Consider the following 115,343-nt stretch of genomic DNA (forward strand, 5'->3'; position numbering starts at 1 on the left):
GGGGGGTGGTGCGGGGTGGCGGCGGAGTCGGGGTCGGGGGCCGGGTGGGGTGCGGTCAGATGACCTGGCCGTCGTGGCCGGTGTTGTCGTGGACGGGCAGGCCTGCTGCGGCCCAGGCGCGCATGCCGCCGGAGACGTTGGACACTTCGATGCCGCGGGCGGCGAGGAGTTCGGCGGCCTTCTGGGAGCGGTTGCCCGAGCGGCAGATCGCCAGGACCGGGCGTCCCTGGGCCGCGGTGGGAAGGTCGGCCGCGGCGGCGACGGCGATGAGCGGCTGCCAGCCGGCGCCGGGGGCGTGGCCGGCGGCGTACTCGTCGGCCTCGCGGACGTCGAGGAGGACCGCCTCATCCGCCCGAGCACGCTCGTGGGCGTCGGTGACGGAGATCTGTGCGGGGCCGGGGGTACGGGCGAAGAGCGGCATGGGGGTCCTCCAGGGAGCGCAATGGCGGGTCCGGGTGCTCGGTCTGCCGCAGCGGAGCGCGCTGCGGGTGACCGGTCCCGTGGCGGTCGGGGTCTGTCCGGGATGCATGCGCTCCTCCTTCCGGCAGATACCCATGGGGGTATGATTCCTTCCACCACCATATACCCCCCGCCGTATCCCTCGCCCCGATCCCGCCCCCAGGGCACCGCCACCCCACAGACCACCCACGTGACACCGGGCACACCGGCAGAACCCCCGGAAATAATACCCCCGGGGGTATGGTTCGATCTGGTGCCGCACCCCTACGGCCACAAGAGGAGACCCCACCGTGTTCTTCGCCCAGTACTACCTCGACTGCCTGTCCCAGGCCTCCTACCTGATCGCCGACGAGACCACCGGACAGGCCGTGGTCGTCGACCCCCGTCGCGACGTGGACGAGTACCTCGCCGACGCCGACGCGCGCGGCTTCACCATCGTCGGTGTCATCAACACCCACTTCCACGCCGACTTCCTGGCCGGTCATCTGGAGCTGGCCTCCCGCACCGGGGCCTGGATCGGCTACGGGCAGCGCGCCCAGACCGAGTACCCCATCCGCAGGCTCACCGACGGCGAACGCATCACACTCGGCGACGTCACCCTGCAGATCCTCGAAACCCCCGGCCACACCCCCGAGTCGGTCAGCGTCCTGGTCCACGAGCACGCCGACGACACCACCCCCTACGGCGTGCTCACCGGCGACGCCCTGTTCATCGGCGACGTCGGCCGCCCCGACCTCCTCGCCTCCCTCGGGGCGACCAGCGACCAGCTGGCCCGCATGCTCTACGACAGCGTCCAGCGCAAACTCATGGCCCTGCCCGACGACGTCCGCGTCTTTCCCGGCCATGGCGCCGGCTCGGCCTGCGGCAAGAACCTGTCCACCGAACGCCAGTCCACCATCGGCGCCCAGCGCGCCACCAACTACGCCTGCGCCCCCATGAGCGAAGACGACTTCGTCGCCCTCGTCAGCGGCGGACAACCCTCCGCCCCCGCCTACTTCGTCCACGACGCCGTCCTGAACCGCAAGAACCACCCCCTCTTCGACGCAACCACCGCGCCTTCGCCGCTGGACGCCGCCGACTTCCTGACCCGCCGCACCGCCGGTGCCGTCGTCATCGACGCCCGCGATCCGCAGGACTTCGCCACCGGCCACCTGGACGGCTCGGTCAACGTCCCGATCGACGGCCGTTTCGCCGAGCAGGCGGGCACCGTCGTCGCCGCCGACCGCGACATCCTGCTCATCACCCCCCACGGACGCGAGGAAGAAACCGCCACCCGCCTGGCCCGCATCGGCTTCGACCGCGTCACGGGCTACCTCCACCACCCCGAGGAGGCCTTCGTAGGCGTCCCCGACCAGATCCAGCCCGCCTCACGCCTCACCGTCGCCCAACTCCGCGACGCCCTCACCGGCCCCGTCCCACCGGTCGTGATCGACGTACGCGGCGCCGGCGAACGCGAAGAGGGCGCCATCCCCGGCTCCCTGCACATCCCACTGGCCGAACTGCCCCACCGCACCGACGAGATCCCCACAGACCAGCCCATCGTCGTCCACTGCGCCGGCGGCCACCGCTCCTCCATCGCCGCCAGCCTCCTGCGCCACCACGGCCACCACGACGTCTCCGACCTCCTCGGCGGCTACGGCGCCTGGCACACCGCGAACGAGCAGACCAACGCCTGACACCCCAGAGCCGGGGCGGCACACACCAACACCCGCCCCGGCACTGGTCGTCCACCGGACGACACCGGCGGCCGACCGCTGGGAATGACCGCGCACCCCGCCGGGTTGATACCCATGGGGGTATTTACGATGGGAGATCGACGAGCATGGCAACCATGGAACTGACCGGAGAGAACTTCAAGGAGGCGGTGTCCGGCAGCGGCACCACAGTCGTGGACTTCTGGGCCGCCTGGTGCGGACCCTGCCGCAAGTTCGGCCCCGTCTTCGAGAAGTTCGCCGACCGTCACCCGGGCGTCCTCTTCGGCAAGGTCGACATCGAGGCCCAGCCCGCACTGGCGCAGGCCTTCCAGATCACGTCCATTCCCGCCGTGGTGGCCATCCGCGACAAGGTCGTCGTCTACGCCAAGCCCGGCCCCCTGTCCGAGCAGGCCCTGGCAGACCTCCTCGCCCGGGCCGAAAGCGACGCGCAGGCATGACCGGCGATCCCTCTCAGCAGCAGCCGGCCGGTGCGGACAGCCGCGCCTGGGACGAGCGCTACGCCGCCCGCGACCTGGTGTGGGGCGCCGAACCCAACCGATGGGTGGCCCAGGAGACCTCGGACCTCCAGCCCGGCCGCGCCCTGGACTTGGCAGCCGGAGAGGGCCGCAACGCCCTGTGGCTGGCGTCGCGAGGCGGCTTCAAGATCGTCGCAAGCGGCATGCGCCAGTGCCTGGCTCCCGACGCCGAGCAGGCTCCTTCGATGACCGAGCAGGAGTTGGAGAAACTCTTCCTCGCCCTGGCCTGATCCGGGCGCGCCACGCTTCGGGGGCCGGGCGCCCTGGCTCACCACTGCTCACCGCGGGGAGCCGGTCACCAGCTGACGGGGAGGGTGAGAGGTGACTTGCTCGGGGAGTCGTCCTCCCAGATGGGTTGGTGGCCTTCGGCCAGGCGCAGGTCCGGTAGCCGGTCGAACAGCGCCTCCAGGCATACGGTCATCTGGGCCCGTGCCAGGTGGGCGCCGATGCAGTTGTGGGTTCCCCGGCCGAAGGTGAGGTGGGGGTTGTCCGCGCGGCACAGGTCGAGCCGGTCGCCGTCGGTGAACACATTCCCGTCGCGGTTGGCCGCGGCGAGCACGGGCAGCACGGCGTCGCCGGCATGGATGGTCCGGCCGTGCAACTCGATGTCCTCGACGGCCAGGAGGACGACGACACCGTTCATCACCGGCACATAGCGCAGGAGTTCCTCCACCGCCCCGGGCATGAGGTCGCGATGGTCGCGCAGGCGGGCGTACTCGCCCGGCAGGGTCAGCAGGGTCAGCACGGCGTCGGCCAGGAACATGGTGCTCGTGCGGTAGCCGGCGACCAGCATGGACAGCCCGAAGCTCACCGCGCTCTCGTGATCGAGAGTGCCGTGCTCGCATGCGCGGACCAGTGTGGTGAGCATGTCGTCACCCGGCTCGCGCCGCTTCCGGTCGAGCAGCGAGGTGATGTACTCGCGCAGGTGGGAGGTGGCCTCGCGGCCCTCCTTCAGCGTGAGGATGGCCCCGAGCGCGGCGTCCGCCTTGGGCAGGAAGTACTCGCTGTCCTCGTAGGGGATGCCCACCAGGTCGCACATCACCATGACGGGGAAGGGCTCGAGGAACCGGACGACCAGGTCGCCGGGCTGGTCGCCACCGACGAACGGATCGAGCAGATGGTCGGCCGACTGCCGGATGCGCGGCAGCCGGCTCCGGATGGACCGGACGCTGAAGGGCTCGCTCAGGGCTCTGCGCAGGGCGGCGTGCCGGGGGCCTTCCAGTTCCATCATCGTGATCAGGCCCGGCTCGTCGCCGGGGGCCTGGCCGGGGCGCGGCGGCCAGTCGGTGATGCTCGGCCTGATCAGCCGGGGGTCGGCGACCAGTTCCTTGACGTCGTCGTACCGGGTGGCGTACCAGGCGGTGGCGCCGATCGGCAGTCGGATCCTGGCCAGCGGGCACTCCTGGCGCAGCCGGCCGTACTCCTCGGGCGGCCCCATGGTGCCCGGCGGCGGGAGGGGCATGTCGATGACGGGCACGTCGACGTCGGGTTCCGGCGTTGTGTTCACGGGTGGGCCTCCCCTGGTCGTGTGCACTCGTGCCCCATGGGTCTGCGGACCGGTTCACCAGGTGACCGGGAGGGTCAGCGGTGACTTGGTGACGGATTGGTCGTTCCAGAGGGGCTGTTGCCCGTCGGCCGGCCGCAGCCGGGGGAAGCGGTCGGACAACACCTCGATTCCCACGGTCAGTTCGGCGCGTGCCAGGTGGGCGCCGATGCAGTTGTGGGGTCCCCGGCCGAATGCGAGGTGGGGGTTGTCCGCGCGGCACAGGTCGAGCCGGGCGGCGTCGGTGAACACGCTCCCGTCGCGGTTGGCGGAGGCCAGTACGGGGATGACGACGTCGCCCTGGTGGATGTTCTGCCCGCCCACCTCGATGTCCTCGGTGGCCTGCAGCAGCACGGTGCCGTTCATCACCGGCATGTACCGCAGGATCTCCTCCACCGCCGCGGGCATGAGGTCGCGGTGGTCGCGCAGGCGGGCCCACTCGTCAGGCCGTTCCAGCAGGGTGTGCACCGAGTCGGCCAGGAAGAAGCCGCTGATGCCGAAGCCGACCGTGAGCATGGACAACCCGAAGGCCATCACGTCCTCATCGGTCAGTGTCCCGTCCTCGCACTGGCGGACCAGCAGGGTCAGGACGTCGTCGCCGGGCCGGTGTCGCTTCTGTGCGATCAGTTCGGCCACGTACTCGTGCAGCAGGTCGGTGACCCTGCGTCCTTCCTCGGAGGTCACCATGTCGTCGAGGGCCGCGGCCAGGACCGGAAGGAACCAGTCCCGGTCCTGGACGGGGATACCCACCAGGTCGCACAGCACGAGCAGCGGGAACGGTTCGGTGAATCCGGCCACCAGGTCGCCGGGGCGGCCGCCTTCCTCGAACTCCTGCAGCAGGTGCTCGGCGAGTTCGCGGATGCGCGGCAGTCGGTCCCGGACGGCTCGGGAGCTGAACGCCGAAGCCACGGCCCTGCGCAGCGCCAGGTGCCGGGGGCCTTCGAGTTCCGCCATGGTGACCAGGCGCGGCCCGTCGTCGGCAAAGTCGGGACGGGACGGCCAGTCGTTGATGGTCGGCCTGATCAGGCGGGAGTCCGCGATCAGCTCCTTGACGTCCTCGTACCGGGTGGCGTACCAGGCAGTCGCGTCCATCGGCATCCTGACTTTGGCCACGGGGCGGCTTGCGCGCAGCTGTGCGCACTTCTCCGGCGGCCCCATGGTGCCCGGCGGCGGGAGCGGGAAGTCCAGGACTTCCGCCTCCGGGCCGGGCGTCCGCGTGCTGGGGGGCTGTGGGGTCATACTCGCTCCTCTTCCGAGGGTGCGGCGGCTACGGGCGCTCGATGTAGCCGGTGGCGTAGAAGTACTCCAGGTAGCGGTCCAGCAGTTCCGCGTCGACCGGCGGGCAGTGCAGGCCCGTGGCGGCCAGGTCATGCTCGACGTTGGCCCGCCCCACGGTCGGGAAGGTGCCCTCGAAGTACATCTCCTTGACGGACATGTCCGCCTGCTTGCAGCGGTCCACGCACAGGGAGACGAACGGGGCGGTGGGGCTCGTGGGGTGCTGCGCGACGTGGCGGACGAGTTCGTCCACCCACTCCTCGTAGGGGAGCCGGTGGATCCGGTGGCCGCCTGCGTCCATCCGGTCGAGCATGTCGCCGAGGCTCGCCGGGCGGGGGTTGGTCATGTGGTAGGTCCGGTGGGTGGCGCGGTGCACGGTGGCGATGTGCATCACGGCCTCGGTGAGGAAGTCCACCGGGACAAAGTCCAGCGGGAGCGGGATATCGGGGGCCAGCCCGGTCTCGGTGATCGTCTTGAACAGTGAGCAGATCGCGGTGTCGGTGTTGCATGCGCCGGTGTGCCGGTCGCCGGTGATCTCGTACGGCCGGTAGACCGCCACCGGCAGGCCCTGGTCCGCGGCGTCGCGCAGGACCTCTTCGGCCACCCACTTGCTTTCGGCGTAGCCCATGGTGAGCTGGTCGGCGTGATCGAGCGGCAGATCCTCGTGGACGTGCCGTACGCCGGTGGTGCCGAAGCCGGCCAGCACCGCGATGGTGGAGAAGAAGTGCACGGGCACGGCACGCACGGCCGCCAGACGAATGAGCTGCCTGGTGCCCTCCACGTTGGCGCGGCGCAGCGCCTCGTACGGGTAGAGGAAGTTGACCTGCGCAGCGGAGTGGATCACCAGGTCGAGGGTGTCGGCGAGTTCCTCGGCGCGGCCTGGTTCCAGGCCGAGGCCGGGCTCGGCGAGGTCCCCGGGAAAGCACACGACGCGGTCGGCGGCCTCCGCGGTGGCGAGGTCGAAGCGGGCCAGGTTCCGCATCACCTTCTGCCGGGCGTGCGCTCCGTCGCGGCTGCGCACCGGGCAGTGCACACGGGCGCCGGTGCGGTGCAGCAGCCGGTCCAGCAGGAAGGCGCCGAGGAAGCCGGAAGCGCCGGTCAGCAGCACCTCCCGGGGGTGCTGCCAGTCCGGCTCCCGACCGCGTCGCGGCGGCAGGGTGAAGCCCAGCCGCGCCTCGGCACGGAAGTCCACGGCGCCGGTGTCGGGGGTCGCTTCAGCCTGCCGGTCCTGGACGGCGACGAGGGTGGCGACGGCGGCGCTGAAGTCCTCCAGAGTGGGTGAGCGCAGCAGGCTGCGGATCAGAGTGCGGCCGTGCCGGGCGTCGAGGTCGAAGGCGGCCAGGGTGCGGGTGACGGCCTCGGCTACCAGCAGGGAGTCGCCGCCGATGTCGAAGAAGCTGTCGCCGGGTGCCGGCTGCACGCCCAGCACCACCTGCCACACCTGCGCCAGGGAGTCCTGCGGGCCGGGTCCCGGTCGCTCCTTTCGCGCCGGGGCGGTGGCCGGCTTCGCCGCCGGCGTGCGCAGCCTGCGGCGGTCGACCTTGCCTCCCGCGGTCATCGGGAACTGCCCGACCTCCACCAGTCGCGCGGGCACCGCGGCCGGTGGCAGCCACGTCGCGAGACTGCCGCGGATGCGGTCCACCGGCAGTGCCTGGCCGGGCCGGGCCGGTGTCACGTACCCGATCAGGCTGTCGCCCTCCAGTTCGACAACGGCCTCACCGACCGCGTCGTCCGCCCGCAACCGGGCCTCTATCTCGTCCGGTTCGATGCGGTGCCCGCGCAGTTTGATCTGCCGGTCCGCCCGCGCCCGGTACTCCAGTACGCCGTCCACGCGCCGGACCACCCGGTCACCGGTGCGGTAGAGGCGGGTACCGGGCTCGAAGTGGTTGTCGACGAAGCGCTCGGCGGTCAGCTCGGGATCCCCGGGGTACCCCAGTGCGAGCCCGTCCCCGCCGACGAGGAGTTCACCTTCCTCACCGATGTCCGCGAGGGTGCCGTCCGCACGCACCACGTAGCAGGTGGAGTTCTCCAGCGGGCGGCCGATCGGCACCGCCGTCGCCCCAGGAGGCACATCCTGCACCAGGTGCGCGGTGGAGACCACGCTGTTCTCGGTCGGACCGTAGAAGTTGACCACGGTGGTGTCCGGGCAGGCCGCCAGTATCGCGCGGGCCAGTTCCGGATCCATCGCCTCCCCGCCGGCGGAGGCGAACCGCAGGGACCGCAGTGCGGACGGCCTGGTGCGCCCGATGTGGTGGAACACCCCCGTGGTCAGATAGGCGATGCTGATCCGCTCGGCCAGCAGCCGGGATTCCAGAGCGGCAGGTGACAGCAGCTCCTCCTGGTCGGCGATCACCACGCAGGCGCCGGCGAGCAGCGAGGACCAGATCTCGATGGTGGAGGCATCCGAGGAGAGGCCGTACGCGTGCAGCACCCGCTCGCCGGGCCGTGGCCGCTGCCACACCAGATCGGAGGCGGCCAGGCGGACCACTCCGCAGTGCGGGATCGCGACGGGTTTGGGGCGGCCGGTCGAGCCGGAGGTGAACATCACATAGGCGCAGTCCTCGGGGAGTACCCCGGCCCGCGGGACCGCGACCGGCGCGGTGGGCACCGTCCCGTTCAGGTCGATGCGGGTACGCACCCGCCGGATGCGGCAGACGCTGCCGGGCAGTGTCACCACGGTGTGCACCCCGGCTTCCTCGGCCATCGCCTGCAGCCGGCCGGGCGGTGAGGCGTCGTCGAGGGGGACGTACGCCGCACCGGTCTTGAGGATGCCCAGAAAGGCGACCAGTGCTTCCAGGGACCGGCCCCCGCACACGCCTACCCCGTCGCCGTGCCGCACCCCGGAGTCGAGCAGCCGGGCGGCCAGCGCGTCGGAGCGGACCTTGAGCTCGCTGTAGCTGATGCTGCGGTCGTGCTGTATGGAGGCGGTGGCCCGTGGGCGGAGTTCCGCCTGTGCGTCGAACAACTCGTGCACACAGCGATCACGCGGATACGGGGTTCCCACGTTCCAGGCCGCCTCCGCAGGCGTCATCGCGTCAGTGGCCATCGGGATGTCCCGTCTGTGCTGCACGTGAACCACCTGCTGCCCCGGAGGACTAGGTGTCGAACTCCGCGGCGAAGGCGGAGAAGTCGGCCGTCCTCCACTTCTGGGGCCGCATGCGGATGAGGATGTCGTCGGCCAACTGCTCGTGGTTGGCTGCCAGGTAGGCCGACGCGGTGTCAGTGTCCAGGTACCGGTGGGCCAGCGCCTCGCGCTCGGCCGGGGGCAGCGGATCCTCGATACCCACCACCGGCCCCTCCACGCTCACATAGCGGTACGGGGCCGACTCGTCCTGCACGCAGAGGCTGAATCGCCCCGCGTCGCGGATGAGGCGGGCCTTCAGCGTCTTCCGCCCGGTCTCGATCGCCACCAGCCCGCCGGGCCGGTAGGAGTACCACAGCGGAACCATCAACGGCCCACCGTCATGGCGCGGATCATCCACCCCCAGGATTCCCACGTGGAGGCCCGCAAGGAACGCTTCCCGGTCTTCGACCGACATCCTCAGATCCACGGGTACCACCTCGATCGGGCAGAGATTCGCGAACAGTGTTGGTCCTGGTGCGGAAGTTCGGGCCGATGGGGTGCCGTCCGGTCGGACCCGGGGCGGCCCTCGGCGGCGGGCCCGGGGCCCTGTCGTCCCCGGAGGGCGCCAACGGCCTCGGGCTTCCGGCGCCTGCGGAGACACGGGAAGCCTGGCCGGGCCAGATCCTCTCCCAGACTTTCATCACACCCGGGCGGTTCGCATCCCGGGCGACTGCGCACACGAGGCGCCCCCGCCTCCGGGAACCTCTGCGGTGAGCATGGCCGCGGGGCCCGCCCCGGTGAGTGGCAGGCCCGCATCCCTTGTCAGCAGTCGTGTCGGTGGTCGTCTATCGGTAGTCCTCGGGATGGGACTGCATCCAGGTGTTGACCATCTCGCGAGTGTCCAGCAGAAGCTTCTGGTGCCGTTCGAGGTTCGGGAAGGAATAGTCACCGTCGAGGGCGTCGTGCATCGCGTGGATCCGGGCAATGGGTTCGGCGAAGTGCCTGGTTTCCTTCGGACTGGCCTTCATCGAGTTGCAGAGATCGCCGAGATTGGCCAGCACTCGGGTGAGGAAGTACTCGCAGTTCCCCGGGGTGGTGCAGCCGTCGTCATAGGTGGCCTGGAGCACGGCGAAAGCGTCCCGGACCTGCGGCACCGCCGCTCCGGGCGCGGCATCCGTGGTCGGATAGCCGGCCGTCTCGGAAGGGCTTGCCGCCGCTGGGTCGGCGCCGGCGTCGCTGCTCACGGCTACGGTCGGCGCGGCCGCTGATGGAACCGTGCCCGGGGCCGCCGCCGTGGAGCCGCCATGCCCGGACGAGCATGCCGCCAGCAGGAGCGCCGCCGCCAGTGTCGACGCCGTACGACGCGCGGCTCGGACTGAACTCACGCTTTTCCCCCAGTGATCGACTTCTCGTGCCCCTGCATAGCAGCCCGAGCGACGCCCTGTCCAGCACTCACTGCTCGGTGAGCGGGACCATGTACCGGCGCGCAGGCACAAGCGGTGCTTTGGACCTACGGTGGTCGAAGAGGGGCGGGCAAGCCGAACCGGTGGTCGGACCGGTAGCGCGAAGGAGGCTGCGATGGAGGAGCACTTCGTCTGGGTGACGACGCGCCGCATTCGGCCGGGCACCCTGGAGGACTTCGAGGGGGCGTGGCGGCCCGGTCCCCACCCACAGGGTCTGCGCCGCGCTTTCGCGTACTGGTCCGAAGACGGACAGGAGATCACCGGGCTGTCGTTCTGGGACTCCAAAGAGTCATGCGACTCGTGGCGAACCTCCGAGTCGGAAGCGCAGCGGCGCGCCGCCATGGCCCCGTACGTGGTCGAGGAGCGGGAAGGCTTCTATCACGGCCGTGAACTCATCCTCCCCCACAAGTAGCTGAGCGGCACGGCTTTCAACCCCTGTGCAACCTGGTGAGGTTGACGCCGAGTCGGAGCCGCGCCGCACACGGGTGTCAGGCTGCCGGGGGACGCACCAACGTGTTCTCCCCGGAGCGGCCGGCGAGGTAGTCCTCGCCGAACGCTTGCTGCAGCAATGTACGCCGTGGCTCCACCCTCCGCAGAAGCGGCGGGTGGAGCCACCGGAGCCATCGGTCTCAGCTTCCCGCGCCCAGGTCGAAGACGATCCGGGCCTGGATCTCTGCGCGCAGTACGGCATCGATCGAGTCGTTGACGGAGACGAGCGGACGCGTCTCGTAGATGACCTTGGTGCGGCCGGCCGCGTGCAGTTGGAAGACCTCCGCGAGGTCCTGCCGCGTACCGACGATGGACCCGATCACCGAGGTGCCGTTGAGGACGGTGTCGAAGATCGGCACCTGGATCGTGCCGTGCGCGGGCATGGCCACCATGACCAGCTTCCCGCCGCGCCGCAGACCGGAGTTGACGGCCTCGAACGCGGCCGGGTTCACCGCGAGAGCGATCGCCGCGTGAGCGCCGCCGTGCCGTTTCAGCTCCGCGCCGACGTCCTGCTTGCGGGCGTCGATGACGATGTCGGCGCCGAGTTCGGTGGCGAGCTCCAGCTTGTCGTCGGTGACGTCGATCGCGGCGACCGTCGCGCCTGCGATCTTGGCGTACTGCAGGGCCAGGTGGCCGAGGCCGCCGACGCCGGAGATCGCGACGAGTTGCGTGGGCTTGACGTCGGCGACCTTGAGGGCCTTGTACGTGGTGACGCCCGCGCAGGTCAGCGGAGCGGCGTCGAAGGCGGTGACACCCTCGGGCACCCGCTGGGCGAAGTCGGCCCAGGCCAGCATCTTCTCGGCATAGCCGCCGTCGCAGCCGTAGCCGGTGTTGATCTGCTGCTCGCACAGCGTCTCCCAGCCGGACAGGCAGTGTTCACAACGTCCGCACGCCTTGCCCAGCCACGGCACCGCGACCCGCTGCCCCACGGTCAGATGGGTGACGCCCTCGCCGAGCTTCTCGACCAGGCCGACGCCCTCGTGGCCGGGCACGAACGGCGGGTTGGGCTTGACCGGCCAGTCGCCGTGCGCGGCGTGGATGTCGGTGTGGCACAGCCCGCAGGCCTCGACACGGATACGGACCTGGCCGGGGCCGGGCTCGGGATCGGGGCGCTCCTCGATGACCAGGGGCTCTCCGAAGGCTTGTACGACCGCTGCCTTCATGGTCTCTGCTCTCCTCAGCGGGGGCGTGTCAGTCGTGCGGGACGACGGCGACGGGGGCGGTGGCATGGTGGAGGACTGCGTGAGTGAAGGGCCCGACGTGGACACCGATGGCGGCGCGGCGGATACGGCGGCCCACGACGACCAGCGAGGCCTCCCGGGAGGCGTCGATCAGGAGGGTCGCCGGGCTGCCGAAGTGGGACTCCTCGACGACCTCGACGTCGGGGAACTTCTCCCGCCAGGGGCGCAGGACCCTCGTCAGGGCGGTGGCATCGCCCTGCGCCAGCGACTGGTGTGTTCCGGCGTCCAGAGGCATGCCGTAGGCGAAGTAAGGCGGCGGGTTCCAGCCGTGCACCACGCGCAGCGGCGCCTTGCGGCGTGCGGCGGCGTCGAAGGCGAACCCGATCAGCGTCTCATCGGGTTCGCCGATGTCGAGCCCGAGGACGACGGGGTGGAAGGGGGTGGCGGTGGAGGGGATGCCGGCAGCGTCCGTCTTGTGCTCGTCCGTGGCCTGCGCGCCGGCACGGACCAGGACGACCGGGTGGTCGGTGGATGCCACGACGGCTAGGCCGACCGAGCCGACCAGGAAACCGCCGATCCCGCTCAGGCCGCGTGAGCCGAGGACGAGCAGTTCGGCGTCCTGTGCCGCGCGGGTCAGGGCCTCGGCGGGCCGTCCGGTGAGCTGCTCGGTGGTCACGTCGAGGCCGGGGTGGCGCTGTCGCAGGCCCTCGGCGGACTCTCGCGGAAATCGCTCGGTCCAGTACTGACGGGTCTCGGCACCGAGGATCTGTGCCAGCGCCACGGGCTCGGGCATCGGCTCCCAGACCTGGACCAGCTTCAGCGGAAGTCCGCGCAGCTGCGCCTCACGGGCCGCCCACTCCGCGGCGGCACGGCTCTCGGGCGAGCCGTCGAGGCCCACGGTGATGGTGCGGGACATGATCTCCACCTCCTGAATCGGGGGACCCGATTCCAGTGTCGTGTTCAGGGGGTTCAGGGGTTTTCGGGGTTGTTCGGGGCAGGGACCGCTGGTTCCGCGGCCGGGACGAGGGACTCGTGTCGGGACGAGGTCTGTGTACAGGACGGCGGAGCGGACACCGGGCGAACTCCGTCCCGCCGTGGGGTCAGCGCAGCCAGACGTGGTCGCGGACGAACGGCAGCCGCGCCCACAGCCGGCCCAGGCCCCAGGTGGCGCCCGCGCCCGCGGCCGCCATGGCGATCAGCGCCGCCGCGTAGATCACGTGGTAGTTGACGATCGGATTCGTCGACATGGTCGGCGATCCGTCCGTCTGGTGCCTGGCCGGTGGCCAGGCGGCGATCCACATCAGCGCCAGCATCGCCGTACCCGCCGCCGCGGCCGGACGCAACGCCACACCTGCCATGACGGCCACACCGACACCGAGAAGACCGAGCATGAACAGCCAGTCCGCCCACCAGGCACCGGCCCACGAGTGGAACGTCGACGCCATCGGCCCCACCGCAAGGGAGCTGAGGAAGCCCCTCGTCGGCGACCCGCCGTCGATCCAGCCCTTGCCGGATGCCGTGGAGTAACCAAGGCCGAAGGTCTTGTCCAGGAACGCCCACAGGAAGATGAACCCGGTCACGATGCGCAGGGCCGCGAGGGCGTGGACCCCCGCGGTGTGTGTGACGGCATGTGCCGACACGGTGGACGTGGGGGCGGCGGCGGAGGCACGGTGCCGGCGGAAGGTCGGCAGGTGGAAGGCCGGGCCCCGGTGAGGATGCTCATGCGCGGCCATGACAGTGATCCCTTCGGGGATGTTCAGGTCGTCGTTCTCCTGACACGCCCTACTTTCCTCGGGTGCGCCGCATCGTGCCGGATGCCGAAGGTCTCGACTGGTGGGGCTGAACGTCCCTGTGCCGTGAGGCCCGATGCACCGGCGGGCCGGTGCATCGGGGATGGCGGCTTCCGGGCCCTTTGGTCCCCCTCCTGGGACCTGACAGCCCTGGGCGAGGGCTGCTTCTCACAGAAGTCTGGAGCCGCAGCCCTCGATCAGAAGGAGCGGAGCAGATGACTGCCAAGCATGCCGGTACCCGCCTCAGCACCGTGGTCGCCGTACGGGTGCGAGCGGACGGGGTGGTGGACGAGGAAGCACTGGCCTACGCCCAGGCCAAGGTCGACGCGGTTCTCAGCAGGCCGGGGCTTCCACCCGCCGGCGGTGAGGTGAGGATCACCAAGGCGGCGGCGCACCACACCGCGCAGCCCTGGTCCGCCGTGGCCGAGCTCGTCGTGGGGAACGCGTATGTGGTCGTACATGCCCAGGAGGCGACGGCGCATGAACTGGCGGACCGGCTGCAGAACCGGCTGCGTGGCCAGATGATGCGGGCTCTGCACCGCAGCGATACTGCCCGCAGGTCGGCCATGCCGCCTCCGTGGCGCAGCGGCCGAGCCGCGAGCTGACGGGAGCCGGGTGCGGGAGCGGGAGCGGACGAGAGTGGGGCATGACCCCCGCGGTGCCGCTCCCGCCCACTCGCCCCGATCCGTCATGACGGGTGGGTGTCAGTCGCGGTCGAGTTGGTAGGCGGCGAGGAGGAAGAGCCAGATCTCACTGACGGTGGGGAAGCACGCGATCGCGTGGCGCAGGCGTTTGAGCGGGACCTGGCCGGCGACCGCGACGGTCGCCGAGTGCAGCAGCTCGCTGACTCCCGGGCCGACGAAGGTCACTCCGAGCAGCACGTCCCGGTCGACGTCGACGACCAGGCGGGCCTGGCCCTGGTAGTCGTCGGCGTAGAGGTTGGCGCCCTGGGCGGCGTTGAAGGCGAGATCGACGATCTTGACGCGGTGGCCGGCGCGTTCGGCCTGCGCGGCGGTCAGGCCCACGGCGGCCGCCTCGGGGTCGGTGAAGAACACCTGCGGGACGGCGTGCTGGTCGGCGGTGGTGGCGTGATCGCCCCAGGGGGCGTCGTCCAGCGGGCGGCCGGCGGCACGGGCACCGATGGCGTCGCCCGCGGTACGGGCCTGGTACTTGCCCTGGTGGGTGAGGAGGGCTCGGTGGTTGACGTCGCCGAGGGCATACAGCCACTCCCCCTCTACGCCCTGGACCAGGCAGGTCGTGTCCACGTCCAACCAGGACCCGGGGGTGAGCCCGACGGTGTCCAGGCCGATGTCGTCGGTGCTCGGGGTACGCCCGGTGGCGAACATGACCTCATCCGCCTCCAGCTCGCCACCGTCGTCAAGGGTGAGGGTGACGGGTCCGCCGGGATCCGGGCGGCGCAGGGCGGTCACCTGCACGCCGGTCCGCACCTGCGCCCCCGCGTCGACGAGGCCCTGGGCGACCAGCTCGCCCGCGAAGGGTTCCATGCGGGGAATCAGCCCATGGCGGGCGAGCAGGGTGACCTGAGAGCCGAGGCCCTGCCACAGGGTGGCCATCTCCACGCCGACGCCACCGCCGCCGACGATGGCAAGGCGGCCGGGCACGGTACTGGAGTCGGTGCCATGGCGGTTCGTCCAGGGCCTGGCTTCCCGGATGCCCGGGATGTCGGGCAACGCGGGTCGGCTGCCCGTGGCGACGGCCACCGCGTGCCGGGCACTGAGGGTCTGACGTGATCCGTCGTCCCGGGTGACCGTGACGCGGCGGCGGCCGTCGAGGCGGCCGTGGCCGCGGTAGAGGTCGGCGCCGATGGACTTGACGAACCGGGCCTGTCCGGAGTCGTCCCAGTCGGTGACGTAGCGGTTGCGGCGGGCGAAGACCCGGTCACTGTCGGGCCGGCCGGTGACAGCCTGCCGGGCTCCGTCCACACGGCCGGCGTCGGCCACCGCGATGACCGGCCGCAGCAGCGCCTTGCTGGGAACGCAGGCCCAGTAGGAGCATTCGCCACCGACGAGTTCCCGCTCCACGACGGCTACGGAGAGGCCGGCTGCGCGGGCGCGGTCGGCGACGTTCTGGCCGACCGGTCCGGCGCCCAGCACGATCACGTCATAGGGGGTGGTTTCGGGGGTCTCGTGCGGTTGGCTCATTGCTTCCTCGCATCACGGTCGGTGCTGATCCCGAGCTGTCCGGGGGCTGCTTGACGACGGTCGGCGTCGTGCTCGCGGAGCTGGTCGCCGCGGTCTTGGTTCGCGCGAGCCGGGTGGTCTGCCGACGACGGTCTCCGCCGATGCATCCGGGCTCCCGTCGTCGGCGGCACCGGCTGCTGGAGCCGCCCTGAGCTGCGTCTCGGCGATGTGCGCGCTCTTATGGACGTGTGAGCCGACGATCACCACTCGCCATTGTTGCCCTCGCCGGTGGCGTTCGCCAGCCGTCCACGGACGGAGCCCCTCCGACCGGAACGATGACCAGGCATGCGTTTTGCGCTCCGCGAAAGCCGCCCTGCACGAGCCGTGGTACCGGTACGTTCACGCTCCCGAGACCGTCTTTTCACCATCGGGAGGGACAGTGCTGGTGCTGGAGGGTAAGGCCGCCGTCGTCACGGGTGGTTCGCGCGGGATCGGCCGGGCGATTGTCGAACGTCTGTGCCGTGATGGGGCGAAGGTGGTCTTCACCTACGCGACCAACGAGGAAGCCGCAGCCGAAGTCGTCCGCACCGTGCAGGCGGACGGCGGCCACGCCCACGCCGTGCGCCTTGACCTGGCCGATCCGGGTGGACCGGAACAGCTGATGAAGACCGCCGAGGCACATCTCGGCGGCCTGGACATCCTGGTGAACAACGCCGCGACGGTGCATACCCCGACCCCTCTCGCGGAGACCGACGCCGCGGTGTTCGACAACGTGATGGCGGTCAACGCACGCTCGGTCTTCCTGACCATCCGTTACGCGGCCAGGCAGATGCGCGACGGAGGCCGGATCGTCAACATCTCCTCGCTGAACACCGTTCGGCCCGCCCCGGGCATCGGCCCCTACGTCGCCAGCAAAGGCGCGCTCGAGCAGCTGACCGCGGTCGCGGCCCGGGAGCTCGGACCGCGCGGCATCACCGTCAACACCGTCTCCCCCGGCGCGACAGACACCGAGATGCTGCACGGATCCAATCCCCCACAAGCTCTGCAGGCGGTCACCGGCATGACGCCCCTCGGACGACTGGGGCAGCCGTCCGACGTGGCCGATGTCGTCGGATTCCTCGTCGGCCCGGACGGCCGGTGGGTCACTGGTCACAACCTGCGGGCGACGGGCGGTCTGGCCTGACTCCCCTCGGTGCCGTCATTCATGCCGGCACCGCGCGCAACTCGACTGCTGGCTGGGCGGCTTGCCGCCGCTCGATCGGGGACCGCTGCTCGCATCATGCCGCCATGGCGTCCCGAGGTGGAGTTGTTTCCGCCTCGGGGCCTGTGGTCCGCCGGCACGAAGTACCTCCCGGGATGTGGTTGGTGAAACCCGCTCGACCTGGTGACCTCTTTCAAGAGAACCTACGCGCATGGAGTTCCTCTGCTACCACCGTGACCGGCCCGGCTCCGTAGCGCTGCGCGACGAGCTATTGGAAGAGCACTGGTCCTATATGGACCGGTATGCGAAGGAGATGATCGCCCGGGGGCCGACCCTCGCCGACGACGGCGACACCCCCACCGGCAGCGTGCACATCCTTGATCTGCCCGATCCCGCCGCTGCCCGCGCGTTCGCTTTCGACGAGCCGAACTACCAGGCCGGCGTCTACCGGGACGTACTGCTGCGACGGTGGCGCAACACCCTGGGGCGCACCATGTGGGACTTCCCCGGAGGCCGGACCGGCGGCAACCGCTACCTGGTGCTCGGCCTCGGCGCGGGGCAGGCCGCCGACCTTGCGGTGCCGTCCGACCGGGACGAGCTGATCGCCTACGGGCCGCTGCTTTCCGACGACGACGCCACCTGGCTGGGCACCGCGGCGTTGGTCCGGGCGCCGGACCCGGACACGGCACGCGCCGTCCTGACCCCGGACCGGTACGCCGACATCGAGGTGCACAACTGGCAGTTCGGCGGGCGGCAGTGAGGGCCTGAGGACGTCCGTAGACGTCACCGCCGAAGCCCTTCGGGTCGCTCAGCGCCCTCGTGTTCCGCCCGAACCCGCGGATGCGACGGCCTGACCCACACCGGTGTCGGCCCCTTTGGCGCCCGGGTCAGACCCGTCCGTGGGTGGAGTGTTCGGAGGGCCGCACCAAGGAACTTCTGCAGAAGTCGGCCAAGGACGGCAGGTTGTTCCAGGTGCAGGTCGTGTCCGGTCGCCGTGCAGGGCCCTCTCAACCGATCGCGCGAAGGACACCGCCGGGTTGGCGGCGCAGGCTCTCCACGGCCTGCGTTGTCGTCTCGTCGGCGGGCAGGAGGACGACCAGGTCCTGCGCGTCGGCGCGTGGCAGCTCCAGCCGTTCTCGCTGCCACCGCAGCTCCTGCGCGGTGGGGTGGTTGAGTCGAAGCGGGACCTGCGGTGGGGGCAGGTGGCGGTTGAGCCGGCGGGTGAACTCCTGCCCGGCGAGGGGGGCGAGTTCGGCGGTGAACCACTCGGAGGTCTCCACGGACGGTCCGAGCCACAGGTCGAAGGCCTGTTCATCGGCCACCTGGTCCCAGTCGGCGAAGAACGTCCGGGCTCGCGGATCGGTGAACACATAGCGTGTCAGATTCGGCTCCCGGGTCTCCAGCAGCCCGCTTCCGCGCATCACCAACTCGAACCCGTTGGTGTGTGCGAGTACGTCGCCCAGGCGGTTGGTGACGAACGCGGCAGCAGGCTCGAGGAGTTGGAGCATCCCCAGCACTGTGGGACGGACATGGCGGCTGGGCGGCGCCGGCCGCCGGTGCCCGGTGCAGGCTCCGCCGGTGATTTTGGCGAGGTAGCGGAGGTGGTCGCGTTCGGCGGCGTCCAGGCTCAAGGCGTCGGCGAGCGCGTTGATCACGGCGGGTGACGGGTTGCGGTCGCGTCCCTGCTCGATGCGGGTGATCCCTGCCCGCCTCCGTCGGCGCCCGACCGGCGCGGCCCACGGCCACCGCCGCGGGTGTGCCGTGCCGGTGGACCAGGGCACTCCCGCAGCAGGTCCGCCGCAGACTCGTGCGGCACCGGGAGCCGGCTTGTGCCTGTGAACGTGCGTGCCAGTGGAAGCCGTTCGTGGCCAGGCCGGCTCGTTGTGCGTACGAGCGGTCCGCTGGCGGGAAACGGCCACGGCGCAAAACCGCCTCGGTCCATCATCGCCGCGCCATCCGTCCGTCTGCCAAGGTGGCGCCACCGCAGCACCAACCGGCTTCCGTAGTGAGCCGTTCGGGCCGTGCGGGTGTGGGTGGATTCGGCAGACATGGCATCGGCGGCCAGAGACCGGTGCCAAGAGTTGGGAGAGCGATGCGCGCGATATCGCGTACAGCCTTGGGGGCGGCGACAGCCGCCGTCCTGGCCGTCACCGCGGCCGTGCCCTCCGGGGCGACGCCCGGGGACACCGCCGCACAGAAGAAACCTCTGATCGGAAGCTCCGCAGCCGCGGCGCGCGACGGCGCGGGGTCCGTCGTCACACTCGTCACCGGCGACCGGGTCCTGGTCACGAAGGACGCGTCGGGGCGAAGCTCCGCGACCGTGCTGCCTGCCACGGACGGCAGCACACCGCTCGTCCAGACCCGGCTGGTGGGCAAGGACCTCTACGTCTACCCGGAGAGCGCCACCGCGGCGATCGCCGCGGGCCGTGTCGACCAGGAGCTGTTCAATGTCACCGGCCTGGTACGCCAGGGCTATGACGATGCGCACTCCGATGCGGTGCCGCTCATCGCCGTCTACGACAAGTCCGTCGACGTCGCCCGCAGTATGCCCGCGACCCCGCGCGGCGCGGAGCGTGGCCTCGTCCTCGACGCGGTCGACGGCGTCGCGCTGAAGGCCGACAAGAAGAAGGCCGCCTCCTTCTGGGCGGACATCAGCAACCCGCGCTCCCGGGCGGCCGGTGCCCTGAAGAAGCTGTGGCTGGACAGCAAGGTCCAGGCCACCCTCGACAAGTCGACGCAGCAGGTGCACGCCCCCGAGGCGTGGGCCGCCGGGTACGACGGCAAGGGCACCAAGGTTGCCGTGCTCGACACCGGCGTCGACGCCGAACACCCCGATCTCAAGGGCCGTATCAGCGCCTTTGAGAACTTCACCGACTCGCGCGACACCACGGACCATCAGGGTCACGGCACACACACCACCTCCACGGTCGGCGGCACCGGCGCGGCAAGCGACGGCAAGAATCGGGGCGTTGCGCCGGGTACCGAGCTGCTCGCGGGCAAGGTGCTCAACGACTCCGGCTACGGCGCCACTTCGTGGATCATCGCGGGTATGCAGTGGGCCGTCGACCAGCACGCCGACGTCGTCTCCATGAGCCTCGGCAACCCGGCCCGCACCGACTGCTCCGACCCGATGGCCACAGCCACCGAGGAACTGGCCCGCAGCAACAAGAACACCCTGTTCGTGATCGCGGCAGGGAACACGGGACCGTCCCTCAACTCGGTGTCCTCGCCCGGCTGTGCGCCGAGCGTGCTCACCGTGGGCGCTGTCGACCGGGACGATTCCACCGCGTGGTTCTCCAGCCGTGGCCCCGCCTACGGCTCACACACTCTCAAGCCCGAGATCGCCGCGCCCGGCGTGGACATCTCCGCCGCCGCCGCGGGCGGCCGAGGCATCTACGCGTACCGCAGCATGAGCGGCACGTCGATGGCGACCCCGCATGTCGCGGGCGCCGCCGCCCTCGTCAAGCAGCGCCACCCCGACTGGACCGCGCAGCAGATCAAGGCCGCACTCGTGTCCTCCGCCGACAGCGCCATCCCGGGCGACGTCCGCGAGACCGGTGGCGGACGCCTCGATGTGAAGGCCGCGATCGACCAGACCGTGCTCAGCACCCCCGCGGTGCAGGGCGGCAGCTTCAACTGGCCGCAGGGCAAGGCCGACCGCACCACGGTCGACGTGCCCTACACCAACAACACCGACAAGCCCATCACGCTGAACCTCAGCGTGCAGGGCGTCACCGGCAACGACGGGTCCGCCGTCCACTCGGCCCTCGCCAAGCTGAGCGAGAAGTCGGTGACCGTGCCGGCCGGTGCCACCGTCAAGGTGCCGCTCCAGCTGGACCCGTCCGCCTCGCTCAAGGCGAGCCAGTACGGAGACATCACGGGCCGCGTCATCGCCACGGACGGCAAGGCCGCCGTCTCCACGCCGTTCTCGCTGTACGTCCAGCCGCAGACCGTCAGCCTTCACGTCAAGGTCGTCGACCGCAGCGGCAAGCCCGCCGCCGGCTCCTCGTCCCTCGACCTCATCGGCACGGACGACGCGACCGGTGAGCGGCGCTACAACGACGGCGCCGCCGAGCAGACGTTCCAGGTGCGTCCCGGCAGCTACTTCCTCTCCTCCTTCATCACCACGCCGGACAGCGACAGCGACATGGTGAACTCCGTGGCATACGCGGCCCGCCCGCAGCTGGAGATCGCCAAGGACACCACCGTCGTCCTCGACGCGCGTCAGGCCCACCGGCTGTCCGTGCGCACCGACCGGCCCACCGAGGACCGCAACGCCACGCTGGCTTTCGCCCGCTCCTGGAGCGGCAGTTGGCTGCACGCGGGCTCGCTGAGCGGCGGACGCTCGGTCAAGGGCTACTACGCCGATATCGAAGGCCGCGCCCACGAAGGCGACTTCGAGTTCGGTAGCTACTGGCGCCGGTACGCCCCGCAGATCACCGACTTCGGGGTCGTCGACGGTCCGCGTCTGCACCCGGTCACCGGCAGCACCGGCTCCGTCAACCTCGACGGCACCGGGAAGGCCGAGGTCGTCGACGCGGGTGCCGGCACCGCCGCGGAGCTCGCCGCGGCCCAGGCCAAGGGCAAGATCGCCCTGGTTCGTGTCCCGGACGGCACCACCTCCGTCCTGCAGCAGGCCAGGGACGCCCAGGCGGCCGGAGCCGTCGCGCTCGTCGTCCACCATGACTCCGCCGCGCGTTGGTATCCCAGCATCGGCTACACCGGCGGTTTCCTGCCCGTGCTCGGCCTTCCCGCGGACGAGGCGAAGGCCGTCCTGGACCGGCTGACCTCGGGCCCGGTCACCCTCGACTGGCAGGCCACCGCCGCGAGCCCGTACGTGTACAACCTCGCCTTCCCGGAGAACGGTCCCGTCAACTCGGACCGTGCCTACCGCGTCCGGGACACCGAACTCGGCAGCACCGAGGCCACCTACCACGGCATGGGCGTGGCCGGCGACTACCTGGACCTGGTCACTGCGCACCGGCCGAACGCCGATGTCCCCCTGACCGGCGCGTTCGACCAGGTCGCGGTGCCCGGCAAGCGAACCGAGTACTACTCGACGGGCGACACCGGCTTCTCGCAGTCGCTCTCCAGCAGTTTCCCCTGGGGCGAGTTCATGATGGGCGCCGCCCACACCTACAAGGCTGGAGCGCAGCGCACCGAAAGCTGGTACGGCGGCGTCCTCGCCCCGACCACCCCGCGCGACGCCTCGGGCAAGGAGCAACTCGCCGCCGAACGGCAGGGCAACCTCATCGGCGTCGCTCCCGGCTTCTGGGGCGACAGCGAACACGCCGCAATGCAGGGCTCGTTCGGCGACACCGGCTCGATGACACTGCGTATCAACGGGCAGGAGGCCGGATCCAGCCCCTTCCCGTCCGGTGTCTTCGACGTCCCGGCCGCCGACTCGGCGTACGAACTGACCCTGAGGACAGCCAAGTTCGGGCAGCCTGCGCAGGTGTGGAAGCGGTCCACCTCGACGGAGACCACCTGGTCGTTCCGCTCGAAGCTCGATGAGAATGTGTACTCGCAGGGCCTGCCCCTCCTCTTCCCGCAGTACCAGCTGCCCGAGGACGGGCTGAAGACGCTGGCCGCGCAGGACGGGCAGCACATCACCCTCGGCGTCACCGGCCACGCCGGTTACCAGCCCGGTGCTCTGCGGGCGGCGAAGCTCTCGTACTCCTACGACGCGGGCACCACCTGGACCGAGGCGGCGACCGCCGAGCACAACGGAGCCTGGACCGCGACGGTGAACCACGCCGGCGCCTCCGGCAAGCAGGTCACCCTGAAGGTCGAGCTGACGGACGCGAACGGCAACTCCGTCACCCAGACCGTGACTCGGGCCTACGACGTGCGGTAGTTCCAGGTCACCCCCCCCCGGATGACTGCCGGGCGGCTCCCCTGCGGGGGTGCCGCCCGGCGTCTTCTTGGTCGCAGGAACGGCGGTCGGAGGCATACCGCCGGGTCAGTGGTCTCTGGCTCGTGCCTCGCTGCGGTAACGGTCCAGCACGTCCTGTCGCAGCAGGTGGCTGCAGCCGGCCGCCCCCAGCCGGAGGCCGAGTTCGGCGGCGGTGTCGGCGAGGTGCCAGTCGTGCGCGGCAAGGAGCGTAGCGCAGCCAGTGCCTCTCGCCGCCGCTCATGCGTCCGCTGGGAACGACGCGACGACATCCACGAAGCCTTCCTCGGCCTCGCCACCTGCCTCATCACCCACCGCCACGTGCAACGTCTTTGTCAGGACCTCTTGGAGGTTGTCTCAGTTCGCTGTTGGATGGACGCGCAGTCGTAGGCGTTCGCCCTGTGGCCCGAACATGATCAGGTATTCGACCGGCCCGCCGGAGCCGGCGTTGGCGACTCCGTGAGGGGTGCGGGTGTCGAACTCGGCGACTTCCCCGGCGGTGAGGACGAGGTCGTGGTCGCCGAGCGCCAGCCACAGCCGTCCGGACAGCACGCACAGCCATTCGTACCCTTCGTGCGACATCTGCCGTGGCCGTAGCGGCTGCTCGCCGGTTGCGGGCAGGACGTGCTTGTGGGCGTGCAGGCCCCCGACGTACCGGGTCAGCGGCAGCACCGCCTTGTCCTCCACCAGACACCAGGGCGAGGGGCTGGGCGGCTTCTTGGCCGTGGCGGATATGGTGCCGGCCAGCTCGTCCAGCGAGACGCCGTACTCCTTCGCCAGGAGCAGCAGCAGTTCCAGGTTCGGCTTGCGTCGACCATTCTCGATCCGGGACAGGGTGCTGAGGGAGATGCCCGTCGCGCGGCTCACGTCGGTGAGCGTGGCTCCGCGCCGCTCACGCGCGGCCCGCAGCCGTGGCCCCATGGCGGCCAGCGCAGAAGCAGTATCGTCGTCCGTCATCGGCCTCGTCCCTCTCCAGCCAGTCCCTGTGCGCAGCCTGCTGGCTTGCTGGCTTGCTGGCCTGCTAGTTTGCCAAATCGGCAATGCTGGTCGCACTTGCCAGGCGCCGCGACGCATGATCGATGCGTAACTGCGGCCACCTGGGAGTCCGAGGAGAAGCCATGCATCAGCCCACGCCATCCACAGATCTGCGCCACCGCACCATCGACGCATCCGCCGGGCGGCTGCACCTGGTCGAACAGGGCACCGGGCCGCTGGTCCTGCTCGTCCACGGCTTCCCCGAGTCCTGGTACTCCTGGCGTCACCAGCTCCCGGCACTCGCGGCGGCGGGATATCGGGCGGTCGCACTCGACGTGCGGGGCTACGGCCGCTCCTCCAAGCCGTCCGCGCCGCAGGAGTACCGGATGCGGGCCCTCGTGGATGACAACGTCGCCTTGGTGCACGCCCTGGGTGAGGAGACGGCGGTGATCATCGGGCATGACTGGGGCTCGAACATCGCGGCAATCTCCGCCCTGCTCCACCCCGAGGTCTTTTGCGCGGTGGGCCTGCTGAGCGTTCCCTATGCCCCGCCCGGTGGCCCTCGCCCCAGCGATATCTTCGCGCAGATGGGCGGGGACCAGGAGTTCTACGTCTCGTACTTCCAGGAGCCGGGCCGGGCCGAGGCCGAGATCGAGCCCGACGTCCGGGGCTGGCTCGCGGGCTTCTACGCGGCCCTGTCCGCCGACACCATGCCGGCGCAAGGGGAGCCTGACCCGCACTTCGTCAGTAGCGGCGGAACGCTGCGCGACCGGTTCCCCAAGGGCCGGCTGCCCTCCTGCCTCACCGAGACCGATCTCGACTTCTACGCCGGGGAGTTCGAACGCACCGGCATGACCGGAGCGCTCAACCGTTACCGGAACATGGACCGCGACTGGGAAGACCTCGCCGACGTCAATGGCTCGCCGATCAAGCAGCCGTCCCTGTTCGTCGGCGGAAGCTTGGACGCCTCCACAACCTGGATGGCCGACGCGATCGACGCCTATCCGGCGACGCTTCCCGGGCTGGTCTCCTCTCACCTGCTGGACGGATGCGGCCACTGGCTCCAGCAGGAACGCCCGGACGAGATCAACCGCCTGCTGACCACCTGGCTTCAAGCGGTGTCTCAGTCGGCGCTTCTGCGGTAGCAGACGAGAACGCTGGCGATGCCGGGGCATGAAACTGGCGACCTCGCGTAATCGACCGTCGCGTATTCCCCGACGAGTGTGGACCTTTGGGCACTGTGGGTAATTGCCGATCGAGTCCGGCCAAGGTTCTACCCGCACCTCTCGCTGTTCCGTGCCGGCCGGTGACCCAATTCACACGCCGCGAAATGGGACCGACAGACCGCCCGCACGGCCCGTGGACACCGACCCCGACCTCGCTCACATTCGGCAGGAGCTGAGCGTCACACCGGCGGCCGGGTGAGTTTGGCGGCCACGGCGTCGAGGACCCAGTCCAGGCCGGTCGCGAAGGATGCCTCGGCGTCCACGTCCGTGCCGTCGTACACGGCCTTGGCCAGCGCCGGGAAGCGGCCCGTGGCCAGCATTCTCGTCACGTGCGGGCCGGAGGCGCGCTGCCAGTCGCGCTTGGACAGGCCCGTGGCGCGCTCGGCCCGCAGGTTCGCGATCTCGCGCCTGATCGCGCCGGTGAAGTAGGCGCTGACAGTCTCCACAGCGCGCATGACGGTGTCGATGTCGGCGAGGCCGTCGAGGGCGGCCAGCGTGGCCTCGGTCACGGCGAGGCCGTTCGGGCCCAGGGCCGGGCGGCCGCCGAGCAGGTCGGCCAGCCATTCGTGACGGAGAGCGGCCTGCCTGGTGCGATGGGCGAGGATGCGCAGCGCCTCCCGCCAGTCACCGGGCTGCTCCTGGGGGAGAATCTCGGCTTGGACCTCGTCCACCATGAGGTCGAACAGCTCCTGCTTGGTGGAGATGTATCCGTACAGCCGCATCGGGCCGGCGTCCAGCCGGCCGGCGACCTTGCGCAACGACACCGCCTCCAGCCCGCCCTCGTCGGCCAGCGCGATGGCGGCGGCGACGATCCGCTCCCGGTCGAGCGGCACGGGGCGAGGCGGCGGCTCCGGCCGGTCCCACACAGTCATGGTCACATCGTACTGTTGCGATGCACTGCAATGAGAAAATACAGTGTATCGCTATGAGACACCGCATCGCCGTGGTCGGGAGCGGTCCTGCCGGCCTTACCTTCGCCCGCGTCCTGCACCGCCACGATCACCCCGTCACCGTCCTCGAACGCGATCCCGCCCCCGACGCCCGCCCCCCGGGCGGCACGCTGGACCTGCACGAAGGGATGGGCCAGCTCGCGCTGGACAAGGCGGGGCTGCTGGCGGAGTTCCAGGCGCTGTCCCGGCCCGAGGGGCAGGCCATGCGCATCCTGGACGCGGACGGGACCGTCCTGCGCGACTGGCGACCCCGTCCAGATGACCGGGCCAATCCCGAGATCGACCGCGGGCAACTCCGTGACCTGCTGCTCGGCCCTCTCGACGTCCAGTGGGGGCGGGGCGTGACGCAGGTGGTGCCGGGGACCCGGGATGGCGTACTGGTCCATTTCACAGACGGGCGACAGGAGACGTTCGACCTCGTGGTCGGCGCGGACGGCGCCTGGTCCCGGATCCGCCCGGCAGTCTCGTCGGTGACGCCGCACTACACCGGCGTCACCTTGATCGAGACCTCCCTGGACGACGTCGACACCCGCCACCCTGACCTCGCCCGGCTGATCGGCGAGGGTTCCGTGGCTGTGTACGGCGTGAACCGAGCTCTCGTCGCCCAGCGCAACAGCGGCGGCCACGTCAGGGTGTACGCCCAGTTCCGCGCGCCGCTGGACTGGCACACGAACCTGGACCTGGCCGACGTCGAGGCCGTGCGATCGAGCCTGCTGGCTCTGTTCGACGGCTGGGCCGCTCCCGTCCTCGACCTCCTCCGCCACGGCACCGCTTTCGTACACCGCCCCCTCTACGTCCTTCCCGTGTCCCACACCTGGACCCACGTCTCCGGGGTGACGCTACTGGGCGACGCCGCCCACCTGATGCCCCCGTTGGGGGCGGGCGCGAACCTCGCGATGCTGGAAGGCGCCGAACTCGCCGAGTCCATCGCCGCCGGCCCCGGAGATCTGGACGAGGCCGTCCGCGCCTTCGAGGAACAGATGTGGGCACGGGCCGGCAGGTGGGCGAAGATCACGACGGCCGGTCTGGAGCGCCTTGTGAGCCCGGACCCCGCCGAAGCCCTCGCCCTCTTCGACCAAGTCCAGCCATCCTGACTGCCAAGCGCGAGAGCACCAGCACTGACAGCTCGCCACGGCTTCACGAGACAGTACGGCACCGCCGCGGTCCCTTCCGGCAAACCAGCGATAGACGAACGCACGGACGCCTGCACCGAACGCAGCCCTCAGGGGAGCTCCAGCGGGCGCCGAGGCCCGGGGCCGTCGAGGGCGGGCAGTTTCTCGGCAAGCCACCGCTGGAACAGCAGCAACTGCCGGTCGGCCGGGGGCAGGACACCACTCTGCATGAGCAGGTCGCGCAGGTAGGCGACCGACCGCCAGGGTGTGAGTTGGCTCAGTCCGTCGTGGGTGAGCGGGACTTCGCCGCGGGCCAGAGCCTGAAGGTTGCGCTGGACGTGGGAATGGCTCGTCCAGGTCAGTCCGCCCCAGGGACGGCGCATCTTGCCCATCAAGCCGGGCCACATGTTCCGTCTGACTTCTGGCTGCATGTCCCCCATCAACCGGACCACGCCCCCGTAGACCTTCCGGGAGAGCCCGCTCCGGGCGCGCGCCGCCTTACGCTCGCCTGGAGCACCGGCAGGAACCGGTTCCCGCGTCTGCGACTATCTGTGCGTGGACTACCCGAACGACCAGGCCCCCGGCTCCCCCGTCCGCTCCGGCATCCCGGAGCACGGGCGCATCCCCAAGTACTACGCGGTGAAGGCGCGCATCGCCGAACTCGTCGACGAGCTCGGGGAAGGCAGCCTCATCCCCACCGAGCGCGACCTCTCCGAGCGGTACGACGTGGCCCGCGAGACCGTCCGGCAGGCGCTGCGCGAGCTGGTGCTGGAGGGGAAGCTGCGCCGGCAGGGCCGGGGGACCGTTGTCGCGGGCCCCAAACTGGAGCAGCCGCTGTCGCTCGCCAGCTACACCGAGGGGGTGCGCCGACAGGGGCGCACCCCCGGTCGTAGCCTCGTCACCCTGGACCGCTTCCCCTGCCCTGACGCCCTCGCCGCCGAAACGGGGCTGACCCGCGGCGAGCCCGTCTGGCACCTGGAGCGCGTGCTGCTCGCCGATGACGAGCGGGTCGGTCTGGAGAGTACGTACGTCGCCGTGGCCCGCCTCCCCGGCCTCGACACCGACTTCGATCCCGACTCCTCCTTCTACGCCTATCTCCACAGCAAGGGCATCGGATTCGGTGACGCCGACGAGCGCATCGAGACCGTCCTGGCCACGCCTCGCGAGGCCCTTCTCATCGGTACCCCGCCCGCCCTGCCGATGCTGCTGATCCACCGCATCTCGCGGGACACGGGGGGACGGCCACTGGAGCGGGTGCGCAGCCTGTACCGGGGGGACCGTTTCTCCTTCACCACGCATCTGAGGGGCTGAAAACCGCCGCCTCCGACCACCCCAAGAATGTCACGACCACATAACGGGTCTAGTCCAAACGTGATGACCGGTTCACGCTCTCGTTGCCGGCCGGACCTCTCCGGTTCCCCGTCCCAGAGGAGTGTGAGCTGCGTGAAGGTAACAATCGTCGGAGGCGGCGTGGTCGGCACCATGCACGCCTGGCAAGCAATTCAGCGCGGCCACGAGGTCGTGCAGATCGAGCGCGAGAGCGAGGCCCGCGGCGCCTCGCTGCGCAACTTCGGCCAGATCTGGGTCAGTGGCCGAGCGGGCGGTGAGGAACTCGAAACCGCCCTGCGTGCACGGGAGTTGTGGGAGGAGATCGGTGCCCGTGTGCCCGCGCTCGGGTTCCGCGCCATTGGATCCCTGACCCCCGTCCGCACGGACCTCGAGCTCGCCGTCGCCGAGGCCGCGGTGGCCCGGCCGGACGCCGCCGCCCGCGGCTACAAGCTGCTGACCCCCGGCGAGGCCCGCGTCCTGAACCCTGCCCTGCGCGGCGAGTTCATCGCCGCCCTGCACTGCGAGCGCGACGCGGCCGTCGAGCCCCGCACCGCGCAGCGCGCCCTGCGCGCCGAGCTGCTGAAGTCCCCCGCCTACCGCTTCCTGCCCGGCCGCGAGGTCCGCGAGGTGACCGGCGCCGCCACCGTCCGCGACGACCACGGCGACATCCATGCCGCCGACGCGGTCGTCCTGTGCACCGGCGCCTGGCTCGGCGGTCTGGTCCGCGAACTGGCCGGGGCCGACCTGCCGGTGCGCCGGGTCCGCCTGCAGATGATGCAGACCGACCCGCTGGGCGAGCCGCTGACCACCTCGGTCGCGGACGGCGACAGCTTCCGCTACTACCCGGCGTACGCATCGGCCGCCCTGGACGAGCTCAACGCCCGGCAGCCGCAGCCGAAGACGGCCGCCGACCACCGGATGCAGCTGCTGATGGTGCAGCGCGCCGACGGCGGGCTGACCATCGGCGACACCCACGAATACAAGCACCCCTTCGCCTTCGACACCCTCGAGGACCCCTACGAACACCTCACCGGGGTCGTCGAGTCCCTCCTCGGCCGCCCGCTGCCGAAGATCCGCCGCCGCTGGGCCGGGGTGTACGCACAGTGCACGGACAGCAGCCGGGTCGTGCACCGGCAGCAGGTGCGCGACGGGGTCTGGCTGATCACCGGGCCTGGCGGACGCGGCATGACCTGCTCCCCCGCCATCGCCGAGAAGACCGCCGACGAGTTGGGCTGGTGAACCAGATGACCCACAGGACCGACATGACCCACGACATCCGTCTCGTCGTCCTCGACATGGCCGGCACCACCGTCGCGGACGGCGGCCTGGTCGAGCGCGCCTTCGAGGCCGCCGCCGCCGACCTCGGTGTCGAGCCCGGCACTCCCGGCCACGCCGCCAAGCTCGCCCATGTCCGCGCCACCATGGGCGAGTCCAAGATCTCCGTCTTCCGCCACCTGTTCGGCACCGAAGACCTGGCGCGCCGCGCGAACACCGCCTTCGAGAAGGCGTACGGCGAACTCGTCGACCAGGGCTGCATCGAGCAGGTCCCCGGCGCCCGCGAAGCCATCGAGGAAATCCAGCAGGACGGCCGTACCGTCGTCCTGACCACCGGCTTCGCCCGTGCCACCCAGGACGCCATCCTCGGCGCCCTCGGCTGGCGCGACCTGGTGCCCCTCACCCTCTGCCCCGCTGACGCGGGCGGGCGTGGGCGACCCTTCCCGGACATGGTCCTGGAAGCGTTCGTGCGGACGAAGGCGGCCGACGATGTACGCCAGACGGCCGTCGTCGGCGACACCTCGTACGACGTGCTCAGCGGCGTCCGGGCCGGAGCGGGCATGGTCGCCGGGGTACTCACCGGCGCGCACGGAGAGGACGCCTTCCGTACCTCGGGCGCCACCCATGTGCTCACCTCCGTCGCCGAACTCCCCGCCGTCCTCAGGGGAATCGGCTGATGGGTATCCGCTTCGACGCCGTCACCGTCGCCTATGACGGAAACGTCGTCCTCGACTCCCTCGACCTGGCTGTCCAGGCGGGTGAGGTCATGGCGCTGCTGGGGCCGTCCGGGTCCGGAAAGACCACCGCGTTGCGGGCCGTCGCCGGGTTCGTGCGGCCCTCCGCCGGGCGGGTGTTCCTCGGCGAGCGGGACGTGACCGACCTGCCGCCGTACCGGCGGGGCATCGGGATGGTCGTCCAGCAGTACGCGCTCTTCCCGCACCTGCGGGTCGAGGACAACGTGGCCTTCGGGCTCAAGGCCCGCAAGGTCGCCAAGACGGAGATCAGAGCGCGGGTCGCCGAGGCGCTGGAGATGACCGGCATGGCGGCCTACGCCCGCCGCCACCCGCGCGAGTTGTCCGGTGGTCAGCAGCAACGCGTCGCCGTCGCACGGGCGTTGGCCATCCGGCCCGACGTCCTGCTCCTGGACGAGCCGCTGTCCGCCCTCGACGCCCGGCTCCGCTCCGACATGCTCGCCGAACTGGCGCGGCTGCATCGGGAGTTGCCGGACGTGTCGATCCTCTACGTCACCCACGACCAGGTCGAGGCGCTGACGCTGGCCGACCGGATCGCGGTGATGGACAAGGCGCGGCTGCAGGCATGCGGCACGCCGAGGGAGCTGTACCGGGCACCCGCGAACGCGTTCACGGCCTCCTTCGTGGGCAACGCGAACCTGCTGCCGGTGACGGTGGGCGCGGACGGGGTCGCCTTCGCGGGCGCCGAGTTGAAGGTGGACACGGCGGGGGCGGCGCGGGGGTCGAAGGCCACGCTGTGTGTACGACCGCACCTGGTCGGTCTCGGCGACGGCCCCAATCGGCTTCAGGGCACCGTCTCGGAGATCCAGTGGCGCGGCTCCACCCACCGGCTGTACGTCGACGTGGACGGCCACCGGGTCATGGCGGACGTCCCCGAACTCCGCACCCCGCCCGCCCACGGCGATGAGGTCACCCTGCACTTCGCCCCTCGGGACGCAAGTCTGCTGACCGCGGGAATCACCCATGGTTAGAAGGCTGCTCTGGGCGCTGCCCCCCGTCGTTCTCCTCGTCCTCTTCTTCCTCTACCCGCTTCTCCTCGTCGTCCAGCAGTCCCTCCAGCCCGACACGGGCGACACCTCGCTCCAGCCGTACGCCGACGTCTTCGCCTCCGGCGCCTTCCGCGAGGCCCTGTGGACGACGGTCTGGCTGGCGCCGGCGGCCACGGCCGGGTGTCTGGTCCTCGGCTTCTTCCTGGCCCTGGTCATCGCCTTCGTGCCGTTTCGCGGTGCGCGGGCCGTCGCCAAGTTCATCGATGTCTTCCTGTCCTTCCCGTCCTTCCTGATCACTCTGGCCCTGCTGTTCATCTACGGCACGGTCGGCATGGCCAACGGGATGTGGACGGACGTCACCGGGGCGGCCGAGGGGCCCTTCCAGTTCCTCACCACGCCCTGGGGTGTGCTGCTCGCCGAGATCACGTACTTCACACCGTTCGTGATGCGGCCACTGCTCGCCGCCTTCTCGCACCTGGACACCGCACAGCTGGAGGCGGCCAGTTCGCTGGGCGCCCGTGCACCCCGCATCGTCCGGCAGGTGATCCTGCCCGAGGCACTGCCCGCGCTCGCGGCCGACGGGAGCCTCGTCCTCGTGCTGTGCCTGAACGAGTTCGGCATCGTGCTCTTCACCGGGGCCAAGGGCGTCACCACGCTCCCGATGCTCGTGTACGGCAAGGCGATCCTGGAGTCCGACTACCCGGGCGCCTGCGTGGTCGCCGTCGTCAACGTCGTGATCTCTGTGGGGCTGTACGGCCTCTACCGGGTGGTGAGCCGTCGTGCTGGTGCATAGCCGCGGGACGAAGTGGGCCGTCTGGGCCCTGTTCCTCGTCCTCTTTCTCCCCCTGTTCGCCCTGCCCCTTCTCGTCGTCCTCGGCGCCTCGTTCGCCACCCACTGGTCGAGCATCCTGCCCTCCGGCCCGACCACCGCCCACTACAGCGCCGCCACCCGTGGCGAGGCCCTCCAGGCCCTGACCACCAGCCTGGTCACGGCGCTCGCCGCGAGCCTGATCGCGCTGACCGTGGGCACCTGGGCGGCACTCGCGGCGGCCGCACTGCCCAAGCGGGTACGCAGACTGCTCGACGCGCTGTTCGTCCTGCCCGTCGCCGTGCCCTCCGTCGTCGTAGGCCTCGCGATCCTCGTGGCCTTCTCCCAGCCGCCGATACTGCTCAACGGCACCCGTTGGATCGTGATCGCCGCCCACACCGTGCTGGTCACCGCCTTCGCCTACCAGTCGGTGTCGGCCGCGATCGTCCGCCTCGATCCGGCGTACGAACAAGCGGCCGCCTCCCTTGGCGCCCGCCCCGGGTACGTCCTGTGGCGGGTCAAGCTGCCGCTTCTGCTGCCGTCCCTGACCGCGGCGGCCGGGCTCTGCTTCGCCCTGTCCATGGGCGAGTTGAGTGCCACGATGATGCTCTATCCGCCCGACTGGACACCGCTTCCGGTCCTGATCTACGCGGCCACCGACCGCGGCTCCCTGTTCGCCGGCTCCGCGCTCGCCGTAGTCCTCATGACGGCGACCCTGCTGGTCCTCCTCGCCGTCTCCCGCATCCGTACCAAGGCCTCGTACCGGTAAACCGGCAGCGCCTTACTCCCCCGAGCAACCTCTCTTTCCCCGCTAGGAGTTCATCTCGCCATGCCCAGGAACACGCTCAAGCTCGCGATCGCCCTGACCGTCCTCGCCGCTCCCGCACTGTCCGCCTGCGGCAGCTCCTCCGCCGCCTCCGACGACAAGGTCGTCACCGTCTACAGCGCCGACGGCCTCAAGGGCGAGAACGGTGACGGCTGGTACGACCAGGTGTTCAAGGGCTTCGAGAAGGAGACCGGGATCAAGGTCAAGTACGTCGAGGGCGGCTCGGGCGAGATGGTGCAGCGCGCCCTGCGCGAGAAGAACAACCCGCAGGCCGACGTGCTCGTCACCCTCCCGCCGTTCATCCAGCAGGCCGACGACAAGGGCCTGCTGCAGAAGTACGCCCCGAAGGGCGTCGACCAGGTCCGCGGCGCCGACAAGGCGGCCGACGGCACCTGGACCGCCGTCGTCAACAACTACTTCGGGTTCGTCTACAACAAGAAGGAGCTGGCGCAGGCCCCCACCACCTGGGAGGAACTGCTTCAGGGCAGCTACAAGAACAAGCTCCAGTACTCCACGCCCGGCGTCGCCGGCGACGGCACCGCCGTCCTGATCAAGGCCCTGCACGACTTCGGCGGCGAGAAGCAGGCAATGGACTACCTCGGCAAGCTCCAAAAAAACAACGTCGGACCGTCCGCCTCCACCGGCAAGCTCGCCCCCAAGGTCGACAAGGGCGAGTTGCTGGTCGCCAACGGCGATGTACAGATGAACTTCGCCCAGTCCAAGACCATGCCGAACCTCGGCATCTGGTTCCCGGCCCGCGCGGGCGGCATGCCCACCACCTTCGCCCTGCCCTACGCGGCCGGCCTGGTCACCAAGGCCCCGCACAGCGAGAACGGCAGGAAGCTCCTCGACTACATGCTCGGCCGGACGGCGCAAGCGCAGGTCAGCGAGATCGGCGGTGGCTTCGCGGCCCGCCAGGACGTCCAGGCCACCGACGCCAACGCGATCGCCCTGACCAAGCTCATGAACGGCGTCGAGGTCTTCGAGCCCGACTGGAACACCATCGGCCAGAACCTCACCTCGTACGTCGACGCCTGGAAGTCGGCCACCGGCAGCTGACGGCCACTCCCCCGAACAAGCAACGCCCCCGGCGCCTCAGGGGCGTTGCCGTGCACGCACGCCCGTGTCCTCTCATGTTCACGCGCTGTGCCCCGATGGCCGAGACCGGCTTCCACGATGGCTGCATCACCCGTGCAGCTCGACGCCCTACGGGTGCCGGTACCTGCGATGGCAGGATGTGATGACACTGTGAGAGAGGCCGGGGCGGGATGGGGCGGAGAGAGCGGGAGACGGTCACCGAAGGACGTCGGCTGTACGAGGTGGCGCAGGAGGTCGTCGGTGACCACGCGGGGGCCGTCGAGTCCGTACGAGCAGCCCTGAAGCCGATCCATGACGGCTTGGCGGAACGGGAACTCAACGGCATCCCTGTTGCCCGCCTCAAGGAAGTCACCGAGGGTAGGCTGAGGCTCGGGGAGGTTGAGAAGAGCGGGTTCCGGTCGGTCGGTGAGCTCCTCGATGCAGGACCTTACCGGCTGCAGCAGATCCCGGGCGTAGGGCAGCGGACGGCCGACCAGGCTTTCGCCGCCGCTCGGCAGATAGCTGACGCCGTCCGAGAGACCATCGCCGTCCACATCGACGTGGACCATCCGGAGCCTCGAACCACCGAACTCGTCGTCGCCCTGCACGTTCTGGTGGAAGCCGGGCCTGAGGCGCGGCGCGCTGTCGACGCGGCCGCTGCTCTCGCAGACGGTCTCGGTCCGCTGTTGGCCGAGGCCAAACCGGCTGCTGGGCGGCTGCGCATGCTGCTGGCGGGGAGGAAGAGACGGCAACGGGCGCTGGAGGCCGTCGCCGAGATCCGCCGGCTGACCACACGAGCCGAGCAGGACGGCGTACCGGCGTTGCTCGCCCAGGCCTCCGTCGATCTGCTGCGGGGGCCCACACCCGAGACAGAGGCCTGGGTCGACTTCGAGTTGCGCTCCGCCGAGTACTACAGCCTGCTCGCCGACGTTTCGGGGCGCGACCCCGACCCCGCCGCAGCCGAAGGGTTCTTGCCCGATGAGGTGGCCGACCGAGTCCGGGCCCAGATACTCGACGACACGTACCGCAGGGTTTCACTGCGCGGCTACCAGGCATTCGGTACCCGCTTCGCCCTCGCACAGCGCCGGGCGATCCTGGGCGACGAGATGGGACTCGGTAAAACCATCCAGGCCATAGCGGCCCTGGCGCACCTCGCTGCCGGGGCGAGAGTCACTTCATGGTTGGGCGCCACCGCCTTCCGGAAGGCTTTGGAGCCGGCCACCCCCTCGCGGTCTCCCATGGTCTCGGCCAGGCTCCGTTGGAGGATCCGCACCAGGTTGCGGAACTCGGCCACGCGGTTCTCCATCGGGGTGCCGGTCAGGAAGAGCACACGTTCACAGCGGCCCGCCCACTCGGTCACCGCCAAAGAGCGGCGGGCCTTCGGGTTCTTGACGAAGTGCGCCTCATCCACGACCAGCATGTGGAGTTCTACGTCCTGGGGCACGGTGAAGCCGCGCAATGCACTCAGACCACCGCACGCCCCGGGGAAACGCCTGGTCACGGACGCACGAGACGACGCCGCAGGCCGGTTGTCAGTGCCGACTGCGAGGATCACCGGCATGACACCGTTGCTTCTCGCCGACATCGAGCGAGCCATTCACAGCAGTTGGAGTGCGGACACATGCACACCTGAGTTCCGGCCGCACTGGACACCGGACAACCCGGCCCGGGACCAGTGCGGTGTAACGGCCATGGTGCTCAACGACCTGCTGGGAGGGGAGCTGATCCGTGGTGAAGTCCATGTGAGTGGAGAGCGCGTGGACTACCACTGGTGGAACCGTCTGGGCTTGGGCGTGGAGATCGACCTCACCCGAGAGCAGTTCCGGTCAGAGGAGACCGTCACCGCGGGCATCGTCATTGCCCGGCCGCCCATCACCGAGTGGCGCAGGCTCCGTGAGGAGTACGAGCTCCTGCGCGACCGCGTCATGGAAAAGCTCAACCAGTAGAGCTACGTCCTCCCCGAGCATGTCCACGCCTTCGCCGCCGGCCGCATCGTGGGCTCCGGCGGTCGGCCCCCGGCCATCGCAGTGCGGGGAAGTCCGTTCCTCGTCTGCACACGGCGGTCGGCGCGAGACAGGCGGCCGGGCAGACTGCCAGGGCAGCGACCCCGCTGCCCTGGCAGTCTGCGCAGCATCAAGTGGAACGGACCGTGAGGCTGCTTCGACCGGGCCGAACGGCCGGCCGGGCCCGCGATGGGTCGGCGCGCTCAGGCGTGGTCGACCAGCTGTGCATATCCGCGCTGACGTGCGCAGTGGGCACAGCAGAAGAACTGGCCGTCGGCCTGCAAGCCGTGGCCGAGAATGCGGCACTGGCAGTTGTCACAGGACGGGGCCATCCGCTGGGCCGCACACTCCAAACTGTCGAAAATGTGGACGGCACCCGCCGCCCGTACCTCGAACGCCATGTCGTAGTCGTTGCTGCAGACCTCGCACACTGCCATGAACCTTCACTCCTTGCTGTGCCGCGCCATTCGGATCGTCGTCCGGTCGAGATGGCTCTGCCCCGAGCCGTATTCCACCAGGGGCGCAGGCCTGACCATCTGGTACCGGGAACCACCCTGATGGCCGTGCCGGACAGACTGCAGGCCTCGGCCCGTCGTGCCTGGGCCGACCGGATGTACATCCCCGCTCAGTCACCGGACCGTCCCCAAACGGCGATCACCGTGTTCGTTCCGTGGGAGCCCCTCAGCGGCCTGCACCATGCTGACCGATTCGGCGTCTCGCACAGCCCTCGTGCCGAAGCCGACGGGTAGGGCGCTGGACGCAATGCTGCAGGCACGGCCGGCCTCCGTGATGGGGGCGCTGGAGGCCGACCGTCCCGTGGGCCCAGGATCACCCGGGGCATCCGGACGCGCATCCGGACCGCCACACGCCACCCGAACGGCCTACACGTCCCCACTCCGGTGTGCGCGGTCACCCAACCGGCCCCATGCTGAAACCGGCCCAGTTGCCCAACACACCACAGGCCTGATCACCACTCCCTCGGGAGGCCACGTGATCGTGATAGCCCTGCTCCTCCCCGTAGCACTGATGCTTCTCATGTTCGCGATGGATGCGCTGGAAGACCTGCTGTTCCCACCAGCTCAGTCGCCGCCACCAGAAGACACCGTCCCCGAACAGTCGGGGTCCGCATGACGATGAAAGCCTGACATCGACGGCAGCGGCAGCAATCGCTGTCTGCCGCGACACTGGCCAGGCCCTGTCCACGGTTGTGATCACGACCGGCTTTTGCTTCTCCACGGAGATGATGGTCCGCCCGCATCCCTGACCGCGCTCTGACCCGAGGCTCGATACCTCACGCCTCGTCAGTTCCCTTGTTGGTACGACATTGTGGGTCACTGCCGAGCGCACGGCGAAGTTGGACGAGGGCACGATGTGGGCGGCAGGTTTCGTCCTGACCGAGGTCACGGCCGAGGTGGAGAAGCGGATCGCCGCGCTCGTGAAGCAGGCGGTGAGCTGAGGCGCACGCCCGGTGAACGGGGCCAGGCCCGCGGCATCTGCACATGTTCGGCGGCCTGGCACTCGTTCCGGGCGGGACCAACCTCACCGGCGGACACGGCCGTCCGTCGTCCGGCCCACGACGGACGACGAACGACGGGCCGGCCTCGAACAGGGCTCACCGAAGCCCGACGTCGTATGTGGTTCCCTCCCCTATGGCCTGGAGCTTGTCCGGGTTGGCCACGTTGTGGATGGCAGTGATGCGACCGTCGGCGTCGAATGCGAAGGTGACCGTGGCGATCACACGGCCCAAGCCGCTGAACACCATGCCGGGTCCACCGTTGATCTCGACGAGTTCGGCCTTCATGTCGGCAGGCTCGACGCCTTGGTAAGTGACGGTACCGATAGCAGCGAACCAGGCGGCCACCGTGGATGCGCCCACCACCGGACGCAGTGCCTGACGGACCTTGCCACCACCATCGGTCCACAGGGTGACATCCGGGGACAGCAACCCCATCAGGGCGTTGACGTCACCACCGGTCGCGGCGGCGAAGAACCGCTCGGTGACCTTGCGTTGCCGCGAGGCGTCCGCGGTGAAACGCGGCCGCCGCGCTCGTACATGCTCCCGAGCACGGTGCGCCGCCTGTCGCACCGCCGCCTCGGAACGCTCCACCATCTCCGCGATTTCGGCATGGCTGAAGCCGAACACGTCCTTCAACACGAACACCGCGCGCTCAAGCGGACTGAGCGTCTCCAGCACCACCAGCATGGCCATCGACACCGACTCGGCATCTGTGACGGCGTCGGCGGTGTCGCCGCTGGTGAGAATGGGCTCCGGGAGCCACGGCCCCACATAGGTCTCCCGCTTGTGCCGGGTAGAACGCAGCTGTTCCAGCGCCAGATTCGAAACGATCCGTGTCAAATACGCCTTGGGATCGGCCACTTGCGAGCGATCGGCGGCTGACCACTTGATCCAGGCTTCCTGGACCGCATCCTCGGCATCCGCCGCGGTGCCGAGGATGCGGTACGCCACCGCGAACAGCAGGTTGCGGTGCTGGTGGAACACCTGCTGGTCAGGATCCGGGGAGGGGTGAGTCACCGCGCCTCCGGGACCCGGGTGAAGCGACCGCCGCGCGGCCAGAACGCGCCCGAGGCGGGCATCTTCTTCATACGGGCCCATGTCGGCCAGGGAGAAGCTGTCACCGCCTCCTTGTACCGAGCCGCCATACGACCGGTCAAATGAATTCGCCGGGGGCTGTCGTCGGGACGCGTGAACTGCACGACCGCGTCATTGCGGCCCAGGCTCACCGGTGTGTGGTAGTAGCCGAAGCGGAAGGGCCTGGGCTCCTTGCCGTTCAGCGTACGGAGGATCGACACCGCGGCGTGCACACCGGTCGGCATACCGCTCTGACAGGTGCCGTGCATGTCCCCGTAGCCCTGGCGGACCGCGACCGCGTCGCCCACGGCGTACACCTCCGGGTGCGACACCGACCGCAGTGCGACATCGGTGACGACACGTCCGCGCTCATCAACACTCAACCCGGCAGCGGCCGCCAGCGGCGACACCCGCGTGCCGCTCGTCCACACCACCACGTCGGCATCCACGCTCTCCCCACCCTCCAACTCCACGCCGGCGGGCAATATCTTGGCCACCTCGACGCCGCTGCGCACCTCCACGCCCAGGCGGTCCAGCGCGGACTGCAGATACGCCCTGACCCTCGGGTTCATGGCGGCCCCGGGTCCATGCCGGCCCAGCAGCACCACGTTCAGCTCCGGGTGCTGCTCGGCGATCTCCGCGGCCGACTCCACACCGGTCAGCCCGCTGCCACCGACCACCACCGTGCCGCTGCCCAGCCGCGCCAGCCGGTCGGCCAGCACCTCCGCGTCCTGGGTACTGTTCAGGGTGTAGGCATGCTCTTCGGCGCCCGGCACCGCCGCCGTGTCGGCCACACTGCCCAACCCGTACACCAACGTGTCGTAGCAAAGGACCCGATCGTCGTCGATCCGCACGGTCTTCGCGTCCGCGTCCACCGCCGTCACCCAGCCGCGCACGAACTGCGCGCGCGTGCCCTCCAGAAGTTCAGGGATGCTCAGTTCGGCGAGCTGCTGCCCGGTCCCCGTCATGTGCAGCCTCAGCCGCTCGGTGAACCGCTCCTGCGCATTCACCAGAGTCACCTGCACGTCCTCACGCTGCTTGACCCGGGCCGCCAGCTGGATAGCCGCCGACAGGCCCGCGTATCCCGCCCCCAGGACCACCACACGGTGTGCGGTCGCCGTACCGGCTTCGTGCCGTGCACTCATCGTTTCGTCCTTCCCCTGTCTGCAAGTTGACGACCACGAGATGTAAGCAGCCAAGCCAGAAGTGACATGAGATCGATGTGACGCGCGACACAATCGGTGTTCGGCACCGTGTAACCCATGGGGACCCCGGGTTCGGGGCGGGTGAGGAGGCGAAGGGGCGGCGCCGGCTTCGGGCCCGCCTCAAGCAACTGGTGACAGGTCCTGATCAAAAATTTGTCCAAGTGCCGGACCTCCCCGCCGATTCGTGGTCAGGTCTCCTGCGACGGCTCTGTCGAGGACCGTTTGGGAGGATCTGGTGTCAACACCAACCCGTAAGAGACGATGGCTCACGATCTGCGCCATCACCGCGTCCGCCGCACTTGTCGCGATACCCGCAGGCGCCGCGCCGGGCCCGGGAAGCAGCCCCTTCGGGGCCCGCGCCCTAGCTCAACTCGCCGCCGAACACACGCAGTCGGTGGAGGGCTTCGCCCCCAAGGCGACGGCGGACGGCGGAGACGACGGCAACGAGGCCGAGGAGATCGCCGAGGGCGCGGCCCAGTATGCCGAGGCCCGCACCGCGCCCGGCGTCGTCGCGCCGGGCGCGTACGGCGCGGCCTGGCGCAGCCTGACCGGTCTGTCCCGCACTGGCGGCAACTGGCGGAACATCACCGACCTGCCGTACAACTCCGATGACCCGCGCTACCGCGACTACGACTCCAACTCCAGCGGCGGCTCGGGCAATGTGACTGGCCGGATGGCCGCGATGGCCGCCGATGACGACGGCTATGTGTACGCGGGCAGTGCGGGCGGCGGAGTGTGGCGGTCGCACACCGGTGGGGGCCATTGGAAACCCATCAGCGACCAACTGCCCACGCAGTCCACCGGTGCACTCGCACTGGACGGGGCCGGGCGGCTGTGGCTGGGCACCGGCGAGGCGACGACCAACGCGGACGCGTACCTGGGCAGCGGCGTCTACGTCCTGTCCGACCCGCACCACGGCACGTTCTCCACGCGCAGCCGGGTCGGTGGCAAGGAGTTGGAGAGCACCACCATCCACCAGCTGCGCTTCGGTGGCGGCAAAGTGTGGGCGGCGACCAGCGAGGGCGTGTGGAGCCACTCCACGAAGCAGCTCAGCGGCGCCTGGAAGCTGGAGTTCGCACCCAACCCCGAGTATCTGCCGGGTGGTTCGCGGGCGAAAGAACCCTCGGCCGTGTACAAGAACATCGCCAACGACATCGCGATCGACCCGAAGGACCCCTCCAAGGTCGTCCTGGCGGTCGGCTGGCGCAGCGGTGACGACTACAACGGCTTCTACACCAAGGTGAACGGCACCTGGACGCGGATCACCAGTGGTCTGGGCGACCTGCCCGACGACGTGGACGGTGTCGGCAACGTCACCTTCGCCCGCTCCGCCGACGGCTCTCGCTACTACGCCATCGACCAGTCGCCGGAGCAGATGGAGACCAACCCGGACACCGGCTTGGAGGGCATCTACGTCTCCAAGTCCGGTTCTCCCACCGGCCCATGGACGAAGATCGCCGACTATCAGGGGCTGGCCGCCTCCGGCTCGGCGCTGACCGACAGCGGCTACATGCCCGGTATCCAGGCCTGGTACAACCAGTTCCTTACCGTCGACCCGAGTGACCCGCAGCACGTGTACGCGGGTCTCGAAGAGGTCTACGAGAGCAAGGACGGCGGCAGCACCTGGTCGACTGTGGGCCCGTACTGGAACTTCGGCTTCGACTGCTGGAGCATCGACCCCGCCAAGCAGACGGGTGACTGCAACCAGACCAGCCACTCCGACCAGCACGGTGTCGCGATCGGCAGCCACCACGGCAAGAGCTATGTGTACGTGGGCAACGACGGCGGTGTCTACAAGCGCCCGGTCAACGGATCCCAGGACTCCTCCGGGCACGCCACCGACTGGACCTCGCTCAACGACGGCACCATCGACACCCTTCAGTACTACTCGGTGGGCGTCGGCAAGGACCTGGCCCATGGCGGTGTCTCCGTCACCGGCGGCCTGCAGGACAACGGCCAGTCCATCCTGCGCAGCAACGACAAGGTGATGGGCTCCAACTTCGGCGGGGACGGCGGCGACACCCTCACCGACCCGGCCAACGGCTGCAACATCGCCGAGGAGTACGTCTACCTCGCCATCCAGGTGACCCAGAACTGCGCCGTCAACGACGGCTCCTGGACCGCCGACCCCGGCAAGATCACGTCGTACAACGTCGCCCCGGCCGACAACGACACCGGTGAGGCCCGCTTCATCGCGCCGCTCGCGGCCGACATGAAGAACAGCTCGACCTGGGTCGCGGGCGGCCGCCATGTGTGGGTGCAGACCCACGGCTACGCCATCCGCAGCGGCTCGGAGTGGACCAGCGTGCACGACTTCGGCGCCGGCCGCACGGCGACCGCGGTCGCGGCGTCGGGCGGCAAGGTGTACGCGGGCTGGTGCGGGCCCTGCGACATCAAGGGCTTCGCCCGCGGCATCTCCGTCGGCAACGCGGACGGCACCGGCTGGCACGACATCACTCTCCCGGCCGACGGGACGGTGCCCAACCGCTACCTGAGCGGCTTCGCCATCGATCCCAAGAACGCCGACCACGTCTACCTCGCGGTCAACGGCTTCTCCCGGCACTGGACCGAAGGACCCGGCGCCGGCGTCGGTCATGTCTTCGAGTCCAAGGACGGCGGCACCACCTGGACCGACGTCTCGGCGAACCTCCCGGACGTGCCGACCGACTCCGCGGTCGTCACACCGAACGGCGGCCTCGCCGTCGCCACCGACCTCGGCGTCGTCTACCGCGCACCGGACCGCACGACGTGGCAGCGCGTCGGCGACCTCCCGGCCGTCGCCGTGCTCCAGTTGAAGCTCGGCCCGGACGGCAGCACCCTGTACGCGGCCACCCACGGCCGTGGCATCTACAGCATCAAGGTCCGCTCCCTCGGCTGACACATACCCGTGGCGGGCAGCGAGACGGTGGGGTGATCCGGGCTTTCCGGGTCACCCCACCCGCGGGTACGGGACCACCGTCACGTCAAGCGTGAAGGCGACGCGTGCCGCGCCCGCCACGTCCGGCGCCTTCGCCAGCGCGGTGACCTTGGCCGTACCGGCCCGGGTGCCCGCGCACCGCAGCGAGGCGCGAGCGGTGCCGTCCGCGTCCACCCGCCATCCGGTCGGCAGGACGAACACCGGCGCCGAACTCCGCACGGTTCTCCACCGCTTGTCGTCCGCCCGGGGCGCGAGGACGAGAGTCACCACGGTCCCGGGCCGTACGCACAGCCGCTGTGTGACCGCGGCTCCAGGGGTGACGGTGACCTCGGCGTGCCCGGTGGCACAGCCGACCGCCGAAGCGGAGGGTGTGGTGGCCGACACCGGCGGGCTGTCGCGGGTCGGGCTTCCCGGCGCGGAGGTGGGCGTCGGCGCACGGGTGGACGGCCCGGCAGGGCGGCTCCCGGGCGGCCCTCCCACCGATCCACCACCCGTCGACGCGCTGCAGGCCACCAGGGCAACCACCCCGACGACCATCCACCCCGCGGCCCACCATCGCATCCCAGCACCTCCCAGCCCGCTCGTACGACTACCAGAATGCCCCGGACCTCGCCGTGACATGGCTGGTGCTGCTTTCGGCGAACGACTCCTCGTCCGCTGCCGCAACCGCCGCGCAACCGTCTGCCCCGCCTGCTCCCGCCTCCACGCCGGAGACACCTACCACCTCGTCCGCGCGGGCCTCCTCGGCGGCAAGAACGTCCCCGACGCGGTCCGCCACCGCCCCCGGCTCTTCGTCACCCTCACCGCCCCGTCCTTCGGGCCCGTCCACCGCGCCGTGGATCGGTGCCGACCCCGCCGCGACGGCGGAACCTGCGAACACGGACGGCCCCTCAGCTGCGGCGCCATCCACACCCCGGACGCGCCCGTTGTCGGCCAACCACTGTGCCCCGATTGCTACGACTACACCGCCCACGTGCTCTGGCACGCACACGCTTCCAAGCTGTGGGACCGGTTCGTCATCGACGTCCGGCGGCGCCTCGCCTCCTCGGTCGGCCTTGTGAGTCCCGCTTCGCGCAGCACGCGCGGTTGTCCTTCTCCCGCGTCGCTGAGTACCAGAAACGGGCAGCCGTCCACGTACATGCCGTCGTCCGCCTCGACGGCCCGACCGGACCCGACGGCGAACCCCCGGCCTGGGGCACCGCGGAACTCCTCATCGGTGCCGTGCACGCCTCCGCCCGGCGCGTCCTGGTCCGCACCCCGTACAGCGCAGCCGTGGGCGAGCTTGCCTTGCAATGGGGCACCCAGGTCGACGCCCGCCCCCCTACGCACCGACAGCGACGGACCCGACGATGACGCCGTGGCCGCGTACGTCGCCAAGTACGTCACCAAGGAAGCGAGCGAGACCGGCGCCGGCACCGACCACCCACTCACTCACCACCTGGGAAGACATCGAGTCGGCGCCCGTCAGCGCGCATATTCGCACCCTCATGCGCACCTGCTGGCGCCCTGGCGGCCTCCTCGAATACGAGCCGCTCCGCCTGCACACCTGGACTCACACGCTCGGCTACCGGGGCCACATCCTCACCAAATCCCGCACGTACTCGACGACGTACGCAGCACTGCGCGCCGAACGAGCCCAATACGTAGGCTACGCCGACACGCCCGCCACGGTCACCGATGCGCACTGGCGCTATGTCGGCTCCGGCCACACCCCCGGCGCCGCTCTCCTGGCCGCTGGAGTCGCCGAAGACATCGCCACGAACCGCGAGATCGCCCGAGACGCGATCACCTCCGTCCAGGAGGGGGTGATCACCTGACGGTACGACGTGATCGTGAGGCGGACCGCGCTCGGCATCCGGAGCGCGTGTGTGCAAAGTTCCCGACCAAGATCAGCCCCGAGGGGGCGCGGCGTCTGGCCCGGCCTCTGCAACTTTCGTCCGAGGCTCCAGGGAGCGGGACCGAGGACGTGAAGCGGACCGCGTGTGACATGGTCTTGCGTGTGATCAACCACCCAACACGGGCGCATCAACGGTTGAACGGCACCGGGATACACACGGATATTCAGCTCCAGCTCGGCGAGGGACCATACGGCGGCTTGTAGGGGATCGGTTGGCCTGACTTCGCGTCCAAGAGAACGCGGTCACCCACGGGGCGATCGAGCTCTACCGTCACTTGTTGCAACTTTGCCTGTTTGGTGCAGTTACCTCCGCTCTTCCCCTGCTTGATGGAAGACGACAGGACCACGCTGCGGGGTGTTTCCAGCACCTCCACCGCTGGGCCGTCGTCGCAGACACCATGGAGGGCGACCACGGTCACTGATCGCCCGTCTCCGGCAACGCCGACCAGCCCATTCAGTTGCTCGACGGGGACGTCACGCGCTCGGCCGATCGGCGGCGAAGGAAGCTTCGACGGGGTGACAGCCGCCCGCTTGAGGGGGGAGGTGTAGCCGTCCAGGGTGAAGAGCCAGGCAGGGACGGTGGCCGGTCCGCGGCTTGTGGCCAGCGTCATGGTGCCAAGCTTCGCGCCGATCACGGTGAGGTGCGGCGTGCCTCCGACGCGGCCGCCGGACAGGGACTTGTACGAATCCTCCACCCCCGCCAGCGGCCGGGTGAGCGACTTACCGTCGGCCCAAGCCACCTGACCATTCCTTGGCCAGGTGGCGGGCAACTTGCCTTGCAGGACGAAGCTGTGATCCCGGTATGCCTGTTCATCAGCCTTGCTCCGCAGGCCGCCACGGGGCAGTTGGATCACATCACCCATCGGGTAGTAGCCGGCACGCCACGCGTCGGCCGCGCTTGACCTCTCCCAGGCCGCGGCTACTTGCTGGGCGCGGTGCGCCACCGCCTCCGCGTCAGCAGCGGCGTCCCCGTCGGGGTGACTGCCGCAACCGGAGACAGCCAGCCCAACGGCGGCCACCGCGGCCAGCAGGCTGACGGGGTTCATGGCCTTGACGCGCATGTGACCTCCTGAGAGAACAGCGAAGTGGCGGCGGCTCGTCCCTCTGACGAGACCGATCCGGGACAGGTTCCACCAGTGGTGACGGCCACTAGGGCCGTCTCGATGATCACCGTTCCCGACTTGTCGTAGCCATAGCGGCGCTTGCCCCCGTGCGGCTGGCCATCCCGGGCTCGGTCGACCGTGGCGTCGCGCAACCGTCGTGAGGTGTCGTCACTGGAACGGCAGGCGTGCGCTACCTCGATGCACAGAAAGAACCGGTCGTCAGGGTCAGCGAGATCACGCCGGTTGGCCTGACCGTGCAACGTGATGTCGTGCTGGTCGGCAAGCTGCAAGAGCTGCTCGAAGTCGTGAGGCTGCCGCATGATCAGCCCCGACAGCGGCGACAACCCCGACTTTCCCGGCAAGCTCCCCGGCGGCTGCACCTTCTACGACCCGGACGCCGCCTGGGGCCACAACGCCGCCGTACCGCTCTTCGAGCGCGGCGTCCGTCAGGCCGCCCACGACGCGGGAGCGGTCTACCTCGACAACTCACGTCTCTTCCACGGCCACGAGGTCTGCACCGACAACACCTGGGTGCGCGGCCTGTGGCTGGACATCGGCGACCACTTCCCGCCGGACTCCAACACCGTCCGCCATTCCTTCCACCCCAACGCGCGCGGCCACGCGGCGTTCGCGTCCTGCTTCACCCAGGTCTACAACTCAAGCCTCACCGGGGCGAGTTGCACCGATCCCGCCAGTACCGGCGCACCCAAGCTGTATCCGCTCGCCCGGAACGAGGTCTTCAAGCCGCTGAAGAACCAGGCCACCGGTACCTGCCTGGACGCCAAGGGCAACTCCAGCGCCAACAACACCGGCGTCATCGGCTGGACCTGCCACGGCGACCGCAACCAGAACTGGTGGTACGACACCGACCGCAAGTCCATCCACACCGAACTGAGTCAGGACCGGTGCCTGGACGTGCCCGGCGGCGCCTACTCGGCCGGCACCGGGCTGATCCTCTGGGACTGCCACGGCGGCGCCAACCAGCAGTTCGTCCGCCAGTCCGGCACGATCCGCCCCGCCGCCGCGACCGGGCTGTGCCTCACCGTGGCTTCCGCCCAGGCCCCATTGCGCCTCCAGCCCTGCACCGGATCCGCCAACCAGCAGTTCGCGTGACCACATACGCGCCAACCACCCCAGCGGCCGTCCACTGAGGAGCTGTCGGCATCTGCCCGGCTCCCCTTGCCTCACGCCGGTCTGCGCCGGCCGCATGCGCGGCCTCCGCAGACCGGCCGGCCACCTCGGTCTCTTTTACGGGAAACAGCCTCAGTTGACCGTGCCTCGAAGGTTGGATTTCATGACGCCATGACTCATGGGTCACAGGCAACAGAAGATCCCGTCCTCGCCTTCGCCACACAGGAGGCATGGGAAACGTGGCTGGAGGAGAACCACGCCGACGTCCCGGGCGTCTGGCTGAAGATCCCGAAGAAGGACGCCGGGCTGGACGGCGTCGACTATGCCGGGGCGCTGGAATCGGCACTGTGCTACGGCTGGATCGACGGGCAGAAGAAGAAGCTGGATGAACGGCACTGGCTCCAGCGCTTCACTCCGCGGCGACGGGGCAGCAAGTGGTCGAAGGTGAACCGGGAGAAGGCCACCCAGCTCATCGAAGCCGGCCGGATGCGGCCCACCGGTCTACAGGAGGTCGAGGGGGCCAAGGCCGACGGCCGCTGGGAGGCCGCCTATGCGAGTCAGAGCAAGGCGGTGGTTCCCGACGATCTCCAGGCAGCTCTGGACGCCGTTCCCGAGGCCCGGGACTTCTTCGCCACCCTCGACAGCCGTAACCGCTATGCGATCCTCTACCGGATCCAGGACGCCAAGAAGCCCCAGACCCGCGCGGCCAGGATCGAGAAGTTCGTCGCCATGCTCGCCGAGAAGAAGAAGATCCACGCCTGACCCCGACGACCATGTGACCGCGACCACACCGGAGTCGAACAGGTCGCATATCTCGCACAGGACGACGAGCACACCGCCCGCGTCACAAAAGCCCTTGGGAGCGAGCCCACACCCTCCCCCAAAGACCCGCTTAGATGTTCTCAAAGTAAAAGTGTTAACATCCCTGTCATGATGACAACAGCCGCGCACCGCGCCGACGCCCCATGTGGCGTCGGTCGCGCTGTCACGAGCGTCCTGCTCGTGGCGCGCCTGCATGTCGATCTCTGCCGCTGCATGTCCGCAGCGTGTCGCGCCTGATCGCGAACTCCTCGATGCAGCGGCACCGTTGACACTTCCACGGTTGCCGCTCCCGTATGTCCCGCTCATTTCCCCGTGCGTCTCTACTGGAGTGTGTCCGTGTCCACGAACACCGCCGACCCGAAGCCCACGAAGTCAGGCTTCCGGATACCCGTCCCCTTCTGGGCCCAGGTCCTGCTCGGCCTCGCCGTAGGCCTGGTACTCGGCTACGTCGCCCGCACGTACGACGTGTCCTGGCTCGCCACCACCCTCGACAAGGTGGGCGGCATCTTCGTGCAGCTTCTGAAGCTGGCCGTGGCCCCGCTGGTCTTCTTCGCGATCATGGTGTCCATCACCAACCTGAGGAAGGTCAACAACGCGGCTCGCCTGGCCGGCCGCACCCTCCTCTGGTTCATGATCACCTCGCTGATCGCGGTCGTCATCGGCCTCGTCATCGGCCTGGTCTCCAACCCGGGCTCCGGCTCCGCGCTCACCCCGGCCGACGGCGCCAAGCCCGACCACACCGGCAGCTGGCTCGACTTCCTCACCGGCATCATCCCGACCGACGTCGTGACGCCGTTCACAGAGCTCAACGTCCTGCAGATCGTCTTCATGGCGGTCGTCGCCGGAATCGCGATCCTCAAGATCGGGCCGAAGGCCCAGCCGATCCTCACCCTCTCCGAGTCCGTCCTGGAGCTGCTGCAGAAGGCCCTGTGGTGGGTGATCCTGCTCGCCCCGATCGGCTCCGCCGGCCTCATCGGCCGTGCCATCGTGCAGTACGGCTGGAACCTGCTCGGCAACTACGCGACCTTCACCGCCGACATCTACATCGGCTGCGCCCTGGTCCTCTTCGGCGTCTACCCGCTGCTGCTCGCCTTCGCCGCCAAGCTCAACCCGCTGAAGTTCTTCAAGGGCGCCTGGCCCGCCATCCAGCTCGCGTTCGTCTCCCGCTCCTCGGTCGGCACCATGCCGGTCACCCAGCAGTCGGCGATCCACCTCGGCGTCCCGAAGGACTACGCCTCCTTCGCCGTGCCGTTCGGCGCGACGACCAAGATGGACGGCTGCGCGGCGATCTACCCGGCCATCTCCGCGATCTTCGTGGCCCAGATCTTCGACGTGCAGCTCGGGATCAAGGAGTACCTGCTCATCGCCTTCGTCTCGGTGATCGGCTCGGCCGCCACCGCCGGTCTGACGGGAGCGACGGTCATGCTGACCCTCACCCTGTCCACCCTCGGCCTGCCGATGGAGGGCGTGGGCCTGCTGCTCGCGATCGACCCGATCCTGGACATGATCCGTACCGCGACCAATGTCGCGGGCCAAGCCCTCATCCCGGTCATCGTCTCCGCGCGCGAGAAGATCCTCGACCGTACGGCGTACGACAACGCTTCGGCCTCCCCGGTCGACGACGTCGCGATCGCCTACAGCGAGCCCCAGCCCGCCGCCTCGGCAGTCGGCTGACCCCCGGCTCACCGACACCTCCCGTACTCGCCTCCGCCCTGCCGGCTTCCCGCCGGCAGGGCGGAGCGCTTTCGCCGAGGCATTCCCACGGCCGCCCCCTTCGCGCCGGGCGCCTCCTCCCCTCGCCGACTTCGCCGCGATCACCCGAAGCAGCGGTGGCTGTGGCGACGCCGCTCAGGCCAGGCCGTAGGACCGGACTGTGCTGTGGGCCAGGTCGGCATCCGGCGACGTGGAGGATCGGAAGGTCCCCGGGCGCCGTGAGGTGCGACAATCCGGCCGTGTCCGAAGAGATGTCGCGCTGGTATCGGGGCCGCCTGATCATGGGCCCCGTCAGGCCGTTCGAGGTCGATGAGCTTGAAGGTCTCGGACATCTGGGGCGATGCCGTCGACAGCGACTCCACCGACTCCTGGCGGCGGACCGTCGAGGAATGGCTCGACAAGGAACTACCGGGCTGGCGTGCAGAGCCGTGGGCGGTGGCCTGAACGAACGGTCCACCGCTCCCCGCCGCGACCGCGCCCGCCTGGAGAAGATCGAGGTCAGCGGCACAGGGTGGTGACAACCCCCCAAGCCGGCGTGGGGACACCCCCCTGCCTTTCCGGTGACTGGCAGGCTGTCTTGGCCGCGCTGCCGTCCCGAGAATCGACGGCATGACGATTTCCACCGACGCCTCCCTCACGGAGCGAACGCCCACCACCCGTTCCCGTACGTCCGGCTCCGGAGCCGGCAGCGACTTCGCCAGACTGTCCCAACGCATCACCGAGGCGGGTCTGCTGAAGCGACGGCCCGGTTACTACACCGTGCGACTCGGACTGGTGATCGCGCTGCTGGCGGCGGGCTGGGGAACCTTCTTCGCACTCGGCGACACCTGGTGGCAGCTGGCGGTCGCGGCCTTCCTGGCGCTGATGTTCGGTCAGGTTGCCTTGGCCGCCCATGACTTGGCGCACCGGCAAGTCTTCCGGAGGCGTCGGCCGAGCGAAATATGGGGCCGGCTCTTCGGCAACCTCGGTATCGGCATGAGCTACGGCTGGTGGATGAACAAGCACACCCGTCATCACGCCAATCCCAACCACGAGGACCTCGACCCCGACGTCGCCCCGGACATCCTGGTGTGGTCCACCGACCAGGCCCGCAACAGCCGCGGTCTGGCCCGCCTCGTCGGTGGACACCAGGCGTCCCTGTTCTTCCCTCTGCTGACGCTGGAGGGCTTCAACCTGCACGTCTCGAGCGTGCGGGCGCTGGGTTCACCATCCATGAAGAACCGGCTGCTGGAGGGCGTCCTGCTCTTCCTGCACATCGCCGCCTACGGGTCCGCGCTGTTCATGGTGCTCTCCCCCGGCAAGGCGGTGGCGTTCCTCGCCGTGCACCAGTGTCTCTTCGGCGTCTACCTCGGTTGCACCTTCGCGCCGAACCACAAGGGCATGCCCACGTTCAGCGGTGACGAACGGCCCGACTTCCTGCGCCGCCAGGTGCTCACCTCCCGCAACGTGCGCGGCGGCCTGCTCACCGACGTGATGCTCGGTGGGCTCAACTACCAGATCGAGCACCACCTGTTCCCGAGCATGCCCACTCCCCATCTGCGGCAGGCCCAGGTCGTCGTGCGCGAGTACTGCGCGGAAGTCGGCGTGCCGTACCACGAGACCGGACTCATCCAGTCCTACCGCGAGGCCCTCAGGCACATGCACCGGGTGGGAGAACCGATCAGGCGGCAGCGCACGGCGTCCTGACCGCGACCCGGCGGGCCCCGCACCGCAGGCGGGGCAGCGGCAGACCGCACCGACCCCGCCACCCGCCCAAGTGAGAAGCCCCTGGGCCCGCGAGCGCGCATCGCCGGGACAGGTACCGCTCGCCCGCGGTACGGAGCACAGCGGGCGAGGGGGCCAGTAGCCTCGGACCATGCCCGAGACCTCAGTAGCGCGCTTCTACGACGAGTTGGCCGACGACTACCACCTGATCTTCGCGGACTGGGACGCGAGCGTGCGCCGCCAGGGGAACGCACTGGACGCCCTGATAGGCCCGGACCGTGCGGCAGTACTCGACTGCTCCTGTGGCATCGGCACCCAGGCCATCGGTCTGGCGCTGCGCGGGCACCACGTCACCGGGACGGATATCAGCCCGCGCGCCGCCGCCCGCGCTGCCCGTGAGGCCGCGCACCGGAAGGTGACGCTGCGCACGGCCGTCGCCGACATGCGACATCTCCCGTTTCCCGACGCCCAGTTCGACGTCGTCGTCTGCGCGGACAACGCCCTGCCCCATCTCCTGACGGAACAGGACGTCCACGCTGCACTGGCGGAGATGCGCCGCGTACTGCGTCCCGACGGCCTGCTGCTGGTCAGCACACGCCCCTACGACGACCTGCTACGCAACCGCCCCGCTTCGACCCCACCGCAGGTCCAGCGGCCCGCGGATGCAGAAGAACGGACCGTCACCTTCCAGCTCTGGCACTGGCACGAGGACGGCGAGCACTACGACTTGGAGCACTTCCAACTCCTCCCGGCAGGCGGTGAATGGCGCGTCAAGGTACGCCGGACCACCTACTGGGCGCTCGGCCGGGACCGACTGGCCGGCCTCGTGGCCGACGCGGGGTTCACGGACCCCGTATGGCGGATGCCACAGGAGACGGGCTTCTTCCAGCCGCTTCTCCTGGCCCGCGCCGACGCGTAGGTGATTCCACCTCCTCGTCTCACGGAGTCCGCGAAGCCTCGCTCAGGCACCGACGTAGGCCGCGAGGTGCTCGCCGGTGAGGGTGGAGCGGGCGGCGACGAGGTCGGCGGGGGTGCCCTCGAAGACGATCCGACCGCCGTCGTGACCGGCGCCGGGACCGAGATCGATGATCCAGTCGGCGTGCGCCATGACCGCCTGGTGGTGCTCGACGACGATGACCGACTTGCCAGAGTCGACGATCCGGTCGAGCAGGCCGAGCAGTTGCTCGACATCGGCGAGATGCAGGCCTGCGGTCGGCTCGTCGAGGACGTAGACGCCGCCCTTCTCGGCCATGTGAGTGGCCAGCTTGAGCCGCTGCCGCTCGCCGCCGGACAGTGTGGTGAGCGGCTGGCCGAGGCTGAGGTAGCCGAGCCCGACGTCGGCGAGCCGGCCGAGGATGCGATGCGCGGCCGGTGTGCGTGCCTCGCCGGCGCCGAAGAACTCCTCGGCCTCCGTCACCGACATCGCCAGTACCTCGCTGATGTCGCGGCCGCCGAGGCGGTACTCCAGCACCGATGCCTGGAACCGCTTCCCCTCACAGTCATCGCAGACGGTGGCGACACCCGCCATCATCGCCAGGTCGGTGTAGATGACTCCGGCCCCGTTGCAGGTGGGGCAGGCACCCTCGGAATTGGCGCTGAACAGCGCCGGCTTCACGCCGCCCGCCTTCGCGAACGCCTTGCGGATCGGGTCGAGCAGTCCGGTGTACGTCGCCGGGTTGCTCCGCCGGGAGCCGCGGATGGCGCCCTGGCCGACCGACACCACACCCGCGCCGGCGGGGATCGACCCATGCACCAGCGAGCTCTTGCCCGAGCCGGCGACGCCGGTGACGACGGTCAGCACGCCGAGCGGGATGTCCACGTCGACGCTCTGCAGGTTGTGCGTCCTCGCACCGCGGATCTGAAGCGTGCCGGTGGGCTGGCGCACCGTCTCCTTCAGCGCGGCCCGGTCGTCGAGGTGGCGGCCGGTGACGGTGTCCGCGGCCCGCAGCCCCTCGACGGTGCCCTCGAAGCAGACGGTGCCGCCGGCCACCCCCGCGCCGGGACCGAGGTCGACGACATGGTCGGCGATCGCGATCACCTCCGGCTTGTGCTCCACGACGAGCACCGTGTTGCCCTTGTCCCTCAGCCGCAGCAGCAGGCCGTTCATCCGCTGGATGTCATGCGGGTGCAGGCCCGTGGTGGGCTCGTCGAAGACGTAGGTGACGTCGGTGAGCGAGGAGCCGAGGTGGCGGATCATCTTGACGCGCTGCGCCTCGCCGCCCGAGAGCGTGCCCGATGGCCGGTCGAGCGAGAGGTAGCCCAGCCCGATCTCCACGAACGAGTCGAGGGTGTGCTGCAGCGTGGCGAGCAACGGCGCCACCGACGCTTCGCCGAGGCCGCGGACCCAGTCCGCCAGGTCGCTGATCTGCATCGCGCACGCATCGGCGATGCTGATCCCGTCGATCTTCGACGACCGGGCCGCCTCACTGAGCCGGGTACCGTCGCAGTCGGGGCAGGCGGTGAAGGTGACCGCCCGGTCCACGAACGCCCGGATGTGCGGCTGCAGCGCCTCCTTGTCCTTGGACAGCATCGACTTCTGGACCCGAAGGATCAGCCCCTCGTAGGTCATGTTGATGCCCGCGATCTTCATCCTGGTCGGCTCGCGGCGAAGGAAGTCGTGCAGTTCCTTCTCGGTGTAGTCACGGATCGGCTTGTCCGGATCGTAGAGGCCCGACTCGGTGTAGAGCCGGTAGTTCCAGCCGCCCGTCTTGTAGCCGGGGATGGTGAGCGCGCCCTCGTTGAGCGACTTGCTCTCGTCGAAGAGCTCGGTGAGGTCGATATCGGTGACCTTGCCCCGACCCTCGCAGCGCGGACACATGCCACCGGTGATGCTGAACTCGCGACGCTCCTTCACGGTCCGTCCGGCGCGCTCCAGGGTGACCGCGCCCGCTCCACTGATCGAGGCGACGTTGAAGGAGAACGCCTTGGGCGAACCTATGTACGGCTGCCCGAGGCGGCTGAACAGGATGCGCAGCATGGCGTTGGCGTCGGTGGCGGTGCCGACCGTGGAGCGGGGGTCGGCGCCCAGCCGCTGCTGGTCGACGATGATCGCGGTCGTCAGCCCTTCGAGCACGTCGACCTCGGGCCGCGCCAGCGTCGGCATGAAGCCCTGTACGAAGGCGCTGTAGGTCTCGTTGATCAGCCGCTGCGACTCCGCGGCGATGGTGCCGAACACCAGAGAGCTCTTGCCCGAGCCGGACACTCCGGTGAACACCGTCAGTCGGCGCTTCGGGATCTCGATGCTGACGTCCTTGAGGTTGTTCTCGCGCACGCCGTGTACGCGGATCAGATCATGGCTGTCGGCAACGTGCGGCGCGGGCTGCCGCGTGTCCGTCGTCGTGGCCAAGCTCATCGTGTCTCCATCCGTGAGGCGGGACCGCCTTCGCGGTCTCCACCGGCATCGCCCGACTCGTTATGACCTACTTCGAGCGATATGTCTGATTGCCGTTCGTCGGCACGCTCGCGGCAACGGTAGCCGACCGAGGGCGCCGGACGGGTGGGCTCCCCGACCGGCCGTCAGACCGGCCGGGGAGCCGTCGCGCGCCAGCTCACGGCCGGGCATTTCACTCATCTCAGGCCAAGTCGGAAAGCGGCGCAGAGGGTGACGCCCATGACGGCCACGCTAGCTGCGGCTGCGTGACCCGCGCTTCTCCGTTCCTGACCGGTCCGGTCGCCTGCTCCCCCACGCACGACGCCCCCGCCCTCGCGGCCTCCCGCACTTCCGCCCGCACTACCCCCTGCCCCCTGATACGTCCGAAGGGACCCCCATGAACCAGGCGATATCCATGCCTCTTCGACCGCCTTGCCGCAAGGCGTCGGCGAAGTGGGTTCTCACCCGAGGGGGCAGCACCGCCCTCCCCCGCTCATGGGGGTGTGTCCGGTGTCCCCCGCTCGGGCGAAGCCGAGAGCGGGGGAGGGTGCCGGGCGTCGCGACGGGTGGGCGAACGTTGCCTGCCGGGGCGTCCAACTAACGAGATGCAAGGGCGAGTTGGTACTCGATCGTTTGATGCGTCGGCGCGTAGCCCAGCTCATCGTTGATCGCTCGCATGTGGAGGTTGGTGTCGGCGGTGTCGGTGAGCAGCCCGCCAAGGTCGGGGTGCCGCTCGCAGGCCTGCCGGATCGCTGTTGCCTTCATCCAGCGGCCGAGGCCGTGTCCGCGGTGCTCGGGCAGGACTCCGGTGCCGTAATGCTGGCCGTCGCCCTTACCGTCGCCGGGGACGACCAGCTCGGTGAATCCGGCGATCGAGCCGTCGGCCTCGTCGATGGCGGCGACGGTGTGCAGCAGATCACCGCGCTGGGCGACGGCCGCAGCCGCTGCCCGGACGCGGTCCACGTCCCAGATCACCGTGCCGTAGTCGGTGTCACCCATGGGCATGTCGTCCATGGCGCGGCGTGACAGCGCGAACGATTCAGCGAGGCTGTCCGGGACGGTGCCGTCCCACGACAACAACTGATAGCCGGGATGCGACTGTTCGATGATCTGCGTCAGCGCCGCAACGTTCGTGTTGGCCAGATGGAGCCGGCTGTAGATCAAGGTCAAGACCTTGCAGAAACCTCTGGCCGACAGGAACTGGGCCCCGGGGGATCCGAGTTCGGCCTGTGCGACGAGTGAGCGGCGGCCGTCCTCACGGGCTGCGTTCACAGCGGCGTTCAGCAGCCGTGTTCCGGTGCCGTTTCTGCGCTCGGCCGGGTGGACGTGCAGTTCAAGCTCGGCAAGGTGATCCTGCCCGGACTTGGTGAACAGCCGCAAGAACGCTGACCCGACGGGGACTCCGCTGGTGTCGGACGCCAGCCAGGCGAGGCGGCGGCTGGAAGGGCCGTGCTCGGGGTCGATCAGCGGGGTGATGCGAATGGACACGAAAGCTCCATCGAGAGTTGACGAATGTCGGAACCGTGGTTCGACAGCTCAGCACTCGTGCGCATGTGCTGCACACCTCCTCCTCGCCGATGGGCCTGCCGCTGTTGCGGACAGCCTGGTGAACCTAGTCAGCCAAGATGCGGACGTGCAAGCGCTTATCCGCTGACGGGCCCACGGCCACCGGTCGCGCACAACTCCCGCAGCCGACTACATGGCCCTGGCTGATCGTCGAACAGCTCACCCTGCCGGCTGTCTTCACGCCGACCGAGCGTGAACTGCTGGTGACGGCCGCGGTTGAGCGCATCGTGGCAACGGAGCAGGCGGGCGGGCCGCGGAAGCGCCCCGAGCGAGTCCGCACGCCACACAAGGTCGACGTCGGCGTAGCCGAAGTCTGCGATCACCTGTGCGCGCCCGGGTCACAGCAGCCGCCGGATTTCCCCCCGGACCCGGTAGAAGCCGCCGGCCGCCGGGTGCAGGGCGTCCACGACATAGCGGGCCCCAGGCTCCCGTATCGCGCGCGGGAACTGTACGTTCCAGGACGAGTCGTAGCCCTCGGACACCACGTGCACGCGCACGCGGCCCCGCTCTTGGGCGCACTCGACGATGACCGCGCCGGCGGGAGCATGGGCGACGGTGGTCACCGCGCCCGCGGCGGTGGCGGGTGCGTAGGTCGGCAGTGCCGCGGCGAGTTTGACGTCCCGCGCCACGGGCACCGTGCCCTGCTGCGCCGCGGCGATGGCCGCCTCGCTCGCGTCCACGCACACCAGCGAGCCGTCCGTGGTCACCAAGTACAGCCGCTCGTCGTGGTACTGCATCGACAGCGCCGAGCCGCCGCCCGTGCCGAGCTTCCACAGGCGGGTGCCGTCCCGGTCGAAGCAGTAGACGGACGATGCCGCGTCACCGGCGAAGACGAACCGCCCGTTGGGTGAGCTGGCGCAGGAGTACACCGCGCTGTCGCAGGCGTAGGTGGCCTCGATCGCTCCGGTCGCCTTCGACAGCCGCTGGACCACACGGTGCGCCGTCCCCGCGTACACGGTGTCGTCCTCCTGCCAGCCGAACAGGACGCCGCCCCGCGTGGGTGTGTGCCACAGCTCGCCGCCGCCGTCGGGCGAGTAGGCGGTGACGCCCCGGTGGTGACCGTGGTAGACGGCCCGGTCGTCGGCTCGGATCATCCACGCATGCTCGCCCTGGCTGCGGCGGGCCCACTGGTGCTCGTCCTCGTGGTCGATGACGGTGAGCCGGCCGTCGCGGTCCGAGACATTGAGAATGCCCTCGTGGATGTCCAGCCAGAAGATGTCGACGTCCGCTGCAATGTCGTACGCGGCGAACGGCAGCTTCGAGGACAGGTCGTAGACCTTGCCGTCGTCGCAGCCCGCGTAGATCCAGAAGTCGTCGGCGACCAGGCACTTCACGCCGTCCGGCAGATTGAAGCGGGCGAGGACACCACCGTCGTGGTCCAGGGTGTAGACGTCGCCTGCCTGGTTGCCGACCCAGCAGTGCTCGTCGTCGACATGGATACCGAACGCCGCGGAGCCGGTACGGAACCGCCACAGCACGGGTGCCACGGCGCGCGCGGTGGACGGAGCCGAGGTCACCTGACGCCGCGTCACCGAGCGCGGGGCACGCTGGCCGGGAACGGCCGGGGCGTATCCCTTGCGGACCTTCTCCCCGACCTTCTTCGCTGCGGCGGTCCGCGCCTTCTCCGCCGTGGGGAACGTCGTCGTCTGCGTCTGCCCGGCGGCGCCGATCCGCCCGTACCGCACCGTCACCGTCTGACCGTCGACGGCCACCTCGTAGAACTTGTGCGCGCCGCCGCCCTCCTGCGACAGCTCCAGATACGTCGTCGATGCCGTGGACCCCGTAGACATGGCAGACCTCTCCCCAGGGCGGACCCGCGGCTTGTCCGGCAGGTCCCACTGCTCAAACCGTAGGAGGAGCCACTGACAATCGCCGGACGGGCCGGGCGCGGCAGCGGTTGCGTGCCCGGCGTCCAACGCCGCCCCAACGGCGACATGGAGAGGTGGGGGCGCCGGCTGGCGACCAAGAGGAGTCTTCCGTCCACGACGGTCGGCGCGGCGTCCGCCCGGCAGGCGCTACCGAGGCCCGATGGAGAACTGCTGGAATTCCACGATTACATGACCAGCCAAAAGCCTATGCTGCCGAGATGATCAAGCCTGTTGAACTTGTCATATTCGACTGCGACGGCGTGCTGGTCGACAGCGAACGCATCGCGGCCCGCGTCCAGGTCACCCTCGGCGCGGAACTGGGCTGGCCGCTCACCGAGGAGGAGGTCATCGGCCGGTTCATCGGCCGTTCCAGTGCCTCCATCCGCGAGCAGATCTCCGCCCGGCTCGGCGAGAAGACGGCCGCACTGTGGTCGGCGCGGTTCGAGCAACTTCACCGGGAGGCAGTGGACGACGGTCTCGCCCCCGTCGAGGGACTGCCCGAGGCGCTCGATGCCATCACACTGCCGACCTGCGTGGCCTCCAGCGGATCCCACGACAAGATGCGCCACACTCTCGGCCGCACCGGCCTCTACGAACGCTTCGTCGGCCGCATCTACAGCGCCGCCGAAGTCGCCCGCGGCAAGCCCGCCCCGGACCTGTTCCTGTACGCCGCCCGGCAGATGGGTGTCGACCCCGCAGCCTGCGTGGTGGTCGAGGACAGCGAGCCCGGGGTCCGGGCCGCCCGCGCAGCCGGCATGCGCGCCTTCGGCTACGCCGGAGGACTGACTCCGGCCGAGCGGCTCGAGGGTCCGGGTACCACCGTCTTCCACGACATGCGCACACTCCCCTCCCTCATCGCCGAGCAGTAACCACCTTGCGCGGAGCCATGATTGCCACACATCCGCAGCTGCTCGGCTCCCGCCTCTGGCCCCCAGGACATACCGGACGGTATACAAGGCCAGTCGACCGCGCGAGCGCCCCTCGGTGCAGGACCCGCGCGATATCCCGTACTCAGACGGAGGGCTTTCATGGTGAACGACAGACAGACGGGCAAAGCGGCAAGCCGTCGCCGATGGCCGGTCAACGTGGCGGCGGCGCTTGGCGGTTGCACCCTCATCGCCGCTTCCACCGTGCCTGCCGCAGCGCACCCCGGGGGACCCGGCAACGCCATGCACTACGTGTCACTCGGGGACTCCTACACCTCGGGCCCCCTCATCCCACAGCAGGTGGACGAGAACTGCGCCCGCTCCGACCACAATTACCCCTCGATAGTGGCGACGGAGCGACGAGCGGCCGCGTTCAAGGACGTGAGCTGCAGCGGAGCGACGACCGAGCACATGTGGACGGCGCAAGGGACCAATGGTCCGCAGCTGAACGCGGTGGAGCGAGACACCGATCTGGTGACGGTCCAGATCGGCGGCAACGACATGGGCTTCGGCTCCATCATCGCCACCTGCGCAGGCCTCGGCTTCCGGGACCCGGCGGGAAACCCGTGCCAGCGCTACTACACCTCGTCCGGGGTCGACCAGTTGAAGGTCAACATCGCGCAGACCGAACCGAAGGTCAGCCGGGTACTGCAGGCCGTGCGGGCCAAGGCCCCGCACGCACGGGTGCTCGTCGTCGGCTACCCGGACCTCCTGCCGGACGACGGCAGCGGCTGCTTCCCCGTGGTGCCGTTCGCGTCGAAGGACTTCCCCTATCTGCGGGACACCGAAAAGCAACTGAACGCGATGCTTCGCCAGGTGGCCAAGCAGAATCACGCGGAGTACGTCGACACCTACGGGCCCACGCTCGGCCACGACATGTGCAAGTCGCCCGCGGACCGCTGGATCGAGCCGTTGCAGCCGACCTCGCCCGCGGCCCCTGCACACCCCAACGCCAAGGGTGAGAACGTGATGGCGCATGCCGTACTGGAGCGCCTGGGCAAGGGGCGCGGACAGGACTGAAGCGTGCAACGCCTTGTGAGGGCACGCCACCACGGCGCGCCCTCACAGGGCGCGCATCGGCGTCCGGGGGCCGCACGCCCGGCCGAGGGCGCCTGCGGAACGGTGTGGCGGCACCAGCCCCCGCCGGCGAACAGGGCCACGAAGAAGCACCCATCGCCGCTCGGCTCTCCGGCCACACGGGTCGGCCATTCGGGTGAACTCCCAGCCCGTCCCAGACGTGTGACCAGCGGTGCTCGTCCGCGCCGGTGTGGGGTTCCCAGAGGAACTGGACTGAAAGGCGACAAACGGGCAACGTTCCCCTTCATGCCCCCCTGGAACGCCCCCCGAAAGGTGACACGATGACGACGGCGACCACGGCGCTCCGGACGCCGTCCGCCACCTCCACCGCGACCGCCACCAAGGTTCCTGCGCCCGCTTCGCCGTCATTACTGCCGTCCCTCACGGGACTGCGGTGGGTGGCCGCGCTACTGGTCTTCGGACTGCACGTGCGCAACTTCGGCTATTTCTCAGGCACCGGTGACCGCATCGCGACATGGGCCTTCGGATCCGGCGCGAATGGAGTGTCGTTCTTCTTCGTTCTGTCCGGGTTCGTACTGGCGTGGTCCGCGCGGCCGCGCGACCGTGCGCTCGCCTTCTGGCGGCGGCGCTTCGCCCGTATCTTTCCCGTCCATCTGGTCACCGCCGCGATCGCGCTGCTCATGGCCTGCACGCTGGCCCATCAGGCGAAGCCGACACCGTCCCAGACACTGGCCAATGTCCTGCTGGTGCATTCCTGGTGGCATCCGTGGTGGCAGACGCTGAACCCGGTCAGCTGGTCGTTGGCCTGCGAGGCGTTCTTCTACGTGGCCTTCCCCCTGCTGGCACTTCTGCTGCGCCGTCTCGGCGCCCGGGGATCAGCAACGCTGGCCGGAGCATCGGTGCTGACCGTACTGGTGCTTGCCTGGGTGGACGCGCACCACTGGCTGGGCGAGACGATGAATGCGTTGCCCGTCGCACGCCTGCCCGAGTTCGTCCTCGGCGCCACCGTCGCCCGGCTGGTACTCCTCGACCGGTGGCGCGGGCCCGGCCTGGAGGCCTCCCTTGCCCTGGCGGTCGTCGGCTACTTCCTGGTCCCGCAGGTCACCGCCGGGTACCCGGCCACGATCTGCACCATCATCGGCTTCGCCCTGCTCGTCGCGGCCGCGGCCATTGCGGACCTGCACGGCCTGCCCTCGCTGTGGCGGCGCCGCCGACTGGTGCGGTTGGGGGAACTCTCGTTCGCCTTCTACATGGTCCACTTGCTGGTGCTGCAGGCCGCCACCCATCTGCTCGGCACCTCCCCCCGCTTCGGCGTACTGATGGGCCTGACCACCACCGCCGTCACGTTCACCGTGTCCCTCGGCCTGTCCTGGGTCCTGTACGAGGCGGTGGAACGTCCCGCAAGGCGCCTGCTGCTCCGCAGCCGCCGTGGCTCCAGCACACAACCGAAAACTGCTCCGCCCGCCCGTGGTGCCCGGGGCGTAGCGCCTGACTGAGGTACCTGGCCGGGGCGTCGGCGCCAACTGGTGGACGATGTCGTCATGCTTCGGGCCGAGGGCGTCCGGGCCGGCCGGTGAGGGTCGGCCCGGACGTCATGATCAGGCGAGGTCGAACCGATCGAGGTTCATCACCTTGTCCCACGCCGCGACGAAGTCGCTCACGAACTTCTCCTTCGCGTCGTCGCTCGCGTAGACCTCCGCGAGCGCGCGCAGCTCGGAGTTCGAGCCGAAGACCAGGTCAGCACGGGTGCCGGTCCACTTGAGCTCACCCGTGGCCGCGTCACGGCCCTCGAACGTGTTCTGGTCCTCCGACGTCGCTTTCCATGCCGTGTCGAGGTCGAGCAGGTTGACGAAGAAGTCGTTGGTCAGCCTCCCCGGGGTGTCGGTGAAGACGCCGAGCTTCGAGTTGTCGTGGTTCGCACCCAGGACACGCAGACCACCGACGAGGACCGTCAGCTCGGGGGCGCTCAGCGTAAGCAGGTTCGCCCGGTCGAGCAGCAGATACTCGGCCGGCAGGCGATTGCCCTTGCCGACGTGGTTACGGAACCCGTCGGCGGTCGGCTCCAGCGCGGCGAACGAATCCGCGTCGGTGTGCTCGTCCGTCGCGTCGACGCGGCCCGGGGTGAAGGGGACCTCGACGTCATAGCCGGCGTCCTTGGCGGCCTTCTCGACGGCCGCGCTGCCGCCGAGCACGATCAGGTCTGCCAGGGAGACCTTCTTGGCACCGGAGTTGAACTCCCGCTGGATGCCCTCCAGGGCACGCAGCACCGTCGCGAGCTCGTCGGGGTTGTTGACCTCCCAGCCACTTTGCGGCTGCAGGCGGATACGGGCGCCGTTGGCGCCGCCGCGCTTGTCGCTGCCGCGGAAGGTCGAGGCCGAGGCCCATGCGGTGGAGACCAGCTGCGAGACGGTCAGGCCCGAGTCGAGGAGCTTGGCCTTGAGGGCCGCGATGTCCCCGGCGCCGATGACCTCGCCCTCGGCCTCCGGCAGCGGGTCCTGCCACAGCAGGGTCTCGTCCGGGACCTCCGGGCCCAGGAACAGCGACTTCGGGCCCATGTCGCGGTGGGTCAGCTTGTACCAGGCCCGGGCGAAGGCGTCCGCGAACTCCTCGGGGTGCTCATGGAAGCGGCGGGAGATCGGCTCGTAGATCGGGTCGAAACGCAGCGCCAGGTCGGTGGTGAGCATCGATGGGGCGATCTTCTTCGAGGAGTCGTGGGCGTGCGGGACGGTGCCCTCACCGGCGTCGCCCTTCGGCTTCCACTGTTTGGCGCCGGCCGGGCTCTCGGTCAGCTCCCACTCGTAGCCGAAGAGGTTGTCGAAGAAGCCGTTGCTCCACTGGGTGGGCGTGGTGGTCCAGGTGACCTCCAGGCCGGAGGTGATGGCGTCCGCGCCCTTGCCAGTGGCGTAGGTGCTCTTCCACCCCAGGCCCTGTTCCTCGAGGGAGGCGGCCTCGGGGGCGGCGCCGACATGGTCCGCCGGGCCCGCACCGTGGGTCTTGCCGAAGGTGTGGCCGCCCGCGATCAGAGCGACGGTCTCCTCGTCGTTCATCGCCATCCGGCGGAACGTCTCACGGATGTCGCGGGCCGCGGCGATCGGGTCCGGGTTGCCGTTCGGACCCTCCGGGTTGACGTAGATGAGGCCCATCTGGACCGCGCCGAGCGGGTTCTCCAGCTCGCGGTCGCCGGTGTAGCGCTGGTCGTCGAGCCAGCTGGTCTCGGGACCCCAGTAGACGTCTTCCTCCGCCTCCCAGACATCCGCACGGCCGCCGCCGAAGCCGAAGGTCTCGAGGCCCATCGACTCCAGGGCGACATTGCCGGCCAGGATCATGAGGTCGGCCCAGGACAGGCTTTGGCCGTACTTCTTCTTGACCGGCCACAGCAGGCGGCGCGCCTTGTCGAGATTCGCGTTGTCCGGCCAGCTGTTGAGGGGGGCGAAGCGCTGCTGCCCGGCCCCGGCGCCGCCACGGCCGTCGCTGATCCGGTAGGTGCCCGCGCCATGCCACGCCATCCGGACCATGAACGGGCCGTAGTGACCGAAGTCGGCCGGCCACCAGTCCTGCGAGGTGGTCAGTACCTCCGCGATGTCCCGCTTCACCTGCGGGAGGTCAAGGGTCTTGAACGCCTCTGCGTAGTCGAACTCCTGGCCGAGGGGGTTGGCCACGGCGGGGTTCTTGGCAAGGATCTTCAGGTTGAGCCGTTCCGGCCACCACTGGCGGCTTCCACCGCCCTGGGTCGGGTGCGGGGCGCGCCCGTGAGCGACCGGGCAACCGCCCGCGCCCTCCGTCTGGGACTGGTTCGCATCGAGGTTCTCAGCCATGGAAATCCTTCCGGACTATGTGGAACACGGTGCACAGGAATTGCTGAAGGTGGAACAGTCGGGGCACAGGCCCCAGTAGACGACCTCGGCTTCGTCGATCGAGAAGCCGCGGTCGTCGGAGGCGGTCAGGCAAGGGGCGTCGCCGATGGAGCAGTCCACGTCGGCGACGACACCGCAGGAGCGGCAGACGACGTGATGGTGGTTGTCCCCGACGCGTCCCTCGAACCGGGCCGGGCTTCCGGCGGGTTCGATACGGCGTACGAGTCCCGCCCCGGTCAGCGCGTGGAGGGCCTCGTACACGGCCTGGAGGGAGATATGACCTACGCGATCGCGTACCCCGGTGGCGATCGCCTCGGCGTCCAGATGGTCACCGTCCCGGATGGTCTCGAGCAGCGCGACGCGGGCGGCCGTCACCCGCAGTCCGGCACCGCGCAGTTCCTCGGCGGTGGTCGGAGTCCGGGGTGCCGTCATGGCGCCGAACCTACCGCCACAAACTCGAATGCCTCAAGGAAACGAAGAGTACAAGTCTGGTACTTGTCAGGTGGCGCTCACCCTGGTGTGGCGTGACGTGCTGTCGACAGCGGTCTCGGGGCACATCGCCGCCAGGCCGAATTGATGACAGAACGAATACGTGTGCGAGAGCTCACCCTCCCCGTAGGGGGCTTGTTCCGGGCCCGGGCGGAAACTCACCCCATCGGACCGTTAGACTTGCCCGGCTTGGCCGACGGCCATCCGCACGCTGACCTGCGGTCAGCGCAGCCGAGACACCGACGAAGCCCTGTGGCAGCTCCCCACGAGTGCACACCAACCCACTCCGCAGTGCGTCACAGGCACCTGGCACATCAACACTCTAAAGCTCTGGTTGAGCACAAGACATAACTCGAGAAGAGCAACAGACTCCACCTATCCGTACCATCCTTACACCGGGCTGCTCGCAGTGGTCACCATTTCTGCCACTCGGTCCAGCCCGAGAACGCATGAGCCTGGATCTCCCATGCCTGTGCCCCAGTCGCCGCATACCGGCCACGAAACCGAAGAAAGGACGACACCATGTCGCAGAACACGACCGCCACCACTGAACTGACAACGCAGTACGCCGCCCAGGTGACCAGCGACCTCGAACGCAACACCAAGGAGCAGGACCGCGTCAGCGCGGAGATCGCCGCACTGCAGGACCAGCTCGTCGCCCTGCAGCATGACCACTCCGTGCTCGTCAACGTGCAACAGGTGCTGGGCGCTTCACCGGCCTCGGTTCAACCCGTGCCGGCCCCGGAAAGCGCCACCGTGCCCGCTCCCCGTAAGAAGCCCGCTGCCGAACCCGGCCCGGGCAAGCGGACGCGAGCGAAGAAGGCCGATACCGCGCAGGGCCGCTCGGCCGCCAAGAAGCCCGCCGCCAAGAAGCCGGCCGCCAAGAAGCCCGCGGCCGAGAAGCCCGCCGCCAAGAAGCCCGCAGCCGCGAAGGGCGCCAAGCCCACGTTGGTCGAACTGGTCCGCGACCACCTCGCCGAGCAGGGCGAACCGCGCTCCGCCGCGGAGGTCACGACCGCACTCGACACGGCCCACCCCGAGCGCGGCATCAAGCCCACCGTGGTACGCAACACCCTCGAAGGGCTCGTGGCCAAGAACCAGGCTCAGCGCACCAAGCAGGGCTCGTCCGTCTTCTACGCCGCCTCCGACGCGGCCGGGCAGACTGCTGCATCGGCCAAGGGTGAGTCGCAGTCGGAGCAGGGCGAGTAGGACCGTTGAGCGGCGCGCTGCCGCTGCGGCGGCAGCCGACCCGGCTCTCCTGCCGTTGGACGGTCCGGCAGCCGGTGTCGGCCGGCTGCTTGCCCGATCAGGTTCATGCGGCATGAGGTCACCTGACGCCCGATCCCCGCTGTGGCCCCATGTGCCATGCTTGGCGTCCCACACGCGGGGAGGGTCTCATGGCGGGGGATGCCGACGGCACGGCAGTGCACGGTGATCGGCTTTGGTACGCCGCCAACGAGATCCTGGCGTTCCTGCTTGAGCTTGCCGCGCTGGTGTGCCTGGGGTGGTGGGGATCTGCCGTAGGCCACAACGTCGTCGTCCACGTCGTGTCGGCCGTGGGAACGCCGCTCCTGGCCATCGTGCTGTGGGCGTTGTTGGCCGCGCCGAAGGCGAAGTTCAGGCCGGGGCCACCGGTCGTGCTCTTCGTCAAGGCGATCGTGCTCGGCGGTGGTGCGGCTGCTCTGTACGGAGTCGGGCACCCCATCGCGGGACTGGTCATGGCGGTCGTCGTGGTCGCCAATACAGCGGTGGCTGAGGCCTTCCGCCACAGCCCCCGTCGTCCATGACGCAGGCCCGGCGGGCAAGCGAGGGGCCGGGACCGGCGCACCAGCGCTGACCGGGGGTTCGGGCGATCGCAGTCAGAGCACTGAAACTCTTGCGCGGCCCCGCGTCGGGGGAATCCCGTCACACGAAGCCCTGGCCACGGCCGTACGTTGTGCGGCATGAAACGAGCCGGTTGTCTCGTGTTCGCGGCCTTTCCCGTCGTCGTCACCGTGGCGTTCCACGTCTTCGTGCCCACCCAAGAGGATGGTTCGGACACAAAGAGGTGCCGTACGCCGGTCAGAAGGACGTCCTCCGCACGGCTCCGGCGTGGCTCGACGCAGCCGCGTGACTCGCTGGTTAGCTAATAGCCATTCAGGTCTTCGACGGAACGAGGCGGACATGGGCGACGTGAACGAGGTGAACAAGCGGATCATCGGCCAGTTCCGGGCACAGGGCGGGATCGTGGACGGCCCCTTCGAAGGCAAGCATCTGCTGCTTCTGCACACGGTCGGCCGCCGTACTGGCCAGGAGAGGGTGAACCCCCTGGTGTATGCGGCCGACGGTGAGAGTTTCCTCGTCTGCGGCTCCTCGCGCGGCGCGGAGAAGGATCCGGCGTGGGTGGGCAACGTCGCCGACATGTCCGAGGTGACGATCGAGGTGGGCAGGCGGATCCTCAGGGCGACGCCTACCGTCGTGACGCACACATCACCCGAGTGGGAGCGTCTCTACGGGATCTGGTCACAGTACTGGCCTGCCAGTGCCCAGTACGAGTCCAAGACATCGCGCAAGTTCCCCATCGTGAGACTCGATCCCGTCGCATCCAACGTTGACTCAGCTACGAAGTCGGCACGAGCCGATGACGGTTGCGACGGGGGCGAGCACTCGGCTTTGCGCTCATAGCGGCAGTAGAGGGTCACACAAAAAGTCCTTCTTCTCATTCGTCACTTGACGGTGTGTCACCAGCGCCCTCCTGAGTTGTGAATGCCGGGGCAGCATCAAGACCGCGACCAGGGCCGCCACCGCATGCCTTACCCTCACCGCCGACTCCCCCACCGCAGGCTGGTGTCAGCCGTGCGTGGGCACACCCGGCACTGCCCCTGCAGGTCACCATGCACCGCCCACCCACCGAAGCGTCGGCCGGTGCCCGCCCGTGTTGGCCATGCACACGCTGGGATGACACCCCGCAACCGCCGCGGCTTGTTGCCACCCGCCTTTCGCAGGGCTCGCCGCCTGTGTCACACGAGGCCGGCTGCCGCGGCACACCTGACGCTTCGTCATCGAGGCGTTCATGTGCGGCACATCGACATTCCGGAGAGCGCACTCGTATTGCGGCGGACCTCGCACTGCTGGTGCTGATGGGGTGCTGCCGACCGGGTTACTTTTCGGCCTGGAGGCACTCGGAGGGAGTACGAGCTGGGGCACATGTCGTGTCTTACAGTGCTTTGAGCTGATGATCGGGTTGAAGTAATGACGTTGCTACCGCGATTCCACTGTGCCGGCGTGGTGCCGGCCTTCGCGGTGGCGACGAAAGGACTACCTCTGATGCGAGTGACCCGGACCATGTTCGCCTCCGCGGCGGTTGCCGCGGCCGTCGCGTTTTCCGCTCCCGCCGCGCATCCCGTGTCGGTGGGTGAGCTTCGGGCTTCGAACGGCGGTACTTCCTACGTCAGCGAGGGGCACGACAGGCACAAGGGTGGGGAGCACTCCGACCACGACGAGCGATCCGCCTCCGAGGAAGAGCACGGCCGTCACTTCGGCGAGCACCACGGGAAGCGGCATCCGCAAGGCGGCGTACGCGCCGGCGGCGGCGCCCTGGCCATGGCCAAGACCGAAGACGGCGACGACTCGAGCGAGGAGGAGCGCGAGAAGCACGAAGCCAAGAAGGACGCCCAGGAAGAGGAGCGCCTGGAGCGCGACGCCAAGAAGGACGCCCGGGAAGAAGAGCGCCAGGAGCACGCCGCCCAGAAGGACGCCCAGGAAGAGGAGCGCCAGGAGCACGCCGCCAAGAAGGACGGCCAGGAAGAGGAGCAGTCCGGCTCCGAGGAAGAGCACGGCCGTCACTTCCGCAAGCACCACGAGAAGCAGCATCCGCGCGGCGGCGTACGCGCCGGCGGCGGCGCCCTGGCCATGGCCAAGACCGAAGACGGCGACGACTCGAGCGAGGAGGAGAGCCAGGAACCTGCCGGCCAGGAGGAGGAGCAGTCCGGCTCCGAGGAAGAGCACGGCCGTCACTTCGGCAAGCACCACGAGAAGCAGCATCCGCGCGGCGGCGTGCGCGCCGGCGGCGGCGGGTTGGCGCAGTCCGGCAACGGTCTGGCCGCGGGTTCGGTGCTGCTGCTTGGCGGTCTCGGGGTGGGTGCCTACATGCTGCGCCGTCGGCGCGCGTCGAACGGCGCGACGGCCTGATCGGTTGGCGCTCGCCGGTTGCTGTGCGGTCGCGGCCGCTGTCGCCCTGGGAAGGGCGCCGGCGGCCGCGACCGCGCCGCCGGAGTTGGCTGCTTGTCAGTCTGCTGGCGTCTGACCGCCACCCCAGTTGATGAAAGGCATTGTCTGATGGCCCTCTCACAGCCGGCCCCGCCGGATCAGCCCCCGAGCAGACCGGTGCCCCGCGTTGTCAGCCGTGCTCTGGTGTGGCCGGCCGCGGCCGTAGGACTGGGCGCTCTGCTCATCCACAACTCACTGGCAGGCTCGGCGGATCCGACGCCACCGGCCCCGCCCGCAGCCGTCGCGCCTCCCGCGGCCGTCGCTTCCGCGAAGCCCCAGCCGAATGCGCCGACGCGTGCTGCGAGGAAGGGTCTGTCGCGGTCGAAGCCGAAGAGGATCGTGATTCCGCAGATCGCGGTGAATGCACCGTTCACCCGGCTCTCCGTGGGCGCCTCGGGGCAGTTGAACGCGCCACCCGCGAAGAACCCGAACCTGGTGGGCTGGTACAAGGACGGTGCCTCCCCCGGTGAGCGGGGGACGTCGATCGTGGTGGGGCATGTCGACACCAAGACCGGACCGGCGGTGTTCGTGCTGCTCCGCACCCTCAGGCCGGGCAGCAAGGTGGACATCACCCGCGCGGACGGCTCCGTCGCCGACTTCACCGTCGATTCCGTCGAAACCTTCAGCAAGGCCTCCTTCCCCGACGCCCGGGTCTACGGCAACGCTCGCACCCCTCAACTGCGGTTGATCACCTGCGGCGGGAACTACAACCGCCGCGTCCACGACTACGAGTCCAATGTGGTGGTGTTCGCCCATCTCGACTCGATCAGGCGCTCCTGACGTCCCCGCCGCAGCAGGCTTCGGGGCGGCGCCTGCGCCGCCCCGAAGCACTTCTGGAAGACCGTGGCCGGCCACAGCAGGTACCCGCCTCCGCAGTGGACCGGCGCCGCGTGTCCGGGCCCACGCCTCGTGAGCGTGCTACTCGCAGCTTCCGGCGAACGTCTCCCGGGAGACCACGTCGGTGTCGGCCGCCGTGGTGTCGAGCCAGGCCACACGCTGACCGTCACCGAGGGAGGGGGCCAGCTGAGCACCGGAGGAGCAGGAGACCCGGCTGAAGGCGTCGACGCCCGCGACGACGTCGGCGGTCTTGGCGACCTTCACCTTGCCCGGTCCGTTCCAGGAACCGAGAGCACCCCAGAGGTCGTACGTCGAGTAGGCGAAGTAGTCGTCGGTGACCGAGAACTGGGCCAGGTAGGTGCTGGTGGGGTAGCGCAGCTTCGCCGCCTTGCTCAGATCGCCCAGCGGGGCGGAGACGAAGCTGGTGCTGGGGATCAGGAACCCGCCGTCCTCCCGCCAGAAGACCCGGTCGGAGGTGAGCTGGATGTCGCCGAGGGTGTTGAAGAGCCAGCCGCTGATCCGCTTGCTCTGAGTGGTGCCGGTGGCGATGTCGTAGACAGTGAGGTACGTGTTGTCGGCGCCGCCGGCCCAGGCGATCGTGCCGTGCTTCATCGTCAGGCGGGCGGCCCTGGTGCCCGGTTCGGGTGTCACGTTGACCGTGGTGCCGTCGGCCTTGCGCAGCATGACGTCCTGTTCGCCGTCGGCGCCGGTGCTGATGTAGGCGAGGTTGCCGTGGTCGGTGACCGGCTCGGTCTCGTCGGCGTTCGCATGGTCGACGAGTTTCTTGATCGCGCCTTGGCCCTTGTTGCCCGCCGTGTAGATGCCGATGCCGTCGGCACTGACCCGGGTGAAGACGATCCGCTGGTCGTCGAGGGACGGGTCGAGCAAGTACGCGTCGTCGACGGTGAGTTCGTGCCCTGACTTGCCGTTCTGCTCGCTGAAGCGGCCGACGGTGATGCCGAAGCGGGCCGATCCCGCGCCCCATGCGACCGCGTCGCCGTGGCCGATGGCGTAGACGTCGCCGTTGATCTGCGCGGCCTGTTCGTCGATACCGCCGTGGACCTCGTAGGCGGGCAGCACGTGGGAGGCGATGGTGGTGCCGTCGTGCGAGCCGCCCTTCTGCTCCCAGTCCCGCTCGATGCCATGGCCGTCGAAGGCCTTGCCGATGACGGCGAGGTCGTTCTCGGAGACCTTCAGGGACTTGGCGGCGAGGGTGACCGCGTTACGCATGTCGGTGAAGCCGGACAGCGGCGTGAGGTAGTCCTGCGCCGCCCGGTAGACGATGCGGTCCGCGAGCTGCGGGTCGAGGTTCTTGCGGATGTCCCACAGCGCGCCGCCGACGATGGTGGAGTTGGCGTGCACACCGCCGTTGTCGATGTCGAGCGTGATGGGCTTGTAGTCCTTCTGCGCGTTGCGGCCGTCGTTCAGGTCGCGCAGGGCGCACTCCCTCGGCGACTTGGTGCCGTTGCAGAGGTACTCGCCGACGAGACCGGAGTCCGGGTCGCTCATGGCGACGCCCTTGTCGGCGGTCTCCATGGCGTTGCCGAAGTAGTCGGATATCGCCTCGTTGAGGGCGCCCGACTGGTTGAGGTAGACGAGCCCTGCGGAGTGTTCGGTGACGCCGTGCGTCATCTCGTGGCCCACGACGTCCAGCGCCACCGACAGCGGAACGCCCTTCATGTGGCCGTAGACCATCTTGTCGCCGTCCCAGAACGCGTTCGCATAGTCCTGGCCGTTGCTGGCGACATTGACCACGGAGTGGATGGAGCCGCCCTTGCCGTCGATGCCGTCACGGCCGATCCGGTCCTTGTAGAACTCGTAGACCTTGGCGGCGTTGATGTGCGCGTCGACCGCGCCGGAGGCGGTGTTCGCGTCGTCGAAGCGGCTGGTCGCGGACGTCGCCAGCGGGATGTCGTCGGTGACCGGCCCACCGGCGACGAGCTTGTAGCTCTTGCGCTGCGCGTCGTACGTCCGGATCTGCCCGCCGGTCCCGGCGTACATGGGACGCGTGGAGTCGACCAGCGTGTACGAGCCGTCCGCCTCCTTGTTGACGTCCAGCTTCGCTTCGCTGCCGTCGACGCGTACGCCTGTTCCCTGTGCGGGCGACACGTCGGCGGCGTCGACGTTGTTGTACGAGAGGGCGACACCACCCACGCGTGCGTCGATGTACACCTCCTGGCGCACCGGGCTGCCGTCGGGTCTGGCGCCGGTGACGGTGAAGTGCCATGCCAGCACGCCACCGCGTGCGTCGGGCAGGACGACGAGACCGTGCTTACCGGGCTTCGCGCCCCCGACCGACCGCAGATGCGCGTCGAGGACGAACATGCGCTGCTCGGCGACGGCCTCGGACACCTTGGGAGCGGTGGACACGGTGAGGTCCGTGTAGAGGGTGCCGGTCGCAGAAGTGACCTGCTGGCCGCCGTCGGCGGCCTGGGTCTGCACCGCGTACTGGGCGCCGAAGACCGGAACGCCGCGGTGCTCCTGCTGGAAGCGCACCGAGGTCTGGGTGCCGTTCTTGGTGCTCCTCAGCAGCTTCAGGTCCGACACGGGACCTTGTACGTCTTCTGGTGATCCTTCAGGTGGGCTCGCGCCGCCTGGGCCGGACTGCCCGCGCGGGCGGAGGTGTCCAGGCCCTGCGTCATCGCGGGCGCGACCGGCACCGGGCCGGTCCCGGTCGCGGCCGCACCGATCTCCCCGCCCTACGCCCAGGCCGGAGCGGCCAGCAGCGCCGAGCCGACGGCGGCTGCGGCCACACCCGTGGCCAGGATCCGCCGGAACCGTTGTGTCCTCACAACATCCTCCCCATCGCACGCACATGCGAGAGCCGAGGGCTCTCGTGATCAACGGGCTCGATGGTTCGGTAAGACAGGTTCCGCATACAAGAGACGGGGAGTGACGCAAAACCGCCACGGCGTGAACACGCCTCACGGAGGGGGTCGGGCCGCCCGGCGAGGCGCCCCCGCCGTGGAGCTCTCCTGCCCGCCGGACCCTCGTCCATCCGGCCCGGGACGGCCGCCTGCCGACTGTTGCCGGACGACCTCGAGCGGGATCAGGTGCGCCTCTACGCCACCCCACGCCGACGAAGGAGCAGCCACAACTGCGCTGTGACGTCCGGGTCGGCGAGATCGACCTCCAGCAGTGCTTCGCACCGGGCGATGCGATGCCGGAGCGTGTTGCGATGGACGCCGAGTGAACGGGAGGCCGCCTCCCACTGGCCGTGATGGCGCAGGTAGTCGACGAGAGTCTGGCGCTGGGTCTCGGTCAACCGGTCCGAAGCTTCGGCCAAACGCGCGGCGAGACCGGCGTTGTACGGTCCCGCGGACGCAGACGCCAGCAGTCGCGTCCCCGATGCGAGGCCGCCCAGTGTCGCGGCGACGACCGCTCGAACCGCCGCCGTCTGCTCGACCGGGACCACATCCGACAGGACAGCCGCCGTCTTGGGATCGGCCCGCCGTACGGCGTCCTCCAGACGCGTGGTCGGTGGATGGTCCGCAGGGATCAGAAACCAGGCCGTGTGACGGTCGGTCTGGAGGGCGATCGTCTCGGGACACCAACCGCGCACCGCTGTGGTGAGGATGTCGCTCTGCCGGCCTCGCAGGGCGAGGAGACGCACGTGGTCCGGTGGGCTCGGTGCCCGCACCGCACCCGCGAGCCGCCGCGCCGCCTCCACATATCCGAAATCAACCAGCAGCCCGACGCAGCGTTGCCCTTCGTCGGCCACGGATTCAGCGCGGGAGCGCCTCACGGAATCCAGGCTCAGCAAGGCTGACGCTGTCAGCACCGCCCTCCGCCGCGTGGAATCCAGCGGTGCGGACGTGCCGACCGCGAGGAACCCGGCGGCTTGCTCCCGCACCGCCAGCGGGAACACGATCACCGCCGCCGAGCCGGTGGAGAACGAGGCCGCGGAGTGCGCGCCGGCGCCCTCCAGCCGCACGATCTCCCGCCTCACCCGCTCGGCCTCCGCGGCGGCCGAGGCGGGAACCACCTGGTCGATCTCACCGGTCGGCGAGAACGCCGCCGCCCACGCGTCGAGCGACCGGCTCAGGGTGCGCAGCACCATGGTGACCGGATCCACGGACGCCGCCGCGTCGACCAGTGCTCGCTGCGTCGCCAGGACGTCCTTGAGGTGTTGCTCGGCCGAGCGGGACACGGCGGCCCAGTAAGCCTTCGTGATGCGAAGGAACGGGGTGGGCGCAGGGACCAGGAGCAGGGGGAGGTCGAGCTTTCGGCAGGCGGCCAGGAGCGGCGCCGGGATCTCGGTGTGCACGGGGCCGAGCCCGAGGGCCAACGCGCTCAGCCCTGCCTCCGCCAGCCGGCCGACGTAGCGTTCGCAGCCGAGCTTGTTCCTGGGAAGGGACAGGCCCGTCGTCAGCAGCAGCTCGCCGCCCGTCAGGTAGCCGGTCGGGTCGAGCAGCTCGCTGATGTGCACGGCGGACACTTCCCGTGCCGGCACGGTGAATCCCGGGGCCGGCGTGAGGTCCTTTCCCAGAGTCCTGCACAGCGAGGCAACCGTCGGAACCGCCACGAAGCCCTCCTGTGCGATCTGTCCAATCAAGGACTGTGGAGGTGCATTTTATCCAATGAGGAATCCGTGCGTTCTCCGTACCGTCGTGCCGTCCCGAGTGAACGGAGAAGGTCATGCCCCAGCCCGAGCAACGGCGCAACCTCGAGACCCTGCGACGCGCTGACCGTCCTTGAGCGGCAGGAAAGGACGTGCGATGAAGACGACCACGAGCTATCGGCCCTACGACGGCCGGCCGGTCGGCACGGTCGAGGACACGCCCCCGGACGTCGTACGCGCCGTGGTGGAACAAGCGGCGCAGGCGGCCCCGGCGGTGGCCGCTGTCTCGCCCGAGCGGCGGCGCACATGGCTGCGTGCTGTCGCGGACGGCTTGGAGAGCCATGCCGAGGAACTGGTAGCGCTCGCCGACGAGGAGACCGGGCTCGGGGCGGTGCGGCTGACATCGGAACTGGCGCGCACCGCCGGCCAGCTTCGCTTCTACGGCGACGTGGCGGCGGAGGGGTCGTATCTGGGGGTCACCGTCGACGAGGCCACCGCGACGTCCCCCCGTCTCGTCCGGGTCAACCAACCGGTCGGGCCGGTCGCGGTGTTCGGGGCGAGCAATTTCCCGTTCGCCTTCTCCGTGCTCGGCAACGACACCGCCTCCGCCCTCGCGGCCGGCTGCCCGGTCGTGGTGAAAGCGCACCCGGCACACGTGACGCTCAGCCTGCGCCTGGCGCAGGTCGCCGGGCAGGCACTCCGCGAGGCCGGTGCTCCCGACGGAACCTTCGCACTGGTGACCGGTAGGCAGGCAGGGACGAACCTGGTCCGCGCGGAGGGCATCGCCGCGGTGGCGTTCACCGGTTCCCAGGCCGGCGGACTGGCACTGTGGCGCCTGGCGAACGAACGTGAACGCGTGATCCCGGTCTACGCCGAGATGGGCACCGTCAACCCCGTCGTCGTCACCCGGGCCGCGGCCTCACGGATCGACGACGTCGCGAGCGGCTTCGTCGGATCGTTCACGCTGGGCTGGGGGCAGTTCTGCACCAAACCGGGTCTGCTGCTGGTTCCCGCGGGGCACGATGCCGCACGGATCGTCGGTGACGCACTGGCGCAGGCCGCACCGCAGCCGGTGATGCTGACCGAGGAGATCGCCGCCTCGGTCGAGCGCGGTCTTCCCGACCTGGTGACGGCAGGCGCCTCCCTCGTACGCAGCGTCCCCGGCACGGGAAACGGCTGGGGTGCGCCGGCCGCGGTCCTTTCGGCGCCGATCAGCGCGCTGCGCAAGGGCAGCCGGCTCCTGGAGGAGTGCTTCGGAGCCGTCGCGGTGGTCGTCGAGTACGCCGACGACCGGGAACTGCGCTCTGCACTCGCAACGCTCCAGGGCAGTCTGGCGGGCACCGTCGTGACCGGCGACGACACCGACCCCGACGCCCCCCGGCTGGTGGAGGCACTCACCCGGACCGTGGGCCGGGTCACCGTGAACGACTGGCCGACCGGCGTCGCCTACACCTGGGCCCAGCACCACGGTGGCCCCTGGCCCGCCACGTCGAACGCCGCTGCCACCTCTGTGGGAGCAGCCGCCCTGGACCGGTTCGTCAGACCCGTGACCTACCAGTCCGCACCGGATGCGTGGGTGCCCCCCGCGGCACGCACCGACAACCCGTGGAACCTCCCGCGACGCGTCGACGGACGACGTGAGGGCCAGCGGGGAGGACGATGATGCCGCTGCCGCTCGACGGTGTCGTCGTCGCCGACTTCAGCCGCGTCCTGGCGGGCCCGCTCGCCTCGGTGATGCTGGCGGACCTGGGGGCCACCGTGATCAAGGTGGAGCGCCCTGGTTCCGGCGACGACACCCGTACGTGGGGTCCCCCCTGGACCGCCGACTCCAGCAGCTACTTCGAGTGCGCCAACCGGTCGAAGCGGTCGGTGACCCTCGACCTGAACGACGCCGAAGACCTCCGGCTGGCCCGGACGCTGGCCGACCGCGCCGACGTTCTGGTGGAGAACTTCAAGGACGGAGCACTCGCCGGACGGGGACTCGGCTACGACTCGGTCCGCCGGACCAACCCGCGCATCGTGTACTGCTCGGTGACCGGCTTCGGCAGCCGCGGCGGTGCGGCACTGGCGGGCTACGACTTCCTCGTCCAGGCCGTGGGCGGGCTGATGAGCATCACCGGCGACCCGGACGCCGACCCGACGAAGGCCGGCGTGGCCCTGGTCGACGTACTGACGGCCAAGGACGCCACCATCGGCATCCTCGCGGCGCTCCAGGCCCGTGAGCGCACCGGTGAGGGCCAACACGTCGAGGTCAACCTGCTGTCCACGCTGCTCGGTTCGCTCGCCAATCAGGCCTCGGCGTACCTCGCTACGGGTCAAGCCCCGGGACGGATGGGCAACCGGCACCCCTCGATCGCGCCGTACGAAACACTGCGCTGCAAGGACGACCTGCTCGCCGTCGCCTGCGGGAACGACGGGCAGTTCCGCCGGCTCGCCGAGGTGGTGCAGTCACCGGGTCTGGCCGACGACGAACGCTTCGCAACGAATCCGGCCCGGGTGGCCAACCGCCCGGAACTCGTCCGAGCGCTCGAGGAGCGCCTCGCGCGCGACACCGCGGAGGCATGGGCGCAGCGGCTCACCGCCGTCGGTGTACCCGCGGGGAAAGTCGGCGACCTCGCCGCCGGCATCGCACTGGCCCAGTCGCTCGGCCTCGAGCCGACCGTCTCGGTCGGACCCTCCTCACCACCTCAGATCCGGCACCCCATCACCTATTCGGCAACCCCGGTCACCAGCTACCGGCCACCACCTCGTCTCGGCGAACACAATGCCGACATCCGCCGCTGGCTCACCGAGCCCTCACAGGAGAAGAACTCATGAATTCCCCGGCCCGACTGCCCTCGCTCGACCCCCGCGACCCTGCCGGTCTGAACGACCTCCTCACCCCCGACGAGAAGGCCGTCGCCTCCTCGGTACGCCAGCTCTGCGCCCAGTTGACCGACCCCTACGTGGCCGACTGGTTCGAACGGGGAACCATCCCCGACATCCGCGGCCTGACCAAGGAGCTCGGAGCTCTGGGCGTGCTCGGCATGCATCTGGAGGGTTACGGCTGTGCCGGCATGTCGGCCACCGAGTACGGAGTGGCCTGTCTCGAACTGGAGGCCACCGACTCCGGCATCCGCTCCCTGGTCTCCGTGCAGGGCTCACTGGCGATGTTCGCGATCTGGAAGTGGGGCAGCGAGGAGCAGAAGCAGCGCTGGCTTCCGTCGATGGCCGCCGGCGAGGCGATCGGCTGCTTCGGCCTCACCGAGCCCGACGTCGGCTCCGACCCGGGCAACATGCGCACCCGGGCGCGACGCGACGGCGACGACTGGGTCCTCGACGGCCGCAAGATGTGGATCACCAACGGCAGCGTGGCCGACGTGGCCGTGGTGTGGGCACAGACCGACGACGGCGTACGCGGCTTCGTGGTGCCCACCGACACTCCGGGCTTCTCGGCCCCGGAGATCAAGCACAAGCTCTCCCTGCGCGCGTCCGTCACCAGCGAACTGGTCCTCGACGCGGTACGCCTTCCCGCAGACGCCGTCTTCCCCGAGGTCCGCGGCCTCAAGGGCCCCCTCAGCTGCCTCAACGAAGCCCGCTACGGCATCGTCTGGGGAGCGATGGGCGCGGCCCGGTCCTCGCTGCACGCCGCCCAGTCCTACGCCATGGAGCGGACCCAGTTCGGCAAGCCGATCGGGGCGTTCCAGCTGACGCAGCAGAAGCTCGCGGACATGTACCTGGAGTACACCAAGGGCGTACTGCTGGCTCTCCACCTGGGCCGGCGCAAGGACGCCGGTACGCTGCGGCCCGAACAGGTGAGTCTGGGCAAGCTCAACAACGTCCGCGAGGCACTGGACATCTGCCGCACCGCCCGCACCGTTCTCGGGGCCAACGGCATCTCCCTGGAGTACCCGGTGATCCGGCACATGAACAACCTGGAGTCCGTGCTGACCTACGAAGGAACCGTCGAGATGCACACGCTCGTCGTCGGTCAGGCGGTCACCGGGCAGCCGGCCTTTCGCTGAGCACCTGCGCAGCCGGGCCGCTCAGGTGTCCGGCCGCGGACGTGCCGTGAGGAGTCTGCGGGTGGCCGAGCCGCTCACCGGCCACCCGGAGACTCACAGCAGCACTTCAGCTGTGATGGGCAGTTCGCGGATCCGGCGGCCGGTGGCATGGAAGACCGCGTTGGTGAGGGCGGGCGCGACGCCGATGTGGACGAGCTCGCCGAGCCCCTTGACACCGATGGGGTCGGCCTCGCGGTCCTCACCCTCCAGATAGATCGCCCGCAGGTCGGGGACATCGGCGTTGACGGGGACAAGGTAGTCGGCGAGGTTGGCGTTGACGATCCGGCCGTCGCGGTGGTCGGTGACCGTGTGCTCCAGCAGGGCCGTGCCGATGCCGCCCACGATGCCGCCCAATGCCTGGCTGTCCGCCAGCTTGGGGCTGATGATCCGGCCGGCGTCGTAGACGCCGAGCACCCGCCGCACCCGCACCAGCCCGAGGCGGGCGTCCACGGCGACCTCGGCGAACGTCGCGCCGTAGGCGTACAGCGAGAACCGCTCCGGCCCCGACGGCGGCTCGAAGGAGCCGACCGTCTCGAGGTGGGTGCGCTCGTTGCGGGAGAGCAGCCGCTGGTACGTCTCTCCGCGTGCGGGATTGTCTTTCAGGTGCAGCCGGCCGCCGCGCACGACGACGTCGCCGGGGTTCGCGCCGTGCAGAGGGGATCGCACGTCCTCGACAGCGAGCTTGATCGCCTGCCGCCGCACCGTGTCTGAGCCGGCCTGGACGGCGGAGCCGACGCTTGCCATGGTCATGGAGCCACTGTGCGGAGGAGTCGGCGGCATGAGGGTGTCGCCGAGCCGAAAGGTGACGTTGCGCAGGGCCAGGCCCAGGGCGTCGGCGGCGACCTGGGTCATGGAGGTGTAGGTACCGGGGCCCATGTCGCTGGTCGCGGCCTCGACCAGGGCAGTGCCGTCGGCATCCAGCCGCACGCGGGCCTTGGCCGCCTTGCGGACGGTCTCGTAGACACCGGCGGCCATGCCGGTGCCTATCAGCCAGTCACCGTCGCGGGTGGAGCGGGGCTCGGGGTTGCGGCGCTGCCACCCGAACTCACGGGCACCGGTGGTGTAGCACTCGCGCAGGCGGCGGGTGGAGAACGGCAGGCCAGTGGACTCGTCAGCGGCTGGTTCATTGCGCCGACGCAGTTCGACGGGGTCGATGCCCAGGTGGTGGGCGAGTTCGTCCATCGCCGACTCGATGACGTGAGCGGCGGTGGCGAAGCCGGGACCGCGCATGTACAGCGGCGTGTTCACATCCAGCGGCACCCTCCGGTACGCCTGGCGGACGTTCGGCATGCTGTAGAGCATCTGCCCCGCTGCCAGGACGTCCTCCTGGAAGTCCTCGTAGGTCGAGGTCTCCGCCTTGATGTCGTGGACCATCGCGGTCAGTCGGCCGCGCCGGTCGCTGCCCAGACGCACGCCGCACTCGTACGCGGGCCGGTAACCCGTACCGAAGTACATCTGCCTGCGCGTCAGCGCGAGCTTGACCGGGCGGCCCGCCACGCGGGCGGCGAGGGCCGCGATGGTGACGTGCGGCCAGGCCCTCAGGCCGCTGCCGAATGCGCCACCGACGAACGGCGAGATGACCCGCACAGCGTCCCGCGGGATGCCGAAGACGGCAGCGAGTTCCGTCTGCGTGCCACCGACCCACTGGGTCTTGTCCCACACGGTGAGCCTGTTGCCGTCCCAGCGGGCGATGGTGGCGTGCGGCTCCATCGCGTTCTGGTGGGTGCGGGCGGTCCGGTACGTCATCTCCAGGCGTACCGCGGCGGACCGCATGGCCTTGTCCGCGTCGCCGCGCGCGTAAGTCACAGGGTCGTGCGCCGGGGCCCTGGCCAGGTCGGTCGAAGGCCGCTCGGCGTCGTAGCGGACCTGTACCAGGCTCGCCCCGTGCTGGGCGGCCTCCAGCGTGGTGGCCAGCACGACGGCGACCGGCTGCCCGTGGAAGTGGACCTTGTCGTCCTGGAAGACGTGCAGCCGCTCACCGGGCGGGTTGTTGGAGCTCCCGTTCTCGCGATAGGCGAGTTTGGGTGCATTGAGGTGGCTGATGACCTTCAGGACGCCGGGTTGGGCGAGGGCGGCTCGGGTATCGACGCCGGTGATGCGGCCACGGCCGACACTGCTGTCGACGACGACCGCGTGCACCACCGTGTCGACGTGATGTTCGGCGGCATACTTCGCTTTGCCGGTGACCTTCAGCCGCCCGTCCACCCGGGACAGCGGCGCGCCGACGGCTGACTGCGGCTGGGGACTCACCGAGTACCTCCTAGGGTGCGCAGCTGGCGCTCGACGGTGCGCCCCAGCAGCTCGACCTTGAAACGGTTGTGCGCAAGGGGACGGGCTCCGTCCGCTGCCCGCGCGGCTGCGTCGGCCCACAGGGCTGCTGAGGGGCGTTCGCCGATGAGGCGCTGTTCGACGGCGGGCAGCTTCCACGGCACGGTGCCCACGCCTCCGGCGGCGACCTTGGCCTCGCGGATCACCCCGCCCCGCAGGTGCAGCGCGATGGCCGCCGAGGCCAGGGCGAACTCGTAGCTCTGCCGGTCGCGCACCTTCAGGTAGCCCGACTTCAGCGGACGCGGATGAGCCGGGATCTCCACCGCAGTGATCAGTTCGCCTGGCCGAAGGGCTTGTTCACGTTGCGGGGTGTCTCCCGGCCGCAACAGGAACTCGACGATGGGGACACCGCGCTCGCCGTCCGGACCCAGCAGGTGGACAACAGCCTCCAGCGCCGCGAAGGCCACAGCGACATCGGAGGGGTGGGTGGCCACACAGTGGTCGGAGGTGCCCAGGATCGCGTGACTGCGGTTGAAGCCGTGCAGTGCGGCGCATCCCGAGCCCGGTTCACGCTTGTTGCACGCGGCGGTCACGTCCCGGAAGTACGTGCAACGGGTGCGCTGCATGATGTTGCCGCCGATGGTGGCCATGTTCCGCAGTTGTGCGGAGGCGCCCAGCTGAAGCGCCTCGGATATCACAGGATAGGAGCGACGCACCACGGGGTGGGTGGCGGTCTCGGCCATCCGTGCGAGTGCACCGATGCGCAGGCCCCCGCGCTCGGTGACCGTGATCTCGCGCAGCGGCAGGGCACTGATGTCGACAAGGGCGTGGGGGCGTTCGACGGTCTCGCGCATGAGGTCGACAAGAGTGGTGCCACCGGCGACGTACCGACCCCCGCGCCGGCCCGCCTGGAGTGCCTCACGGGTGTCGGAGACTTTGGTGAACGAGAAGGGGTACATGGAGACCGTCCCTCACTTGCCGCCCGCGGCCCGCTCGACCGCTCGGACGATTTTCACGTAGCAGCCACAGCGGCAGATGTTGCCGCTCATCCACTCCCGGATCTCCTCCTCGGAGCCGGTGTGGCCCTCCTGGATACAGCCGATGCCCGACATGATCTGGCCGGGGGTGCAGTAGCCGCACTGGAACGCGTCCTCATCGATGAACGCCTGCTGCAGCGGATGCAGACGATCGCCGTCGGCCAGGCCCTCGATGGTGGTGATCTCGGCGCCTTCCAGGCGCACCGCCAAGGTCAGGCAGGAGTTGACCCGGTGGCCGTCGGCCAGGACAGTGCAGGCGCCGCAGGCACCTGCATCGCACCCCTTCTTGGAGCCGGTCAACCCGAGGTGTTCACGCAGCAGGTCGAGGAGCGAGGTCCGGTTGTCGATCGTGACCGTGTGCCGCTTGCGGTTGACGGTCAGGGTGACGCGACTGGTGGGCGCGGCCTCGGCTGCGGCCGTCTCCTCGGCTCCGGGCGGAGGCTGCGCCGTGACCAGGCCGCCCGCCACGGCCGCGCCACCGACCGCGGTGGTCGTCACGATGAATGTGCGCCGGGATGGCCCCGGCGGGGAAGCGGAGGGGGGATGAGCAACTGGTTCGTTGAGTTCAGTGGACATCGCGTGCGCTTTCGAATCGGCGGATGGTCGATGGCCTGGTTCGTCGGCGTTCCCTCCTGTCGTGTGGCGGACATGCCGCCACAGCACGGGGAAATCCTCGGCTCGCCGAGATACCCGAGCGGGCCGTGAGGGAGTCGGGCACCGCCGCTTGGCGCATGTGAGGAAGAGCCTCGCGTTCTCTCCCTGGTCATCGGCATCCCGGGAAGAGACTCCGCCCTGGCGCGGCCGCCAGGGCGGAGGACAGGACAGGGGTGCGACGACAGCCGCTGACATGCGGCAACGACTACCGCAACCAACAATGCGGTAGCCCACTCCCGGGCTCAACCTGAGCCACGGACACGGCCAGGCGTCCACCGAGCCGGACAGCTGAGCGTAGGTAAGCCGTAGGGGTCCTCCTCGGCCGTGAACGGCTGAGGGGACACCTGTGGCGGATCCGGCCGTCGGGGTGAACGGTGCCGGCGGCCCGACCGAGAGTCGTCGACAAGGCTGCCAATCCAGGCGAGTTAGAAGATAGTGGCCATATGGGCATCTGGGAAAAACGTAGTGACATGGTGGTATATGACGTGGAACCCTTCAACGCCGAACCACCCCCGGGCGCGCTCCTGGACCACATCACCCCTCTGGACACCTTCTACGGCCGCAATCACGGGCCGATCCCCCGCATCGATGCGGGGAACTGGCGACTGCGGGTGGACGGCCTGGTCGATCGCCCCCTTGAGCTGTCGATGGACGACCTGCGGCATCGCTTCCCCCAGCGGACCGTGGTGGCGACCCTGCAGTGCGCAGGCAACCGGCGCGCCGATCTGATGCGGTTCCGCGACATCCCCGGCCAGCAGCCCTGGGGCCCGGGAGCCACCTCCACCGCACGCTGGAGCGGAGTGAGCCTGGCAAAGGTGCTGGCCGAGGCCGGACTGCAGGGCCACGCGGCGCACATTGCCTTCACCGGCGCCGACGTGTCACAGGAGGCCGACCCTCCACAACCGTTCGGCGCCTCCATCCCGACGGCGAAAGCCACCTCCGAGGAAGTGCTTCTGGCCTGGGCCATGAACGACCAGGCACTGCCCACCGCACACGGCGCCCCGCTGCGCGTGGTCGTCCCGGGCTGGATCGGAGCCCGCAGCGTCAAATGGCTCCAGCGCATCACCGCCCAGGCTCAACCGACCGACAACTACTTCCAGACCGGTTACAGCGTCCTGCCTCCCGAGGCCGACCCGCACAACACCGAACCCGGCGAAGGCATCACCCTGGGCCCCATCACCATCCACTGCGCCATCCTGCAACCCGAGTACGGCGCACAGGTGCCGGCCGGGCCCACCCACGTCACCGGCTTCGCTCTCGCCGGGGACGACCGGACCGTGGCCCGCGTGGATGTGTCCGGCGACGGCGGCAGCACCTGGATTCGCGCCGATCTGGACGCGCCGGAGAACCCATGGACGTGGCAGCACTGGCGCGCCACCCTCACGCTGCCCGCAGGCGGGACGGAACTGGTCGCCCGGGCCTGGGACTCCACCGCAGCGGTCCAGCCGGAGTCACCGGCGACCGTGTGGAACCCGAGGGGGTACGCCAACACGTCCTGGGCCCGGCTGTACGTGACATGTCACCGTTGAATCCAGTGGCCCCGGCCGGAGTGTCCGTGCCCTGCGGTTCGTCCACCGCGCAACAGCCGCGCCGATCCTGATCCGTACGGCGTCGGCGCAACCGCGTCCGGGACGAGCCGCTCCGCGTCTTCCGGCTGCCGTGCGGCAGGATGGAGCCATGAGCGTAGTCAAGATCAATGTACTGACCGTCCCCGCCGAGCAGCGAGAGACGCTCGAGAAGCGGTTCGCCTCCCGCGCCCATGCCGTGGAGAACTCCGACGGGTTCGAGTGGTTCGAACTCCCGAGGCCTCTCGAAGGCACCGACAACTACCTCGTCTACACACGGTGGCGTGACGAGGAGTCCTTCCAGGCGTGGATGGAGGGCCCCATGAAGGCGGCCCACCAAGGTGGTGGCGCGGAGAGCGGTGAGCGCCCCAAGCCGGCCGCGAGCGGGTCGACTCTGTGGTCCTTCGAGGTCGTGCAGCAGGCGGCGCCGAAGAGCGCGTAGCGCGCGGACACGTGTCGCCGGCGCCGGGCCGCGAGAGCCTCGCGGCCCGGCGTGGACACCGGCGAGGCACGTGCGGCCTCGCCCGGACTGCGCGCACCGGGCGAGGGATTCACGCTGGGCGGCGCAGCAGTTCCAGTCGGGTGGCCGCACTCTCCAGCAGCATGTCCAGCGCCGCCGGATAGGCGCTGGTGACCATGCGGGTGGCGAGGAGGGGCGCGGCCTCGGCGATGCGCGGGTGGGTCGCCGCCGGCAGTCGGGCGTACGTCGAGCGCCACATGTCCTCGTCGGCACGCAACGCGGCGCTGGGCAGGGCCAGGGAGGCGGCGTCCAGCGCGGCGAAGGCCAGCGTCTGGTCGATGAAGGCGTGGTAGATCTGCACCGTTTCGGGCAACGGGAACCCGGCTGTGCGCAGCACTTCCAGGACCGCCTCGTCCGCTGCCAGCTCGTTCGCCCGGCCGGTGACGCGGCTGGTGGTCAGTTGGGCCGCCTGCGGATGGGCGACGTAAGCCGCGTGAATGCGCAGCCCGATGGCCCGCAGGTCGGCCCGCCACTCCCCCGTCGGCTCCCAGCCGTGCAGAGCCTGTCCGATGAGGGCGTCGCCGATGGCGAGGGTGAGGTCGTCCATGCCGCGGAAGTAGCGGTAGAGCGTGCTGGGGTCGCAGTCGAGCGCCGTGCCCAGGCGCCGCGCGGTGAGCCCGGAGCTGCCGTGCTCGCGCAGCATCCGCAGCGCGGTCTGGACGATCAGGCTCTCTGACAGCACGGTGCCGCTCTTGGTGGGACGGCGCCGTCGCCGCTTCTCCTCGGGCACGACTTGCTTCGGCATCACGGCCTCCTCGTCCCAACTTTATGCCAACTGTATTGACCTTACGCCCTCGGAGGTTTCCCGCTGACATGGGCTGCGCCGACTTGTGGTCCTTGTTACGGTCTCCTGGGGTGCGCACCCGGGACATCCACGACAGTGGGTGTCCCACCACGGAAGTTTCTCCACGACGAGGAGGAGCGTGCCCTATGTGCGGTATCTCCGGTTGGGTGTCCTATCAGCGTGACCTGCGGCGGGAGCGCCCCACCGCCGAAGCCATGAACGCCACGATGGCCTGCCGCGGACCGGATGCGCACGGCCTCTGGCTCGACCGGCACGCGGCTCTGGGGCACCGCCGGCTCGCCATCATCGACCTGCCCGGAGGGGTCCAGCCGATGACGGAGCACACCCCGGACGGCGATGTCGTCCTGGTGTACTCGGGAGAGGTCTACACCTACACGGAGCTGCGCGACGAACTGCGCCGCCGCGGCCACCCCTTCCGCACGGACAGCGACACCGAGGTCGTACTGCGCGGATACCTGGAATGGGGCGCCGAACTCCCCGAACGGCTGAACGGCATGTTCGCGTTCGCGATCTGGGACGGGCGCACCGACAAGCTGCTCCTGATGCGCGACCGGATGGGTATCAAGCCGCTGTATTACTCCCCCACCGAAGACGGCGTGTTGTTCGGTTCCGAGCCCAAGGCTGTCCTGGCCAACCCCCTGGTGCCGCGCACGGTGGATCTGGAGGGCCTGCGCGAGCTGTTCTCCACGGCCAAAACCCCCGGTCACGCCATCTGGGCGGGGATGCGGGAAGTAGAGCCGGGCACGGTGGTCACCGTCGAGCGAGCGGGCCTGCACGCCCGCGCGTACTGGCGGTTGCCCGCTGTCGAGCACACCGACAGCCTCCAGGACACCGTGGTGCGGGTGCGCGAGTTGCTCGACGACATCGTGTGCCGCCAACTGGTCTCCGACGTGCCGCGGTGCGTCCTGCTCTCGGGGGGCCTGGACTCCAGCACGATCACCGCCCTGGCGGCCGAGCAGTTGCGCGGGAGGGAGACGGTGCGCACCTTCGCCGTCGACTTCGTCGGTCAGACAGAGAACTTCATCCCCGACGGGCTGCGGTCCACGCCGGACACGCCGTACGTCCACGATGTCGCCAGGCACGCGGGAACCGACCACCAGGACATCGTGCTCGACCCCGAGGGTCTGGCGGATCCGAAGGTGCGCGCCGCAGCCGTCCGGGCCCGGGACCTGCCTCTTGGCCTGGGCGACCTGGACCAGTCGTTGCTGCTGCTGTTCCGGGCGATCCGGAAACACTCCACGGTGGCGTTGTCCGGCGAGTCCGCGGACGAGGTCTTCGGGGGCTACGCATGGTTCCATGACCCGGCCGCGCGGGACGCCGGCACCTTCCCCTGGTTGGCGGCTCTGGAGCGCCAGCACGGCAGCGGCGGCGCTTCGGTGCTCGAGCCGGGGCTGCGGGAGCGTCTGGATCTGCGGGGCTACCTGGCTCGGCGCTACGAGGAGGCCCTGGCCGAAGTGCCGCACCTGGACGGTGAGAGCGATCCGCTGGAGCGCCGGATGCGGGAGGTGTGCTACCTCCATCTGACCCGTTTCGTACGGATGCTGCTGGACCGCAAGGACCGGCTGAGCATGGCCACCGGTCTTGAGGTCCGCGTCCCGTTCTGCGACCACCGACTGGTCGAGTACGTCTTCAACACCCCGTGGTCGATGAAGACCTTCGACGGCCGCGAGAAGAGCCTGCTCCGGGCGGCCGCCGGGAATCTCCTGCCGCGGTCGGTCGCGGAGCGGGTCAAGAGCCCGTACCCGTCGACCCAGGACCCCGCCTACGTGGTGGAGCTGCAGACCCAGGTCCGTGATCTGCTGTCGTCGGACAACAGCCCTGCTCTGGGTCTGCTCGACCGTGCCCGGCTGCGGCAGATCGTCGCCGCAGAGCCCGGCGAGGTCGGCACCGCGGACCGCAACGGCCTGGAACGAACACTGGACCTTTCGGTCTGGTTCGACCTGGAGCAGCCCACGCTCGATCTCGGCTCCGGCGCATGATCGCCAACTCTGCGCGAGCTGGTTAGTCTGCCGCCATGTTGAACACGCACCGCCTGCGCATTCTGACCGAAGTCCATCGGAGTGGAAGCATCGCCGGGGCGGCGCGCGAGCTGAAACTGTCACCGTCCGCGGTGTCCCACCAGCTCTCCCAGCTGGAGAAGGAGGCCGGGGTCAGTCTCGTCGAGCGGAGCGCGCAGAGTCTGCGGCTGACCGCCGCGGGGCGACGTCTGTCGCTGCGAGGGCAGGAGGTGCTGGCGCTGCTGAACGCCGCCGAGAAGGACCTCCTGGCGCAGTCACGGGCCGACTCGGGGCACCTGCGGATAGGGTTCTTCGCCTCGGCGGGGTACCGGTTGCTGCCGCAGGCGCTGTCGCGGTTCTCCAACCGCTATCCCGGCGTCGAACTGGACCTCGTCGAGGGGCAGCCGCACGAACTGGCCGTCAGCGTGCAGCAGGGCGAGATCGATGTGCTGGTGGTGTTCGAGCACGCACTCGACCCATGGACGCCGCCTGAGGGCGTGCAGGTCCGGGAGTTGATCCGCGAGCCGCAGCTACTGGTGGTGCCGAGCGGGCATCCGGCGGGCCGGCGCAGCCAGGTCCGGCTCGACGAGCTGGCCGGCGAGCAGTGGATCACGTCGTTCGGAACGGGCTCGCCGGTACGGTCGGTGCTGGAGCGCGCCTGCGCACTGGAGGGCTTCGTCCCGAACATCCGCTGCCGCAGCGACCATTACGAGGTGATCGCCGGCCTGGTACGAGCAGGGATGGGGATCGCGCTGGTGCCGAGCCTCGGCATCAACGACACCACCGGCCTGGAGACGACGCGGGTGTCCGGGCCGCGGCTGTACCGGAAGATCGGCGTCGCCTCTCGGCCCGGGAACGCGAACCCGGTGCTCGACACGTTCATCGCGTACCTGGTGAGCGCGGCGTCGAACCTGCGGAGCGCCCCTGCCCCGGGGCGCTCTGCGGGTACGCGCCCTTGAGTCCACGCGTTCTGGCCGGGCGTCACATGGTGAACGCGGCGATCCGTGCCCCGATCGTGCGCATGGCCTGCACCATCTCGAACTCCCGGCCGGGCGGGCAGGCGCTGAGCACGGCGTAGCAGACCTCCCGGGTGCCGCGTACGACGCCTACGTCGCATCGCATCCCGATGTCGGTCCCGGTCTTGTTCGCGACCCAGAGACGGTCGAGGGGCACATCCCGGAGCGTGTCGTCCTCGGGGTCGTGCGGGATCGCCGCCGCGACCATGCTCCGATCGCTGCACGCGGCCATCCAGCCGAGCACGACACGCGCCCAGGGTGCGGGGCCGGCGATCTGCTGCGCGAGGGCGGCCAACTCCCGTGCCGTGCCGACGGAGAAGGTCGGGGGGTGCTCCGGCAGCCGGGGCTCGCGGATACGGTCCAGGATCCGCGTCTGCGTCAGCCCGAGTTCCTCCGCGCCCTTGTTGACGCGGTCGAGGCCGACGCGGCGGATGAGGGCGTTCGTCGCACTGTTGTCGCTGACTGCCGCGGTCAGCCGCGCCAGGTCGGCGATGGTCCACCGCCGTTGCGAGAGTCTGGCCAGCAGGCCCGAGCCGCCGCAGTAGTCCTCGTCGAGCACATCGACCGGCTCATCGGCTTCCAGAGCGCCGCCGGTCAGGCCGCGTGCGACCTCCGTCAGCAGGAGCAGCTTTCCGACGCTCGCCAGCGGCAGCGGCTCGTCCACGCGGTGCTCCAGCAGGCCGGGTACCGCGACGGTCAGCGTGCCGGGGAGCTCCGGCGGCGGGAAAGCGGTCAGCATGCCAGCACCTGGCCCGGTCGCTCCCCGGTCACCGTACCGTCCCGTACCACGATCGCCCCGGCGACGAGCACCATCCGGATGCCGACCGGCGCCTGGAGCGGTTCGGTGAAGGTGGCGCGGTCGGCGACCGTTGCCGGGTCGAAGACCACGAGGTCGGCATGGGCGCCGTCGCGCAGCACACCTCGTTCGGCCAGGCCGAACCGCTCCGCTGTTGCTCCGGTCATCTTGTGTACCGCCTCCGGGATCGACAGCAGTTGGAGGTCGCGAGCATAGTGGCCGAGGACCCGCGCGAATGTTCCGGCCCAACGCGGGTGCGGGAGCCCCGGTTTGGGAACACCGTCCGAGCCGATCATCGAGAACGACGCGCTCAGCACCCGCTGGACGTCGTCCTCGCGCATCGAGTGGCTGATGATCGTGACGTCCCCGTCCTCGGCGAGCAGCAACTCGGCCGCCACGTCCACGGCATCGGCCCCGCGCTCCTCGGCGATGGCGGCGATCGTCCGGCCCTGAAGGTCCCGGTGCCGGGCGGCTCCGGCCACCGAGATCCGGTCCCAGCCACCGTTGCCGACGGTGTTCTCCCAACCGGGGACGCCCTCGGCGATCGCCTCGCGCATGCGTGCCCGCTGCCCGGCGTCGCGCAGTCGCTCGAGCAGGCGGGCCGGGCCGCCGTCGTGCGCCCAGGGCGGCAGCATCGCGGACAGTGCCGTGCTGGCCGCGGTGTAGGGGTAGACGTCGCAGGTCAGGTCCATCCCTTCGGCGCGCAGCCGTTCCAGCCGGGGAAGTGTCCGCTCGGTGCCGCCCCAGGCGTACTTGCCCGCGGTCTTGTGGTGCGAGACGTGCAGGGCCGCGCCACTGGCTCGCGCGATCGCCACCGCCTCGTCGAGCGCCTCCTCGACACGGGACATCTCGTCGCGCAGGTGTGTCACATACGGTTTGCGGTGCCGGGCTGCCACCGTCGCGAGCGCGGTGACCTCGGCGGTGTCGGCGTAGGAGCCCGGCGTGTAGATCAGGCCGGTCGACAGGCCGGCCGCGCCCGCAGTGAAGTTGCGGTCCAACACCTGGCACATCTCAGCGAGTTCGGCGGCCGTGGCCGCGCGTGCGGCGTGGCCGACGACGGCTGCGCGCAGCGTGCCGTGTCCGACGAGCGAGACCAGGTGGTTGGCCCGGCCGACGGAGGCGTGCGCGCCGGCGAAGGCGGCGAAGTCCGGATACGGTCCGGGGAACGCGCTGTCGCCGCAGTTGCCGCACACTTCGACGGTCACGCCCTGCAGCACGGCGGCGTGCGCCTGCTCGTGCCCGGTCCCGTTGAGGGTCGTCTCGTCCGAGTGCGTGTGCGCGTCGATGAAGCCGGGCGCGACGATCTGCCCCGAGACATCGACGACCCGATCGGCCGTGGCGGCCGTGCCCGGCGCAAGCAGCCGGACCCTTCCCGCGGCGATGCCCACGTCCCCGGCCGCCAGCGGCGCACCCGTGCCGTCCGCGATCTCCCCGCCGCGCAGCAGCACGTCGAAGTGGCCGGCGCTCATCGTGCCGACCCGGGTTCGGCCACCGGTGCGGCACCGCTGCGCGCGCTCTCGCAGACCCCGCTGGCGTCGTCGAACGCCGCGCCCGGCGTCCGGTGCGGGCCGGCAAAGGTGTGGACGGCCCGGTCCCGGCGCGCCTGGCGCGCGAGGACCGCGGTCGGATTCGGGGGCATGGGCTTCCTCACGGGAGTACTCGGTGACCTGCACGGACACACCCAGCGTGCAGCGGCAGGTGGTGCCCTCGCCCGGAGCGTCGAAAACCTTGCGGCTCACTCACCATTTCCTGTTCGGCTGTTTGCCGGGCGGTCGATGGCAGCCATGGTGACGGCTCACCACGTGGCTCCCTCCGCTGCAACGCCGCCGCCCCGGCGACGGAATCGACCCTCAGCGCGCAGTTCCTCGACGCTTCACCGGTTGGCGCCGGCGCGTTCCCTAGCTTGAGCGGCATGGGCAGCAACACAGTGACGGATCAGGTGTGGCCGCGGACAGCGGACTGGGCCGGCGGTGAACTCCGCCTCGGCGGGCTCGGCGTACGAGAACTCGCAGCGGAGTTCGCCACGCCGGTCTACGTTCTCGACGAAGACGACTTTCGCGCGCGCTGCGCGGCGTGGATGGGCGCGTTCCCCGACGGTGACGTCCACTACGGCGGCAAGGCGTTCCTGGCCCCGGCGGTGGTCGGCTGGCTGCGGGAACTGGGGCTGTCGCTCGACGTGTGCAGCGGCGGCGAACTGGCTGTGGCGCGCAGGGGCGGGATGCCCGCCGAGCGCGTGGTCTTCCACGGCAACAACAAGTCCGTGGCGGAGATCCGCGATGCCGTCCGATGGGGCATCGGCTGCATCGTCCTCGACTCGTTCCAGGAGCTGGAGCGGGTGGCTGACATCGCGCGCGCCTTCGGTGTCCGGCAGGCCGTCATGATCCGTGTGAAGCCCGGTGTGGACGCGGACACGCACGCCTCGTGGGCGACCGGCGGCGAGAACACGAAGTTCGGGCTGTCGATGGCCTCCGGTGAGGCGGCCGAGGCGGTCCGCCGGGTGCTGGCCGAGCCGGCCCTGGACCTGGTCGGCCTGCACTCGCACATCGGCTCGCAGATCTTCGACCTCGACTCCTTCGCCACGGCCGCGCACCGCATGGTCGGCTTCCTGAGGGAGGTCGAGAAGGAGAACGGTGTCACGATCGGCAAGCTGGATCTCGGCGGTGGCCTCGGCGTCCCCTACCTGCCGGGCGAGAAGACCGCCCCGACCCCGGCGGAACTCGCCGAGGTCCTGGGGGCGGTGGTGCCCCCGGACATGCGGATCGCCCTCGAGCCCGGCCGGTCGGTGGTCGGGCCGACGACGGTCGCGGTCTACGAGGTCGGTACGGTCAAGGGCCGCTTCATCAGCGTGGACGGCGGCATGAGCGACAACCCGCGTCCGGCGACGTACGGCGCCGCGTACACGGCCGTCGTCGCGTCCCGCGCGAGCGACGCCGCACCCGAGACCTTCACGATCGTCGGCAAGCACTGCGAGACCGGCGACATCCTGGTCGACGGCGTCGACCTGCCGGGCGACGTACGCCCGGGAGACCTGCTCGCGATTCCGTGCTCGGGTGCATACCAGCGCTCGGCGGCGAGCAACTACAACCTTCTCCCGCGACCGCCGGTCGTCGCCGTACGCGACGGCGCGGCGCGCACGATCGTCCGCCGTGAGACCGAGGAGGACCTGCTGCGGCTGTACGTGTGACACCGTGTACCGAAACGGTCGGGGCCTGAGTATGCGTACTCAGGCCCCGACCAGTTGGGAGCGGTCACGCCTCCGGATCGGTCAGTACCTGGTCCAGGAAGGTCAGCGTCCTGTTGTCCGCGTCCAGCCGGGCCCGCACTCCGATCGGGTACGTCTGCATCTGTGTGTTGTGCCCGATGTTCACGCCCATCAGTACCGGCACGCCGAGGTCGCCGAAGCGCTCGGCGAGCATCCGGTCGATGTGTTCGGGGTCGCCGCACTCGGTGAACGTGCCCAGGACGATCCCGGCCACGCCGTCGAGGTAGCTCTTCGAGCGCCGGATCTGGGTGATGATGCGGTCCATGCGGAACGGCAGTTCGTCGACGTCCTCCAGGAACAGGATCGCGTCGCGCGCCGGATACGACGTGTCGGTGCCGAAGTTGGCCGCGATGAGCGTCGCGGTCCCGCCCAGTGTCAGGCCCTCGGCGACGCCCGGGACCAGCGTCCGCGCCCCCGGGAACGTCAGCTCCTTCACGCTCGACGGCGTGTGGAGAAGCTGCATCAGTTCCTTGAAGTCGTACTCCTCGGGCCCCTCCCAGAACCCGCTGCACGCGACCATCGGCCCGAACAGCGACACCCAGCCGAGTTTGACCGCCAGCGCCTCCAGCAGCGCTGTCACATCGGAGTAGCCGACGACGACCTTCGGCACGGCGGCGTCGACCTTGTCCCAGTCCATCAACTCCAGGGTCCGCTGCGAGCCGTAGCCGCCACAGGCCAGGAAGACCCCCGCGTACCGGGGGTCCGTCAGAGCCCGGGTCAGGTCCTCCGCGCGGCGGGTGTCGTCGCCCGCGAGGTAGTCGTACATGCTCCCGGTGTCCCGGGCCGACGCGAAGACCTCCGGCTGAAGGCCCGCGGACCTCAGGGCGCGCAGCCCCGACTCCAGGTGCTCCTGGTTGTCGACGGGTGAGCTCGCACAGAGCACGGCGACGGTGTCGCCGGGCTTGAGCGCGGGCGGGCGAAGCAGGGTCATGCGGTCTCCAAGGCTGTCGGGCTGAGAAGGTGGCAGGCGGCGGCGGACGCGTCAGGTGCCAGGACGGGGAGTTCGCGGCGGTCGCAGCCGCTCGCCGCGCGTTCGTCGGCCGAGGCGGCGGCCCAGCGACCGCAGCGCGGATGGAAGCGGCAGCCCGCCGGGATCGCGGTCGGGTCCGGCGGCTCGCCGGTCAGCAGCGTCGGACGCCAGTCCTCGGCACCGCTGGGAATGACGGACAACAGCGCCTGGGTGTACGGGTGCTGGGGTCGCAGCAGGACCTCCTCGACGGTGCCCTGCTCCACGATCCGGCCCAGGTACATCACCGCCACACGGTCCGCGATGTTCCAGGCCAAGCCCAGGTCGTGGCTGACGACGAGGGCCGAGAGGCCAAGGTCGTCGCGCAGCCGGAGCATGAGCTTGAGGATCTCCCCGCGTACCGAGGCGTCGAGCGATGCCACCGGCTCGTCGGCGACGATCACCGAGGGGTTCAGAGCCAGCGCACCGGCGATGACGACGCGCTGCTGCTGTCCGCCGGACAGTTCGTGCGGGTATCGGCCGAAGAAGTCCTCCGGTGGCCGCAGTCCGGCTTGGGCCAGGGCGTTGCGCACGGTCTCGGGGAGCCGGTCGGTGAGTCCGTGCAGGCGCGGTCCCAGGGCCACGGCGTCATAGACGTTCTGCTTGGGGTTCAGGGCGCCGCCGGGGTCCTGGAGGACCAGCTGGGTGTGGCGGCGGTACTGCTTCAGGGCGATCGCCGAGTAGTCCAGCGGTGTGTCCTGGTACAGCACCTGACCGCCGGTCGGCTTCACCAGCCCGACCAGCGCCCGGGCGAGCGTGGACTTGCCGCATCCGGACTCGCCGATCAGTGCGACGATCTCGCCTTGGCCGACGCTCAGGTTGACGCCGTCGACGGCGCGCGCCGGGCCGCGGCCGCCGGACGCCGGGTAGACGACGGACAGGTCGCGGACCTCCAGGGCGGGTGTCCGGGTGTCGATGTCGGTCACGACGTACCTCCGTGATCGGGGCGGACGCGCAGGCAGGCGGCGGAGCGGCCGGGCCCGGCGGGCCACAGCAGCATCTCCCCGGTGCGGCAGGCCTCGGTGACCTCCGAGCAGCGTGCCGCGAAGGCGCAGCCGTCGCCGACCTCCGAGGGTCGCGGCGGGTCGCCGGCCAGGCCCGCCGGGGCGAGCCGGGAGGCCGGGTCGCCGATCGTCGGGAACGCCCGGGACAGAGCCCGGGTGTACGGGTGCTTCGGGCTGTCGAGCACCTGCCGGGACGGCCCGAGTTCGACGATCCGCCCCGCGTACATCACGGCCAGCCGGTCGCAGGTGTGGGCCAGCAGCGACAGATCGTGGGTGATCATGATGACCGCGATCCGTGACTCGCGGACCAGCTCGGCCAGCAGTTCCAGGATCTGCGCCTGGACCATGACGTCCAGGGCGGTCGTCGGCTCGTCGGCGATGATCAGGTCCGGGCGGCAGGCCAGCGCCATGGCGATCATCACTCGCTGCCGCTGCCCGCCGGAGAACTCGTGCGGATAGCTGCGCATACGCCGGGACGGGATGCCGACGCTGTCCAGCAGTTCGGCGGCGCGGCGCTCGGCTTCCTTCGCGCTCACCTTGTCGTGCAGGACGATCGGTTCGACGATCTGCTCCAGCACGGTCCGCACCGGGTTGAGCGCGCTCATCGCGCCCTGGAACACCACCGACGCCCCGGCCCAGCGCACCGCGCGCAGCCGGGACCAGGTCGTCGTGAGCAGGTCCTCGCCGCGGAACAGCACCTCGCCGCTGACCTGCGCCTTGGCGCCGTGCAGACGCAGCAGGCCAAGCGCCATGGTCGACTTGCCGCACCCGGACTCCCCCGCGATGCCGAGGGTGTCGCCGGGGGCGAGCGAGAAGCTGACTCCGCGTACGGCCGGAACGGTCCGGCCGCCCTGCCGGTAGCTGACGTGCAGATCGCGGACGTCGAGCAGCGCGCTCGCGGTCTCGGCGTCCTCGGTGGCCAAAGGTTCGTTCTTTACGGTGTCGGTGGTCATCACTTCTTCTCCATCCGCGGGTCGAGGACGTACTCCACGGCCCGGCCGGTGAGCGTGAAGGCCAGCACCACCGCGAGGATCGCCAGACCCGGCGGCAGCAGGAACCACCAGGCGCCGGCGGTGAACGCGCCGCCGAAGAAGGCCTCGTGGAGCATCTCGCCCCAGGTGACGTCGGCCGGGTTGCCCAGCCCCAGGAACGTCAGCGTCGCCTCGGACAGCAGCGATCCGGCGACGGTCAGCGTGCTGGACACGAGGATCAGCGGCATCACGTTCGGCAGGACCTGTTTCACCATGATCTGCCGGTCTCCGGCGCCGAGGACGCGGGCCCGCTCGACGAACGGCCGGGCCTCGACGGCCAGCGTCTGCGCACGGACCAGGCGTGCGGTCGCGGTCCAGGAGGTCACGGCGATCGCGATGGTGATCGACATCGAGCCCTGGCCCAGGACCGCGGCCAGCGAGATCGCCAGGGGCAGGCTCGGCAGCGCGATGAACCAGTCGGTGACCTGCATCAGGATCCGGCCGACGAATCCGCCGTAGTGTCCGGCGATGATCCCGACCGCGCTGCCGAAGACGACCGTCAGTACGGTGGCGATGACGCCGATGCGCAGCGATTCCCGGGAGCCCCAGATGAGCAGCAGCAGGACACTGCGGCCGGACTGGTCGGTGCCGAGCGGGTAGTGGGCGCTGGGCGGTGCGAGCAGCGGGCCGTCGACCTTGGTGACATCGAGCTCGTCATCGCCGATGAACAGCGGTGCGGCCAGGGCCAGAAGAGAGAAGGCGACGAGAATCACCAGCCCGGCCACACCGGACGGGCGGCCCCGGAAGGCACGCGCGAAGCGGCGGGCGCCGGCGAACCGGGTGGGGAGGGCCGCAACGGTGGTCTGTGCGGCGGTCACTGGTCACGCACCCGCGGGTCGAGGAACCGGTAGGCGAGGTCCGCCAGAAGATTCATGATGATCACACTCGCGCTGAAGACGATGAAGGTGCCCTGCAGCAACGGCAGGTCGGGGATTTTGAGGGCCGCGAAGGTCAGGTCGCCCAGGCCCGGCCAGGAGAAGATCGCCTCGACCGTGACCGCGCCGCTGATCAGCGTCCCCAGGTGCATGAAGATCATGGTCACGGAAGGCAGCAGGGCGTTGGGCAGGGCGTGCTTGCGGCGCACGGCGGCGTCCATGAGGCCCTTGGCCCGCGCGGTCAGCAGGTAGGGGCTGCCGATTTCCTCGATGATCGAGGAACGCATGATCGTCACGTACTGCGCGTAGACGACAAGGACCATCGTCAGCGCGGGCAGGATCAGGTGCTTGGCAACGTCCAGATAGTGCGTCATCCCGGTCTGCGGCAGGGTCGGATCGCTCATCCCGGCCGTGGGCAGGAATCCGTGGAACGGGCCGACGCCGACGCTGAACACGATCAGCAGGATCATGCCGAGCCAGAACGTCGGCACCGACCACAGGGTCAGTGCGGTGGCGGAGGTGATGCGGTCGAACAGGCTGCCCGCGCGCCATCCGCTGCGCAGCCCGAGCCAGAGACCGAGGACCACCGAGATGGCGAAGGACGTGCCCATGAGGAGCAGGGTCGGGCCGAGGCGGTCCATGGTCAGCGACGCGACGGACTGCTGGTACTCCCAGGAGTATCCGAGATTGCCGTGCAGGGTGTCGTTGACGAAGTCGAGGAATCGTTCCCAGACCGGCTTGTCCAGGCCCAACTGGACTCTGAGCCGCAGCAGTTCGGCCTCGCTGACCGGCCGGCCGCGGGTCATGGTACGGACCGGGTCGGCGGGCATCAGGTTGAACAGAGAGAAGCCGATGACGAGGGTGACCGCGAAACTGACGACCGCCGCGGCGAGTTTGGAGACCAGGTAGCCGGGCCTGGGCAGACGCAGCGGCCTTCGTCCGGTGCGGGCCTTGGCCTGGGTCCCGGCCGCCTCGGCTGTCTGCGGCTCGGCGAGGGCGGGGCGGCTACTCACGGTCGTCCGCTCCTGCCCGGCGGCGGACGACGGCGACGCCCGCTCCGAGCACGATCACCGCGCCGGCTATGCCCAGCCACAGACCCGTGCTGCCGCCGCCCGAGGAGGAGGCGGACGCGCCGGCGGACGCGGGGGTGGCCTTCAAGTAGCTCCAGAACGTCTGCTGGGCGGGGTAGAAGCCGTCGGCGTTCGGCTTGCCGGTGATCAGGCCGCCGACCTTCGAGGAGGCCGCGATCTTGGTGGTGGCGTTGTAGAACATCAGGTCCACGTCGGCCTCGTAGAGGATCTCCTGCATCTGGCCGACGGCCTTGGCCCGCTCGGCCGGGTCGAAGAGGGTCGCCTGCTTGGCGAACAACTTGTCGTAGGCGGGGTCGCAGAAGAAGGAGTCGGTGTTGCCTCCGGTGCCGTCGTCCTTCGGTAGCGTCGAACAGCTCTGGATGCCGAGCTGGTACGTCGGGTCCGGGCCGGTGGTCCACGCGTCCATCAGCATGTCCCAGTTGCCCTTGCCCAGGTCGCTGTTGAGCGCGCTCATGCTCATCGCCTGGATCTTCGCGTTGATACCGACGACCTTGAGCCAGCCCACCAGGTAGCGGGAGATCGCCGCGTCGGCAGAGTCGTCGGAGTGGATACCCAGACGCAGGTTCAGCGGCTTGCCCGTCTTGGGGTCGGTGCGGGTGCCGCCGGGGCCCCGCTTGTAACCGGCATCGTCCAGGAGCTTGTTGGCGGCGACAGGGTCGTAGCTCTGCTTCTTGCCGGGAGCCGGCTGCCAGCTCCACTGCGGCCATGCCGGGGGCAGGTAACCCTCCGCGACCTGCCCCTGCCCGTTGAGCACCTTGGTCACGAGGGTCTTCTTGTCGATGCTCAGGGCGATCGCTCTGCGCAGCACCGGGTCGTGCAGCGCCGGGTTGCCGGTGCCGATGGGCTTGCCGGTGCGGGTCTTGGCGCCGGGGTTCAGCTCCAGGCCGACCCAGCCGTGGCCGACGGCCTGTGCGGTCTGCACACCGTCGACATGCTGCAGCGAGGCGTACTCGGTCGCATTGACGCCGCTGATGTAGTCCAGCTGGCCGGACTTCAGGGCGGCAACGGCGGCGTCGGTCTCCTTGTAGATCTGCTCGATCAGGTGGTCGTACTTCGGTGCGCCGAGGACGAAGGACTTGTTGGCGTCGAGCTTGGCGTACTGACCGTTCTTGTAGTCCGTGAGAATCCAGGGCCCGTAGCCGACGACCGGGAACGAGTCGTTCTTGAAGTCCTTCAGGCCCGCCACCTGCGACTCCCAGATGTGCTTCGGCACGATCGGGATACCGGAGAAGGGGATGCTGCTGTAAGTGACGTTCGACTTCGGCTTCTTGGTCTTGATGACCAGCGTCGTGGCGTCGGGCGCGGTGACCGTGTCGAAGCCGGCCACCAGGGTGCCGTTCGCGGTCGCGGCGACGTCGTTCGTCATGATGAGGTGAAGCGTCCAGGCCGCGTCGGCGGCGGTCAGAGGCTTTCCGTCGCTCCACTTCAGGCCGTCGCGCAGCTTGAAGGTCCAGGTGAGGTGGTCGTCAGAGAGCGTCCACGACGTGGCCAGGTACGGCTTGGGGGCGCCGCTGTCGTCGATCGAGGTGAGCGTCGGGTAGATGCTGCCGAATATGTCGAGCGCGCCGTTGAAGAACGAAGTGAACGGGTTCAGCGTGTCCACTCCCGAGCCGTCCATCGCGACCCGCAGGGTCTTGCCAGACGAGGTGCCCGTAGAGGAGGCAGCCGCGGCCGCCTTCGTCACGCCGGGGGCGGCGGGGCCGGCCAGGAGCAGGCCACCAGCGACGGCGGCGGCCAGGGCCGTTCGGAATCCAGGGGTCTCACGCACAGCCAAGTCGGTCTCCGAGGTATGAGGAGGGAAGGGGTGACCGCGCCGCTTCAGGCGAACGCACGGGGGTCGGACATGAGATAGCTGGTGAGCACGCGGGCGCCGAAGCCGAGGCTGTCGGTGAGTACGTGTTCGTCGACGCCGTGGACGTACTGCCAGGCGTCGAATTCAGGGGGCGTCAGGCCGGGCACGAAGCCGAAACCGGGAATGCCGAGAGCGGCGAAGGCCTTTGCGTCGGTGCCGCCGGTCATGCAGTACGGGAGGACGAGGGCGTCGGGGTCGTGCGCGCGGACGGCTGCGGCCATCGCGGCGAAGTCGGGCGCGGTGTGATCGGCACTGACCGGCGCCTGGTAGTCACCGGTGCGCGTGAGGTCCGGGCCGAGGAGGGCGTCGACCGTCTCGAAGAACTCGGCCTCGGCGCCCGGCAGGATGCGCCCGTCCAGGGCCGCGGAGGCCTCACTGGGGATGACGTTGTGCTTGTAGCCGGCGCGCAGCATGGTCGGGTTCACCGAGTTGGCGAGCGTTTCCGCCACCAGCGGTGCGGCGGCACCCAGCGGGCTGAGATCGGCGGGATCGATCTCGATGCCCAGGTGCTCGGAGAGACCGTCCAGCAGCGCCGCGACGATCGGGACGAGGCGGACCGGCCACTCGTGTGCGGCGAACCGGCCGAGCGCCGCGGCCAGTTTCACCAGGGCGTTGTCGTCGTTGCGGCGGGAGCCGTGGCCCGCGGTGCCGCGCGCGGTGACCGTCATCCAGGCGCTGCCCCGCTCGCCGGCCGCGATCGGGTAGAGCCGGCCGCCTGAGGGCAGATGGACCGAGTGGCCGCCGGACTCGCTGATGGCCGCGGTCACACCCTCGAACAGATCGGGGTGCTGATCGACCAGGAAGCGCGCGCCGAACTCGCCGGTGTCCTCCTCGTCGGCGACGAACGCCAGCACAAGGTCGCGCGGCGGCCGGGTGCCGGTGCGCGCCAGGTACCGGACGAACGCGAGCATCATCGCGTCCATGTCCTTCATGTCCAGTGCTCCACGGCCCCAGACCGCGCCGTCGCGGATCTCGCCGGAGAAGGGGTAGCCCTTCCAGTCGGCGGGTTCGGCCGGCACGACGTCGAGGTGGCCGTGGACGAGCAGCGCGGGGGCGGTGGCGTCGGCGCCGGGGATGCGCACCACGGTGTTGGCGCGGCCGGGGGCGGACTCCAGGACGATCGGGGCGAGTCCGGCGTCGGTCAGTTCCTCGGCGACCCATTCGGCGCAGGCGCGCTCGCCGCGGCTGTTCCCGGCGCCGAAGTTGCTGGTGTCGAACCGGATCAGCCGGGAGCACAGGGCGACGGCATCGGCGGCGAGCGCCTCGGTCTCGGCCGCCGTGAGGGCGGGAGCCGATGGCACGGCTCTTCGGGGCATGACCGGCACCTCCTGATCAACTGGGGCTGGCGTGCTTGAAGGGTGGCAAGCTTGTGTGTCACGGCAAGGTCCCCTGAGGTCTTGTTCACGGCAAGATCCCCTGAGGGCTTGCGATCCTCAGCCTCGAAATCTTCGATGCCTTCGGGCCGGCTTCGTCGAGCTCTTCCTCCGGACGCCACCGTCGCCTCTCCCCGGCCGACACGCCCCATGCCCAAGTCGAAGAAGGGCATGGCAGTTGGGAGGTTGCGCTCGCGGCGGGGGGTGAGTCGCCGACCGCCGCGCATGCCCGGTATGTCCACCCGGGTGCGTGCGTGAGAGGTGCTCGTGCGCGTTCGGGTCCGGGGACAGCCGGTCGGCCGACGGCAGCACGTATGTGCCGTCAGCGGCGGCTGCACCGTCGGCGTCGATGGCCGGTGTCGTCGTGCGCGGCGTGCCGCCGCTTCGCGAGGACGTTGTCCGTCAGCAGCGAACGACAAAAGGCAGGATGCCAGGACAACAAAAGGCAAGGGGGAATAACCCACCCCTTGCCACTTTCAACTTATAGCGCACTGGGGGCCTTGCGGCAAGGCCCCGGTCGTACCGCAGAATTGCCGGCCTACGCCAGGACCAACGGAAACGGGAGTCGCGAAGTGCGTGTGTTGTTGTCGACGTATGGGTCGCGCGGCGACGTCGAGGCACGCCGGTCAGGACACCTTGCCACGCACATCGGCCGCATGCGGCCTCAGATCGGAGCTGAAGACGTGAACTCCCTGACCACCAGCGCTTTCGACCTTCCCGACCGTCTCTCCGCCAAGGCCGACTCGATGCTGATCGCCGACGATGAACAGCACTTCGCGGCCATGGCCGAGTGCCTCGAGCAGACGATCGCCGAGGTGTCCGACCGCCTCGATGCCGAACGCAAGGCGCCCGGCGGCATCGGCCGGCAGGCGATGGACCGGGACATGGAGATCCACCGGCTGACCGCTCGCCTGCGCGCCCTGCGACGCTTCGGCCTGGACCTGTGCCTCGGACACATGGTCAGCGCCGACAACCCCGAGCCCGTGTACATCGGACGACTTGGCCTTACGGACAGCGAGGGTCGCCGACTGCTGCTCGACTGGCGCTCCCCCGCGGCTGAGCCGTTCTTCGGAGCCACCCACGCCCATCCGATGGGTCTGGCAAGCCGTCGCAGGTATCGCTGGAACCAAGGCCGGATCGGCGACTACTGGGACGAGGTGTTCACCTCGGACGGGTTCGCCGGGCACGCCGCACTCGACGACCAGTCCGCCTTCATCGCCAGCCTGGGCGGCAACCGGTCGCCACGGATGCGAGACGTGCTCGGCACCATCCAGGCCGACCAGGACGCCATCATCCGCGCGGGATCCCGCGGCGCTCTCGTCGTCGACGGCGGTCCGGGCACGGGCAAGACCGTCGTCGCCCTGCACCGCTCCGCCTACCTCCTCTACTCCGACCCTCGCCTCGGTCACCGCCGGGGCGGTGTGCTGTTCGTCGGTCCGCACCAGCCCTACCTGGGCTACGTCGCCGACGTCCTCCCCAGCCTCGGAGAGGAGGGCGTGCAGACCTGCACCCTGCGCGACCTCGTCGCCGAGGGTGCCACAGCAGCGATCGAGGCCGATCCGGCAGTGGCCCTCCTGAAGTCGTCCGCGAACCTGGTGAAGGCGATCGAGACGGCCGTCAGGTTCTACGAGGAGCCGCCCTCCAAGGGGATGGCGATCACGACCCACTGGTCCGACGTCTGGCTGAGCGCCGATGACTGGGCCGTGGCGTTCGAAGCGGCGGAACCCGGTACTCCGCACAACGAGGCGCGCGACCAGATCTGGGAGGAACTGCTCACCATCCTGGTGGACAAGCACGACGGCGACGCCTCGGCCGACCAGGTCCGCAGGTCGCTGCGGCAGAACAGGGAACTGCTCACGGCCTTCAACCGGGCGTGGCCGCTGCTCGAAGCCTCCGATCTCGTCTCGGATCTGTGGTCGGTACCCGCCTACCTGCGGATGTGTGCGCCCTGGCTCAGCCAGGACGACGTTCAGAAGCTGCACCGCGAGGGCGCCCAGGCCTGGACGGTGTCCGACCTGCCGCTGTTGGACGCGGCGCGGCAGCGACTCGGTGACCCGAAGACGTCGCGGCGCAAGGCCCGGCACGAGGCCGTCGTCTCCGCCCAGCGCGAGCGCATGGCTCAGGTCGTCGACAACCTGATCGCCGCCGCGGCCGACTCCGGGGCCGACGGTGACGACGGCGAGGGCCTGGTGACGATGCTGCGCGGCGAGGACGCCGAGGTCAGCCTGGTCGACGAGTCCGAACTGCCCACCGCCGACCCGGACCTGCTCGCCGGCCCGTTCGCGCACATCGTGGTGGACGAGGCTCAGGAACTGACCGACGCGGAATGGCAGATGCTGCTGCTCCGGTGCCCGTCCCGGAGCTTGACCATCGTCGGGGATCGCGCCCAGGCCAGACACGGGTTCACGGAGTCATGGCAGGAACGGCTCGAGCGGATCGGGCTCGACCGGATCAGCCTGGCCTCCCTGAGCATCAACTACCGGACGCCGGAGGAAATCATGGCGGAAGCCGAACCGGTCATCCGCACCGTGCTCCCGGACGCCAACGTGCCGACCTCCATCCGCAGCAGCGGCGTCCCCGTCGTACACGGAGCTGCTGCGGATCTGAACTCGATCCTCGACACCTGGCTCGCCGCCCATGCCGACGGGGTCGCCTGCGTCATCGGCGATCCCTCGTTCCGGACAACGCCGCGTGTCCGGTCGCTGACCCCGGAGCTGTCGAAGGGGCTCGAGTTCGACCTGGTCGTCCTCGTCGACCCGGAGACATACGGCAGCGGCATCGAAGGAGCAGTCGACCGCTATGTCGCAATGACCCGGGCGACCCGGCAACTCGTCATCCTCACAAGCTCCTGACGCCGACCGGACGAACGCCCGCTCCCCCACCGGCTGGGCACACCGCACCGTCGCGGCCGTCCGCGGAGGAGGCCCCAGGCCCGTTCGGGCACGGCCGGGACCCCAGGCCAGGTGGAGGGAGAAGACCTCTTCACCCAACACCTCGGAGTGTGCGGCCTGTTCCTCCTCGAAAAGCTGGTGCGTCAGTCAACGGCGGCCGCGACACCGGCAGGCGCACGGTCCTCCTGCGGGATCCGGAAGCCGCGTACTCCAGGCACCGCCGCCGTCGCCAGGCACGCCACGCCGACCAGTGCCGCGGCCGCGGCCAGCGGCGCCCTCGGCCCCCAGGCGCCGGCCGCGAGCGGGGCCAGGACGTAGCCCAGCGGCATCGCGGCGAGTGACAGCAGCCAGTCGTAGGAGGTGACCCGGGCCAGCACCGGTCCTGGGACGACCTGTTGGACCGTCGTCTCCCAGATCGGGTTCAGGAAGCCCAGTCCTGCCAACGCAAGCCCGTAGACCGGGATGACCAGCGAGGCCGGCGCGGGGACGGCGAGCAGGGCAAGGGGTGCTGCGTAACCCGCCAGCGCCAGATTGCCGGCCAGTACAGGGTTGCGCAGCCGGGCCCGGCCGGCCGCCAGCGAGCCGAGCAACAGGCCTACGCCCGCGACTGTCGACATGGCCACCCACACTTTCTTGCCGCCCAGTTCATGGAGCGCGATCGCGGGGCCGAGCGTCGCCAGCACGGCGGCGGCGCCGTTCCACACCGCGTGCGCGATCAGGCTCGTCCAGTACCAGTCGCGGGAGCGTACTTCGACCCAGCCCTCGCGCAGATCGGCCAGGAACGTCCGTGGCTGCGGCCGCACATGCGCAACCTGCAGCGGCAGCAGCAGCGCGGCGCTCACCGCATAGCCGAAGCCGACCGCGATGAACGCCCAGCCCGACCCGGCGAGCAACAGCGCGCCTGCGAGCGGTGGTCCGGCGAGCCGCGCCGCGCTGGAGGCCGCGGCCACCGCTGCGTTGGCCTGCTGTCGGCCCGCCTCCGGCACCGTACCGATGACCAGTGGCGAGAAGGTCGGCTGGGCGAAGGCCGTGGCCACTCCGCCGAGAACCTCGGCCACCGCCAGACTCCACAGCGCGGGAGCGCCGCCGAGCAACTGGACCCCCACGAAGATCTGGGTCACGGACCGGACAAGCGCAGTGGTCAGGGCCACCGTACGGACGTTGACACGGTCCCCGGCCACGCCTCCGACCGGCAGAAGGAGCAGCCGCGGCACCATCGCACAGCCCAGCAGCAGTGCCAGCGCGCTGGTCGACCCCGTCGCCTCCAGCACGGCGAGGCCGAGCGCGACGGGCACCACCGCATCACCCAGCAGCGCGAGCGAGCGGCTCGTGAAGAGCAGTTGGAAGCGACGCGTCCGTAGTGGATGGGCGGCCGAGGTCTTGGCTGGGCTCGTGGCAGTCATGTCCCGCAAGATACTTCGCTACCGAATTATTCGCTACCGAAATATCTGCCATCGAAGCATCGCCGCTACGATGACGTCATGGCCGACCCTCCACCGCCCCGCGACGCGACCGACGACCATGTGGCACGCTGGCTACCCGTGCTGCCGGACCTGGATCCGGACACCGAGGGCGCCGTCACCCGCGCCATGCTGCTCACCCGACATCTACGCCGGACCAAGGAACACTCGCTCGTCGCCTCAGGGCTGGACCGGCACGAGTACGACACCCTGCACAGACTCGCCGGCCGCGGCGGCCGGGCCGCACCCTCCGAGCTCGCGGCCGACCTCGGACTCGCCCCCGCCTCGGTCACCGGACGGCTGGACGGACTGGAGAGCCGCGGATTCGTCCGCCGCACCCCCTCGGCGGTCGACCGCCGTCGCGTCGACGTGGAACTGACGGACGCCGGGCGCGCGGCCTGGCGTCAGGCGCTGGCGGCGGTCGGACACGAGGAAGAGCGACTGCTGGGAGTGCTCAGCGAGGAAGAGCGGGCACAGCTGGCGGCATTGCTGCGGCGCGTGATGCTGGCGGCCGAGTCGTCCTGACGGTCCCGGCACCGCACGGACGCGACCGGGTTGCGCGCACATGGAAAGTGCCTTCCGGCGGGAATGACAGGAGCCTTGGACAGGCCCTGTCACCCCAGGCCGGAAGGCACTTCCACGGTCCCGGTCAAGCCGCGGGCACGAACGCAAGCACCCCGCAGCCGCGTCGCGCCACACCTCATCGCGAGGAGATCAGTCGCGAACGCCCTTGCCCCGTAGCCGGTCCCCGACCGGCCCGTCAGGCTTGCGCAGCCCCGCCACCAACCTGGCCAAGCGCTAACAGCCGTTGGTGGAAGGCAGATGGATCAGTCCTGCGTCCGTCGGACGGAAGCCGCAGGCGTCGAAATAGAAGGATCTCAGCTCGGGTTCGAAGTCGACGTGCAGCCACTCGCAGCCCGCCGCACGCGCACGATTCGCCGCCAGGCGAACAACCGCCGTACCGATACCGCGGTGTTGATGCGAGCCCCGAGTCTTCGTGTCGATCAAGAAGGCATGGTCTCCACCGTCCCAGGCCACGTTCACGAACCCGAGAAGGAGTCCGTCACCGTCGCGGGCGGTCACCCAACCAAGGCTGTGTTGCTGGATCTTGCTCCACCAACCGGCAACGGCGTTGCCGCCGTGCGACCGGACCAGGTCGACCATCTCGTCGTCGGTGAAGGGGTCACGCCATGCGTAAGAGATCACTTCACTCACTGTGCCGGCATCGCCGACCTGACTCCAGTTCAATCCCAGGCTCGCCCGCCGGCTCAGCGGGCATCCACCCGAACCGCGGCCGGATACGGCCATGCAAGATTTACGGGGTGACTTCCTCGAGGAGTTGAGGGCCGTTGTTACGGACGTTGTTGACGGCCGTGGAGACCGGCCGTGCGGCCAGATGGCCGCCCGCGGGCTGGGCCAGGAGCGCACGCAGTTCGTCGGGGGCTTGACGCTCGGGAGCGAGCCAGGCGTCGTAGTGGTCCGCGGAGAGCGCCAGCGGCATGCGGGGGTGCACGCGGCCGGCCGCGTCGGTGGCCTCGGTGGTGATGATCGTGCAGGTCATCAGCCAGGCGGCAGGGTCATCGCCCTGCTTGACCGCCGGGTCGCGCCAGTACTCGTACAGGCCGGCGAGCGCCATCACCCGACCGTCCTCGGAATGGATGAAGTACGGCTGCTTGCGGGCCCTGCCCGTGCCCTGGTCCTTGGCCTGCTGCCACTCGTAGAAGCCGTCGGCCGGCAGCAGGCAACGCCGTTTGACGAACGCACGACGGAAGGCGGGCTTCTCGTGCAAGGTCTCCACGCGCGCGTTGATCATCCGTGCGCCGATCCTCACGTCCTTCGCCCATGACGGGACCAGGCCCCAGCGCAGCGGCCGCAACTCCCTCTGGACCGGCGCGACGGCGTCCCTGTCATGTGGCGCGCGCTCAAGGACGGCCCACACGTCGTCGGTCGGGGCGACGTTCCAGCTCGGCGCCGGTGCGTCCTCGGCACGCCAGTCGGTGACCCGGAAGAGCCGGGCCAGGTCCTCGGGGCTGCGGGTGGAGACGTAGCGGCCGCACATACGGTCACTGTGCCACCGACGATGTCGGCCATGGCACCGGCGGCGGTCGTGTCGGGCAGTGCGCGTCGGCCGCGTCCCCGCCCCCGGTGTACACCGCCGGTCACGGCTCTACGGCCTGTCGTCAAGTTCCCGTCGTCGCCCGACGGGCGGCCCGCGGCGTCTGGTGCGCTCCCCCAAGCTCTTCGAGCAGGGGGACCCCCCACTCGCCGCACCGGGCGAAAGCCCCGTCTTCTCCGGTTCACGGGCACCAACAAAGCGCTCACGCCCGCACCAGCGTGCTGGTGCGGGCGTGAGGTGACAGGTGCGGCCGGATCCGTCCGGTTCCGGCCTACCGGCCGGACACCGGAACGGTCATGGCACCAGGGTCAGGCCACCGGGGCGGGGTAGGTCGGGTACTCCGCTCCGGAGACGTGCTGGACGACCCGGATGACCTGGCAGGAGTAGCCGAACTCGTTGTCGTACCACAGGTAGAGGATCGCGTTGTCGCCCTCGACCTTGGTGGCGCCGGCGTCGACGATCGAGGCGTGGCGCGAGCCGATGAAGTCGTTGGAGACCGCGTCAGGAGCGCTGATGAAGTCGATCTGACGCTTGAGCGGCGAGGTCAGCGACACGTTCCGCAGGTAGTCGAGGACCTCTTCGCGGGTGGTCTCACGCGCGAGCTGCAGGTTGAGGATGGCGATCGAGACGTCCGGCACCGGAACGCGGATCGAGCTGCCGGTGATCTTGGCCTTGAGGTCGGGCAGCGCCTTGGAGACGGCGGAGGCGGCACCGGTCTCGGTGATGACCATGTTGAGCGGCGCCGAGCGGCCCCGACGGTCGGACTTGTGGTAGTTGTCCAGCAGGTTCTGGTCGTTGGTGAACGAGTGGACGGTCTCCACGTGGCCGCGCAGGACGCCGTACTCGTCCTCCATCGCCTTCAGCGGCGGGACGATCGCGTTGGTGGTGCACGACGCGCAGGACAGGATCTGCTCGTCCGGCTTGATGGTGTCGTGGTTGACGCCGTGCACGATGTTGGGGACGTCGCCCTTGCCCGGCGCGGTCAGGACGACCTTGTCGATGCCGGGGCGCAGGTGCTTCGACAGGCCCTCGCGGTCGCGCCACTTGCCGGTGTTGTCGATGAGGACGGCGTCCTTGATGCCGTACGCCGTGTAGTCGACCTCCGACGGGTCGTTGGCGTAGATCACCTTGATCGCGTTGCCGTTGGCGATGATCGTGCTGTTCGCCTCGTCGACGGTGATGGTGCCCTGGAACTGGCCGTGGATGGAGTCACGGCGCAGCAGCGAGGCACGCTTGACGATGTCCTGGTCACCGCCCTGGCGGACGACGATGGCGCGCAGTCGCAGGCCGTTGCCGGAACCTGCCTTCTCGATCAGCAGGCGAGCGACGAGGCGGCCGATACGGCCGAAGCCGTAGAGGACGACGTCGCGCCCCTCGCGGCGCTCGATCTTGTTGGCACCCGTGGCGCCGGCGACGGCCTCGGCGGTGAAGTCCTCCACCGACAGACCGCGGTCGTCGGTCCTGTACGTCGCGGCGAGCATGCCGATGTCGATCTGGGAGGGGCCGAGATCGAGGGTGGTGAGAGCCTGCAGGAACGGCATCGTCTCGGTGACGGAGAGTTCCTCACCGGCGATCTGCCGGGCGAAGCGGTGGGTCTTGAGGATGCTGACGACCGACTTGTTCACCAGGGAGCGGCTGTGGAGCAGGACGGTGACGTCCCGCTCCCGGTGCAGCTTCCCGATGATCGGGATCATCGCCTCCGCGATCTCCTCGCGCTTCTTCCAGTTAGTGAACGAGTCCTCGTTGACAGTCACAGATTTATCTTTCGAGCTAGGCGGCGCTCATATGCTAACCCCCCACTCCTTTGATCATCCAAACGGTCCCATCTGATCCGAGCGGGACGCCGTGACCAGCACATTCGCCCCGTCGGCGCCTCGAAGCCAGCCCGGCGCTCTGTGTGCGGCCACCTGACCCCGGAATGCCGCACGCGGTGTACAGCAGGTCGGCGACCGCCCCGACCGTCACCGACGGTGGTCACGGGTTCACCCCTCCCCCCGCAAACCAACCCATAGGACGGTCGACTCTGGCGACGGGGAGCCCGTGCGGCGTCAGATGGCCCCGGAGAAGGTGTCGCAGCGGGCGGGGGTGCCCGTGGTGTACCCGGTCGTGAACCAGTTCACCCGCTGCTGCGCACTGCCGTGGGTCCAGCCCTCCGGGTTGACGCGGCCCTGGGTGCGCTCCTGGATGCGGTCGTCGCCGACCGCGGCGGCGGCGTCGAGGGCCTCACGGATGTCGTTGTCGGTGAACGGCTTCTTGTAAAAGCCGGTGTCGACGGCGTTCTTCGCCCAGACCCCGGCGTAGCAGTCGGCCTGCAGTTCCAGTCGGACCGAGGCGCTGGTCGCTCCCTGGCGGTCCCGGCCGACGCGGTTCATGGTGCCCAGCAGGTTCTGCACATGATGGCCGTACTCGTGGGCGATCACATACGCCTGGGCGAACGGGCCGCCTCGGGCTCCGAACCGGCTCTCCAGTTCGCTGAAGAAATCGAGATCGAGGTAGACGTGGTGGTCGGCCGGGCAGTAGAACGGCCCCACCGCCGAACTGGCTTGCCCGCACCCGGTGTTCACCCTGCCGGAGAAAAGGTCGGTGCGGGCGGTGCTGTAGGGCTGCTCGCCACGCTGAGCGAACGAGTCCCGCCAGTAGCTCTGGATGCTGTTGACCACACCCACCACACGGCACTTCTCCGACTGGTTGGCGTCGCTGCCTTTGCGGCACTGCGCTCGCAGGTCCGAAGCCGGTGTCCGGGCGGCGGAACTCGAGTGGTCGTTCCCGCCGAGCAGGGTGGCGGGGTTGACGCCGAGGAGCACAGCCACGACCAGGACGACGATCCCGATGGCACCACCACCGATGGCGAGCCCTCCTCCGGGGAAACCGCCACCGCTACCGCGGTCCTCCACTTGGGAAGCATCAAGATCCACATCGTCGCGGAATTCCATCGTTCCTTCGTCTCCCGGGAGTTGGTGTCGGCCTCATTGTGCCGCCTCGGAACGGCACATTCCGTCGCGGAGCGCCGCCCGGCCCCGAACGGACATGATGCGGAGGGCAGGGACTGCGTGCAGGACCGGCCGGCTACCTCCGGAGTTCGTTTCACCCAGCCGGACAAGCCTCGCGCCCCGCTCCGAAGTGTCCGGAGCGGGGCGCGGAGCAGCGAACCATGAAGCGTGGCCTCAGGCGTCCTGGGCTACCCGACGGTGACCGTCATCGCAGCGGTCCCCGCCGTAGGCCTTCCCGTGGCCGCCGTGATCCTTGCGGCAGTGCTTCTCCTTCGTCCGCTCAACACTCATGCATCCCGCAACTCCTGCCTGGGTCCTGAGTCCTGATGACGACGCAGACGGCCTGGCAGCCTTGCGGCGAGTGGGCGCAGCACCAGTGCCAGCACGGCACCGGCCGCCGCCCCAGGTATCGCCCACCACCAGTCCGTGCCGCCGCCGACCCTCGACGTGGCGACCGGTGGGGATGCGGTCGTCGCGTCCGCATCCGGCGTGGCGGCGGCGTCCGACTGCCAGGGACCGAGAGCGACGCCGGCGTATCCCGTGTTCGAGGTCCTGCCCATGACTCCGAGCTTCTTGAAAAGGGTGCGCAGTCGGGCGGGGTCGGCGGCGCGGTGCCAGATGCCGTTCACCAATTCGGGCATCTGTGCCGTCGTGTAGATCCAGACGGCATCGCTGCCGGCAACCAGGACCTGGTCGAGCCGCCATGGCGAGATGTCGTGCGCCAGCCAGGTGACGTTGATCTGCCGGGTGTCGGCCAGATCGGCCTCCGATGGCCTGTCACGGGTGCCGCTGGTGGGCCGGTCGAGCAGTTGCTGGAGCTCTTCGTACTTCTTGTCGGAGACGTACAGCGCGGTGGCCTCCTCGCTCGTCGGCGAGGTCACGAGCACGCTCGTCGGCCCGCCCGCGGCGGCCGAGGAAGCGCCCCACACCATCAGGGTGAACATCATTGCCAATGCCCCTGTCAGCGCGGCCCATGTGCGAATTCCGCTTCTCCACCTGAGCATCCGAACCCCCGGTCGGCCGATTCCGCTGTGGCCCGTCCCCGAGCCGCGTGTCACTTCTCGTACACCGCACGGCCGTTCGGGGTTCCCACCCCTTCGCGCCTTATTTCGAGGATGTGCCGGGTTCCTTGGCGAGGGACCTCGCGATGTCCACGGCTCGGCTCTTCGATGTCACCCCTTCCAATCGCAGTGTCACCTCGCCTCTCGGTGTCTGATGGGTCCACAGCAGCGTTGGCCCCGCCGTCCGCTCCTGGCGTACGTAGCGCTTCCCGTCCGCGTCCACCAACCAGAAGCTGAGCAGATGAGGCGTCGGGAACCACAGAAGGGGCGCGGTCATGTCCGCGTCGGAGGCATGGCCATCCAGGGGGATCCACTCCGGTAACTCGCTCACCGTTTTGACGAAACCGACGTCCAGTCGCGCCGGATACTCGTCCAAGCGGACCGTGTGCCCGTGCTCGCGCCAGCACAGGCTCACCAGAAACCGTCGGTGCGGCTCACCGGTCACCGTCACCGTGTCGGGCGGCCCGAGCGCGGGCGGCACCACGGGTGCGAAGCCGGCCTGGTGCCGTGCCTGCGCGAGTGACACCGAACGGCCGCAACCGGGCACCTCGGCTCCGGGCGACGGCCCCGCCGACGGGTCGTAGCGCACCTCGACCCCGCCGAAGTCGAACCAGTCGATGACCGCCGCCCGCACGGGAGACGTGAGCGCGAGCACCGCCAGCAGGCCGCACAGTGCCGCCGTCAGCGAACGCCATCGCGTCCGCGTCCAATGCCGGAGAGCTCTCAGCCGCTCACCGGCGCCCGGCGGCTCGGCCGCCGGAACCGGCAGACGCTCGACGAGTATCTGCGCCAGGACCCGCTCGACCATCGACTCGGAACCACCGGTCGGCGCCGCGTCCAGCGACCGCCCCAGCGCCGACAACTCCTCGGTCAGCCGCGCCGTCTCCTTGCGGCTGCCGCGTCCTTCGGCCCCGGCGCCCTCGCCGTCGTAGGACTCACTCACGCTCATCACCTCCTTCCCGAGGCCGAAGGTCCGGTAGCAGACGGCCCAGCTTCCGCAGGGCGCGGTTGAGCCGGGACTTCACCGTGCCGCGGGGCCAGCCCAGGGCCTGGGCGGTCTCGGACTCGTCCATCTCCAGGAGATAGCGGTAGGTGACGACCAGGCGGTGCTCATCGCTCAGCTTCTCCAGGGCGGCGAGCAGGGCAGCGCGGCGCTCCGTCTCCAGCGTGGTCACCGCCGGGTCCCGCGCATCCGGTATCAGCGGCTCCGCCTGGGCGAAGGCCGCTTCTCGGCCGGCGAGCGCACGCTGCCGGGCCGCCGTCCGCAGCGTATTGCGCGTCTCGTTGGCGACGATCGCAAGCAGCCACGGTTTGAACGCCGAACCGTCCTTGAACCGCCCCAGCGCGCAGTACGCCTTCACAAAGGCCTGCTGCACCACGTCCTCGGCATCCGCGCCCGCGCCGAGCGCGGTGGCCGCCCGCAGCGCGATGCCCGTATGGGCCCGCACCAGTTCGGCGTACGCCTCCGGCTCTCCGGCGCGTACGCGAGCGATCGCTGCGGCCTCATCGACGGTGCGGTCCCCCTCCCGCGTTCTCACACTTGTCTACACCGCCGAAGGCAGATCGGTTCCCACCGGTTCCCGACCAGTTCCGGACAGCTCCCCGGGTGCTGAAGCCCCACAAGGACCGGGTGTGGATGCGGCAGTACGTATCCGGCATGCCCTGCGGGGTCGAAGCGATCGAGCCACGGTGCTCTCCTCCAGCTCGAACGCCGATCGCCGTGGGCGGGCCCCGTCCACGGCGATCAGGGCGCGTGGGCATCGCCGTCGGTACGCCCACGATCAGCGAAGCCGCGGTGTCCGGTGTGGACCCGGCTGCTGAGTGCCGCTCACCGTTTTTTCCGATGGCTCGAAACCGCTACCGGGTCGAGCCCAGTACAACCCCTTGTGTACAGGCCCGTTAAGGTATTCACCCTGTGGAGCGCCATTTCACCGACGTTCATCCAGCGTTGGTGTAGCGCCTGTACTGCCGAACATCCGGCACCTCGTCTGCCGTACGGCGATGCGGCCGCCGTAGACGCACAGGAAGTATCACCGGATCGTGGGACTCACCAGTCAGACCCTGCTCGTGCTGGCCATCAGCCTGTCCGCGGCGGCCTTCGGCACCGCGGTGTGGCTGTGGCCGTACCTGAGCCGGACCACCTGGCGTTCGATGCTGGGCCGTATCGGGATGCTGCTCGGCATCCAGCTTGCCTGCCTCGCCGCACTCGCGCTGGCCATCAACAACTACTTCGGTTTCTACGGCTCCTGGGGCGACCTGCTGGGCACCGACGAGGACGGTACCGCGATCATCGCCGACGGTACTGCGGCCGTCAGCCACACCAACGCGGTCCACATCCTGGATCACCAGCAGTTGCCCGCGCCCGACGGCACGGCTGCGACGACGGGCGGCAGCCTGGAGACGGTGGAGATCAGGGGGGCGAAATCCCACCTGAGCACCCGTGCGTACGTCTACCTGCCCCCGCAGTACGGCCAACCCCAGTACGCACAGGTGAAGTTCCCGTTGATCATCGCGCTCACCGGCTACCCCGGCACCACCGAGAACCTCATCACCCGCCTCAAATACCCCGAGTTGGCCGACGCAGCCATCGCGCGCAAGGAGATGCCGCCCACCATCCTGGTGCTCATGCGGCCTACGCTGGCACCGCCGAGGGACACCGAGTGCATCGACATCCCCGGCGGCCCGCAAGTGGAGTCCTTCTTCACCCAGGACCTGCCGACCGCATTGGGCACTGCCTATCGCGTCGGTGACAGCGCTGCGTACCGTGGGGTCATCGGCGACTCCACGGGAGGCTACTGCGCACTGAAGTTCGCCATGCGCCATCCCGGCACGTACACGGCCGCCGTTGCCCTCTCCGGCTATTACAGAGCCGAAGTCGACGCCACCACCGGTGACTTGTTCGGCGGCAGCAAGCAACTCCAGCGTGAGAACGACCTCATGTGGCGCCTGCGGAACCTGCCGCCCCCCGCCGTGTCCGTCCTGGTCACCACCAGCCGCCACGGGGAATCCAACTACCAGGCCACGCAGGACTTCCTGGCCGCCGCCGAGCCGCCGATGAAGACTGCGTCCATCATCCTTCCGTCCGGCGGCCACAACTTCGCGACCTGGAGTCGCGAACTCCCCCAGGCCCTGCCGTGGCTGGGCCGGCAGTTGCAGGCCCCGCGTGTCAACCCCGTCCTCGCCGAGGCTGCCCCCGACGCCGCAACCTCGTAACAAGAGCACCTTCACGCGCCCAGAGTGGCGGGCAGCGGCGATATCAACGCCCAGATATGACTCCCCCAGGCCACGGCAAAGCCGCTCCCTGATCCGGGAATGAGTGAAGGTCACCCGAATGGCGGACGGCACCGGTGCGCACCGAAGTCGAGCGCGCCACAGCCAGTCGCTCCCGCCCGCGCGAGCGTCCGCAAACCACAACGGCCCGCCCTCCACTTGGGCGGGCGCAGGGCGACACCCCTTCAGCCCAGTCCGGCGGGCCGCCCGGCGGGGAGCACAGAAGGCTCACGGATGAAGTGCTCCTCGGAAGGAGGATCCTATGAGCGCCATACGACGCTCCCGCTCACTCCGTAAGCCGTTGTCCGGCCTCACGGCGCTGCTCACCACGGTCACGCTCGCTGTTGCCGTCCCGGGCCTGGCCACTCCGGCGGACGCAGCCCCCCGGAGGGCGACCTGCGGCAATCCCCGGGTGACTCTCGAACCGGCCGCACAGGCGTTCCTCGACAAGCTCGCCGCGGCGGACGGCCCGCCGATCCAGAACCTGACGCCCGCGGCCGCCCGTCAGGCGCTCCTCGACCTACAGGCCGCCTACCCGGTGGCCAAGCTCCCGGCCGACATCACCACGCGGACCATTCCCGGTGGCCACTCCGGTTCGGTCTCGATCCGCGTCGTCCGGCCGCGGGGCATGACCGGGAGACTGCCCGCGGTGATGTACTTCCACGGCGGCGGCTGGGTACTCGGTGATGCCTCCACCCACGACCGGCTCGTACGGCAGATCGCCCAGGGCGCCAGAGCCGCGGTGATCTTCGTCGATTACACCCGGTCACCCGAGGCCCGCTTCCCGGTCGCCAACGAGCAGGCCTACGCCGCCACCCAGTGGGTCGCCCGGCACGGTAGGGAGATCAACGTCGACGGCTCCCGTCTGGCCGTGGCCGGCGACAGCGTCGGGGGCAACATGGTCGCCGCCGTCACCCTGATGGCCAAGCAGCGCGGCGGGCCCAGGCTGGCCCAGCAGGTGCTGTTCTACCCGGTCACCGACGCCTCGTTCACCACACCCTCCTATCGGCGCTTCGCCACCGGCTGCTGGCTCACCGCCGCGGGCATGAAGTGGTTCTGGAACCAGTACGCCCCCGACACCGCCGTCCGCAGTCGGCCCACTGCCTCGCCGCTACGCGCCACCACCGCTCAGCTGCGCGGTCTTCCCAGGGCGCTGGTCATCACCGACAGCGATGTGCTGTCCGACGAAGGCCGCCAGTACGCCGCCAAGTTGCGCCGCGCCGGCGTATCGGTCACCCACACCCACTACTCGCAGGTCGTTCACGACTTCGTGATGCTCAACGGGCTCTCCGGTACCCGGGCCGCCAAGTCCGCGGTCGGTCAGGCCACCGCGAACCTGCGTCAGGCACTGCACAGTTGACGCACTGATCAGCGCCGGCTCGTCCCGCACGGCAAGCGACCCAGGTTCGACTCAGCGGCCTCGCGCCACCACCAGGGCGCCGGGCTCGGCGCCCTGACGGGGTACGTCGC

At 69.7% G+C, this 115,343-nt stretch carries 96 protein-coding genes and 5 pseudogenes; 50 read left to right on the forward strand and 51 right to left on the reverse strand.

Annotated elements, in window-relative coordinates; translation table 11 throughout:
• Positions 1-55: 55 nt before the first annotated feature.
• Entirely contained in the window at positions 56-421 is a 366-nt protein-coding gene (locus BIV24_RS10205; RefSeq protein WP_071365912.1) for a rhodanese-like domain-containing protein, read from the reverse strand.
• A 328-nt stretch (positions 422-749) separates the two neighbouring features.
• Between BIV24_RS10205 and BIV24_RS10210 the strand changes: the two genes are divergently transcribed.
• From BIV24_RS10210 to BIV24_RS34790, 3 genes are all read left to right on the forward strand, one after another.
• Entirely contained in the window at positions 750-2,135 is a 1,386-nt protein-coding gene (locus BIV24_RS10210) for an MBL fold metallo-hydrolase (protein ID WP_071365913.1), read from the forward strand.
• Between the two features lie 155 nt (positions 2,136-2,290).
• Positions 2,291-2,611, forward strand: a complete 321-nt coding sequence (locus tag BIV24_RS10215) for a thioredoxin family protein (RefSeq protein ID WP_245766736.1) — start codon at positions 2,291-2,293, stop codon at positions 2,609-2,611.
• The gene (locus BIV24_RS34790) at positions 2,608-2,919 is read left to right on the forward strand and encodes a class I SAM-dependent methyltransferase (RefSeq protein ID WP_071365915.1); all 312 of its coding nucleotides are present in this window, start codon (positions 2,608-2,610) and stop codon (positions 2,917-2,919) included. The genes BIV24_RS10215 and BIV24_RS34790 overlap by 4 nt, the downstream gene beginning before the upstream one ends.
• A gap of 65 nt (positions 2,920-2,984) precedes the next feature.
• Here BIV24_RS34790 and BIV24_RS10225 read toward each other — a convergent pair whose 3' ends face one another.
• The 5 genes from BIV24_RS10225 to BIV24_RS10245 all read right to left on the reverse strand — a co-directional run bounded on the left by BIV24_RS10225 (position 2,985) and on the right by BIV24_RS10245 (position 9,956).
• Complete coding sequence (locus BIV24_RS10225) at positions 2,985-4,196, reverse strand: cytochrome P450 (protein ID WP_245766737.1); 1,212 nt, start codon at positions 4,194-4,196, stop codon at positions 2,985-2,987.
• 54 nt (positions 4,197-4,250) lie between these two features.
• Positions 4,251-5,471, reverse strand: coding sequence for a cytochrome P450 (locus tag BIV24_RS10230; RefSeq protein WP_071365916.1), 1,221 nt, complete (start codon positions 5,469-5,471; stop codon positions 4,251-4,253).
• 28 nt (positions 5,472-5,499) lie between these two features.
• Positions 5,500-8,577, reverse strand: coding sequence for an amino acid adenylation domain-containing protein (locus BIV24_RS10235; RefSeq protein ID WP_245766738.1), 3,078 nt, complete (start codon positions 8,575-8,577; stop codon positions 5,500-5,502).
• A gap of 25 nt (positions 8,578-8,602) precedes the next feature.
• Positions 8,603-9,046 (reverse strand): pyridoxamine 5'-phosphate oxidase family protein, encoded by a 444-nt coding sequence (locus tag BIV24_RS10240; RefSeq protein ID WP_071365918.1) that lies wholly within the window; start codon positions 9,044-9,046, stop codon positions 8,603-8,605.
• 370 nt (positions 9,047-9,416) lie between these two features.
• Positions 9,417-9,956: a hypothetical protein gene (locus BIV24_RS10245; protein ID WP_071365919.1), complete on the reverse strand. Its 540-nt coding sequence runs from the start codon at positions 9,954-9,956 to the stop codon at positions 9,417-9,419.
• A gap of 193 nt (positions 9,957-10,149) precedes the next feature.
• On the opposite strand from BIV24_RS10245, the gene BIV24_RS10250 reads away from it, so the two are divergent.
• Positions 10,150-10,446 (forward strand): hypothetical protein, encoded by a 297-nt coding sequence (locus BIV24_RS10250; RefSeq protein WP_071365920.1) that lies wholly within the window; start codon positions 10,150-10,152, stop codon positions 10,444-10,446.
• 217 nt (positions 10,447-10,663) lie between these two features.
• On the opposite strand, the gene BIV24_RS10255 is transcribed toward BIV24_RS10250, so the two are convergent.
• The 3 genes from BIV24_RS10255 to BIV24_RS10265 form a co-directional block, all read right to left on the reverse strand.
• The gene (locus BIV24_RS10255; protein ID WP_071365921.1) at positions 10,664-11,686 is read right to left on the reverse strand and encodes a zinc-dependent alcohol dehydrogenase; all 1,023 of its coding nucleotides are present in this window, start codon (positions 11,684-11,686) and stop codon (positions 10,664-10,666) included.
• Positions 11,687-11,714: 28 nt separating this feature from the next.
• A complete protein-coding gene (locus tag BIV24_RS10260) occupies positions 11,715-12,620 on the reverse strand; it encodes a universal stress protein (protein ID WP_071366024.1) in 906 nt (301 codons plus the stop codon).
• Between the two features lie 184 nt (positions 12,621-12,804).
• Positions 12,805-13,437 (reverse strand): DoxX family membrane protein, encoded by a 633-nt coding sequence (locus tag BIV24_RS10265; protein ID WP_071365922.1) that lies wholly within the window; start codon positions 13,435-13,437, stop codon positions 12,805-12,807.
• Positions 13,438-13,709: 272 nt separating this feature from the next.
• Between BIV24_RS10265 and BIV24_RS10270 the strand changes: the two genes are divergently transcribed.
• Positions 13,710-14,099, forward strand: coding sequence for a hypothetical protein (locus BIV24_RS10270; RefSeq protein ID WP_071365923.1), 390 nt, complete (start codon positions 13,710-13,712; stop codon positions 14,097-14,099).
• Positions 14,100-14,198: 99 nt separating this feature from the next.
• Here BIV24_RS10270 and BIV24_RS10275 read toward each other — a convergent pair whose 3' ends face one another.
• Entirely contained in the window at positions 14,199-15,656 is a 1,458-nt protein-coding gene (locus BIV24_RS10275) for a dihydrolipoyl dehydrogenase family protein (protein ID WP_071365924.1), read from the reverse strand.
• A 424-nt stretch (positions 15,657-16,080) separates the two neighbouring features.
• Here BIV24_RS10275 and BIV24_RS10280 point away from each other — a divergent pair, with 424 nt between their 5' ends.
• Together BIV24_RS10280 and BIV24_RS10285 are read left to right on the forward strand one after the other, a co-directional pair.
• Entirely contained in the window at positions 16,081-16,818 is a 738-nt protein-coding gene (locus BIV24_RS10280) for an SDR family NAD(P)-dependent oxidoreductase (RefSeq protein WP_071366025.1), read from the forward strand.
• A gap of 229 nt (positions 16,819-17,047) precedes the next feature.
• The gene (locus BIV24_RS10285) at positions 17,048-17,596 is read left to right on the forward strand and encodes a YciI family protein (RefSeq protein ID WP_071365925.1); all 549 of its coding nucleotides are present in this window, start codon (positions 17,048-17,050) and stop codon (positions 17,594-17,596) included.
• A gap of 247 nt (positions 17,597-17,843) precedes the next feature.
• On the opposite strand, the gene BIV24_RS10290 is transcribed toward BIV24_RS10285, so the two are convergent.
• Positions 17,844-18,617, reverse strand: coding sequence for a helix-turn-helix transcriptional regulator (locus tag BIV24_RS10290; RefSeq protein WP_079168138.1), 774 nt, complete (start codon positions 18,615-18,617; stop codon positions 17,844-17,846).
• Between the two features lie 311 nt (positions 18,618-18,928).
• Between BIV24_RS10290 and BIV24_RS10295 the strand changes: the two genes are divergently transcribed.
• Positions 18,929-22,693 (forward strand): S8 family serine peptidase, encoded by a 3,765-nt coding sequence (locus BIV24_RS10295; protein ID WP_071365926.1) that lies wholly within the window; start codon positions 18,929-18,931, stop codon positions 22,691-22,693.
• Positions 22,694-23,086: 393 nt separating this feature from the next.
• On the opposite strand, the gene BIV24_RS10300 is transcribed toward BIV24_RS10295, so the two are convergent.
• Complete coding sequence (locus tag BIV24_RS10300) at positions 23,087-23,686, reverse strand: helix-turn-helix domain-containing protein (RefSeq protein WP_071365927.1); 600 nt, start codon at positions 23,684-23,686, stop codon at positions 23,087-23,089.
• 161 nt (positions 23,687-23,847) lie between these two features.
• Here BIV24_RS10300 and BIV24_RS10305 point away from each other — a divergent pair, with 161 nt between their 5' ends.
• On the forward strand, positions 23,848-24,849 hold the full coding sequence (locus tag BIV24_RS10305) for an alpha/beta fold hydrolase (RefSeq protein WP_071365928.1): 1,002 nt from the start codon (positions 23,848-23,850) through the stop codon (positions 24,847-24,849).
• A 260-nt stretch (positions 24,850-25,109) separates the two neighbouring features.
• Here BIV24_RS10305 and BIV24_RS10310 read toward each other — a convergent pair whose 3' ends face one another.
• Entirely contained in the window at positions 25,110-25,802 is a 693-nt protein-coding gene (locus tag BIV24_RS10310) for a TetR/AcrR family transcriptional regulator (RefSeq protein WP_071365929.1), read from the reverse strand.
• A 53-nt stretch (positions 25,803-25,855) separates the two neighbouring features.
• On the opposite strand from BIV24_RS10310, the gene BIV24_RS10315 reads away from it, so the two are divergent.
• Complete coding sequence (locus tag BIV24_RS10315; protein WP_071365930.1) at positions 25,856-26,974, forward strand: FAD-dependent oxidoreductase; 1,119 nt, start codon at positions 25,856-25,858, stop codon at positions 26,972-26,974.
• Positions 26,975-27,102: 128 nt separating this feature from the next.
• On the opposite strand, the gene BIV24_RS10320 is transcribed toward BIV24_RS10315, so the two are convergent.
• The gene (locus BIV24_RS10320; protein ID WP_143064586.1) at positions 27,103-27,399 is read right to left on the reverse strand and encodes a hypothetical protein; all 297 of its coding nucleotides are present in this window, start codon (positions 27,397-27,399) and stop codon (positions 27,103-27,105) included.
• 148 nt (positions 27,400-27,547) lie between these two features.
• Between BIV24_RS10320 and BIV24_RS10325 the strand changes: the two genes are divergently transcribed.
• The 8 genes and pseudogenes from BIV24_RS10325 to BIV24_RS36385 form a co-directional block, all read left to right on the forward strand.
• The gene (locus BIV24_RS10325; protein WP_071365932.1) at positions 27,548-28,303 is read left to right on the forward strand and encodes a GntR family transcriptional regulator; all 756 of its coding nucleotides are present in this window, start codon (positions 27,548-27,550) and stop codon (positions 28,301-28,303) included.
• 132 nt (positions 28,304-28,435) lie between these two features.
• On the forward strand, positions 28,436-29,560 hold the full coding sequence (locus BIV24_RS10330) for a TIGR03364 family FAD-dependent oxidoreductase (RefSeq protein ID WP_071365933.1): 1,125 nt from the start codon (positions 28,436-28,438) through the stop codon (positions 29,558-29,560).
• A 5-nt stretch (positions 29,561-29,565) separates the two neighbouring features.
• Positions 29,566-30,273: an HAD family hydrolase gene (locus tag BIV24_RS10335; RefSeq protein WP_071366026.1), complete on the forward strand. Its 708-nt coding sequence runs from the start codon at positions 29,566-29,568 to the stop codon at positions 30,271-30,273.
• Positions 30,273-31,319 carry an ABC transporter ATP-binding protein gene (locus BIV24_RS10340; RefSeq protein WP_071365934.1) on the forward strand — a complete coding sequence of 349 codons (1,047 nt, stop codon included), beginning with the start codon at positions 30,273-30,275 and terminating at the stop codon, positions 31,317-31,319. Before BIV24_RS10335 ends, BIV24_RS10340 begins: the two co-directional genes overlap by 1 nt.
• Positions 31,312-32,130, forward strand: a complete 819-nt coding sequence (locus tag BIV24_RS10345; protein WP_071365935.1) for a 2-aminoethylphosphonate ABC transporter permease subunit — start codon at positions 31,312-31,314, stop codon at positions 32,128-32,130. The genes BIV24_RS10340 and BIV24_RS10345 overlap by 8 nt, the downstream gene beginning before the upstream one ends.
• Positions 32,117-32,914 (forward strand): ABC transporter permease, encoded by a 798-nt coding sequence (locus BIV24_RS10350; RefSeq protein WP_071365936.1) that lies wholly within the window; start codon positions 32,117-32,119, stop codon positions 32,912-32,914. Before BIV24_RS10345 ends, BIV24_RS10350 begins: the two co-directional genes overlap by 14 nt.
• A 60-nt stretch (positions 32,915-32,974) precedes the next feature.
• Positions 32,975-34,030: a 2-aminoethylphosphonate ABC transporter substrate-binding protein gene (locus BIV24_RS10355; protein ID WP_071365937.1), complete on the forward strand. Its 1,056-nt coding sequence runs from the start codon at positions 32,975-32,977 to the stop codon at positions 34,028-34,030.
• A 209-nt stretch (positions 34,031-34,239) separates the two neighbouring features.
• Positions 34,240-35,231, forward strand: a pseudogene (locus BIV24_RS36385) (SNF2-related protein); the annotation flags it as partial.
• On the opposite strand, the pseudogene BIV24_RS36390 reads toward BIV24_RS36385, so the two are convergent.
• Positions 35,232-35,510: pseudogene (locus BIV24_RS36390) on the reverse strand (SNF2-related protein); the annotation flags it as partial.
• A gap of 97 nt (positions 35,511-35,607) precedes the next feature.
• Here BIV24_RS36390 and BIV24_RS31575 point away from each other — a divergent pair.
• On the forward strand, positions 35,608-35,994 hold the full coding sequence (locus tag BIV24_RS31575; protein ID WP_079168155.1) for a YunG family protein: 387 nt from the start codon (positions 35,608-35,610) through the stop codon (positions 35,992-35,994).
• Positions 35,995-36,254: 260 nt separating this feature from the next.
• Here BIV24_RS31575 and BIV24_RS10365 read toward each other — a convergent pair whose 3' ends face one another.
• Both BIV24_RS10365 and BIV24_RS34285 read right to left on the reverse strand, forming a co-directional pair.
• Positions 36,255-36,488, reverse strand: coding sequence for a hypothetical protein (locus BIV24_RS10365; protein WP_071365938.1), 234 nt, complete (start codon positions 36,486-36,488; stop codon positions 36,255-36,257).
• A 472-nt stretch (positions 36,489-36,960) separates the two neighbouring features.
• Positions 36,961-37,287: a hypothetical protein gene (locus BIV24_RS34285; protein ID WP_177198674.1), complete on the reverse strand. Its 327-nt coding sequence runs from the start codon at positions 37,285-37,287 to the stop codon at positions 36,961-36,963.
• Between the two features lie 88 nt (positions 37,288-37,375).
• On the opposite strand from BIV24_RS34285, the gene BIV24_RS35980 reads away from it, so the two are divergent.
• Entirely contained in the window at positions 37,376-37,507 is a 132-nt protein-coding gene (locus tag BIV24_RS35980) for a hypothetical protein (RefSeq protein ID WP_281247723.1), read from the forward strand.
• A gap of 156 nt (positions 37,508-37,663) precedes the next feature.
• Here the strand turns inward: BIV24_RS35980 and BIV24_RS10375 are convergent, their stop codons facing one another.
• Complete coding sequence (locus tag BIV24_RS10375; protein ID WP_071365940.1) at positions 37,664-38,584, reverse strand: RNA polymerase sigma-70 factor; 921 nt, start codon at positions 38,582-38,584, stop codon at positions 37,664-37,666.
• Positions 38,581-39,786 (reverse strand): NAD(P)/FAD-dependent oxidoreductase, encoded by a 1,206-nt coding sequence (locus BIV24_RS10380; RefSeq protein WP_071365941.1) that lies wholly within the window; start codon positions 39,784-39,786, stop codon positions 38,581-38,583. The genes BIV24_RS10375 and BIV24_RS10380 overlap by 4 nt, the downstream gene beginning before the upstream one ends.
• Positions 39,787-40,081: 295 nt before the next feature.
• On the opposite strand from BIV24_RS10380, the gene BIV24_RS10385 reads away from it, so the two are divergent.
• Positions 40,082-42,724 carry a glycosyl hydrolase gene (locus tag BIV24_RS10385; protein WP_071365942.1) on the forward strand — a complete coding sequence of 881 codons (2,643 nt, stop codon included), beginning with the start codon at positions 40,082-40,084 and terminating at the stop codon, positions 42,722-42,724.
• A 51-nt stretch (positions 42,725-42,775) separates the two neighbouring features.
• Here BIV24_RS10385 and BIV24_RS10390 read toward each other — a convergent pair whose 3' ends face one another.
• Complete coding sequence (locus tag BIV24_RS10390) at positions 42,776-43,147, reverse strand: acetyl-CoA synthetase (RefSeq protein WP_071365943.1); 372 nt, start codon at positions 43,145-43,147, stop codon at positions 42,776-42,778.
• A 235-nt stretch (positions 43,148-43,382) separates the two neighbouring features.
• Between BIV24_RS10390 and BIV24_RS36200 the strand changes: the two are divergent.
• Positions 43,383-44,116 (forward strand): annotated as a pseudogene (locus BIV24_RS36200) (replication initiator).
• The gene (locus BIV24_RS35195; RefSeq protein WP_342745244.1) at positions 44,113-44,580 is read left to right on the forward strand and encodes a replication initiator; all 468 of its coding nucleotides are present in this window, start codon (positions 44,113-44,115) and stop codon (positions 44,578-44,580) included. The pseudogene BIV24_RS36200 and the gene BIV24_RS35195 overlap by 4 nt, the downstream one beginning before the upstream one ends.
• Before the next feature lie 244 nt (positions 44,581-44,824).
• On the opposite strand, the gene BIV24_RS10400 is transcribed toward BIV24_RS35195, so the two are convergent.
• Together BIV24_RS10400 and BIV24_RS33145 are read right to left on the reverse strand one after the other, a co-directional pair.
• Complete coding sequence (locus BIV24_RS10400) at positions 44,825-45,721, reverse strand: hypothetical protein (RefSeq protein ID WP_245766741.1); 897 nt, start codon at positions 45,719-45,721, stop codon at positions 44,825-44,827.
• Positions 45,703-46,083 carry a hypothetical protein gene (locus BIV24_RS33145; RefSeq protein ID WP_245766742.1) on the reverse strand — a complete coding sequence of 127 codons (381 nt, stop codon included), beginning with the start codon at positions 46,081-46,083 and terminating at the stop codon, positions 45,703-45,705. Before BIV24_RS33145 ends, BIV24_RS10400 begins: the two co-directional genes overlap by 19 nt.
• Before the next feature lies 1 nt (position 46,084).
• Here BIV24_RS33145 and BIV24_RS10410 point away from each other — a divergent pair.
• The 6 genes and pseudogenes from BIV24_RS10410 to BIV24_RS10430 form a co-directional block, all read left to right on the forward strand.
• Positions 46,085-46,876 (forward strand): annotated as a pseudogene (locus tag BIV24_RS10410) (ricin-type beta-trefoil lectin domain protein); the annotation flags it as partial.
• 189 nt (positions 46,877-47,065) lie between these two features.
• On the forward strand, positions 47,066-47,656 hold the full coding sequence (locus tag BIV24_RS10415; RefSeq protein WP_071365946.1) for a YdeI/OmpD-associated family protein: 591 nt from the start codon (positions 47,066-47,068) through the stop codon (positions 47,654-47,656).
• A 390-nt stretch (positions 47,657-48,046) separates the two neighbouring features.
• On the forward strand, positions 48,047-49,390 hold the full coding sequence (locus BIV24_RS10420) for a dicarboxylate/amino acid:cation symporter (RefSeq protein ID WP_107459335.1): 1,344 nt from the start codon (positions 48,047-48,049) through the stop codon (positions 49,388-49,390).
• Positions 49,391-49,738: 348 nt separating this feature from the next.
• A complete protein-coding gene (locus BIV24_RS35985; protein ID WP_281247722.1) occupies positions 49,739-49,873 on the forward strand; it encodes a hypothetical protein in 135 nt (44 codons plus the stop codon).
• A 165-nt stretch (positions 49,874-50,038) separates the two neighbouring features.
• On the forward strand, positions 50,039-51,115 hold the full coding sequence (locus tag BIV24_RS10425) for a fatty acid desaturase family protein (RefSeq protein WP_071365948.1): 1,077 nt from the start codon (positions 50,039-50,041) through the stop codon (positions 51,113-51,115).
• 169 nt (positions 51,116-51,284) lie between these two features.
• Complete coding sequence (locus tag BIV24_RS10430) at positions 51,285-52,052, forward strand: class I SAM-dependent methyltransferase (protein ID WP_071365949.1); 768 nt, start codon at positions 51,285-51,287, stop codon at positions 52,050-52,052.
• A 42-nt stretch (positions 52,053-52,094) separates the two neighbouring features.
• Here the strand turns inward: BIV24_RS10430 and BIV24_RS10435 are convergent, their stop codons facing one another.
• A complete protein-coding gene (locus tag BIV24_RS10435; RefSeq protein ID WP_071365950.1) occupies positions 52,095-54,485 on the reverse strand; it encodes an ATP-binding cassette domain-containing protein in 2,391 nt (796 codons plus the stop codon).
• Positions 54,486-55,100: 615 nt separating this feature from the next.
• Positions 55,101-55,991 carry a GNAT family N-acetyltransferase gene (locus tag BIV24_RS10440; RefSeq protein ID WP_071365951.1) on the reverse strand — a complete coding sequence of 297 codons (891 nt, stop codon included), beginning with the start codon at positions 55,989-55,991 and terminating at the stop codon, positions 55,101-55,103.
• Positions 55,992-56,209: 218 nt separating this feature from the next.
• On the opposite strand from BIV24_RS10440, the pseudogene BIV24_RS35200 reads away from it, so the two are divergent.
• Positions 56,210-56,308: pseudogene (locus tag BIV24_RS35200) on the forward strand (TetR/AcrR family transcriptional regulator); the annotation flags it as partial.
• A gap of 99 nt (positions 56,309-56,407) precedes the next feature.
• Here the strand turns inward: BIV24_RS35200 and BIV24_RS10445 are convergent.
• Entirely contained in the window at positions 56,408-57,859 is a 1,452-nt protein-coding gene (locus BIV24_RS10445) for a WGR domain-containing protein (protein ID WP_071365952.1), read from the reverse strand.
• 296 nt (positions 57,860-58,155) lie between these two features.
• On the opposite strand from BIV24_RS10445, the gene BIV24_RS10450 reads away from it, so the two are divergent.
• From BIV24_RS10450 to BIV24_RS10460, 3 genes are all read left to right on the forward strand, one after another.
• Positions 58,156-58,806: an HAD family hydrolase gene (locus tag BIV24_RS10450; RefSeq protein ID WP_071365953.1), complete on the forward strand. Its 651-nt coding sequence runs from the start codon at positions 58,156-58,158 to the stop codon at positions 58,804-58,806.
• A 159-nt stretch (positions 58,807-58,965) separates the two neighbouring features.
• Complete coding sequence (locus BIV24_RS10455) at positions 58,966-59,883, forward strand: SGNH/GDSL hydrolase family protein (protein ID WP_071365954.1); 918 nt, start codon at positions 58,966-58,968, stop codon at positions 59,881-59,883.
• A 338-nt stretch (positions 59,884-60,221) separates the two neighbouring features.
• Positions 60,222-61,397 carry an acyltransferase family protein gene (locus BIV24_RS10460; RefSeq protein WP_071365955.1) on the forward strand — a complete coding sequence of 392 codons (1,176 nt, stop codon included), beginning with the start codon at positions 60,222-60,224 and terminating at the stop codon, positions 61,395-61,397.
• A 102-nt stretch (positions 61,398-61,499) separates the two neighbouring features.
• Here the strand turns inward: BIV24_RS10460 and katG are convergent, their stop codons facing one another.
• Together katG and BIV24_RS10470 are read right to left on the reverse strand one after the other, a co-directional pair.
• On the reverse strand, positions 61,500-63,716 hold the full coding sequence (gene katG, locus BIV24_RS10465; protein WP_071365956.1) for a catalase/peroxidase HPI: 2,217 nt from the start codon (positions 63,714-63,716) through the stop codon (positions 61,500-61,502).
• Positions 63,717-63,731: 15 nt separating this feature from the next.
• On the reverse strand, positions 63,732-64,187 hold the full coding sequence (locus BIV24_RS10470) for a Fur family transcriptional regulator (protein ID WP_071365957.1): 456 nt from the start codon (positions 64,185-64,187) through the stop codon (positions 63,732-63,734).
• Between the two features lie 579 nt (positions 64,188-64,766).
• Here BIV24_RS10470 and BIV24_RS34295 point away from each other — a divergent pair.
• The 5 genes from BIV24_RS34295 (at position 64,767) to BIV24_RS10495 (ending at position 69,272) form a co-directional block, all read left to right on the forward strand.
• Positions 64,767-65,453: a hypothetical protein gene (locus BIV24_RS34295; protein ID WP_071365958.1), complete on the forward strand. Its 687-nt coding sequence runs from the start codon at positions 64,767-64,769 to the stop codon at positions 65,451-65,453.
• A 188-nt stretch (positions 65,454-65,641) separates the two neighbouring features.
• Complete coding sequence (locus tag BIV24_RS10480; RefSeq protein WP_071365959.1) at positions 65,642-66,031, forward strand: YrdB family protein; 390 nt, start codon at positions 65,642-65,644, stop codon at positions 66,029-66,031.
• Between the two features lie 376 nt (positions 66,032-66,407).
• Complete coding sequence (locus BIV24_RS10485) at positions 66,408-66,908, forward strand: nitroreductase/quinone reductase family protein (protein WP_071365960.1); 501 nt, start codon at positions 66,408-66,410, stop codon at positions 66,906-66,908.
• 642 nt (positions 66,909-67,550) lie between these two features.
• Complete coding sequence (locus BIV24_RS10490; protein ID WP_071365961.1) at positions 67,551-68,414, forward strand: hypothetical protein; 864 nt, start codon at positions 67,551-67,553, stop codon at positions 68,412-68,414.
• A 147-nt stretch (positions 68,415-68,561) separates the two neighbouring features.
• Positions 68,562-69,272: a class F sortase gene (locus BIV24_RS10495; protein WP_071365962.1), complete on the forward strand. Its 711-nt coding sequence runs from the start codon at positions 68,562-68,564 to the stop codon at positions 69,270-69,272.
• 138 nt (positions 69,273-69,410) lie between these two features.
• Here the strand turns inward: BIV24_RS10495 and BIV24_RS10500 are convergent, their stop codons facing one another.
• Both BIV24_RS10500 and BIV24_RS10505 read right to left on the reverse strand, forming a co-directional pair.
• Complete coding sequence (locus BIV24_RS10500; protein ID WP_071365963.1) at positions 69,411-71,876, reverse strand: M4 family metallopeptidase; 2,466 nt, start codon at positions 71,874-71,876, stop codon at positions 69,411-69,413.
• A gap of 514 nt (positions 71,877-72,390) precedes the next feature.
• Positions 72,391-73,782 carry a PucR family transcriptional regulator ligand-binding domain-containing protein gene (locus BIV24_RS10505; protein ID WP_218149296.1) on the reverse strand — a complete coding sequence of 464 codons (1,392 nt, stop codon included), beginning with the start codon at positions 73,780-73,782 and terminating at the stop codon, positions 72,391-72,393.
• A 265-nt stretch (positions 73,783-74,047) separates the two neighbouring features.
• Here BIV24_RS10505 and BIV24_RS10510 point away from each other — a divergent pair, with 265 nt between their 5' ends.
• From BIV24_RS10510 to BIV24_RS10520, 3 genes are read left to right on the forward strand one after another with little or no spacing between them, the layout of a single operon-like run.
• Positions 74,048-75,553, forward strand: coding sequence for an aldehyde dehydrogenase family protein (locus tag BIV24_RS10510; protein ID WP_079168141.1), 1,506 nt, complete (start codon positions 74,048-74,050; stop codon positions 75,551-75,553).
• Positions 75,553-76,707 (forward strand): CaiB/BaiF CoA transferase family protein, encoded by a 1,155-nt coding sequence (locus BIV24_RS10515; protein ID WP_071365965.1) that lies wholly within the window; start codon positions 75,553-75,555, stop codon positions 76,705-76,707. The genes BIV24_RS10510 and BIV24_RS10515 overlap by 1 nt, the downstream gene beginning before the upstream one ends.
• On the forward strand, positions 76,704-77,894 hold the full coding sequence (locus BIV24_RS10520) for an acyl-CoA dehydrogenase family protein (protein WP_071365966.1): 1,191 nt from the start codon (positions 76,704-76,706) through the stop codon (positions 77,892-77,894). Before BIV24_RS10515 ends, BIV24_RS10520 begins: the two co-directional genes overlap by 4 nt.
• A gap of 93 nt (positions 77,895-77,987) precedes the next feature.
• Here the strand turns inward: BIV24_RS10520 and BIV24_RS10525 are convergent, their stop codons facing one another.
• Genes BIV24_RS10525 through BIV24_RS10535 form a run of 3 tightly spaced genes read right to left on the reverse strand, consistent with a single transcriptional unit; the run spans position 77,988 to position 81,814 of the window.
• Entirely contained in the window at positions 77,988-80,183 is a 2,196-nt protein-coding gene (locus tag BIV24_RS10525) for a xanthine dehydrogenase family protein molybdopterin-binding subunit (protein ID WP_071365967.1), read from the reverse strand.
• Positions 80,180-81,160, reverse strand: a complete 981-nt coding sequence (locus BIV24_RS10530; protein ID WP_071365968.1) for an FAD binding domain-containing protein — start codon at positions 81,158-81,160, stop codon at positions 80,180-80,182. Before BIV24_RS10530 ends, BIV24_RS10525 begins: the two co-directional genes overlap by 4 nt.
• A gap of 12 nt (positions 81,161-81,172) precedes the next feature.
• Positions 81,173-81,814, reverse strand: coding sequence for a (2Fe-2S)-binding protein (locus tag BIV24_RS10535; RefSeq protein WP_071365969.1), 642 nt, complete (start codon positions 81,812-81,814; stop codon positions 81,173-81,175).
• Between the two features lie 548 nt (positions 81,815-82,362).
• Between BIV24_RS10535 and BIV24_RS10540 the strand changes: the two genes are divergently transcribed.
• Positions 82,363-83,421, forward strand: a complete 1,059-nt coding sequence (locus tag BIV24_RS10540; RefSeq protein ID WP_245766743.1) for a sulfite oxidase — start codon at positions 82,363-82,365, stop codon at positions 83,419-83,421.
• A 148-nt stretch (positions 83,422-83,569) separates the two neighbouring features.
• The gene (locus tag BIV24_RS10545) at positions 83,570-83,899 is read left to right on the forward strand and encodes an antibiotic biosynthesis monooxygenase family protein (protein WP_071365970.1); all 330 of its coding nucleotides are present in this window, start codon (positions 83,570-83,572) and stop codon (positions 83,897-83,899) included.
• 109 nt (positions 83,900-84,008) lie between these two features.
• Here the strand turns inward: BIV24_RS10545 and BIV24_RS10550 are convergent, their stop codons facing one another.
• Positions 84,009-84,722 carry a TetR/AcrR family transcriptional regulator gene (locus tag BIV24_RS10550; RefSeq protein ID WP_071365971.1) on the reverse strand — a complete coding sequence of 238 codons (714 nt, stop codon included), beginning with the start codon at positions 84,720-84,722 and terminating at the stop codon, positions 84,009-84,011.
• A 185-nt stretch (positions 84,723-84,907) separates the two neighbouring features.
• Here BIV24_RS10550 and asnB point away from each other — a divergent pair, with 185 nt between their 5' ends.
• The gene (gene asnB / locus BIV24_RS10555) at positions 84,908-86,761 is read left to right on the forward strand and encodes an asparagine synthase (glutamine-hydrolyzing) (RefSeq protein ID WP_071365972.1); all 1,854 of its coding nucleotides are present in this window, start codon (positions 84,908-84,910) and stop codon (positions 86,759-86,761) included.
• A 35-nt stretch (positions 86,762-86,796) separates the two neighbouring features.
• Positions 86,797-87,738, forward strand: a complete 942-nt coding sequence (locus BIV24_RS10560; protein ID WP_071365973.1) for a LysR family transcriptional regulator — start codon at positions 86,797-86,799, stop codon at positions 87,736-87,738.
• Between the two features lie 22 nt (positions 87,739-87,760).
• On the opposite strand, the gene BIV24_RS10565 is transcribed toward BIV24_RS10560, so the two are convergent.
• Genes BIV24_RS10565 through BIV24_RS34305 form a run of 3 tightly spaced genes read right to left on the reverse strand, consistent with a single transcriptional unit; the run spans position 87,761 to position 90,230 of the window.
• Positions 87,761-88,534 (reverse strand): serine hydrolase, encoded by a 774-nt coding sequence (locus BIV24_RS10565; protein ID WP_071365974.1) that lies wholly within the window; start codon positions 88,532-88,534, stop codon positions 87,761-87,763.
• On the reverse strand, positions 88,528-90,060 hold the full coding sequence (locus BIV24_RS10570; RefSeq protein WP_071365975.1) for an N-acyl-D-amino-acid deacylase family protein: 1,533 nt from the start codon (positions 90,058-90,060) through the stop codon (positions 88,528-88,530). Before BIV24_RS10570 ends, BIV24_RS10565 begins: the two co-directional genes overlap by 7 nt.
• Positions 90,057-90,230 (reverse strand): hypothetical protein, encoded by a 174-nt coding sequence (locus BIV24_RS34305; RefSeq protein ID WP_177198676.1) that lies wholly within the window; start codon positions 90,228-90,230, stop codon positions 90,057-90,059. Before BIV24_RS34305 ends, BIV24_RS10570 begins: the two co-directional genes overlap by 4 nt.
• Positions 90,231-90,503: 273 nt before the next feature.
• Between BIV24_RS34305 and lysA the strand changes: the two genes are divergently transcribed.
• A complete protein-coding gene (gene lysA, locus BIV24_RS10575) occupies positions 90,504-91,775 on the forward strand; it encodes a diaminopimelate decarboxylase (protein ID WP_071365976.1) in 1,272 nt (423 codons plus the stop codon).
• Positions 91,776-91,839: 64 nt separating this feature from the next.
• Here the strand turns inward: lysA and BIV24_RS10580 are convergent, their stop codons facing one another.
• Genes BIV24_RS10580 through BIV24_RS10610 form a run of 7 tightly spaced genes read right to left on the reverse strand, consistent with a single transcriptional unit; the run spans position 91,840 to position 100,028 of the window.
• On the reverse strand, positions 91,840-92,784 hold the full coding sequence (locus BIV24_RS10580) for a S66 peptidase family protein (RefSeq protein ID WP_071365977.1): 945 nt from the start codon (positions 92,782-92,784) through the stop codon (positions 91,840-91,842).
• On the reverse strand, positions 92,781-93,785 hold the full coding sequence (locus BIV24_RS10585; protein ID WP_079168142.1) for an ABC transporter ATP-binding protein: 1,005 nt from the start codon (positions 93,783-93,785) through the stop codon (positions 92,781-92,783). Before BIV24_RS10585 ends, BIV24_RS10580 begins: the two co-directional genes overlap by 4 nt.
• Positions 93,782-94,816, reverse strand: a complete 1,035-nt coding sequence (locus tag BIV24_RS10590; protein WP_071365978.1) for an ABC transporter ATP-binding protein — start codon at positions 94,814-94,816, stop codon at positions 93,782-93,784. The genes BIV24_RS10585 and BIV24_RS10590 overlap by 4 nt, the downstream gene beginning before the upstream one ends.
• Positions 94,816-95,712, reverse strand: a complete 897-nt coding sequence (locus tag BIV24_RS10595) for an ABC transporter permease (protein ID WP_071365979.1) — start codon at positions 95,710-95,712, stop codon at positions 94,816-94,818. The genes BIV24_RS10590 and BIV24_RS10595 overlap by 1 nt, the downstream gene beginning before the upstream one ends.
• Positions 95,709-96,782, reverse strand: coding sequence for an ABC transporter permease (locus BIV24_RS10600; protein WP_079168143.1), 1,074 nt, complete (start codon positions 96,780-96,782; stop codon positions 95,709-95,711). Before BIV24_RS10600 ends, BIV24_RS10595 begins: the two co-directional genes overlap by 4 nt.
• Positions 96,775-98,628, reverse strand: coding sequence for an ABC transporter substrate-binding protein (locus BIV24_RS10605; protein WP_071365980.1), 1,854 nt, complete (start codon positions 98,626-98,628; stop codon positions 96,775-96,777). The genes BIV24_RS10600 and BIV24_RS10605 overlap by 8 nt, the downstream gene beginning before the upstream one ends.
• 50 nt (positions 98,629-98,678) lie before the next feature.
• Positions 98,679-100,028, reverse strand: coding sequence for a M20/M25/M40 family metallo-hydrolase (locus BIV24_RS10610; RefSeq protein ID WP_071365981.1), 1,350 nt, complete (start codon positions 100,026-100,028; stop codon positions 98,679-98,681).
• A 740-nt stretch (positions 100,029-100,768) separates the two neighbouring features.
• Here BIV24_RS10610 and helR point away from each other — a divergent pair.
• On the forward strand, positions 100,769-102,937 hold the full coding sequence (helR, locus tag BIV24_RS10615) for an RNA polymerase recycling motor ATPase HelR (RefSeq protein ID WP_071366032.1): 2,169 nt from the start codon (positions 100,769-100,771) through the stop codon (positions 102,935-102,937).
• Between the two features lie 182 nt (positions 102,938-103,119).
• Here the strand turns inward: helR and BIV24_RS10620 are convergent, their stop codons facing one another.
• Entirely contained in the window at positions 103,120-104,379 is a 1,260-nt protein-coding gene (locus BIV24_RS10620) for an MFS transporter (protein ID WP_071365982.1), read from the reverse strand.
• A 78-nt stretch (positions 104,380-104,457) separates the two neighbouring features.
• On the opposite strand from BIV24_RS10620, the gene BIV24_RS10625 reads away from it, so the two are divergent.
• Positions 104,458-104,961, forward strand: a complete 504-nt coding sequence (locus tag BIV24_RS10625; protein ID WP_071365983.1) for a MarR family winged helix-turn-helix transcriptional regulator — start codon at positions 104,458-104,460, stop codon at positions 104,959-104,961.
• 273 nt (positions 104,962-105,234) lie between these two features.
• Here the strand turns inward: BIV24_RS10625 and BIV24_RS10630 are convergent, their stop codons facing one another.
• From BIV24_RS10630 to BIV24_RS10660, 7 genes are all read right to left on the reverse strand, one after another.
• Positions 105,235-105,600 (reverse strand): GNAT family N-acetyltransferase, encoded by a 366-nt coding sequence (locus tag BIV24_RS10630; protein WP_071366033.1) that lies wholly within the window; start codon positions 105,598-105,600, stop codon positions 105,235-105,237.
• Positions 105,601-105,751: 151 nt separating this feature from the next.
• Positions 105,752-106,495: an SOS response-associated peptidase gene (locus BIV24_RS10635; protein WP_071365984.1), complete on the reverse strand. Its 744-nt coding sequence runs from the start codon at positions 106,493-106,495 to the stop codon at positions 105,752-105,754.
• Between the two features lie 365 nt (positions 106,496-106,860).
• The gene (locus BIV24_RS10640) at positions 106,861-108,306 is read right to left on the reverse strand and encodes a glyceraldehyde-3-phosphate dehydrogenase (RefSeq protein WP_071365985.1); all 1,446 of its coding nucleotides are present in this window, start codon (positions 108,304-108,306) and stop codon (positions 106,861-106,863) included.
• 294 nt (positions 108,307-108,600) lie between these two features.
• A complete protein-coding gene (gene ypfJ / locus BIV24_RS10645) occupies positions 108,601-109,485 on the reverse strand; it encodes a KPN_02809 family neutral zinc metallopeptidase (protein WP_071365986.1) in 885 nt (294 codons plus the stop codon).
• A 344-nt stretch (positions 109,486-109,829) separates the two neighbouring features.
• The gene (locus BIV24_RS10650) at positions 109,830-110,489 is read right to left on the reverse strand and encodes a hypothetical protein (RefSeq protein ID WP_079168145.1); all 660 of its coding nucleotides are present in this window, start codon (positions 110,487-110,489) and stop codon (positions 109,830-109,832) included.
• A 157-nt stretch (positions 110,490-110,646) separates the two neighbouring features.
• Complete coding sequence (locus tag BIV24_RS10655) at positions 110,647-111,552, reverse strand: hypothetical protein (RefSeq protein ID WP_177198677.1); 906 nt, start codon at positions 111,550-111,552, stop codon at positions 110,647-110,649.
• The gene (locus BIV24_RS10660; RefSeq protein WP_071365989.1) at positions 111,539-112,141 is read right to left on the reverse strand and encodes an RNA polymerase sigma factor; all 603 of its coding nucleotides are present in this window, start codon (positions 112,139-112,141) and stop codon (positions 111,539-111,541) included. Before BIV24_RS10660 ends, BIV24_RS10655 begins: the two co-directional genes overlap by 14 nt.
• A gap of 502 nt (positions 112,142-112,643) precedes the next feature.
• Between BIV24_RS10660 and BIV24_RS10665 the strand changes: the two genes are divergently transcribed.
• On the forward strand, positions 112,644-113,816 hold the full coding sequence (locus tag BIV24_RS10665) for an alpha/beta hydrolase (RefSeq protein ID WP_071365990.1): 1,173 nt from the start codon (positions 112,644-112,646) through the stop codon (positions 113,814-113,816).
• A gap of 319 nt (positions 113,817-114,135) precedes the next feature.
• Positions 114,136-115,233: an alpha/beta hydrolase gene (locus tag BIV24_RS10670; protein WP_079168146.1), complete on the forward strand. Its 1,098-nt coding sequence runs from the start codon at positions 114,136-114,138 to the stop codon at positions 115,231-115,233.
• Positions 115,234-115,343: the final 110 nt, after the last annotated feature.

The organism is Streptomyces colonosanans (assembly GCF_001866645.1).
Lineage (GTDB): Bacteria > Actinomycetota > Actinomycetes > Streptomycetales > Streptomycetaceae > Streptomyces > Streptomyces colonosanans.

Coding starts and splice junctions, on each gene's coding strand:
- BIV24_RS10260 (WP_071366024.1), bottom strand. CDS start 12,620: ATGTCCCGCACCATCACCGTGGGCCTCGACGGCTCGCCCGAGAGCCGT.
- BIV24_RS10345 (WP_071365935.1), top strand. CDS start 31,312: ATGGTTAGAAGGCTGCTCTGGGCGCTGCCCCCCGTCGTTCTCCTCGTC.
- BIV24_RS34790 (WP_071365915.1), top strand. CDS start 2,608: ATGACCGGCGATCCCTCTCAGCAGCAGCCGGCCGGTGCGGACAGCCGC.
- BIV24_RS10470 (WP_071365957.1), bottom strand. CDS start 64,187: ATGACGGCACCCCGGACTCCGACCACCGCCGAGGAACTGCGCGGTGCC.
- BIV24_RS10560 (WP_071365973.1), top strand. CDS start 86,797: ATGTTGAACACGCACCGCCTGCGCATTCTGACCGAAGTCCATCGGAGT.
- BIV24_RS10515 (WP_071365965.1), top strand. CDS start 75,553: ATGCCGCTGCCGCTCGACGGTGTCGTCGTCGCCGACTTCAGCCGCGTC.
- BIV24_RS10630 (WP_071366033.1), bottom strand. CDS start 105,600: ATGGTCGACCTGGTCCGGTCGCACGGCGGCAACGCCGTTGCCGGTTGG.
- asnB (WP_071365972.1), top strand. CDS start 84,908: ATGTGCGGTATCTCCGGTTGGGTGTCCTATCAGCGTGACCTGCGGCGG.
- BIV24_RS10490 (WP_071365961.1), top strand. CDS start 67,551: ATGCGAGTGACCCGGACCATGTTCGCCTCCGCGGCGGTTGCCGCGGCC.
- BIV24_RS10430 (WP_071365949.1), top strand. CDS start 51,285: ATGCCCGAGACCTCAGTAGCGCGCTTCTACGACGAGTTGGCCGACGAC.
- BIV24_RS10495 (WP_071365962.1), top strand. CDS start 68,562: ATGGCCCTCTCACAGCCGGCCCCGCCGGATCAGCCCCCGAGCAGACCG.
- BIV24_RS31575 (WP_079168155.1), top strand. CDS start 35,608: ATGACACCGTTGCTTCTCGCCGACATCGAGCGAGCCATTCACAGCAGT.
- BIV24_RS10310 (WP_071365929.1), bottom strand. CDS start 25,802: ATGACTGTGTGGGACCGGCCGGAGCCGCCGCCTCGCCCCGTGCCGCTC.
- BIV24_RS10425 (WP_071365948.1), top strand. CDS start 50,039: ATGACGATTTCCACCGACGCCTCCCTCACGGAGCGAACGCCCACCACC.
- BIV24_RS10380 (WP_071365941.1), bottom strand. CDS start 39,786: ATGAGTGCACGGCACGAAGCCGGTACGGCGACCGCACACCGTGTGGTG.
- BIV24_RS10480 (WP_071365959.1), top strand. CDS start 65,642: ATGGCGGGGGATGCCGACGGCACGGCAGTGCACGGTGATCGGCTTTGG.
- BIV24_RS10205 (WP_071365912.1), bottom strand. CDS start 421: ATGCCGCTCTTCGCCCGTACCCCCGGCCCCGCACAGATCTCCGTCACC.
- katG (WP_071365956.1), bottom strand. CDS start 63,716: ATGGCTGAGAACCTCGATGCGAACCAGTCCCAGACGGAGGGCGCGGGC.
- BIV24_RS10620 (WP_071365982.1), bottom strand. CDS start 104,379: ATGACTGCCACGAGCCCAGCCAAGACCTCGGCCGCCCATCCACTACGG.
- BIV24_RS10275 (WP_071365924.1), bottom strand. CDS start 15,656: ATGAGCCAACCGCACGAGACCCCCGAAACCACCCCCTATGACGTGATC.
- BIV24_RS10300 (WP_071365927.1), bottom strand. CDS start 23,686: ATGACGGACGACGATACTGCTTCTGCGCTGGCCGCCATGGGGCCACGG.
- BIV24_RS10400 (WP_245766741.1), bottom strand. CDS start 45,721: ATGCGCGTCAAGGCCATGAACCCCGTCAGCCTGCTGGCCGCGGTGGCC.
- BIV24_RS10255 (WP_071365921.1), bottom strand. CDS start 11,686: ATGAAGGCAGCGGTCGTACAAGCCTTCGGAGAGCCCCTGGTCATCGAG.
- BIV24_RS10335 (WP_071366026.1), top strand. CDS start 29,566: ATGACCCACAGGACCGACATGACCCACGACATCCGTCTCGTCGTCCTC.
- BIV24_RS10240 (WP_071365918.1), bottom strand. CDS start 9,046: ATGTCGGTCGAAGACCGGGAAGCGTTCCTTGCGGGCCTCCACGTGGGA.
- BIV24_RS10635 (WP_071365984.1), bottom strand. CDS start 106,495: ATGTGCGGCCGCTACGTCTCCACCCGCAGCCCCGAGGACCTGGCCCGG.
- BIV24_RS10415 (WP_071365946.1), top strand. CDS start 47,066: ATGACTCATGGGTCACAGGCAACAGAAGATCCCGTCCTCGCCTTCGCC.
- BIV24_RS10365 (WP_071365938.1), bottom strand. CDS start 36,488: ATGGCAGTGTGCGAGGTCTGCAGCAACGACTACGACATGGCGTTCGAG.
- BIV24_RS35195 (WP_342745244.1), top strand. CDS start 44,113: ATGACGCCGTGGCCGCGTACGTCGCCAAGTACGTCACCAAGGAAGCGA.
- ypfJ (WP_071365986.1), bottom strand. CDS start 109,485: ATGGAATTCCGCGACGATGTGGATCTTGATGCTTCCCAAGTGGAGGAC.
- BIV24_RS10320 (WP_143064586.1), bottom strand. CDS start 27,399: ATGTGGCCCGGCTTGATGGGCAAGATGCGCCGTCCCTGGGGCGGACTG.
- BIV24_RS10295 (WP_071365926.1), top strand. CDS start 18,929: ATGCGCGCGATATCGCGTACAGCCTTGGGGGCGGCGACAGCCGCCGTC.
- BIV24_RS10270 (WP_071365923.1), top strand. CDS start 13,710: ATGACTGCCAAGCATGCCGGTACCCGCCTCAGCACCGTGGTCGCCGTA.
- BIV24_RS10460 (WP_071365955.1), top strand. CDS start 60,222: ATGACGACGGCGACCACGGCGCTCCGGACGCCGTCCGCCACCTCCACC.
- BIV24_RS10315 (WP_071365930.1), top strand. CDS start 25,856: ATGAGACACCGCATCGCCGTGGTCGGGAGCGGTCCTGCCGGCCTTACC.
- BIV24_RS10670 (WP_079168146.1), top strand. CDS start 114,136: ATGAGCGCCATACGACGCTCCCGCTCACTCCGTAAGCCGTTGTCCGGC.
- BIV24_RS10530 (WP_071365968.1), bottom strand. CDS start 81,160: ATGTACCCCTTCTCGTTCACCAAAGTCTCCGACACCCGTGAGGCACTC.
- BIV24_RS10445 (WP_071365952.1), bottom strand. CDS start 57,859: ATGTCTACGGGGTCCACGGCATCGACGACGTATCTGGAGCTGTCGCAG.
- BIV24_RS10545 (WP_071365970.1), top strand. CDS start 83,570: ATGAGCGTAGTCAAGATCAATGTACTGACCGTCCCCGCCGAGCAGCGA.
- BIV24_RS10435 (WP_071365950.1), bottom strand. CDS start 54,485: ATGAGCTTGGCCACGACGACGGACACGCGGCAGCCCGCGCCGCACGTT.
- BIV24_RS33145 (WP_245766742.1), bottom strand. CDS start 46,083: ATGCGGCAGCCTCACGACTTCGAGCAGCTCTTGCAGCTTGCCGACCAG.
- BIV24_RS34305 (WP_177198676.1), bottom strand. CDS start 90,230: ATGCCCCCGAATCCGACCGCGGTCCTCGCGCGCCAGGCGCGCCGGGAC.
- BIV24_RS10520 (WP_071365966.1), top strand. CDS start 76,704: ATGAATTCCCCGGCCCGACTGCCCTCGCTCGACCCCCGCGACCCTGCC.
- BIV24_RS35985 (WP_281247722.1), top strand. CDS start 49,739: ATGAGCTTGAAGGTCTCGGACATCTGGGGCGATGCCGTCGACAGCGAC.
- lysA (WP_071365976.1), top strand. CDS start 90,504: ATGGGCAGCAACACAGTGACGGATCAGGTGTGGCCGCGGACAGCGGAC.
- BIV24_RS10250 (WP_071365920.1), top strand. CDS start 10,150: ATGGAGGAGCACTTCGTCTGGGTGACGACGCGCCGCATTCGGCCGGGC.
- BIV24_RS10570 (WP_071365975.1), bottom strand. CDS start 90,060: ATGAGCGCCGGCCACTTCGACGTGCTGCTGCGCGGCGGGGAGATCGCG.
- BIV24_RS10610 (WP_071365981.1), bottom strand. CDS start 100,028: ATGCCCCGAAGAGCCGTGCCATCGGCTCCCGCCCTCACGGCGGCCGAG.
- BIV24_RS10565 (WP_071365974.1), bottom strand. CDS start 88,534: ATGCTGACCGCTTTCCCGCCGCCGGAGCTCCCCGGCACGCTGACCGTC.
- BIV24_RS10540 (WP_245766743.1), top strand. CDS start 82,363: ATGGTGGTATATGACGTGGAACCCTTCAACGCCGAACCACCCCCGGGC.
- BIV24_RS10340 (WP_071365934.1), top strand. CDS start 30,273: ATGGGTATCCGCTTCGACGCCGTCACCGTCGCCTATGACGGAAACGTC.
- BIV24_RS10650 (WP_079168145.1), bottom strand. CDS start 110,489: ATGATGTTCACCCTGATGGTGTGGGGCGCTTCCTCGGCCGCCGCGGGC.
- BIV24_RS10450 (WP_071365953.1), top strand. CDS start 58,156: ATGATCAAGCCTGTTGAACTTGTCATATTCGACTGCGACGGCGTGCTG.
- BIV24_RS10510 (WP_079168141.1), top strand. CDS start 74,048: ATGAAGACGACCACGAGCTATCGGCCCTACGACGGCCGGCCGGTCGGC.
- BIV24_RS10590 (WP_071365978.1), bottom strand. CDS start 94,816: ATGACCACCGACACCGTAAAGAACGAACCTTTGGCCACCGAGGACGCC.
- BIV24_RS34295 (WP_071365958.1), top strand. CDS start 64,767: ATGTCGCAGAACACGACCGCCACCACTGAACTGACAACGCAGTACGCC.
- BIV24_RS10485 (WP_071365960.1), top strand. CDS start 66,408: ATGGGCGACGTGAACGAGGTGAACAAGCGGATCATCGGCCAGTTCCGG.
- BIV24_RS10655 (WP_177198677.1), bottom strand. CDS start 111,552: ATGAGCGTGAGTGAGTCCTACGACGGCGAGGGCGCCGGGGCCGAAGGA.
- BIV24_RS10265 (WP_071365922.1), bottom strand. CDS start 13,437: ATGGCCGCGCATGAGCATCCTCACCGGGGCCCGGCCTTCCACCTGCCG.
- BIV24_RS10625 (WP_071365983.1), top strand. CDS start 104,458: ATGGCCGACCCTCCACCGCCCCGCGACGCGACCGACGACCATGTGGCA.
- BIV24_RS10580 (WP_071365977.1), bottom strand. CDS start 92,784: ATGACCCTGCTTCGCCCGCCCGCGCTCAAGCCCGGCGACACCGTCGCC.
- BIV24_RS10535 (WP_071365969.1), bottom strand. CDS start 81,814: ATGTCCACTGAACTCAACGAACCAGTTGCTCATCCCCCCTCCGCTTCC.
- BIV24_RS10550 (WP_071365971.1), bottom strand. CDS start 84,722: ATGCCGAAGCAAGTCGTGCCCGAGGAGAAGCGGCGACGGCGCCGTCCC.
- BIV24_RS10305 (WP_071365928.1), top strand. CDS start 23,848: ATGCATCAGCCCACGCCATCCACAGATCTGCGCCACCGCACCATCGAC.
- BIV24_RS10285 (WP_071365925.1), top strand. CDS start 17,048: ATGGAGTTCCTCTGCTACCACCGTGACCGGCCCGGCTCCGTAGCGCTG.
- BIV24_RS10230 (WP_071365916.1), bottom strand. CDS start 5,471: ATGACCCCACAGCCCCCCAGCACGCGGACGCCCGGCCCGGAGGCGGAA.
- BIV24_RS10455 (WP_071365954.1), top strand. CDS start 58,966: ATGGTGAACGACAGACAGACGGGCAAAGCGGCAAGCCGTCGCCGATGG.
- BIV24_RS10215 (WP_245766736.1), top strand. CDS start 2,291: ATGGAACTGACCGGAGAGAACTTCAAGGAGGCGGTGTCCGGCAGCGGC.
- BIV24_RS10355 (WP_071365937.1), top strand. CDS start 32,975: ATGCCCAGGAACACGCTCAAGCTCGCGATCGCCCTGACCGTCCTCGCC.